Genomic DNA, 115,030 nt, shown 5'->3' on the forward strand with positions numbered 1-115,030 from the left:
TTCAGCGGCTCGCCCGCGCTGCTGACGATGCGCAGCCGGCCCTTGATCGAGCGCGCGAACTGCTCGCCGCCGGCAATCAGCAGGCGGTAGGCCGTGGGTGAGCCGGTGAGGTTGGTGATCCCGTATTTGTTGATGACCCGGCAGGTGCTTTCCAGGGTAAAAGGACCATCGTAAAAGGTGATCGGATGGCCCATGGACAACGGCCCGGCCACGCCGAAATAGATGCCGTAGGCCCAGCCCGGATCGGCGACGTTCCAGAATGCATCTTCAGGGCGCAAGTCCACGGCGTCGCGGGTGTAGCTCTGGAACGCGACCAGGGCCTTGAGCGGCACGGCCAGGGCTTTCGACGGGCCGGTGGTGCCGGAGGTGAACATCAGCAGGAAGGGATCATCGGCGCCCAGCAGGACCGGCTCGCAAACATTGGAATAGTTGGGCAACTCGGCCCAGAAGCTGAAATCGCCACGCACAATACCTTCGCCCTTGGCACCGGCCACGGTAACGATGGTCGGGCAATCGGCGACTTCGGCCAGCTTGCTGCGGTTGCCCGCGTCGGTCACCACCAGCGCCGCACCGGAACTGTTCAGGCGATGCTCGATGGCCTTGGGACCGAACGCGGTGAACAACGGTTGATAGACCGCGCCGATGCGCCAGGTGGCAAGCACCGTCACCAGCAGTTCGGCGGTGCGCGGCAACAGGCCGGCAACCTTGTCGCCGCGCTTGACGCCCTGGGCCAGCAGGAAGTTGGCCAAGCGTGCCGCCTGGTCTTGCAGGTCGCTGAAGGTGGACGTGGCGCTACGGCCATCCTTGCCCTCCCAGAACAAGGCAATCCGCCCCGGCAGCGCGTGCCGGTCGCAGCACTCGACGCAGGCGTTGAGCCCTTGCAGGTGGCCGGCCAGTGCGGCCTCGACGGTTTGCTGGTAGTTGAACTGGGTGGTAGCAGCCAAATAATCGCGCATCGTGGCAAATCCCTGTGTCTTTTGTTGTTTTTGGGGGCGTGCTTTTGCGGGGTGAACCTGCGCAAATAGTGGCGCCAGAGCGGCACAGGGACAATGGTCAAAGCTTTCAATGTGGCTGACTGGTTTGGCCAATGACGCCTGGCAAAAACGGCTCCGTCATAGAGGCCGACAATCATCCAGTCAACGCAAGCGATTGGACGCCCTGCCCGCCTGCTTCTAATCTGAGGGCCTGCGCCACCGAAGAAGCCCCTCGATGATTGTTCGCCCCAAACCCAATCTGTTCGGCATCCTGTTCTCCCTCAAGGGCTCGATTGCCAAGCGTATTGCCCTGCGCAGCCTGTTGGTCACGCTGCTGGCCTCGGTGATCGTGCTGGTGGAGACCCTGCACCCAGCCTATTTTTCCAAGGTCAACGCCACGCCGTTCACGCTGCTGGGGTTGTCGCTGTCGATCTTCATGAGCTTTCGCAATAACGCCTGCTACGACCGCTGGTGGGAGGGCCGCAAGCAACTGGGGCAGATGATCGTTGAGATCCGCTCGCTGATCCGTGAAACCCAGGTGTTCACACAGCCTGGCGAGCGTGAAGGTCTGTTGCGTGGTTTGTGTGGTTTTGCCCACGGCCTGGTTGCCCGCCTGCGCCACGAAGACGAGGCCCGCGCCATCAAGCCGTGGTCCCGCGTTGAACCCAGCCACCCGAACCTGCCCGACAGCATCCTGCAATCTCTCGGCGCGCACTGCTCAAACGCTGCGCAACAGGGCCGGATCAGTGACTGGCGCTACACCCAGCTGGAAACCCGCCTGGTGGGCCTGAGCCAGGTGCAAGCCGCGTGCGAACGAATCAAGAGCACGCCACTGCCCTTTCCCTACACCCTGTTGCTGCACCGCACCATCTACCTGTTCTGCATCCTGCTGCCGTTTGCCATGGCCGAGCCACTGGGTTGGCTGACGCCGATTTTTACCGCCATCGTCAGCTACACCTTCTTTGGCCTGGATGAGATCGGCGATGACCTGGAAGACCCGTTCGGCTTCGACGAAAACGACCTGCCCTGCAATGCCATCGTGCGTACCCTGGAGCGCGACATCCTTGCGGCGCTGGGCGAAACCGAGCTGCCCGCGCCCCTGGAGCCCGTGGACTACGTACTGACGTGACACAGGTTTGACACTCGTCGGTGTCTGACCGAAGCTGAGCACTTTGCACTAGCTGCCCAGCTTTCGGACGCCTGCATGTCAAAGTCACGCCGTTACTCGATCATCGGCCTGAGCGCCCTGTTGTTTGTCGTACTGATCATTTGGTATTTCTCCCGCACTCCCAGCGTGTCTGTCCCCCCGGCTATTGCCCACGGTTACTCCAAAGCAATGAAACAGGCGCATAACGGCGAACCTGGCGCGGCGCGGGTGCTGTATCAGCAATTGGCCCGGCCGGACCTGTCCGATGTGCGCCGCGCGGCCCTGCACAGTGAACTGCACAACTACCCAAGCCCCCAGGCATTGAAACTGGCGGACAAGGACCTGAGCCACCCGGCACCACTGGTGCGCCAGGCAGCCATTACCAGCATCGTCGGCCTGGTGCCCAGCGGCCAGCGCACCTTGTTGCTTGGCCCTTTGCTCGACGATGACGAGCAAAGCGTGCGGTTTGCCGCCGCCAATGCCCTGTTGGGGCTGTCTCCCGACACCCTGGGCCTGTACTTCGGCCCCTTGCAGCAGGTGCTGGATGAATATGTGAAATACCTCAAGTCCCAACCCGAAAGCCCCGAAGGCTGGATCCAGCTGGCACGCCTGTACATCCACAGCGCCCTGTTGCCCGAAGCACAGCATGCCCTGGAGCAGGCCTTGCGCCTGGACCCGGAGAACCTGCCGGCCGTGGTGGCGCGCATCGAGTTGCTGGATAAGCAAGGCAAGGTCGATGATTCGCGCCAAGTGCTGGCGGCCCAACTACAAGCCCATCCCGAGTCGGCCTACCTGCAACATGCCCTGGGCATGTGGCTGCTGCACCATGGCGAGCGCGAGTATGCCCTGCTGGGCCTGTCCAAGGCCGTGGAACTGGAACCCGACAATCAGGATTACCGCTACGACCTGGCCACCACCCTGCATGATCAGGAGGAGTTGGAAGCCGCCCAGCGCCAGTTGGAAGAAATCGTCCAGCGCCATCCCGCCAACCGCAAGGCCCGGGTACTGTTGATCAACTACTGGAAGGAAAGCGGCCAGTTGCAGAACGTGCAGGTGCTGTTGGCACAGCTGGAACAGCAAAACCCCGACGATCCGGCGCTGCAACAAGGGCTTTGAAGCGCTCAAGTGGTTAAGCGCTGCGCGCTGGATTACACATTTGATAGAAAACGTTGAACCGCCCCATAGCCCAACGGTCAAGTGAATATGGCGTGCCTTAGCCCGCACGCCCCTCCATTTGATACGTGACCCGAGGGCACTTCTTGTCTACATCCAAAGAGCTGTTCACAGCAAAAGCGGCCACCGGCATCGAAGGTCTTGACGACATTCTTTGCGGGGGCCTATCGCGTAGCCACCTGTTCCTGCTCGAAGGTGAACCCGGCACCGGCAAGACCACCGTGGCCCTGCACTTTCTCCAGGCCGGGGCCAAGGCCGGCGAACGATCGCTGTACATCACCCTGTCGGAAACCGAGCGCGAGCTGCGCCAGGGTGCCAAGTCCCATGGCTGGGACCTGGACGAACACATCCATATTTTTGAACTGACCCCACCGGAAAGCCTGCTCAATGCCGAGCATCAGCAAAGCCTGCTGTACTCCTCCGACCTGGAGCTGGGCGAGGCCACCCGGCAGATCTTCGAAGTGGTGGAACGGGTCAAGCCCACCCGTGTGGTGATCGACAGCCTCTCGGAGATCCGCCTGCTGGCACAAAGCTCATTGCGTTATCGCAGGCAGATCCTCGCGATCAAGCACTACTTCGTGCGCTACGAAGCCACTGTACTGCTGCTGGACGACTTGACCACCGAGTCCCTGGACAAAACCGTACACAGCGTGGCCCACGGGGTGATCCGCCTGGAAGAGCTGACCCCCAACTACGGCGCGGAACGGCGCCGTGTGCGGGTGGTGAAGTACCGCGGGCAGAAATACCGTGGCGGCTTTCACGACTTCACCATCATGCAGGACGGCGTGCATGTGTTCCCGCGCCTGGTGGCGGCCGAGCACCGGGGCGGCTACAACCGCCAGACCCTGACCAGCGGCATTCGTGAGATGGACGCACTGCTGGGTGGCGGTATCGAGACCGGCTCCAGCACCCTGATCCTGGGCCCGGCCGGTACTGGCAAATCGTTGATTTCGATGATCTTCGCCGCCGCCGCAGTGGCCCGTGGTGAAAAAGCTGCACTGTTTATCTTCGATGAAGAGCTGGGCCTGTTGTTCGACCGCATGAAAAACATGGGCATCGACCTGGCCGCCCTGCAAGCCACTGGCAACCTGTTGATCGAACAGGTGGATGCCGCCGAGCTGTCGCCGGGCGAGTTTTCCCACCGGGTGCGGCGCTGCGTGGACGAACGCCAGATCAAGACCGTGGTCATCGACAGCATCAACGGCTATCAGGCGGCCATGCCCGAGGAAAACGCCCTGGTGCTGCACATGCACGAGCTGTTGCTGTACCTCAACCGCCGGGGCGCGGCGACCTTCATGACCGTGGCCCAACACGGCCTGGTCGGCGATATGCAGGCCCCGGTGGATATCACCTACCTGGCAGACACGGTGATCCTGCTGCGCTACTTCGAAGCGTTGGGCAAGGTGCGACGGGCCATTTCGATCATCAAGAAACGCACCGGCAGCCATGAGTCGACCATTCGCGAGTACCGCATCGCCAGCCAGGGTATGACCATCGGCGAACCCCTCGAAGCCTTCCAGGGCGTGCTACGTGGCGTCCCTACCTACATGGGTGCTGGCAACCCGCTGCTCAAGGATGAGAGCTTGTGAGTAGCCTGCCGGCCGTTTCCGAGCGCGCGATCATTCTCGCGCCCTTGGGACGGGACAGCTCGCTGGCGCTGATGATGCTCAACGAGGCAGGTTTCAGTGGTATCGCTGCCACCAACCTGCCGATGCTTTGCGAGGAGGCGGAACAAGGTGCGGGCCTGCTCATTATTGCCGCCGAAGCCTTGCTTGGGGTCGGCCTGGAACCACTGCTGGACTACCTGCACCAGCAGCCGGCCTGGTCGGACCTGCCGATCGTGCTGCTGACTCACCACGGCGGCTGCGAACAGAACGCGTCCTCGCACCTGAGCGCCAGGCTGGGCAATATCACTTTGCTGGAGCGGCCGTTTCATCCGGTGACCTTGATCAGCCTGGTGAGCACCGCCCTGCGTGGCCGCCGAAGGCAGTACGAGGCCCGGGACCGCCTGATCGACTTGAGCCAGAGCGAACTGCGCCTGCAACGCACCCTGGAAACCCTTGAGCAGCAAGTCGAAGAACGCACCGCCCAGTTGCGCACTAACGAAGAAGCCTTGCGCCAGTCGCAAAAAATGGAAGCCGTCGGCCAATTGACCGGCGGCATCGCCCACGACTTCAACAATATGCTCACCGGCATTATCGGCAGCCTGGAACTGCTGCGCCGGCGCCTGGCGCGGGGGCGCCTGGATGACCTCGACAGCCTGATCGACCTTGGTGTCACCTCGGCCAACCGCGCCGCCGGCCTGACCCACCGCCTGCTGGCGTTCTCTCGCCGCCAGTCACTGGACTCCAAACCGGTGGAGATCAACCAACTGGTGACGGCCATGGGCGAACTGCTGCAACGCAGCCTCAACGAAAGCATCGTTCTCCAGATGCAACTGGACGGGCAATTGTGGACCGCTGAAGCCGACCCCAACCAACTGGAAAGCGCCCTGCTCAACCTGGCCCTGAATGCCCGGGACGCCATGCCGGATGGCGGCCGGCTGGTGGTGCAAACCCGTAATCGTCACCTGGACAACATGTTCACTGCGGCATACGGCACGCTGACGCCGGGCGACTACGTGGAGCTGAGCGTCAGTGATACCGGCTGCGGGATGCCCGACACCGTGATCAGCCGGGCCTTCGACCCCTTCTTCACCACCAAGCCCATCGGCCAGGGCACCGGCCTGGGTTTGTCGATGATCTACGGCTTCGCTCGCCAATCCCATGGCCATGTGACCATTCACAGCGTGGTTGGCCAGGGCACCACCGTCAGCCTGTTCCTACCGCGTTTTGTCGGCGAAATCCCCGCCGACATGCCTCACGACCCGGCCCTGCTGCCCTTTGCCAATTGCGGTGAGACCGTGCTGATCGTCGAGGACGACCCGGCAGTGCGGGTGCTGGTCAGCCAGGTGCTGAGTGAATTGGGCTATGCCTTTGTCGAAGCTTCGGATGCCGACAGCGCGCTGCCGATTATCGAATCCAGCCAGCGCATTGATCTGCTGATCAGTGACGTGGGGTTACCGGGGATGAACGGACGGCAACTGGCGGAGATAGGCAGGCAGATTCGCCCAGACCTGAAGGTGTTGTTTATTACCGGGTATGCCGAGCATGCGGCGGTGCGCGGGGGGTTCCTGGACCCTGGCATGCAACTGATCACCAAGCCATTTACGTTTGATCTGTTGACCGCGAAGGTGCGGGAGATGATCAGGGCGTCAGGCTCAGGGTGAGCCTGAACCGCCCACAGCGACGGTCGCAGGCGAGAGCTCAAGCCAACAACCGCTGGATATGCTCATGTAGCGTATCCAGATCAAACGGCTTGGCCAGGATCGGTGCATTACGCGTGATCGGGCTGTTGCAGTCGAGGATCTCCTGTGGGTACCCGCTGATAAAGATCACCTTCAACTCAGGCCGCAACTTGATCGCCGGCTCGGCAATCTGCACCCCGGAAATCCCGCCAGGCAGACGATAGTCGGTGACCATCAAGTCCAGGTGCGGCTTGGAGGCGAGGATTTCAAAAGCCTGCTCGCCGTCGACCGCCTTGAGTACCCGATACCCCAGGCCTGCGAGGTACTCGCCCAGCACGAACATGATCGACTCGTCATCCTCGACGATCAGTACAACATCTTGTGCATCTTCACTCATGGGAAGCCTTTGTCCGGTCAATTGCTGCTGTTACGACCATCGGGTCACGCAGAGGTTGCGTCAGGGCGGCGATTGATTTCACGCCCCAGGCCCCAGGGGCAGGCACACTCGAAACAATGCGCCTTCTCCTATCCGGCTCTCGACTTCAATAGTGCCACCGTGGGCCGCCACAATCTGCTCGGAAATAAACAGACCCAGGCCAAGCCCTGCCACCGCATGGTTGGCAGACACCCGCTCGAACTGCTGGAAAATTCGTCTCTGATTGTCTTCGCTGATGCCAATCCCGCGGTCCTGCACTTCAACCCGCGCCTCCTCATGTTCAACATACACTCGGACATCCACCGGGCTCTTGGCACCGTAGCGAAGGGCGTTGGTCAACAGGTTGGACACCACTTGCTCAATGCGAAACTCATCCCAATTACCCTCTACCGGCTGGGGCGCATCCAGTTGCACCGACGATTCGGCTGCCGCCACTTGCGGGGCAAAGTTCTCCAGCAGGTTGCGCACCAGGTTCGCCAGGTCAAAATGCCCGGGGCGGATCGACAGCTTGCCGGTGCGGATCCGCGACACGTCGAGCATGTCCTCGATCAGGCGGATCAGGCTCTGGATCTGCCGCTCATCGCGGTCGACCATGGCGTGCATCTTGTCCAGGGTAAAGGCGGTGGCGTTGTTCCGGGCCAGGTGCATCTTGCGCAACTGGGTTTCCAGGATCAGACCGTTCAGGGGCGTACGCACCTCGTGGGCGACGATAGACATAAAGTCATCGCGCATGCGCACCGCCTGCTCCAGTTGCGCCTGGGTCGCCTGCAGGCGGTTGAGCAACAGTTCCTGCTCGCGCCGGCTCTGCTCCAGGGCTTCGACCTGCAACTTCATGGCCTTGCTCTGGCGAAACAGGTCGACAAATACATTGACCTTGCTCTTGACCGCATGGATATCCAGCGGCTTGTGCAGGAAGTCCACCGCGCCGCTCTCGTAGCCCTTGAAGGCATAGTTGAGCTCACGGCCTGCCGCGCTGACAAACACGATCGGGATGTTCTTGGTCTTTTCGGTACCGCGCATCATTTCGGCCAGTTCGAAGCCATTCATGCCGGGCATCTGCACGTCGAGAATCGCCATGGCGAACTCGTGCTCCAGCAGCAGCGACAAGGCCTCGTCGGCACTCAAGGCCTTGTAGACCTGACGGTCCTCGCGCTTGATCAGCGCTTCAAGGGCCAACAGGTTTTCCGGCAGATCGTCGACGATCAGCAGTTTGGCCTGGATAGTACTTAACATGGGGAAGATTCCAGGGAAGCCAGCAAATCGCCAATGCGGCTCAAGGTAAGGATATGGTCAGGTGTATGCAGCGCCAGGGCCGCCTTGGGCATTACGTCCACCCGCGCATCCGAAGGGTCCTGCACCACGGTGATGCCGCCACGCTGTTTGACGTGGGCCAGGCCTCGCGCACCGTCCTGGTTGGCACCGGTCAGCAGGATTGCCAGCAGGTTCGGGCCATAGGCGTCGGCGGCAGACTCAAACAGATAATCAATGGCCGGGCGCGAGTGATGAACGCGCTCTTCCTGGCTCAGCGACAGGCTGCGGTCGTGTTCCACTGATAAGTGATAGCCAGGGCCCGCAAAGTAGAGGGTACCGGGCTGGATCTGCTCCTTGTCCCGCGCTTCCACCACCGTCATCGCCACACGCCGGTCAAACACCTCGGCCAACTGGCTGCGGCGCTCATCCGGCAGGTGCAGCACGGCGATGATCGGCAGGCTGAACCCTGGCGCCAAGGCACCAAAAATGCTCAACAACGCCTCGACCCCTCCGGCTGATGCGCCAACGACAATGGCTTGGACACCCGGCACACGCGCCAGGCTGACAGCAGTTTCATTCATGATTTGCGGTAGATCCGTTCTTGCTTGACCAAGGGTTCGAACTGTTTGCTGTAGGCGGAAAAATCCAGGGTTTCCTTACTGCCCAACACCAGGAAGCCGCGATGGCACAGTGACTCATGAAACAGTCCAAACGCCCGATCCTGCAACTTTTTATTGAAATAAATCAGAACGTTACGACATGAAATCAATTGTGTTTCCGAGAACACACTGTCGGTTGCCAGGCTATGGTCGGCAAACGTCACGTTTTCCCGCAGGGTCTTGTCAAAGATCGCGTAATCGTAGGCCGCCGTGTAGTAGTCGGCAAACGACTGTTTCCCACCCGCCTGCTGATAATTGTGGGTATAGGCACGGACGTTTTCCAGGGAAAAAATCCCCTGCTTGGCCTTGTCCAGGGAGTTGGGGTTGATATCCGTGGCATAAATGATAGTGCGCTCGAGCAAACCCTCCTCACGCAACAAAATGGCCATGGAATACACTTCTTCCCCGGTACTGCAACCGGCGATCCAGATCTTGATCGACGGGTAAGTCTTGAGCAAAGGCACCACTTCCTGGCGAATCGCCAGGAAGTGCGACGGGTCGCGAAACATCTCGCTGACCGGGATAGTCAGAAACTGCAGCAACTGCATGAACGCCGTGGGATCGTGCAGCACCCGCTCCTGCAACGCCGAAATCGTCTTGCAGTCGAACTGGCGCAAGGCATGGGCCACGCGACGCTTGACCGAAGCCCCGGAGTAGTCACGAAAGTCATAGCTGTACTTGAGGTAAATCGCCTCGATCAGCAAGCGCAGTTCAATATCTGTACTTCGATCCACTTAGTGTATTTCCACTTAAATGCGTTCCATCTTGGGCAACCACACTCGAATCAGCGAGAACAGCCGGTCCAGGTCGATGGGCTTGGCCAGGTAATCGTTGGAGCCCGCTGCGAGGCAGCGCTCCTGATCGTCCTTCATCGCCTTGGCCGTCACCGCAATGATCGGCAACTTGCGCCAGCGCGGGTCCTGGCGGATCAAGGCGGTCGCCTCGTAGCCATCCATCTCCGGCATCATCACGTCCATCAACACCAGGTCGATATCCTCGACTTCATTGAGTCTTTCGATGGCTTCACGGCCATTACGGCCAATCACCACAATCGCCCCCTTGTGTTCCAGGGCGCTGGTAAGGGCGAAAATGTTGCGTACATCGTCGTCCACCAGCAACACCTTGCGGCCCTCGAAGACCTTGTCGCGGCTGCGGGCGGTCTTGAGCATCTTCTGCCGCTCCTGGGACAGCTGGGATTCGACTTTGTGCAAAAACAGTGTCACTTCGTCCAGCAACCGTTCAGGTGAGCGGGCCCCCTTGATGATGATGGAACGCGAATACTTGCGCAGTTCCGCCTCTTCATCCCGGGTCAGGTTGCGCCCGGTATAGACAATCACCGGCGGGAACGAACAGATGTCCTCGGTGGCCATGCGCTTGAGCAACTCGTTGCCGAGCATGTCCGGCAACTTGAGATCGATGATCATGCAGTCGTATACCGTGCTGCGCAGCAGATCCAGGGCCTCCTGGGCGAAACCAACGGCGGTGATTTCAATGTCTTCGTCGCCGATCAGGCGGGCAATGCTGTCGCGCTGCAAATCGTCGTCCTCCACCAGCAGGATGCGTTTGACCTTCTGCGTCAACTTGGCCTCCAGGCGCGCAAACACGTCCTTGAGTTCTTCGCGGGTGGTGGGCTTGACGGCATAACCGATGGCGCCCATGTGCATGGCGGCTTCGACACGGTCCTCGACGGAAATCACATGCACCGGGATATGCCGGGTCTGGGCGTGCTCCTTGAGGCGTTGCAACACGGTGAGACCGGAGTGGTCCGGCAGACGCATGTCCAGCAGGATCGCATCGGGCAGGTACTGTTCGGCCAGGGTGTAGCCCTCGTCCGCACCGTGGGCCACCAGGCAGTGATACCCCAGTTCGTGGGCCAGGTCGAAGAGGATCCGCGCAAAGTTCGGCTCGTCTTCCACCACCAGGATGCAGCGGGTGGTGAACGGGGCCAGTTCGCGGTCATCGGCAAATCGCGGGATCAACGCTTCGTCGGCCACCGGCAACGGCGACACCTTGATCGGTGCTACGGGTGCCGGAGCAATCACGGCTGCCCGCGGGCGCTCGATGGCGGGCGCGTCTTCATCGCGTTCAACGTACTGCTCCGGCAGCACCAGGGTAAAGATGCTGCCCTGGCCCGGCTCACTGGTGACGTTGATATAGCCGCCCAGCAAGGTGGCCAGGTCGCGGGAAATGGACAGCCCGAGACCGGTACCGCCATAACGGCGGTTGGTGGTGCCATCGGCCTGGCGGAAGGCTTCGAAGATGCTTTCCTGCTGGTCCGGGGCGATACCGATCCCCGAGTCGCGCACGGTAAAGGCAATACCCTCCCCCGGCTGGCGGGAAATGGTCAGGCTGACCTGGCCTTTCTCGGTGAACTTGACTGCATTGGACAGCAGGTTCTTGAGGATCTGCTCCAGGCGCTGGCGGTCGGTGAACAACATCAGCGGCGCACCGGCCTGAACCTCCACCTGGAATCCAAGCTTGCGATCCGCCGCCAATGGCTCGAACATCCCGCGCAAACCATCGGCCAGGCGTGCGACGCTGGTGTTTTCCGGGCGCATATCGAGCTTGCCAGCCTCGACCTTGGCAATATCCAGAATGTCATTGATCAGGTTGAGCAGATCGTTGCCGGCCGAGTAGATCGACTCGGCAAACTTGACCTGTTCGGCGCTGAGGTTTTCCTCGGAGTTCTCCGCCAGCAGCTTGGCCAGGATCAGCGAACTGTTGAGCGGCGTGCGCAACTCATGGGACATGTTGGCGAGGAACTCGGACTTGTACTTGCTGGAGCGCTGCAACTCATCGGCGCGGTCCTCCAGCTCGACCTGGGCGCGATTGAGCTCAACGTTCTTGCGGTCCATGGCATCGCGCTGGTCGGCGAGGACCTGGGTCTGCTCGGCCAATTGCTCGTTGGTCTGTTCCAGCTCCGCCTGCTGGGTTTCCAGGTGAGCCTGGGATTCCTTGAGGATGCGTGACTGCTCTTCCAGTTCCTCGTTGGCGGTCTTGAGCTCTTCCTGCTGCACTTGCAGCTCTTCATTGAGTTGCTGGGTCTCGGCCAGCACTTCCTGCAACCGCTGGCGATAGCGCGCGGCTTCAATGGAGGTGCCGATATTGCCGGCGATCAGCTCCAGCAGTTCCACATCACGCTCGTCCAGCGGGCGCAAGAAGCCCAGTTCAATCACCCCATTGACCCGATCGTCATCGCTGGTCGGCACCACCAACACGCTGCGCGGCGTACCGTCACCCAGACCGGAGCTGACCTTGAAGTAGTCCACCGGCACATCGTCCAGGCGAATCAGGCGGTGCTGCTGGGCGGCCTGGCCGACAATTCCCTCGTCGCGGTAGATCGCCTGTTCCTGCTGCTCCTGCTCCCGGGAGAAGCCATACGTAGCCACGCGCTTGAGACCGCCGTGTTCTTCACGCACATACAGGGCGGCCACCACCGAGCCCATGTATTGGGCACAAAATTGCAGGATATTGCGCCCCAGCAGGTTCAGCGTCAGTTGGCCCAGCACCTGTTCAGCCAGTTCGGTCTGGCCGTTACGCAGCCAGGCCTGCTGTTCCAGGCGCTTGGCGATCTTCATTTGCGACGCCAGGTTGGCGCTGTAGCTGTCGGACAGGACGACTAGGTTTTTTCTGCCTGCATACGCCAGAAAACCACTCAGGCCCAACACAAACAGCAAGTAAAGCGTCACGCTGAGCACAGTGGTGCGAGTGACGTCCTCATTGCGTTCGAGCCGGAACTGCTGCTCCATCGCAATCGCTGCATCGTATTCCTTGCGGATCTCGTCGGTCAGGCGCTTGCCCCGCCCGGCTTTCACTGCGCCACGGTAATCGCCGTTCTGGCGTTGCAGGTCAATCATCGTCTGGGCGTAGTTGTTCCACTCCAGTTGTAACGATTCCAGGCGCTTGAGGCGATCCACTTGCTGGGGGTTATCCGCGACCAGCGCCTGCAAATTGCGCAGATCGGCAATGATCCGTGGCTTGGCCACTTCATAAGGGTCAAGGAAATGCTCGTCGCCGGTAATCAGGAAACCACGCATGCCGGTTTCCTGGTCAACCGTCAGTTTCGCGGTTTCATTGAGGTTGTTGATCACCCGGTCCGTGTGCTCCACCCACTGGATCACCGACAACAGGTAGGTGATCAGGCACACGAAAAACACCGCACTGATCACCCCCACACCGAGCGGCAGCGCTACGTTGCGGCTCAGGAGTTTGCGGAAACTGTTTTCATCGACTGACGAAGCGGGAGTCATGGGCGTGCCTTGGCCAAGTACGGAAAAACCGGAAGTTTGCCCCAAAATCGACGACGACGGCTATGTTTCTACCGTATTTCAACGACACACCGAGGACATTGCGCCTGATTATCGGCACAATGCCCGCACTGTTTCGGGAACTTGCCGGGATCGACGCGACTCATTAGAGGATGGTCTTTCAGCTGATCAAGACCTGTACCTCCACTTATTGGGAACCCTCATTATGTCCGGCGAATCCACCATCCTTGTAGTCGAAGACGATGCCATCGTGCGCATGCTGATCGTCGATGTGCTCGAAGAACTGGAGTTCAAGGTGCTGGTGGCTGAACACGCCGAAGCTGCGCAGGCATTCATAGAAGACAGCGCAAAAGTGATCGACCTGATGATGACCGACTGGGGCCTGCCGGGTATGAATGGCAAGGAACTGGCGGAAAAAACCCGAGAACTGCGTCCAACCCTGCCCATCCTGCTTGCCAGTGGCTATGCCGAAAACATCGACTTGCCCGCGGGCGTGCAGATGATTGCCAAGCCGTTCTCCATCGACCAGTTGCGCGATAAAGTCAAAGGCATGCTGGGTACCCCCTTGTAGGCGCTGGCTTGCCAGCGATGGTCGCTAACGATGACCTGGGCCACTTGACACTACTCAGCGCCCTTTCCGGCGCCATCGCTGGCAAGCCAGCTCCTACAAGGTAAGCTGGTCCGCGCACTGGCTCTGCTAGACATATATCCCCGCAAAAACCGTGATTGCCCCCCACACGAAGTCATTAATTCATTCGAATGACTAGCGAGTCTGAATTTAGCTGCTAGCTTCAAACGACATGTCCTACAAGATTTTCGAATAAGGACCACCGGCAGCCCATACGAATCGCTATCGGGTCAGTGACCAAGGAACTGGGGAATCATGATGTTCACGCCACCGCGACTTCCGGCATTTATGTTGGCCTCTTTGCTGTTGCCCACGTTTGCTGCCCAGGCCGATAACGCCGACACAGCGAACAAGAGCAATAACCCGCTCAACCTGGCGCCGGGGGCCAACCTGCAGGACTACTACACCCCCAAGTTGTACGACAGCGATGCCCATACCAATGACCTGTTGTTGCGCGGCACGCTGCCCATTGCCCCGTCGGATTTTATCGGCGTGCCGCAACTGCTGCGCGCCACCCTGCCCCTGAGCACCCGACCTGATCCACACAGTGGCTACAGCACCGGTATCGGCGACCTGAACCTGTTCGATATTTTCCTGCTCAAGACCGATGGCGTGCAGTTGGGCATCGGCCCGCAGATAACTGCGCCGACCGCCGAGCACGATGAACTGGGCACTGGCAAATGGCAGGCGGGCCTGGCCGCCATTGCCATCGACGCGTCGCCCCGTGGCCTGCTGGGCGCACTGGTGCAGTACCAAAGCTCGTTCGCCGGCGACCGGGACCGGGCGCACGTGGAAAGTGCCACTTTTCAACCGTTCATCATCCATAACCTGCCCAAGGGCTGGTACCTGCGCTCCACCGGCACCTGGACCTTTGACCTGAAGAACGACACCCACTACATCCCCATCGGGCTCGGTGCAGGCAAGGCATGGAAAGCCGGCAGCAATATTCTCAACGCTTTTATCGAGCCGCAGTGGACGGTGGCGCGCAAAGGCGATGGGTTGCCGCAGTTCACCCTGTTCGCCGGGATCAACGTCACTTTCGGTAAATAACCACGATTTAGGCGGGCCCTGATTCACAATGCTGGCTTGGGCCTACTGGCCCTATCTGCCAGTGGCGTAACGTATTGAAGGAAGGACGTACCAACATGATTGGAAAACCAACGCGCCTACTCTTGGCGAGCCTCTCGATAGTGCTGAGCACCGGCGCCTGGGCGGACTTTACCGCCACCCCCAGCGAAGCCCGGGCCATTGCCAAGGAAGCCTATCTGTATGGCTTCCCGGTGGTGGAAATGTACAAGACCCTCTACACCCAGGCGGTGGACAAGGGCGGCGTCAACTTCAAGGCACCATTCAATAAAGTCGGCAACACCGCCAAGGTTTTCACGCCCAAGGACACGGCATTCGTCACCCCCAATTCGGACACGCCCTACTCCTTTGTCTGGCTGGACCTGCGCCGTGAACCGGTGGTGCTGACCCTGCCGAAAATCGAGGACAGCCGTTACTACTCCGTGCAGTTGATCGACCTCTATACCCAGAACTTCGCCTACCTGGGCACCCGCAGCACCGGCAACAATGGCGGGCACTACATGGTCGCCGGGCCCAACTGGAAGGGCCAGCAGCCGGTGGATGTGGACCGTGTGGTCTACAGCGAAAGCAATATCGCCTACGCGCTGTATCGCACCCAGTTGTTCGATGACAAGGACCTGGCCAAGGTCAAGCAGATCCAGGGCGGCTACAAAGTCCAGCCCCTGAGCAGCTACGTCAAACAGGCAGCGCCTGCCAAGGTGCCGAAGATCGAATGGCCCAAGCCGGTCGCCGACATGAGCGACAGCCCGCAACTGTTCCGCTACCTGAACTTCATGCTGGCCTTCGCTGCGCCCCAGGACAGTGAAAAAGACCTGCTGGCGCGCTTTGCCAAGATCGGTATCGCCCCTGGTGCGCCGTTCAAGGTCGCGCAACTCAGCGCCGAACAGCGCAAGGCCCTGGAAGACGGCATCGCCGACGGCAAGGCCGAGTTTGCGACTTTTAAAAAGGACAAGGTCGATACCCACCAAATCACCAGCGGCGATCTGTTCGGCAGCCGCGATCACCTGAAAAACAACTACCTGTACCGCTACGCCGGTGCCGACATGGGGATTTTTGGCAACTCCACCGATGAAGCGGCCTACATGAGCTACTTCGTCGACAGTGAAGGCAAGCCGGCCAACGGCGCGAAGCACAGCTACACGCTGCATTTCGCCAAGGACCAGTTGCCGCCCGCCGACGCGTTCTGGTCGCTGACCCTGTACAACGGCAAAAACAAGCTGCTGGTGGCCAACCACAAGAAACGCTACCTGATCAACTCGCGGATGTTGCCCGAGCTCAAGCTTGATGCCGATGGGGGCTTGACCCTCAAGGTCCAGCACCACGAGCCCCCAAAAGCCGAACAAAGCAACTGGCTGCCGGCGCCCCCCGGCCCGTTCTACGCAATCCTGCGCATTTACCTGCCCAAGCCTGAGGTGGGTAACGGCCAGTGGAAGCTACCGCCGCTGACCCCGATAAAATAACCGCCCAACGATCCCTGACGTCAGGCCGAAACAAGGAGTAGAGCCATGGTTTCACGCAGTCAACTGAGTGCATTCGCTACCGCCACACTGGCGCTGATGCCGGGGATGGGGTTTGCCGACAACGCCAGGGATTGGCAGAACACCCCCACGGACCTGAATATGCTGTTCGGTTACTACAACCGGGTCGACACCAACACGCCCATCGACACCACGTTGCCGATCGATGGTTTGTCGCTCAACGCCGATGTGTATCTGTTGCGCTACGCCCGCTCGTTCGGCATCGACGGGCGCAACAGTGCCATTCAGCTTATCCAGCCCTATGCCGACGTTTCGGCATCCTTCGACAACGCGCGCTTCTTCGATGGCACCAAGCACAACGGCGGCATGGGCGATGCCCAGGTGGTGTTCGCGCACAATATCTTCGGCGGCCCGGCGCTGACCGCTGCGGAATTTGCCAACTGGAAACCCGAAACCTTCCTCACCGGCGCCGTGTGGCTCACTGTACCGACTGGCGACTATGACAAGGACCGCGTGATCAACATCGGCGCCAACCGCTGGGTGGTCAAGCCGGAGCTGGGTTTTGGCACGCCGTTCGGCCCCACCTGGCTGGAAATCAATACCTGGGTCTCGCTGTTTGGCGACAACGACGAGTACCACGGCAACAGCAAGCTGGAGCAAAAGCCGCTGTACGCCATCGAGGGCCACTACAGCTACACCATCAACCGCGCGCTTTGGGCGTCGCTGGATGCCACCTACAGCCGTGGCGGCGAAAGCAAGATCGACGGCATCTGGCAGGACAACAAGCAGGAAAACGGCCTGTTGGGAGCCAGCCTCGGTTTTATGCTAACACCGCAGTTCGGTGGGCTGCTGGCCTATTCCGACACGATTGCCGAGCGACGCGGTTCGCCAGACGTGAACACCTGGACCTTGCGCATGCAATACGTGTGGTAATCGCCCCAGTGAGGTAAGCCATGTTGCGTTTTCATCGCATACACCGGTTATTGCTTGGCTTGCTGCTTGTCAGCGGCGGGGCCGTGGCCGCTGAACTGGAGCCCAAGGCCCTGGCTGCCCTGGAGCAGATGGGCAGCTACCTGCGTGGTTTGCAGCAGTTGCGTATCGACGCCGACAGCCGCACCGACCAGGTCCTGGAAAACGGCCAGGTCATCGAGTTCAACCACCGGACCCACCTGCAGGCCAGGCGGCCCGATAAACTGCGGGTGCAGGTCGAACGCGATGGCAACCGCCGCAGCCTGTTCTACAACGGCCAGCGCTTTACCCTTTACGACAGCCGCAGCGGTTACTTCACCGAACAGGCCGCCCCCACGGACATCGCCAGCTTGCTCGCGCAATTGAGCGAGCGCTACGGCATCGAACTGCCCCTGGCCGACCTGTTCCGCTGGGACGCCAATACCGCCAAGGTCGCAGGCCTGAGTGATGCCCTGTGGATCGATCAGCAAACCCTCGACGGCCAAGTGTGCGATCACTATGCGTACCGACAACCGGATATCGACTGGCAACTGTGGATTCGCCAGGGCCCGCAGCCACTGCCGTGCCGCCTGGTGATCAGCCGCCGCGACAGCGCCGAACAGCCACGCCACAGCGTTGACTACCGCTGGCAACTTGACGCCCCGAGCAACGATCGGGACTTTGAGTTCACCCCACCGGCCGGCGCCCGGGCAATCCCCCTGGCCCCCGCAGGAGCCCAGCCATGAAGCCCACGGCAGCGGTGCTCACCGCCAGTTTGCTGCTGACGCTGTTCGACCCGCTGGCCGCCCAGGCCTGGCAGATGCGTGGCGGCGGTGGCGCACGGACATTCGTGGTGCCCCATGGTGGTGGCGGCTTCCATCCCCCGCCGCCCCACCCCATGCCGGCTCCCCGGCCACTGCCGCCCCATCCCGAACCGCACCCACAACCGGGACCACATCCTTATCCGGGGCCGCAGCCACATCCTCCGCCACCGCCGGGGCCACACCCGCAGCCTTATCCGGGGCCTGGGCCGCATCCCTATCCGATGCCGCCCCCGCCACCGCCACCACCACCGCCGCCAGATGACTGGTATCACCCCTGGGCTACGGCCGCCGTGATTGGCGCCACCACCGCCACGGTCCTGGCCATCGGTACACGGGTCAACAGCGTGCCGGTGGACTGCGTGTCGGTTGTCGCCAATGGCGTGGCCTACCAGCATTGCGGGCCGACCTGGTACCAGCCGCATTACGTCGGCAGCTCCGTGCAGTACATCGTGGTCGCCGCACCCTGGTGATCCCTTGCCTCAAGGACGATTGTGATGACAGCGCTCAACGATCTAAACGCCCTGCAAGCCAACATCGCCGAAAGCGTGCTGGGCCAGGACCAGGTTATCCGGCAGATCCTCCTGGGCCTGCTGGCCAACGGTCACCTGCTGCTGGAAAGCCTTCCGGGGCTGGCCAAGACCCGCACGGTCAAGGCCCTGGCCAGGCACCTGGACGCAAAAATGAGCCGGATCCAGTTCACCCCCGATCTGCTGCCCTCGGACATCACCGGGGCCGAGGTCCTGCACCAGGTGGATGGGCAGAACCAGATCCGCTTCCAGCCCGGCCCGCTGTTCGGCAACCTGATCCTTGCCGATGAAATCAACCGCGCCCCGGCCAAGGTCCAGGCCGCCCTGCTCGAAGCCATGGAAGAGCGGCAAATCACCGTGGCGGGCGCCAGTCATGCACTGCCCGAGTTGTTTATCGTGGTCGCGACCCAGAACCCCATCGAGCAGGAAGGCACCTACCCGTTGCCGGAAGCGCAGATGGACCGGTTCGTGATGAAAATCCTCCTCGACTACCCCAGTGCCGATGATGAAAGCCAGGTGTTGCGCCTGCTGCGTGCGGAAGAACAGGCCGTCGACAGCTCCGTCACCCAGGGTTTCACTCTGGCGCAGGAGGTGATCTTCGCCGCCCGCAAGGAAGTCAGCGCGGTACAGGTCTCACCTGCCATCGACCGCTACCTGATCGACCTGATCAATGCCACCCGCCACCCCGGCGACTACGACGCGGACCTGGCGCGCTGGATCAGCCTCGGCGCCAGCCCCCGGGGAGGCATCGGCCTGGACCGCTGCGCGCGGGCCGACGCCTGGCTACAGGGGCAGGCATTCGTGACGCCAGCCAACGTGCAAGCCGTGGTCCACCCGGTGCTGCGTCACCGCCTGCAATTGAGCTACGACGCCGTGGCCGATGGCGTCAACGCCGATCAGGTGCTGGACCGGCTCCTGGCCAAAGTGGCGCTCCCGGCATGAACGCCGACGGCCAGGTCTACGTGTCCCTCGGGCAGTTGATGGCCCTGCAGTTCCAGGCACGGGGCTTGAGTTTCATTGCGCGCCAACCCCGGGGCAGCCTCCTGGCGGGCAACCATGCCTCCAGGCTGCGCGGGCGCGGCCTGAACTTCGACGAGCTGCGGCGCTATCAACCCGGCGACGATTTGCGTCACCTCGACTGGCGGGCGTCCCTGCGCACCGGCAAGCCGGTGGTGCGGTCCTTTACCGAGGAACGCGACCGCCCGGCCTTGATCGTGGTCGACCAACGCATGTCGATGTTCTTTGGCTCGGTGCGCAGTTTCAAATCGGCAGTCGCCGCCGAGTTGGGGGCGCTGGCGGCGTGGATGGTATTCGGCGCGGGCGACCGGGTTGGCGGCGTGGTGTTCAACGATGAGCGCATCGACGCCGTGGCCCCGCTGCGCAGCCGCAAGCGGGTCGAAGCCCTGTGCAGCCGCATCGTGCAGCATAACCAGGCGCTCAACGCCAGCAATCCCGACCATGAAGGCGACGGGCAACTGGACAAGGTCTTGCAGCAGTGCCTGGCCCTGGCCGGGCATGACCATTTGATCTGCATCGTCAGCGACTTTGCCGGCGCCGGGCCGCGCACCCTGCAGCTGTTGCGGCAACTGTCGGCCCACAATGATGTGATCGCCCTGCAAGTCTACGATCCACTGGCCCTCAACGTGCCCAGGACCGGCCAACTGCGCGTGACCCAGGGCCAGCTGCAAGTGGAGCTGGCGGTGCAGAAACAGCAGGTGCGCCAACCCTTGGGGGATTTTCTGGGCGGGCGCTTGAAGGCTGTCGCCAGCCTGTTACGCCGCAGCCAGGTGCCGTTGCTGATGTTCAGCACCGCGCTGCCCGCCGCCGATCAGTTGCGTGACGAACTGGGCAGGCGTCGTTGAACAGCCAGGTGCCGAGCATCGAACAGCTGCAAGAGCTGGGCTTGCCCGCGCCCGTCAGCTATTGGCCGCAGACCTGGGGCTGGTGGGTCCTGCTGGGGCTGCTGGTCCTGGGCCTGTTGGCGTGGGCAGCACGGGCCTGGTTGAAATGGCGACGCAATGCCTATCGCCGTGAAGCCCTGGCGCGACTGGATGCCCTGGACGATCTACGTGAGCTGCCAACGCTGCTCAAGCGCGTAGCCCTGTCGATGCCCTTGGCACCCGAGGAGCAGCAACGCGTGCCGACCCTCAATGGCGCCCAGTGGCAAGCCTTCCTGCAACGTCATGGCGGCGCGGATGTGCCGGCAGACCTCAGCCGGCAACTGGCCGAGTTGGCTTATGCCCCGGCAGACGCACTGTCGCCGGAACAACGCACACGCCTGCTGGCCCAATGCCGAACCTGGGTGGAGGCTCATCATGTGGCAGCTTGATTACCCCTGGCTGTTGCTTCTGCTGCCATTGCCCTGGCTGGCCTGGCGCTACCTGCCCGACTACCGCGAGGCCCGCAGCGCCGTACGTGTACCGTTTTTTACGGGCATGAGCCGTGCAGTGGGGCAAAAACCTGCGACCAGTGGCAGCCAAGGCAATCGCGCGCAACTGATGCTCAACCTGTTGGTGTGGGGCCTGCTGGTGCTGGCCATCGCCCGCCCGGTCTGGGTCGAAAAACCCATCGAACGCCAACAGCCGGTGCGCGACCTGATGCTCGCCATCGACATATCCCAGTCCATGCAGACCGAGGATTTCACCGACGCCAGTGGCCAGAAAATCGACCGTCTGACGGCGGTCAAGCAAGTGGTGCAGGGCTTTATCCAGCGCCGCAAGGATGATCGCCTGGGCCTGATCCTGTTCGGCAGCGGCGCCTATCCCCAGGCGCCATTGACCCTGGACCATGCCAGCCTGGCGCTGTTGCTCGATGACAGCGGCATCGGCATGGCCGGGCCCAACACCGCAATTGGCGATGCCATCGGCTTGAGCCTGAAACTGCTGGACGCGGCCCACGAACAGGAAAAAGTGCTGATCCTGCTCACCGACGGCAACGACACCAGCAGCGCCATCACCCCGGAACACGCGGCCAGCATGGCGGCAGCCAAAGGCGTGGTGATCCATACCATCGGCATTGGCGACCCGAGTGCGTCGGGCGAAGCCAAGGTCAACCTGAGTGCCTTGCAGCAGATTGCCGAAACCACGGGCGGGCGTTATTTACGTGCCGAAAACCGCGACACCCTGGACCAGGTCTACGCCACCCTGGACCAACTCACCCCCCATCAAGTGAAAACCCTCAGCCACCAGCCCAAGCGCGATCTGTTCTGGCTGCCGCTGACCGCGGCCCTGAGCCTGTTTGCGCTGTATCACCTGATTGCCGTGGCATGGCCGCACCGCCCAAGACGGGAGGCCGCTGATGGCGTTCAACCTCAATGACTTGCACTTGCTGCGCCCAGCCTGGCTGTTGCTGGCGCTGATCGGCGTGCTGTTGCCGATGCTGTGGCGGCGCAGCCGCGATCTGCAACACCGCCTGCGCGGCAATATTGCGCCCCATCTGTTACCACATCTGCTGTTGATGCCCAGCGACCCCCACCGCCTGCGGCCCGTACATCTGGCCAGTGCGCTGTTGGTGCTCGGCGCCCTCGCCGCTGCCGGGCCGACCTGGGAACAGGACCGCCCGGACTTCCTGGAAAACCGTGCGCCGTTGATCATTGCCCTCGACCTGTCGCCGTCCATGGACACCATCGATGTGCCACCCACCCGCCTGGAAGCGGCCAAGCACACATTGCACGACCTGATTGCGCGCCGCAGCGGCGCGCGCACCGCGCTGATCGTCTACGCTGGCAGTGCGCACCTGGTGTTACCGCCCACCGATGACCCTGCGTTGCTGGACAGCTTTATCCAGGCCTTGAGCAGCGACTTGCTCACCCGGCCGGGCAAGGACGTGGCCGGGGTTATCGCGCAGGCCAAGCGCCTGCTAGCGGCAGAACAAGCCCCCGGTACCTTGCTGCTGATAAGTGACGGTGCCGACGCCACGCAACTGCCGCGCCTCAAGGCGTTATTGGCCGACAGCCCGCTGCAAGTATTGATCCTGGCCGTAGGCAGCAATCCCGCCAGCTTTGACGCCCCCGCCCTGAAACAACTGGCCGCTGCCACCGACGCACCACTGGGCAGCCTGACCCTCAATGACGACGATCTCGACTGGGTGGAGCTGCACGCCCAGCAGCATTTCCAGGATGCCGATGAGCAACAGCGCGCCCTGCAATGGAAAGACGCCGGTTACTGGCTCTGCTGGCCGCTGTTGCTGGTGGCGCTGCTGTGCATTCGTCGCGGCTGGAGCCTGAACTGGGCTGCCGTGTTGCTGCTGGGGCTGCTCCTGCCACCCCAGCCTGCCCAGGCCAATGCCCTGGCCGATGCGTTCCTCACCGCCGATCAACAGGGCCGCTGGGCCTTTGAGCACCATCACTACCCCGCCGCCGCCCAACTGTTTGTCGACCCCTACTGGAAAGGCATCGCCGCCTACAACGCCGCCGACTATGACCTGGCCCTGGCCACCTTCGCCCAACTCGACACCGCGCAGGCAGCGTTCTACCAGGGCAATATCTACGTGCGCCGCTTCAAGTTCGACCAGGCCATCAGCGCCTATCAGCAAGCCTTACAACACCAGCCGGACTTTCCCCAGGCCAGCGCCAACCTGGCATTGGCCATAGCCTTGAAAAAAGACACCGAAAGCGCAGCCGACAACACCCCCGAGGTCAAGCCCGACGCCCTCAAGTTCGACAAGACGCCCGGCAAGGGCCAGACCAAGACGGTGCAGACCGAACAGGCCAGCAGTGATGCCTTGTGGCTGCAGAACCTGAGCACTTCGCCGGCCAATTTCCTGCGACGTAAATTCAGCCTGCAAGATCAAGGTGCGGGCCATGAATAGGTATGCCCTGCTCGGCCTGCTGTTCTGCGCCCCGCTCTGGGCGGGCGAGCCGCAACTCAAGGTGCAGGTGCAACTGCTGCCCGGCCCGCAGGTGGTGGTGGGCGAGCAAGTGCAGTTGCAGGTCGATGTGCTCACCGACACCTGGTTCACTGCCGCCGCCAGCCTGCCAGCCTTGCAATTACCGGGGGCGCGGGTGGATGCACCGGGCGGCGAGTCCGAGCACCTGACCCAGGTGATCGACGGCCAGACCTTCTTTGGCATGCGCTACCGCTACCGGATCACCCCCAATGTGGCCCAAGACTTCAACGTGCCCTCCCTGACCATCAGTGCCCAGCCGGGCCAGGCCAGCGCCCCGTTGATCGCCCACAGCACACCACTGGCCTTCAAGGCCTCGCGACCGCCCGGTTTCGCCCCCGGCGAACACCTGCTGGTGGCCGCCGACGTGCGCCTGGCACAACAGCTCAGCACCTCGGCGAGCCCTTTGCACGTCGGCGACAGCCTGACCCGCACCGTCACCCTGCAAGCCGACAACACCCCGGCACTGTCCTTGGCCGCGCCACCCCAGGCCACGGTTCAAGGCCTGCGTGCCTACCCACAGGCGCCCATGATCAGCAACCTGGATAACGGGCGCGGCACACTCACTGGCGGGCAGCGCGTGGATCGCTGGGTGTACCGGATCGAACAGGCGGGTCATTACCAACTACCCGCGATCCGCGTGAAATGGTGGGACAGCCGCAACCATCGCCTGCAAGTGGCGCAATTGCCGGCCATCAACGTCGAAGCCCTGGCCGGTAGCACCTACGCCCCGACCTTTTCCATCGCCCAAGACCTCAAGGACCTCGGCCAGCACAGCCGCTGGCAACTGTCGCGCCATGCCCTGGCCTGGAGCGCGGCGCTGGTGCTGCTGGCGCTCGCCGGCTACCTGCTCCGCGTGCTGTGGCCACGGGTTCCCCCTCTGTGGCGACGGGCCTGGACAACATTGCGCTGGACCTGCCGTCAACTACGCTTGCAACCACTGAACCCTCGTCGCGAAAAGGATTTCCCATGACGTCTCTGCGCCGCACCCTACCCTTGCTGCTGCTCCTGAGCTTCCCGGTGCTGGGCGCCGACCCACTGCCTTCCTGGAATGAGGGCCCGAGCAAACAGCACATCATCGAGTTCGTCCAGGCGGTGACCGCCGAGGGTTCGACGGACTATGTCAAACCGGCCGAGCGCATCGCCGTGTTCGATAACGACGGCACTCTGTGGACCGAGCAACCGGCGTATTTCCAGGTGCTGTTCGCATTCGATGAAATCAAACGCCTGGCGCCCCAGCATCCGGACTGGCGCACCACCCAGCCCTTCAAGGCAGTGCTGGAAAACGACCATCAGGCCCTGGCCCAGAGCGGCATGGACGGCCTGCTGAAAATCATCGGCGCGACCCATACCGGGATCAGCACCGAGACCTTTATCGCCAATGCCAAGGCCTGGTTGACCCAGGCCCGCCACCCGAAAACCGGCAAACCCTACACCGAGATGATCTACCAGCCGATGCTGGAAATGCTCGACTACCTGCGCAGCCAGCAATTCAAGACCTACATCGTCTCCGGCGGCGACACCGCATTCATGCGCGCCTTTGCCGAAGTGGTCTACGGCGTGCCGCCGGAACAGGTGATCGGCAGCACCTTCGTGACCCAGTTCCAGATCACCGACGGCACCCCGCACATCCTGCGCACTGCCAAGTTGGCCCACAACGACGATGGCCCGGGCAAGCCGGAAAGCATCGACGCGATCATCGGCCGGCGCCCGATCCTGGCCTTCGGCAACTCCGACGGCGACCTGCAGATGCTGCAGTGGACGGCCGCTGGCAAAGGCAAACGCTTGATGGGGCTGGTGCACCACACCGACGCCACGCGCGAGTGGGCCTATGACCGCAAATCTTCCGTCGGGCGCCTGGACAAGGCGCTGGATGAGGCAAACACCCAAGGTTGGACTGTGGTGGATATGGCCGCCGAATGGCGCCGTATCTACCCCTTCGAGCCGGTGGTGCAACAGCAGGTGCAATAAGAAAAGACGTCGCGATGGACTGTAATAAACGTTGGTCGCAGGTACTGCGGCTCAAGCCAATATAGGAGCAGGTCTTATGACTCGCATACGCAAGTGGCTACCGAAGCTGGCCCTGGTGGCGGCTTCAGTGATGGGGGCCGGGGCAACCGCCTTGGCCGCCGAAAAGCCGAATATCCTGGTGATATTCGGCGATGACATCGGGCAAACCAATATCAGCGCCTATTCCATGGGCGTGGTGGGCTACAAGACCCCGAACATCGACCGCATCGCCAAAGAAGGCATGATGTTCACCGATTACTACGCCGAGAACAGCTGTACCGCCGGGCGTTCATCCTTTATCACGGGCCAGACGCCGTTGCGCACGGGCTTGTCGAAGGTCGGCGCACCGGGCGCATCGGTGGGCCTGCAAAAGCGCGATATCACCATCGCCCAGGCCCTCAAGTCACTGGGCTATGCCACCGGCCAGTTCGGCAAGAACCACTTGGGTGACAAAGACGAATACCTGCCGACCAACCACGGTTTCGACGAGTTTTTCGGCAACCTCTACCACCTCAATGCTGAAGAGGAACCCGAGCGGCCCTATTGGCCCAAGGACGACCCTGACTTCGTCAAGGCCAACTCGCCGCGTGGGGTAATCCACAGTTTTGCCGACGGCAAGATCGAGGACACCGGTGCCTTGACCACCAAGCGCATGGAGACCATCGACGACGAAACCACCGCTGCCGCCCAGGCGTTCATCAAGAAGCAGGCCGAGGCCGACAAGCCGTTCTTTGTGTGGATGAACACCACCCGCATGCACTTGTTCACCCATGTGCGTGAGTCGATGAAGGGCCAGAGCGGCATGCCCGGCAACGAGTATGCCGATGGCATGCTGGAGCATGACGGCGACGTCGGTAAACTCCTGCAAACCCTCGACGACCTGAAAATCGCCGACAACACCATCGTGGTCTACACCACTGATAACGGGCCGAATCAGTTCTCCTGGCCGGATGCGGCGACCACGCCGTTTCGCAACGAGAAGAACTCCAACTGGGAAGGTGCCTATCGCGTGCCGGCGATGATTCGCTGGCCGGGCAAGATCAAGCCGGCCGAGGTCTCCAACGAGATGTTCTCGGGCATGGACTGGTTCCCGACCCTGCTCGCGGCCGCGGGTGATACCGAGGTCAAGGACAAGCTGCTCAAAGGCTGGGCGCCCACCGCAGGCGGTGGCAATTTCAAGGTGCACCTGGATGGTTTCAACCAACTGCCGTACCTGACAGGCCAGCAACCCAAGGGCGCACGCGACGAGTTCTATTACTTCAACGATGACGGGGTGCTGGTTTCGGCGCGCTTTGGCAACTGGAAAGCCGTGTACTGCGAACAGCGCGCGCCCGGTGGGTTCAAGGTGTGGAGCGAGCCGTTCGTGTGCCTGCGGGTACCGAAGATCTTCAACTTGCGCATGGACCCGTTTGAGCGGGCAGACATCGTCTCTGATCAGTATTACGACTGGAGCACGAAAAACGTCTACCTGGTTGCGGTAGCGGTGACCAAATCGGCGAAGTTCCTCCAAACCTTTGTCGAATACCCACCGAGCCAGAAACCGGCGAGCTTCAGCATCGACCAGATTCGTGCAGCGGTGGATGCGAAGATTGCCGAGAAGGCTAAAGCACAGCCTGCACAATAAAGGGCTGAACGCCGCTCACCCAGGGTGAGCGGCATTTTTATGTAGGCGCGAGCTTGCTCGCGAAAAATGCAAGCGCGCCGCGTTTATCCAGAATGTGCGCGTAATCGTTGGCGTTTTTCGCGAGCAAGCTCGCTCCTACAGGGGGCTCCACTCAATGTCTTCACGCTCCGCTGCCATGGTTCAAACTCAAATCACCTCCACCCTGCTGATCCCCGCCCTGCTGCTGTTCACCTCCGGCGCCGCCGCCCTGGTGTATCAGGTGCTATGGATCAAGCAGTTGTCGCTGGTGGTCGGGGTCGAGGTCTATGCCATTACCACTGGGATCAGTGCGTTCTTTGCCGGGCTGGCCCTGGGCAGCCTGCTGTTTGGCCGCTGGGCCGACCGTTTCGCCCGGCCGCTGGTGCTGTACGCGGCACTGGAAATTTTTGTCGCCGTGCTGGGGGTCAGCGCCACGCTGGCCCTGGGCATGGCCGCCAGCCCGTTTGCCTGGCTGGAGCAACGCATCGGCCTGTTGGCCTGGAGCCTGCCCTTCATCCTGGTCGGTCTGCCTGCCTTGTTGATGGGCGGCACCCTGCCAGTGCTGGTGCGCGCCCTCAACGTCGATGCCAAGGACCTGGGCCAGGCCGGTGGCCGACTGTATGCCGCGAACACCGCCGGGGCGATCGTCGGCACCTTGCTCACCGCCTTTGTGCTGATCGCCACCTTTGGCGTGCGCGGCAGTGCCCTGGTGGCCGCCCTGCTCAACCTGCTGGCCGCCGTCGGCGCCTTGTTGTATGTGCGTCATCGCGCGACGGCGGCCAGCGTCCCGTCCAAGACGCAGCCGGCGCGCCTGGCACTGGTGCTGTATGCCATCGCCGGTGGCGTGGCCCTGGGTTACGAAGTGGTCTGGTCGCAATCGATCGTGCAGTTCATGAGCACCCGCACCTACGCCTTTGCGGTGGTGTTGGCCACCTACCTGGCCGGGTTGTTTATCGGCAGCCAACTCATGGCGCGCCGGGTCGAACGCCTGCGCGATCCCTGGGGCGTGTTCGGCCTGTTGATCGCCGGGGCCGGGCTGGTGGCCCTGCTGGAAATCGCCCTGCTGGGCCGTTGGCTGGTGCTGTTGCAAACCCAGGCCGAGGCGCTGGTGCTGAGCCTGGGCGGCTCTGAGTTGGCGGGCATGAGCGCGCGTTTTGCGATGGCCGCCCTGTGCATTGTGTTTGTGCCCACCCTGTTGCTGGGCGCGGCGTTTCCCCTGGCGTTGCGCCTGAGTGTGGGCAGCGCGCATGTGGGCGGGGATGTGGGCGCGGTAGTGGCGTTCAACACCCTGGGCGGGATTGTCGGCGTCATGCTCTGCGGCTTTGTGCTGATTCCCTGGCTGGGTCTGGTGCGCACCCTGGGCCTGCTGGCAGTGATTGCCGGCGCGGTAGGTTACATCGCGGCACGGCGTGGCCATGGGGTGAAAAGGGGTCGGCGCCAGGCGGTAGCGGCTCTGGGCCTGTTGTCGCTGGCCGTGGCCCTGCTGACCCCCGTGGATCGCCTGGCCAACTTGTTGCCCGGTGCACGCAATGCCAGCCTCAAGTTTTACCAGGAAGGACGCGGTGCCACGGTCGCCGTGGTCACCCAGGGCAAAGGTGCACGGGCCTTTCAACGCCTGTATATCCAGGGCGTTTCCAATACCGGCGACGCCATGCCATCCCTGCGTTATATGCGCATCCAGGCCCTGCTGCCGCTGCTGATCCATAACGGCGAACCCCGCTCGGCCCTGGTGATCGGCTTTGGCACCGGTATCACCGCGGGAGCACTGTTGCGTTATCCGGGGCTGGAACAACGGGTGGTCGCCGAGTTGCTGCCTGCGGTGGTGCAAGCGGCGCCCCTGTTCAAGGGCAACTACAACGCCGCCAGCGATCCCGGCGTGCAAGTGCGCTTGCGCGACGGTCGCCAGGAACTGCTGCGCAGCCCCCAGGCCTACGACTTGATCACCCTGGAGCCGCCACCGCCCTCCGCCGCCGGCGTGGTCAACCTGTATTCGCGCGACTTCTATCAATTGGCCGCGCGCCGCCTGGAGAAACACGGCCTGCTGGCCCAATGGCTGCCACTGCCAACACAGAACATCGAAGATTCGCAGTCATTGGTGCGCAGCTTTCTCGATGTGTTTCCCTACGCCAGCCTGTGGACCAGCGAATTCCACGAAATGCTGCTGGTGGGTTCCATGGAGCCCATCGAGCTGGACGCCGCGCGCATCCGCCAGCGCTTCGAACAAGCCCCGGTACGCAGTGCCCTGGCCGAGGTCGGCATTGATTCGGCAGCGACCTTGCTGGCCACCTGGGTCACCGATCGCAATGGGCTGGAGCGTTTTGCCGGGCAGGCCCTGGCGGTCACCGATGATCAACCACGCATCGAATACGCACCATGGGTGCGCAGCCAGGAGATCAAGCGGGTATTGCCGGCATTACTGGACTTGCGGGTAAGCGCACCGCTGCGCAATGCCGACCCGGCATTCTCGCGGACCCTGGACGCAGAGCAGCAACGCCTGATGCAGTTCTACCGCGCCAGCCTGCATGCCTACGAAGGTGATCGCGCGGCGTGGGGGCGGGATATCCGGCAAGTGTTGCAGGAAGATGGCGCCAACCCGTATTACCGCTGGTTTGTCGGCGATTGACGTGTAGGAGCTGGCTTGCCAGCTCCTACCGTGAGGGCGGGTTATTGGGTTTTGAGCTTGACGTACGACTGATGCAGGTCCGCCGCCCAGCCATCCATCACAGCCTTCACGTCGGCTGCTTTCATGACCTGGGTATCGTTGTCCAAAGGCTTGCCCGTGCCTTTACGCACGACTTGGGCAATCACGCGGCCGCTGTCACCATCGAGAAACTGCGCCTCGGTACCCAGGGTGGTTTCCTGGTCGCGAATCCCGGTGCCAGTGCTGACCGCTGCTGCCACCAGGGCGACCGGAATGAATTCGTAGGGCTTGAGGCCTTCAGTCTTGCGACTGACAGCAGTAATGGCCGCCCGCACCACAATCACCCCAGGGCCCGGTGCATTGGCCAGTGGCAGTGACTTGACCAGCTCACGCTTGAGCGCCTGGTTGTAGTACTCGTTGATGCTGCGCAAAGTGTCTTCGGGAATCTGCGCGGTGGCCTGGGGCTTGGGGAAGAACTGGGTCGGCTCGATGTACACCGAGGTGTAGCGGTTCAGATTCAGCTTGGGATCGACCCAGCGCATCACCTCTGCGCCCGACGGCGACTTGGCTTCGCGTAAATGACTGTAGTCCGAGAGAAAGCCCGAGTATTCGTCCGGCTGGGGGACTTTACTCGCGCACCCGGCAACCCCGAGTGAGGCAATACACAGTGTGCTGATCATTAGCCCTAGCTTCATGGTGCGACTCCTTGGTGTTTATCGTCGAAATGTGAAGTTACAGGTATAGCCAACTCTTGGGAAATAACCTGCCGGTTGCGCGCATGTGCGGCTTATTTCACCGCATCGATTTGACAGGCATCCAACCTGCGTCAAAGCTGCACACAGCTAAAGCACGCCGTAGAGCGTCAACGCATCGGACATCGGAAGTCGTATGCCCAAGGTTACCCACCGTGATTCACCCCGTCGCTATCTCTACCCACTGTTGATTGCCGTTGTGCTGCTGGCGATGGCCGGGATCTGGCTGTTCCTCCAGGCCAGTACGCCCAGGCTGCCGTTACCGGTGCCTGCACCTGTGGCAGTGGTGGCCAAACCGGCGGCGCTGCCACCTGCGCAAATGGTCGACGAGCAACAGTGCCAGGGTTGCCATCAACCCCAGGCCAAGGACTGGCAAGGGTCGCACCATCAACTGGCGATGCAGCTGGCAACGCCTGCAACAGTGCCGGCTGACTTCAATAATGCAGCGTTCCAGGGCGAAGGCGAGACCACCCGGTTCTTTCGCCGGGGCGATGAGTTCTGGGTCAACACCCCTGGCGGCGACGGCAAGGCCTTGGACTTCAAGGTCGCCTACACCTTCGGCATCGCGCCCTTGCAGCAATACCTGATCGACGTCGGCGATGGACGCTTGCAGGCCCTGGGCGTGGCCTGGGATACCGAAAAAAACCGCTGGTTCCACCTCTATCCCGGCCAAGGCGTGAACTTCAAGAACCCGCTGCACTGGAGCAAATCGAGCCAGAACGCCAATTTCATGTGCGTGGAATGCCACACCACCGGCTATAAACGCAACTTCGATGCGGCCGGCAACACCTTCGACAGCCAATGGAACAGCCTCGGCGTCGGCTGCCAGGCCTGCCATGGCCCAGCGTCCAACCATGTGCAATGGGCGGCAAAAAAAGGCGACCTGCTGCATGCCGGTTTTGCCGTGGACTTGAAGGACAAGGACGCCACTGTCGAACTCGAAACCTGCGCCCGCTGCCACGCCCGTCGTGCACCATTGGGTGACGGCTATACCGTAGGCAAACGCCTGATGGACGACTACCTGCCCAGCGCCCTCACCCGCGAACTGTATGCCCTGGACGGCAAGATCAAGGACGAGGTGTTTGAGCACGGCTCCTTCGCCCAAAGCAAGATGGCCGACAAAGGCGTACGTTGCACCGACTGCCACAACCCCCATAGCAACCAACTGAAAGCCCCCGGCAATGGCGTGTGCCTGCAATGCCACAACACCGCGGGCAAGGCCGCTGTTGCCTCGGTAGATGGCCGGGGTTTGCAGGCCAAGAACTACGAAGCACCGGAGCACACGCGCCATGTCGCCGGGCAGCCCGGGTCGTTTTGCGTCGATTGCCATATGCCCGGCAAGGTCTACATGGGCAATGACTTTCGTCATGACCACAGTTTCAGCATTCCCAACCCCGAGCGCGCCGCCAGGCTCGGTACCCCGGACGCCTGCCTGGCCTGCCACCAGGGCAAGGCCGGCGACAAGATCACCGCGCAATTCAAACTGTGGGACCACAGCCAGGCACTCCAGGCCCCGCGCTACGACGAAAGCCTGGCGTTGATTCGCGGCGGCCAGCCGGGCGCTGCACAAGCGCTGTATCAGCAGTTGGCGCGCAATAATCTGCCGGCAATCCAACGCGCCACGCTGCTGGCCGAATTGGTCAACTACCCGAGCGAACAGGCGCTGAAACTGGCGACCAAGGACCTGGGCCACCCTGCCCCACAGGTGCGCGAGAGTGCGCTACGGGCGGTCAGCGCCTTTGTGCCACCCGCCGAGCGCATCACGCTGTATGCCCCCCTGCTGAAGGACCCGGTGCGGGCGGTGCGCATCCTCGCCGCGCGGGATCTGCTCAGTGTCGCGGCGCAAGGCCTGGGCCCGGCCTGGGAGCAGGCCATCGGAGAGTATGAAAACGTGCAACTGAGCCTGCAGGAACGCGCCGAAGCCAACCTCAACCTGGCCATGCTGTACCAGGCCAGCGGCCGCGCTGGTCAGGTCGAAGCCCAACTGCGCACCGCACTGCTGCGCGACCCGGACTTCTACCCGGCACTGGTGACCCTCGTGCAGTGGCTGGAGGCCAACGGCCGTGGCGAAGAAGCCCGGCGCCTGGTGGCCGATAACCTCAAGCAGCATCCCGAAGCCGCGTTGCTGCAACACACCCAGGGGCTGATGCTGATTCGCCAGGGCAATACGGCACCAGCGCTGGCGCATTTGCGTGAGGCGGCCCGCCTGGAACCGGGCAACGGGCAGTACAGCTTTGTGCTGGCGGTGGCGTTGCACGACGGTGGCCAGGTCGACAAGGCCTGCCAGCAGTTGGAAGACCTGCTCAAGCGCCAACCGTATAACCGTAATGCGCGGTTGTCGTTGATCCAGTACTACCTGGAGAACGGCCAGGAACCCAAGGCGCAGGTGGTGATGCAATCGTGGAAGCAGTTGAATCCACAAGACCCGGCCTTGAAATAACTAGGCCTGATCTTCAAGGGGGGGGCAGTGAGATACAACCGAACGCCGGTTGATCTAAGCGCCATAGCCGATGATGAGCGATTCCGCTTTTGGCAGTTTGTCGTTTTAAAACGCTACAGACCAAGATAAAAACCATAAAACCATATCAGCCGAGGAATAACTGATGTTTTATGGCCTAAATTCTGATCCGTATTAATGTAGTTTTTCTGAGTCTGTTTTGTTTTCCATGGATTTCCTACAGTGCCCGGGACTTGAAACCGTGGAAGACTGACCATGAGCACAGCATCAACCGGGCAGGCCTATAACTATAAGGTTGTCCGTCAATTCGTCATTGCCACCGTGGTGTGGGGCGTCATCGGCATGGCCATGGGGGTGTGGATCGCCTCGCAACTGGTGTGGCCGGACATGAACCTGGACTTGCCCTGGACCACCTTTGGCCGGTTGCGGCCGCTGCACACCAGCCTGGTGATTTTCGGCTTTGCCGGCAGCGCGCAATTTGCCGCCAGCTACTACGCGGTACAACGTACCTGCCAGGTGCGCCTGTACTCCGATTGGCTCGCCGCTTTCACCTTCTGGGGTTGGCAGTCGGTGATTGTGATCATGCTGGTCACCCTGCCCCTGGGCTACACCACCACCAAGGAATACGCCGAGATCGAATTCTCCGGCGCGGTGTGGATGACCGTGGTGTGGGTGGCCTACGCCATCGTGTTCTTCACCACCGTGGTGCAGCGCAAGACCCAGCACATCTACGTCGGCAATTGGTTCTTCGGCGCGTTTATCGTGGTGATCGCCATGCTGCACGTGGTCAACCACCTGTCGATCCCGGTGGACTGGTTCAAGTCCTATCCGGTGTATTCCGGGGCCACCGACGCCATGGTGCAGTGGTGGTACGGGCATAACGCGGTAGGGTTTTTCCTGACCACCGGGTTCCTGGGAATGATGTATTACTTTGTGCCCAAGCAGGTCGGGCGGCCGGTGTATTCCTATCGCCTGTCCATCGTGCATTTCTGGGCGTTGATCACCCTGTATATCTGGGCCGGCCCCCACCACCTGCACTACACCGCGCTGCCGGACTGGGCCCAATCGTTGGGCATGGCCATGTCGCTGATCCTGCTGGCGCCCAGTTGGGGCGGGATGATCAACGGCATGATGACCCTCTCGGGCGCCTGGCATAAATTGCGCACCGACCCGATCCTGCGGTTTTTGGTGTTGTCGCTGGCGTTCTATGGCATGTCGACCTTTGAAGGTCCGATGATGGCGATCAAGACGGTCAACGCCCTGTCCCACTACACCGACTGGACCATCGGCCACGTCCACGCAGGCGCCCTGGGCTGGGTAGCGATGATCACCTTTGGCTCGCTGTACCACATGATCCCCAAAGTCTTCGGCCGTGAGCAGATGTACAGCGTGCCGCTGATCAACCTGCACTTCTGGCTGGCAACCATCGGCACGGTGCTGTACATCGCCTCGATGTGGGTCAACGGCATCACCCAGGGCCTGATGTGGCGGGCAGTCAACGACGACGGCACCCTCACCTACTCCTTCGTCGAAGCCTTGCAGGCCAGCCACCCGGGGTTTGTAGTGCGGTTTGCCGGCGGCGTGTTCTTCCTCGGCGGCATGTTGCTGATGGCCTACAACACCTGGCGTACGGTACGGGTCGCGGACTTGAAGGTGGCGCACAGTGATGCGCAGATCGCCTGATGTGGGAGGTTATCTTTAACCTGGCGACGGTGATCTGCCTGTATGGCGCTGTGGAATATTGCCTGCGGGACCCGTCCGGGGAAGCCTTGGACGAGGCCAGTTTGATTCCGTTTGCCGACGACCCGCAAGTGGCACGGCGGGTCGAGTTGGCGACGGGCAAGCAGGTCAAGGCAGTGGCGCCTGAGGAGGCCAGGCCCGGTTGGGGCAACGTAGAGGTCTGAAGGCCTGCTGGGTTTTGTATGGGAGCGGGCTTGTGTGGGAGCGAGCAAGCCCGCTCCCACATTTGATTTGCGGTGATACCCGGAATCAGCCGCGCTCGCGAGGGATCAGGCTCTGCAACTGCAAGGCCAGGAAGTTGGCATCAAAGGCAAAGGTGTCCGGGTCTTTCAGGCCATTGGTTTTCTTCCACAGCCAATCATTGGACCCCGGCAGCAATACCAGAGAAATACTGCCGTAGCGCGCAGCGGTCAGCCCCATCACCGACAACGAAATCAAGCCACCCGCCCCCATCACATCCGGCACGAACTCCACCGGTTTTCCGGCAATATGAATGGTCAACTTCTCGGTCTTGAAGGTCGAAGTCTCCACCGGCACGCTCGGCCCGGACGCCACATAGGCCTCACGCTGCACCTCCAGCAAGCCGTCACTCTTGACCGGCGCCAGCCATTGCTCGATCTGGCCGTACAGCTCGGTGATTTTCTGGGTCCAGTGGGCTGACTGCACCTCGAACTGCTGGCGCTTGTGCGCTTCGCTGTCGGCGTAATGACGAAGCATCTCGCCCAGTTGCTGTACATCGTCCATTGCGGTGTTCCTCGGGGACTGCAAACAACGATCATGGCAGATGCCGCACCGCCGCGTATGACTAACGCACCCGTGTTGGGTAAGGTGTGCCTTTCGCCCAACAGTTTGAGGAGCTTGGCATGCGTACCATCGGCCTAATCGGCGGCATGAGCTGGGAGTCCAGCGCCGAGTATTACCGGATCATCAACCAGCAGGTCCGCGACCGGTTGGGGCCGCTGCGCTCGGCACAAATCCTGCTGTACAGCGTCGACTTCGGCCCGGTGGAACAGGCCCAGCACGCCGGGCGCTGGGATGACGCGGCGCAGATCCTGCAAGACGCCGCACGCCGTCTGCAAGCCGGTGGCGCCGATTGCATTGTGCTGTGTACCAACACCATGCATTTGGTGGCACCGCAGATCGAAGCCGCCGTGTCGGTACCGTTCCTGCACATTGCCGATGCGGCGGGCGCGGCGGCAGTCAAGGCCAATACCCTGACCGTCGGCCTGCTGGGCACAGCGTTCACCATGGAACAGGATTTTCTCAAGGCGCGCCTGGCGGCCCAGGGCTTGAACGTACTGGTGCCTGACGCCGACGAGCGCCGCGCCGTGCACCGGATCATCTATGAAGAGTTGTGCGTCGGGGTGATCAGCGAGGCGTCACGCCAGGTTTACCAACAGGCCATCGCGAACCTCGCGTCCCGTGGCGCCCAGGCGATTATCCTGGGGTGTACCGAGATTGGCCTGTTGATCAAGCCCGAGCACAGCGGTCTGCCCTTGCTCGACACCACCGAGCTGCATGCGCAGGCTGCGGTGGCGTTTGCCCTGGGGGATCAGGCGGTCTGACGCAGGCGAGCCATGCTCAGGGCATCGACAAATACGCCGTCACGCACGGCGTAATCGCGCAACCGGCCTTCGGTCTCGAAACCGAACTTGCGGTACAGCGCCTGGGCCGGCTCGTTGTCGACATACACCGTCAGTTCCACCCGGCGCAGGTTCATCCAGTTGTCGGCCACCTCCAGCGCCGCACCCAGCAACTGGGTGCCCACGCCCTGGCCCTGCCAGGCCACCGCCACCCCCATGCCGATACCGCCGACATGGCTTTGGCGACTGCGCGAATACTGCTCCAGGGTGCAATTGCCAATCACCTCACCGGCCTGCACCGCCACCAGCCTGAGCAGTCGCTCATTGGTATCCGCCAGGCGTTTGCGCCAGACCTCCAGTGATTGGAACGGCATCTGCAGCACCTGACGGCACACGGCCGGCTCGTTGTAGAGCGCATGCATGCCTTCGAGATGGGTTTCGGCAAAGCGCTGGATCACGATCTTGGAGTCAGGTGCAGGCATTGTGTTTCATCCTTTGAAAGACAAGTGGCCGATCAGTGTAGGCAGCGATATCACGCGCTGTCATCCCCGACTGCGTTGCGCGCCCAGCCGCCACACCCGTGCAATATCCGCCGCCCGCTCACGCAACAACCTCGGCGCTTCGCTGCAGGCCTGCTCCAGGCTCATCGGCCCGCCAGGCAAGGCGAACGCGGCGTCGACGCCATGGGCGTACATCTGCTCATAGCCCTCGCCCAAGGTGCCGGCGATCACGATGACGGGAACACCGTGCTGCTTGGCTACCCGTGCCACGCCAAACGGGGTTTTGCCGCGCAGGGTCTGGGCATCGAAACGGCCTTCGCCGGTGATTACCAGGTCGGCGCCGCGTACCGCATCTTCCAGGCCCACCAGTTCGGCGACCACGTCCACACCCGCGCGAAACTGCGCGCCGAGGAAGGCTTTGGCGGCAAAACCCAGGCCGCCTGCCGCGCCGCTGCCCGGCTCGTCGCGCACGTCCCGGGGCAAGACCTCGGCGCAGTGGTCGGCGAAGTGACCCAGGGCCTGGTCCAGTTGCGCGACTTGTTGTGGATTGGCGCCTTTTTGCGGGCCGAAAATCGCCGAGGCGCCATGGGGGCCGCACAGGGGGTTGTTGACGTCGGCGGCGATCTCGAAGCGCACCTGGGCCAGACGCGGGTCCATTGGTTCAAGATTGATGCGGGCCAACTGCGCCAGGGCCAGGCCGCCGCGCGCCAGCGTTGCACCTTGGGCGTCGAGCAGTTGCACGCCAAGGGCCTGCATGGCGCCGGCGCCGCCGTCATTGGTGGCGCTGCCGCCAATCGCCAGGATGATCCGCTGGGCACCCGCGTCCAGGGCGGCGCGGATCAGTTCACCAGTACCGAAGGTGCTACTGGCACAGGCATCGCGTTGCCCCGGCTGGACCAGTTGCAAGCCACTGGCTTCGGCCATTTCGATAATCGCCGTGGCACTCTCGGCCAACCAGCCCCAGCGAGCCTCAACGGTGCCGCCCAACGGGCCTTGCACGGTGCAACTGCGCAATTGGCCATGACAGGCCGCGAGTACCGAGTCCACCGTGCCTTCACCACCGTCCGCCATCGGGCACTTGATCAGTTCGGCATCGGGCCAGACCTGAGCCAACCCTTGGGCAATGGCCTGGGCCACGCCTTCGGCACTCAGGCTGTCCTTGAACGAGTCGGGGGCGATGATGACTTTCATGGGCTTTCTCCGGTTTTTATGACGCCCATGCTGCCAGTTGGCACCGGCAATGACGCCTGTCCGATGCACAAGCGTGGCTGGGGTTTGTTGTTCATTTCCACAAAAGCACCGGCGCCTACGGGGTTGGGGGCAGCAGTTGCACCCCCAGGTACAGCGCGAGCATGCCATCGAGGGTCAACGGGTCGACACCGCTCAATTCGGCGATGCGCTCCATGCGGTAGCGCAGGCTGTTGCGGTGGATGCCCAAGGCATCGGCGCAGGCCTGGCTTTGCCCGTCGTGCTCGCACCAACTGCGCAGCGTGGCCTGCAACTGGCCATTGCTGTCCTTGGCCAGGACCTTGCGCAACGGGTTGAGCAGTTCGTCGAGGGCATCGTCGTTGCGATGGCGCCAGAGCATTACCGGCAACCGGTAGCGATTGAGGGTCAGCAGGCGTGACTGGGGCAGCACGTCGCGGCCATAGGCGAGTAAGTCCGCCACGCGACGATAACAGCGGCGCAAGCCCGTCAAGCCATCGGCCTGCCCCCCCACAGCCACCCGCAGGACGTTCCAGCCGCAGGCATCGAGTTTTTCCAGCAGGCGCGGGTTGTCCATCGGCACCGACGCCGGGCGGCACCACAGCAACGAAAACTGCGCGGAGCTGACGCACCAGCTGTCCGGGTAACGCGATGCCAGCCAGGCTGCCAGCGCTTCGGCGGTCTGCCCCGGGCCCAATTCAAACAGGTAAGGAGTGCGCGGCAACTGCGGCTTGAGCCCCAGTTGCTGAGCCTCATCCACCAGGCGCGGCGATTCGCCGCTGTCGGCCAGCAGCAACGCCAGCAGATCATCACAGCGCTGGCGCCGCCATTGCTGCTCCGCCTGCTGGTGGCGCTGGCTGACCAGCATCTCCGCGGTCATGCGCACCAGCTCGGCATAGGTGCGCAGCAGCTGCGGTTCGCCACTGATGCCCAGCACGCCGATCAGGCGCTGGTCATGCAGCAACGGCAGGTTGATCCCCGGCGCCACGCCCTTGAGGTGCTTGGCGGTCTGGCTGTCGATTTCCACCACGCGACCGTTGGCCAGCACCAATTGCGCACCTTCATGGCGGGTATTGATCCGCTCCGGTTCGCCGCTGCCAAGGATCAGGCCCTGGCTGTCCATGACGTTGACGTTATAGGGCAAAATGGCCATCGTGCGATTGACGATATCCTGCGCCAGGTCATGATCGAGTTCGAACATGGGGCTAAATTCCTTGAAAGCGCTGCGTTACGCAATTGTTCAAAGGCACAGCGCAATGGATCGATCGCTGTGCGGGGGCACAAAGACACGGCACCGTCCCGTGACCGAGACTCTTGGGGCGATCAACGTTACCCTCGCATCGCGAAAAATCATAATAAAGAGAGAACGCCATGTCACAGAGCGCCGCCGCTACCCTGGCCAACGATGACGACAAAAACGCCGTCTACAAGCGCATCACCCTGCGCCTGATCCCCTTCATTTTCATCTGCTACCTGTTTAACTACCTGGACCGCGTCAACGTCGGCTTTGCCAAGTTGCAGATGCTCGACGCCTTGAAGTTCAGCGAGACCGTGTACGGCCTCGGTGCCGGGATCTTCTTTATCGGCTACGTGCTGTGTGGTGTGCCGAGCAACCTGGCACTGACCAAGTTCGGGCCACGGCGCTGGATTGCGCTGATGATGATCACCTGGGGCACCCTGTCTACCTGCCTGCTGTTCGTGACCACGCCGACGCACTTCTACACCTTGCGCCTGTTTACCGGTGCCGCTGAAGCGGGTTTCTTCCCGGGCGTGGTGCTGTACCTCTCGCAGTGGTTCCCGACGTTCCGTCGTGGGCGGATCATGGCGCTGTTCATGTCGGCGATCCCGGTGTCCGGCTTGCTCGGCAGCCCGTTCTCTGGCTGGATCCTCAACCACTTCGCCGCAGGCCAGGGTGGCCTGGCGGGCTGGCAGTGGATGTTCCTGCTGCAAGGCGTGCCGACCGTAATCCTCGGTGCCCTCGCCTACTTCCTGCTCAGCGACAGTTTTGCCAACGCCAAATGGCTGACCGCCCATGAACGCGCAGTGCTTGAAGCCGACCAGGCCACCGACCTGGCCAACAAGCCCAAGACCACCACTGATTCGCTGCTGGAAGTGTTCAAGAACCCGGCGATCTGGGCGTTCGGCCTGATCTACTTCTGCATCCAGAGCGGCGTGTACGCCATCAACTTCTGGCTGCCGTCGATCATCAAGAACATGGGCTTTTCCGACAACCTGGTAATTGGCTGGCTCAGTGCAATTCCGTATCTGCTGGCGGCGGTGTTCATGTTGCTGGTAGGCCGCTCTGCCGACCTGCGCAAGGAACGGCGCTGGCATTTGGTGGTGCCGATGCTGATGGGCGCTGTCGGCCTGATCATCGCAGTGAACTTCGCCACCACCCCAGCCATCGCCATCCTCGGCCTGACCATCGCCACCATGGGCGCCCTCACCGGCCTGCCGATGTTCTGGCCAGTACCCACCGCCATGCTCAGCGCCGGCGCGGCAGCGGGCGGCCTGGCGTTGATCAACTCCATGGGGCAGATGGCGGGTTTCTTGAGCCCGTATGTGGTGGGTTTTGTGAAAGATGCCACTGGGTCAACCGACCTGGCGTTGTATCTGCTGGCAGCGGTGATTGTCGCGGGTAGCGTGTTGGCATTGCGCATGACCCGTACCCTGAAGGCCTGACGCGCTCAAAAAAATGTAGGAGCCGCTTTTTGTGGGAGCGGGCTTGCTCGCTCCCACATTTGGTTGGGTGTTTACAACAGGCCGCCGCCGTCGAGGCCGATGATATCTGTGCCGAATGATCTAACCTCATAACCAAAACCGCTCTAGCACGGGCTCTTCAGCACTGTTCAAAATCGAACAGCAGTTCAACACAGGTGTAGTTTTTTGGCATAAGCGACACGCTGATTAAAACCAAATACCCCACAACAACGCCCTTCTGGTCTTGGCATGCTTTCTGCTCTATCCCTGCCAGAGATTGACTATACGAATAGAAACTCGCCTCCACTCGTAGCCAATCACAGGGAATGCACAATTGAAGTTGATCTCAAGGCCTCTGCCTCAACTCTCCTCCAGCTCGTTTAAAACCGTCAGTGCCCTGACCTTGATCCTCGCCTCCCAATGGGCCCACGCCGAGGAATCGCGCCTGCAGACCGTGACGGTGCAGGCGAGCAAGGTCACCGCCAGCGAAGATGCCCAGCTCAAGCTCGACGAGGTGGCCGGCGGCGTCAGCCTGGTCAAGGCCGCCGATGTCGAACGCGGCCGCTCAGCGACCCTGGAGGACACCCTCGCCTATCAGCCCGGCGTGTACGCGCAGTCGGCGGGCGGCAACGATGCCATCAAGATTTCCATTCGCGGCTCCGGGGCCAATACCTCGCCTGGGTATTTTCGCGAAGGCACCAAGTTCCTGTTCGATGGCCTGGCCCTGACCGGTTCCGGTGGCACGCCCTATGAGCTGCTGGAAACCCAGGGCCTGGACTACACCGAAGTGCTGCGCGGGGCCAATGCCTTCCAGTACGGCGCGCTGTCGTTGGGTGGCGCGATCAATATGGTGACCCACTCTGGCCTGACTGCACCGGGCAATCACGCGCGCTTCGAGGCCGGTAGCTTTGGCTGGCGCAAGCAGCAACTGAGCACCGGCGGCGTGGTGGACAACGGTGACTACTACGTCAGCCTGAGCAACTCCGAACGCGACGGTTACCAGGACTGGACCTTCACCAAAGCCAAGGGCGTGGTGACCAACTTCGGCTACCGTTTCAACCCCAAGCTGGAAACCCGGCTGTTCGTGCGCTACCGCGAGGAATACCACGAAAGCTCCGGCACCCTGACCAAGGCCCAGCTCAAGCACAACTCGTCGCAAACCAACCCGGTGGCCCTGGCCAGCCGCGATGATTCGACCAAGCGCGGATCGACCTGGGTCGGCAGCAAGACCACCTACACCTTCGACGATGACGCCACCCTGGATTTTGGCCTGGTCTACCACAACTACCCTCAGGTGCTGTACCGCAAGAGCACGGTCAACCCCAACTACTGGGACTGGCGCGACCTGAACCTGTCGCTGACCTACAACCGCAGCGACCAGATCCAGGGCCATACCAGCAACACATCCCTGAGCCTGACCAGCACCCAGCACCTACAGGCCGGGGTCAAGACCTACAACGGCAACCCCGCCTCCAGCACCTACGGCGCCCTGCAGAAACAGGCGCGCTACACCGGCTCGTTCGACCGCGTGTTTGCCGCCGGCAATGACCTGCAACTGACCGATCGCCTGTGGCTGTCCACCGGCCTGTCGCTGAGCCAGATCAAGCGCGATATCGAAGTGCGCTACTCGGACCGCGCCAATACTTCGCCCTACCCTGACCACTACAACTACGACAGCTGGAATGTCGCGCCGCGCCTGGGCCTGCGCTATGAAATCACACCGGACTTCCAGGTATTCGGCAACGTCAGCCGCTCCATCGACCCGCCCAGCAGTTGGTCGTCGTCGGGCTCTGGGGTGGCCAGCAACTACGCCAAGACCCTCACCGAGCAGAAGGCCAATACCGTTGAGTTTGGCGTGCGCGGCAAAGCCGGGATTTTCGACGGCAGCCTCGCGGTGTACCGCTCGTGGATCAAGGATGAACTGCTCACCGTCGAAGTGATTCCAGCCACCCGTACCACAGCGGCGGTCAACTCGACGTCCAACGCCAGCCCGACCATCCACCAGGGCATCGAAGCCGGCCTGGACACCGAGCTGTGGCAAAGCGCGCGTGGCGAAAAAATCAGCCTGCGCCAGGCCTACACCCTCAACGACTTCTACTACCGCAACGACGAGCGCTTTGGCTCCAACGAGCTGCCGGGGCTGCCCAAGCACGTGTACCAGGCCGAGCTGCAATACCGCCATCCCGACGGGTTCTATGCCGGGGTCAATGTGCGCTCGGTATCAAGTACCGCCGTGGACTACGCCAACACCCTGTATGCGCCCTCCTACACGATCTTCGGCGCCAAGCTGGGGTATGAAGCCCCGAGCAAGAAATGGCAGGTGTACCTGGACGTGAAAAACCTCACCGACCAGAACTACGTTACTGCCATCCAGCCGATCTACGACGCCCAGGGCAAAGACGTTGCCGCGCTGTATCCAGGGGACGGTTTTGGCGCCTTCACCGGTGTGGCGTTCAACTTCTAAGGTGGGAGCCTTCACGATGCCGATCAATCACTGGAGCCGGTTCGGCCTGCTCCTGGGGTTGCTGCTGGTGAGCGCCTGCTCGCCGGACGCCCCACCGCCCAGCTCGGTGCAGCGGGTCGACGGGCACCTGGATGCCCAGGGCCTGCTCAGCTATGACCCCGGCGACTACCACGAAACCCGCCAGGGCACGCCGGGCGGCACCTTGCGCATGTCGGCGGCGCTGGATACCGGCACCTTCGATGTGCATTCCAGCTACCACGGCAACGTGCAATGGCTGGCGCGGATCGTCTACGACTGCCTGCTGTATCAGGACGAAAACGGCAAGATTTCGCCCTGGCTGGCCAAGTCCTGGGACGTGTCCGAAGACGGCAAGACCTACACCTTCCACCTGCGCGATGACGTGACCTTCAGCGACGGCGCAAAATTCAATGCCGAGGCGTTGCGGATCAACCTGGAGCATATGCGTGACCCGGCGACCAAATCACCGCTGGCCGCCGCGTATATAGCGCCTTATATCGATGGCCGGATCATCGACGAGTACACCTTCGAGGCGCACTTGCGCGAGCCCTACTCGCCGTTCCTGTATGTGTTGGCGCAGTCCTGGCTGAGCATGGTCTCGCCCAAACAAATCCGCGAAGCGCCCAAGAGCATCGCCGAGCACCCTATCGGTTCCGGGCCGTTCGTGTTGCAAAGCTATACCCGCGAACAAGGTGCGACCTTTATCAAGCGCGCCGACTATCACTGGGCACCACCGGTTACCCGGCACATCGGTCCGGCCTACCTGGACCGTATCGAGCTGAGCATCGTCCCCGAGGCCATGACCCGCTACAGCACCCTGCAATCCAAGCGTTCGGACTTCACCCTGGATGCCCCGGCGCAAAATACCGCAGCAATGCGCACCTCGCAGAACCTGGTGGTACGCAACCGGATTCGCATGGCCAGCCCGTATCGCAGTGTCACCTTCAACACCCTGCGTTTTCCATTCGACGATGTGCGCGTGCGCAAGGCCATCGCCCAGGCCATCGACCGTGACGGCCTGGCCTGGATTGCCGGGTTCGGCGAGCTTTTAGCAAAAAGTGATTACCTGGCGGTGAACACACCGTTCTACGACCCGGCCTACCGCGATGTACTGAAATACGACGTCGACGCCGCCAACCGCCAACTGGACGAAGCCGGCTGGACCCTGCGCGATGCCCAGGGCTATCGGGTCAAGGACGGCCGACGCCTGTCGGCGCAACTGCTGGGCTTCGAAAGCCCGTCATTCCCCAGCAACGTCGCGGTTGCCGTGCAGGCGGACGTGAAGAAAGTCGGCATGCAACTGACCATTCAAATGATGCCCCTGGCCCAGCTCACCGACCGTCGTACCGCTGGCAATTATGACGCCATCGGCGGCGGCTATTGGCACACCAACACCCCCGACGGCCTGTACATCCTGTACCACAGCGACTCGCGCGCCTCGCCCACCAAAAGCGGCAACAACCTGAGCAACCTCAGCGACCCGCGCCTGGACCAACTGCTCAGCGCAGCTCGCCGCTCCCATGACCCGGTAGAACTGCAGGCCCTGTACAGCGCCGCGCAACAACGCCTGACCGAAGTGGTGCCCGCGGTACCGGACTTCGAAAGCCAGGTGCTGATCGCCTATCGCACGGCGGTCAAGGGGCTGATCTTCGACGCCGTGCACAACACCCCATTCTTTACCAGCGTGTGGCTGGATCAGGAGGCTCCATGAAACAGCTTGCCGCTCGACTACTGGCCGGGGTAGGCGTGCTGTGGGGCGCGGCAACCCTGACCTTCGTCGCCATCCATTTCAGTGCTGGCGACCCGGTGCTGGCGATTCTCGGCGGGCCGGACGCCATCCCCACCCCGCAGCAACTGGCTCAGGTTCGCGAGGAATACGGCTTTGACCAGCCGCTGTGGGTGCAATACGGGCGCTACGTGGGTCGGATTGCCCACGGCGATTTTGGCGAGTCGTACCGCCTGCGCATTCCCGTCACCGAGGCGATCGGCAAGCAGATCGGCGCCACCTTGCAACTGGCCCTGAGCGCTGCACTGTTGGCCATCGGCCTGGCGCTGGCCAGCGCGGTGCTCACCGCCAAGCGCAACCCCTGGGTACGCCGCGTGGCTTCGGCCAGCGAGCTGGTGCTGTCGTCATCGCCGTCGTTCGTGCTGGGGATTTTGCTGTTGCTGGTGTTTTCCTTCCAGTGGCCGGTGTTGCCGCCGGCCGGCTCCAACGGCTGGCAAACCCTGATCCTGCCGACCATCGCCCTGGCGTTGCCGATTGCCGGGATGCTCAGCCAGGTGCTGCGCCAGGAGCTGGAAGACATCCTCGAACAACCCTTTATCGCCATGGCCCGCGCGCGCGGCCTGTCGCAGACCGCCGTGCGCCTGCGCCATGCCTTGCGCCATGCCTTGGTGCCGCTGGTGACCCTGTCCGGGTTCATCTTCGCCAGCCTGCTGGGAGGTGCGGTGGTCACGGAAATGTTGTTCGCCCGCCAGGGGATCGGGCGAATGATGCTCGATGCGGCCGTGGCCAAGGATGCGCCGGTGGTGCTGGGGATCACCTTGTTGGCGGCGCTGGTTTATGTGGGGGTGAACCTGTTGGTGGATGTGCTGAACGGGTTGATTGATCCACGGGTTAAACCGCGATGACGGCTGGTTCACACCATCTGCTTTATGTGGGAGCGGGCCCGCTCCCACAGTGGATCATCGTCAGCTTTGAATGACTCAATTTCAGATTAGGAACCGAACATGAGCGACACCCAACTGCACGAACGTTTCGCCCCGGTTTTCCAGCGCATTGCCCAAGGCGCGGTGCAACGTGAGCAGGAGCGTACCCTGGCATTCGACGCCGTCGCCTGGTTGAAAGACGCCGGCTTCGGTGCCTTGCGCGTACCGCGCAGCCAGGGCGGCCTGGGCGCGACCCTGCCTGAGCTGTTCGCCTTGCTGATCGAGCTGGGCAGTGCCGATTCGAACCTGCCACAGATCGTGCGCGCGCATTTCGGCTTTGTCGAAGGCCGGCTGGTGAGTCAGGACAGTGACTCCCAGGCGGACTGGTTTCCCAAGGTCGTCGCCGGGCAATTGTGGGGCGCAGCCATGGCCGAGCGCAGTGACACCACCACCAACTCGGTGACGCTCAAGCCCACCGCCGATGGTTGGCAACTGGACGGCCAGAAGTATTACTGCACCGGCACCTTGTATGCCGACTGGATCGCCGTGGCTGCCGCCGACGGTGCCGACTTTATCAGCGTGGTGGTGCCCACCGATGCGCCCGGCGTGACTCGCGTGGATGACTGGGATGGTTTTGGCCAGCGCCTGAGCGGCAGCGGCACCACGCGCTTCGACCGGGTAGCCGTGCCCGAACATCAGGTACTGCGGCGCTTCAAGCCCGGCGAATTGCGGGCCGAGTCATATATCTCGGCGTTCTACCAGTTGTTCCACCTCGCGACCCTGGCCGGGATCGCCCGGGCCGCGCTGCGCGATGCCGTGGAGTTTGTCCAGGGCCGCACCCGCGCGTTCGGTATTCCCGGGCAATCCAGCCCGCGCCTGGACCCGCTGGTGCAACGGGTGATCGGCAAGCTGTCGAGCCTGTCCTATGCCGCCGACAGCCTGGTACAGGCCACCGCGCAGGTGCTGCAAACCACCCATGAGGCTGTGCTCGACGGCTCCATCAGCGAAGCGCAATACGTCGACGCGGATGTGCGCACTTATCAGGCACAGCAAGTGATCCTGCCGCTGGTGTTGGAAGCCACCAGCCTGCTGTTCGAAGTCGGCGGTGCCTCGGCCACCAGCCAGGTACGGCGCCTTGACCGGCATTGGCGCAATGCCCGCACCCTGGCCTCGCACAACCCGGCGATCTACCGCGAACGGGCCCTTGGCGATTTCTACCTCAACGATGTCAGCCCCGCTGCCGCCTGGCGTGCCGCCCAGGAACAGGCGGTGGCTGACCACCCCGAGCATGCCAGCGCCCGCGATGAAGCCAGCGCCGTCTAACCCAAGGAACTTGCATGAAAGCGCAAATGAGCATTGGCATGAACATCCTCGGTTTCGGCGCGCACGCGGCGGCCTGGCGGGTCGGCGAAGTGCCGGCGGATGCCTATCTGGATGTGGAGTACTACCGCAATATCGCGCGCATTTCCGAGCGCGGCACCCTCGACGCGATCTTCCTCGCCGACGGCCCAGCCCTGGCGGGTGATGTGGCCACGCAGCCGGTGGGCCGCCTGGAGCCAACCATCCTGTTGACTGCCGTGGCCCTCGCCACGCAACACATCGGCGTGATCGCCACCGCCTCCAGCACCTATAACGACCCCTACAACCTGGCCCGGCGCTTTGCCTCCCTGGACCACATCAGTGCGGGCCGCGCGGCCTGGAATGTGGTGACCAACGCCACCGACGCCGCCGCGCAGAATTTCGGCCTGGCCAACCAGTTGCAACACGGGGAGCGCTATGCCCGCGCCGAAGAGTTTATCGATATCGCATTCAAGCTCTGGGATAGCTGGGAGGACGACGCGATCATCGGCGATGCCAGCAACGGGCACTACGCACACCCCGGCAAGATCCATACCCAGGACTTTGTCGGCCAGCACTTTTCCATCAAGGGCCCGCTAAACCTGCCCCGCTCGCCCCAGGGTCGCCCGGTGCTGGTGCAGGCCGGCTCGTCGGAGGGCGGCAAGGCCCTGGGCTCGCGGTATGCCGATGCGATTTTCACCACCCAGACCAGCCTGGAAGATGGCCAGCACTTCTACCGCGACATGAAGCAACGCGCTCGGCAATGGGGGCGCAACCCCGAGCACCTGAAAATCATGCCGGGCCTGTCCACGGTGATCGGCAGCAGCGAGGCCGAAGCCCATGCGCGCTTTGATCAACTCAATGCCTACCACGGCGAACATGGCCTGATCCAGCAAGTGGCCGCGCGGATCGGCATCCCGGCCGAGGAGCTGGCGCTGGATGCGCCGCTGCCGTGGGCGCGGATCGGTGAAGTGGGCACTTATGAGAAAGGCTCCCAAGGGTTTCTCGAAGCCCAGCTCAACCTGGCCCGCCGCGAAGGCTTGACGGTGCGCGAACTGTCACGGCGCATCCTGGTCGGCCATCGGTTGCTGGTGGGCACCCCGGAACAAGTGGCTGACAGCCTGGAGCACTGGTTCCTTGCGGGCGCGGCCGATGGCTTCAACATCATGCCGGACATGTTTCCTTCAGGGGTCGAGGTGTTTGTCGATGAGGTGGTGCCGCTGCTGCGCAAGCGCGGGGTGTTCCGCCATGAGTACAGCGGTAGCACGTTGCGTGAGCACCTGGGGTTGCCGTATCCGCAGAGTCAATATGCGAGGAGCCTGGCATGAGCACCTATGCAGCTCCCTGGCGCTTTACCCTGGCCTTGCCGAACACCTTTCGCCCCGGCCTGTCACTGGCCTGGCTGTTTGTGATCGGCTTGTCGATCGCGGCGCTCGTGCCGCACTGGCTGACCGGTATCGACCCACTGGCCGCCGCCGCCCGCAACGCCTACCTGCCGCCCAGCAGCAGCCACTGGCTGGGCACCGATGAAAACGGTCGCGATGTACTCGCCCGCCTGATCCACGGGGTGCGCCCTTCACTGTTGATGGGCCTGGTGTCCACGGCCATCGGCCTGGGCGCCGGGATCATCCTCGGCTTGGCGGCAGGCCTTGGCCCGCGCCTGGTGGATGGCGCGATCATGCGCTTGATCGATGTATTGCTGGCGTTTCCCGACTTGCTGCTGGCCCTGGTGATCATCACGTTCTGGGGCCAGGGCCTGTGGATCACGCTGATCGCGGTGGGCGTGGCGAGCATCCCGCGCTTTGCGCGAATGGTGCGTGCGCAGACCCTGGTGGTGCGTGACGCCCCCTACGTCGAAGCCGCCACCACCCTCGGCCGGCATCGTGCAGCCGTGGTGTTTAGGCATGTGCTGCCCAATGCGGTCAAGCCGATCCTGATCCTCGCCACCATCGGTATCGGTCACAACATCATCACCGGCGCGGCCCTGAGCTTCCTCGGCTTTGGCGCTTCGCCGCCCGCGCCGGAATGGGGCTCGATGCTCGCCATGGGCCGCAACTACCTGGCCAACGCCTGGTGGCTGGTGGCCTGGCCGAGCGTGGCAATCATCCTGACGGTGGTGTCGATCACCGCCATTGGCCGTGACTGGCTGGCACGCAGCGAGGGTAAATCCCGATGAGTACGTTAGTGGATGTGCAAGACCTGCGGGTGCAGTTTGGCCACACACCGATTATCAAGGGCATATCGTTCAGCCTGGCCGCCGGTGAATGCCTGGCGTTGGTGGGTGAGTCTGGCTCGGGCAAGACGGTGACCTCACGCACCCTCAGCGGCCTGAGCGGCGCCGGATCAAAGGTACAGGCCGAGCGCCTGGCGTTTGCCGGCACTGACCTGCGCCAGTTGGATGACCGTGCCTGGCAAGCCCTGCGCGGTGCGCAGATCGGCTTTGTGATGCAGGACGCCCTCGGCTCCCTCGACCCCCTGCGCCCGGTGGGCAAGGAAATTGCCGAACCGTTGCGCTTGCACACGCAACTGGATCGCGATGCGCGCCAGGCACGGGTCATCGAGTTGCTACGTTCGGTGGGTGTCCCACAACCGGAACTACGCGCGTTGCAGTACCCCCATCAACTCTCGGGCGGGCTGCGCCAGCGGGCCTTGATTGCCTCGGCGATTGCCGCAGGCCCGCGCCTGTTGATTGCCGATGAGCCGACCACGGCGCTGGACGCCACGGTACAGGCCCAAGTCCTGGCGCTACTGGAGTCCTTGCGTTCGCAAGCCATGGCGATGCTGGTGGTCAGCCATGACCTGGCGGTCGTGTCGCGCCTGGCGGACCGGGTAGCGGTGATGCATCACGGGGTGATTGTCGAGCAAGGCCCGGTGGAGGCGATCCTGCATGATCCACAGCACCCTTACACCCAATCGCTGCTGCGGGCTGGGCGCGCCGTGCATTTCCAGCGTCCGGCCCGGGCAGCGCCGAAGCTGGCGCGTGTCGAGCGCTTCGACCTGCCATTGATCGAGGCGCGTCACCTGCAAAAAACCTTTATTGGCCCCGACGGCCAGCCCCATGTCGCGGTGCACAACGCCAGCTTCAGCCTGCGGGCCGGGGAAACCCTGGGGATTGTCGGCGAGTCTGGCAGCGGCAAGACCACCCTCACCCGCATGCTGCTGGGGCTGGAGCGCCCGGACGCCGGCGATGTGTGGCTTAACGGGCGGCCCTGGAGCGCGCTCAACGATCAACAACGACGCCAGTTGCGCCAGCGCATCCAGGTGGTGTTCCAGGACCCGCAAAGCTCGTTCGACCCGCGCTACACCGTGGCACGGGTGCTCAACGAGGCGCTGCAAGTGGCGGGTTTGCCACGCCAGGACTGGCCGGCACGCACCCTGGAACTGCTGGAGCTGGTGCGCCTGGATGCCAGCGTACTCAGTCGCCGTCCCCTGGAGCTTTCCGGCGGCCAGCGCCAACGTATCGCCATTGCCCGGGCGCTGGCGCCCAACCCCCAGGTGCTGGTGTGCGACGAGCCGGTGTCGGCCCTGGATGTGTCGGTGCAGGCGCAGATCCTCGCGCTGCTGGCCGACCTCAAGACCCGCCTGAAACTGGCCTGCCTGTTCATCTCCCACGACCTGGGCGTGATCAACCAGGTCAGCGAACGGGTGCTGGTGATGAAGGACGGCGAGGTGGTGGAAAGCGGCACTGTGCGTGACGTATTTGACCATCCCCAGCATGCCTACACCCGCGCCCTGCTCGACGCTATCCCGCAGATCGACCGGCCGGCCCCGGTGCCCGAACACCACTTCATTACCTACGCCATTGCCATATAAGGATTGTCATGAGCTTTTTGTCCGTGCCAGCGCTGTTGCAGCGTGCCGCCGTGTTATTGCCGCAGATCGCCGAGGGGGCCGCCGAACGCGAGCGCACCCGGCAACTGCCCCATGAGCAGATCCGCCAACTGGCCGCAGCGCGCCTGCTGACCCTGCGCATTCCCCAGCGCTACGGCGGCAGCGAGTCCAGTGTGCGCGAGGTGGTGCAGTTCGTGATCGACCTGGCGGCAGTAGATTCCAATATCGCCCAGTCGCTGCGCCCCAGCTTTGCCTTTGTCGAAAGCCTGCTGGTGCAAAAGTCCGAAGCCGAACGCCAGTTGTGGTTTGCCCACTACCTGCGGGGCGAAGTGTTCGGCAACGCAGGCTGGGAAATCGGCGGCGCCAACGGCCAGGTCAGTGCGCGGCTTGTGCCTGAGGGCGAGCACTTTCGCGCCAATGGCAGCAAGTACTACAGCACTGGCGCGCTATATGCCGACTGGGTCAGCGCGGTGGCGCTGGATGAAAACGAGGAACCGGTATCGTTCGTGGTGCCCCGCGACCGCGAAGGCCTGGAACTGGTGGATGACTTCGACGCCATGGGCCAGCGCCTGACCGCCAGCGGCACCACACGCCTGAACAACGTGCTGGTGCGCCGCGAGGAAATCCGCACGCGGGTGGTGGAGGAAGGCCAGCGTTCGATCATCACGCCGTTCCTGCAACTGTTCCTCGGCGCGGTGCAGGCCGGCATCGCGCGCAATGCCTTGAACGATGCGGTGGCCTTTGCAAAAGACCATGCGCGGCCAATCAAGCACAGCAGCGCCAGCCGCTCGGTGGATGATCCCTATGTGGCGTTTTCCGTGGGTGAGATCTCGGCCCGTGCGTTTGCTGCCGAAGCGGTGGTGTTGCGTGCCGCTGACAGCATCGACGTGGCCTGGGCCCACGACCTGGATCACGATGCGGTGACTCGCGCAGCCGTCGACGTGGCCCAGGCGCAATACATCGCCGCCGAGTCCGCACTCAAGGCCGCCGAACTGCTGTTTGACGTGGGCGGCGCTTCCACTACCGGACGCAGCCATAACCTCGATCGACACTGGCGCAATGCGCGCACTGTGGCCAACCACAATCCACGGCACTGGAAGGCCGCAGTGGTCGGCGCCTATCGGCTCAAGGGCAGCGAACCACCGACGTCGGGCTTGTTCTAGAGCCTTGCTCTCTGGTATTGCATAGCAACTGTCTGCGCTTTTAAGGAGTTCTCCATGATTTACCGCACACTGGGCCAGTCCGGGCTCAAGGTCAGCGCACTGACCCTGGGTACGATGATGTTTGGCGAACAGACCAACACCGAAGATTCGCTGCGTATCATCGACAAAGCCTGGGACCAGGGCATCAACTTCATCGACACCGCCGACGTCTACACCGGCGGGCGTTCGGAAGAAATTGTCGGCGAAGCCATCGGCCGTCATCGCGCCGACTGGGTCGTGGCCTCCAAAGTCGGCTTCGGCCCACCGGACGGCCTGCCCAACCGCAGCGGCCTGAACCGCAAGCGTATTTTCAACGCGCTGGAAGCCAGCCTCACCCGCCTCGACACCGACTATCTGGACATCTACTACCTGCACCGTGAAGACCACGATACGCCGCTGGATGTCACGATTTCGGCGATTGGCGACCTGATCCGCCAGGGCAAGATCCGTTACTGGGGGCTGTCCAACTACCGGGGCTGGCGCATTGCCGAAGTGGTGCGCGTGGCCGAACGCCTGGGGGTCGACCGGCCGATCATCAGCCAGCCGTTGTACAACATCGTCAACCGCCAGGCCGAGGTGGAGCAGATCACCGCGGCCGCAGCCTATGGCCTGGGCGTGGTGCCTTACAGCCCGCTGGCCCGTGGTGTGCTCAGTGGCAAGTACGCGCCGGATATCACCCCCCAAGCGGGTAGCCGTGCCGCACGCCAGGACAAGCGCATCCTGGAAACCGAATGGCGCGTGGAGTCGCTGCGCATTGCCCAGCAGATCCAGCAGTACACCCAGGGCCGTGGCGTGGGGATTGTCGAGTTTGCGATTGCCTGGGTGTTGAACAACCAGGCGGTCAGCTCGGCAATTGTCGGCCCGCGTACGGAGGCGCAGTGGGATGCCTATACCGGGGCGCTTGAGGTGAAGATCAGTGCTGAGGATGAAGCGTTTATTGATTCGCTGGTGACGCCGGGGCATGCGTCGACGCCAGGGTTCAATGATGTGGGGCACTTTGTCTCAGGGCGTATCCACCGTCCCTGAGAACACCCCCTGTAGGAGCTCGATAGCGTCGACGCGGTGTATCTGCTAGACCGAGTTGAGGCTATCGCAGGCAAGCCAGCTCCTACAGTTTTTGAATGGCGAGATCATTCAACCCAGCGGCACATCCAGGCTGACCTTGACCCGGTCCATCACCACAATGCTGCGAAACCATTTGATATTGCGGTTCTCGTAGAACAGCGTGCGGGCCAGGGTTTCGTAAGCCTTCATGGTTTCCACCACGACCACCAGCATGAAGTCCGCATCGCCGGTAACGTAATAGCACTGCTGCACTTGTGGGATCGACATCTGCACCTTGAGCACGTCGAGGTCTTCGATATGGGTGCGCTCGGCGTGCACCTCCACCAGGATCGTGATCGGCTTGCCTACCGCGTCCTGATTGACCACCGCCGTATTGGCGCTGATCGCCCCGCCCTGCTCCATGCGCTTGATACGCCGCTGCACGGCTGCGGTCGACAGGTTGACCTGTTCGCCAATCACCCGTAGCGCGGTGGTGTTGTCGCGTTGCAGGTGCTTGAGAATCGCGCGGTCGAAATCATCCAGGGGCGGTTGGGGGCTGACGGGCATGCTGGCGAACCTTGGGCGTGAGAAAATTTCCCATAAGATGCCGTAAAACAGAGCAAACGTCTCACCTCAAAAGCAATATATTCCCACCTGAAATTCCCCCCTCTTTCGTTTGAATCGGTTTCGCGAGGATCGCGTGTCTAAAGGTGTTGTTTTATCGGTATTGGCCTCGGTGTTGTTTGCCGTGATGTATTACTTCACATCGCTGCTCACGCCGTTGAGTGGACTGGAAATTTTCGGCTGGCGCATGCTGCTGACCGTGCCGTGCATGACCGTTTTCATGGTGCTCAGCAGTGAGTGGCGCCAGGTCTGGGCGCTGCTGCAGCGACTGGCGGGCGAGCCACGGCTGATCGGCGCAATTGTGCTGTCATCGGTGTTGCTGGGCGTGCAGCTGTGGCTGTTCATGTGGGCGCCGCTCAACGGCCGCAGCCTGGATGTGTCCCTGGGCTACTTCCTGTTGCCGCTGACCATGGTCCTGACCGGGCGCCTGGTGTATGGCGAACAGCTGTCGCGGCTGCAATGGATCGCCGTGGTGTTTGCGGCGATTGGCGTGCTTAACGAGCTGTACCAGGTGGGCGGGTTCTCCTGGGCGACGCTGCTGGTGATCATCGGCTACCCCATCTACTTCGTGCTGCGCAAACGCCTGGCCACTGACCACCTGGGCGGATTATGGCTGGACATGGCGCTGATGCTGCCGGTGGCGTTCTGGTTTGTACAAAGTGGCGAACAGGGCTTCGCCGTGCTGGATGCCCATAAAGGCTTGTACGCCTTGATCCCGATGCTCGGGTTGATCAGTGCTTCGGCGCTGGTGTGCTACATCATCGCCAGCCGGCTGCTGGCGTTCAGCCTGTTCGGCCTGCTCAGCTATGTGGAGCCGGTGCTGTTGCTGGGGGTGGCGCTGCTGCTGGGGGAAAGTATCGGGCCGGGGGAATGGCTGACCTATATCCCGATCTGGTTGGCGGTGATGGTGTTGGTGTTTGAAGGGTTCAAGCACCTGATGCGTCAGCGCAGAGCCTGACCCAATAACTGTAGGAGCGAGCAAGCTCGCTCCTACAAAAAGCCATGTCAGTCGGTGGTCAGCACGCCACGACGGACCTGGTCACGCTCGATCGACTCGAACAGGGCCTTGAAGTTGCCTTCGCCGAAGCCGTCATCGCCCTTGCGCTGGATGAACTCGAAGAATACCGGCCCCATCAGGGTTTCCGAGAAGATCTGCAACAGCAGGCGTTTGTCGCCGGCGACGGACGAACCGTCCAGCAAAATACCCCGGGCCTGCAATTGGTCCACCGGTTCGCCGTGGTTTGGCAGGCGGCCTTCGAGCATTTCATAGTAAGTGTCTGGCGGCGCCGTCATGAAGCGCATGCCAATCTTCTTCAACGCGTCCCAGGTCTTGACCAGGTCTTCGGTGAGGAAGGCTACGTGCTGGATGCCTTCACCGTTGAACTGCATCAGGAACTCTTCGATCTGGCCTGCGCCCTTGGACGACTCTTCGTTCAACGGGATGCGGATCATGCCATCCGGGGCGCTCATGGCCTTGGAGGTCAGGCCGGTGTATTCGCCCTTGATGTCGAAGTAGCGCGCTTCACGGAAGTTGAACAGCTTCTCGTAGAAGTTCGCCCAGTAGGCCATGCGCCCGCGATAGACGTTATGGGTCAAATGGTCGATGACCTTCAGGCCCGCGCCCACCGGGTTGCGGTCCACACCGTCGATAAACACGAAGTCGATATCGTAGATCGAGCTGCCTTCACCGAAACGGTCGATCAGGTACAGCGGCGCGCCGCCGATGCCCTTGATGGCCGGCAGGTTCAGCTCCATCGGGCCGGTTTCGATATGGATCGGCTGGGCACCGAGTTCCAGGGCGCGGGTGTAGGCCTGCTGCGAATCCTTGACGCGGAACGCCATGCCACACACCGATGGACCGTGCTCGGCGGCAAAGTACGAAGCGATGCTGTTGGGTTCGTTGTTGAGGATCAGGTTGATCCCGCCCTGGCGGTACAGGTGCACGTTTTTCGAGCGGTGGCTCGCCACCTGGGTGAACCCCATGATCTCGAAGATCGGCTCAAGGGTGCCCGGGGTCGGCGATGCAAATTCAATGAATTCAAAGCCCATCAGGCCCATTGGGTTTTCGTATAGATCTGCCATGATTTGGCGCCTCATCATCTTTTTAGAATTAAATTAATTAATTGCCAGCAAGGATGAGGTGGGCAGGTGGCGCACAGGAAATGCCCCGCACGCTGCGGGCGAGGAAGTCACCGTAGATGAGTTGGAACCCGAGTAGCTTCATGGTTGGATCATTCTCTTACGGGCGTCTCTGACGGACGAGGCCTGCGGGATGTCAGGCGCTTATTCTTGTATGCGTAAACCGATTCTACACAGCGTAAACAGCTTTGTCCGTATTCCTTATCAAATCCTTATGCCCTGGCGGGCGCAAGGGGTTTATTGCACAGGTAGATGCCCAGCAGGATCAACGCCCCACCGAAGAACATCGCAGTGCTGAGCTGTTCGTCCAGCAGCAACGCACCACACACCACCGCCGTCAGCGGGTTGAGGGCGATAAACACACCCGCACGGGTCGCACCGATACGCCGGATACCGTCGTAATACCCGATGTAGGCCAGGGCCGAGCCCAATACGCCGAGGTAAAGCAGGCCCAACAAATGCGGCCAATGGATGGCATCCAGCGCTTGCACTGTCAACCGGCCACTCACCAGGGTGGTGAGGCACAGCATCAAGGTGCCCAGCAGCACCGACCAGGTCACCGTCTGCAAGGGGCCAAGGCTATGGTTCAGCGTGCGTGAGCCCAGGGAATACACGCCCCAACTCAGCACACAGCCAAAAATCAACAGGTCGCCAATCCACGCATCAGCCCTGCCCTGCAACAGCAATGGGTTGCGGCTGACAATCACCCACGCGGCGCCGCCCAGGCACAGCACGATACCCAGCACTTGGCTGCGCCCCAAGCGCTCCTTGAACCACCAGCATGACGCCAGGCCAATCACCGCCGGGTTGAGGGCCACAATCAAGGAGGCGCGCGAGGCGTTGATAAAATGCAGGCCATAGAAAAAGCACAGGTTGTAGAAAAAAATCCCGAAAAAGCCCAGCAGTACTAACCGCGCCATTTGCGCAGGCGTCGGACACGCCAGGGGGATCCGGGCAAAGGCCATGAACAGCAGCAACGCCAGGCTCGCCAGGATAAACCGCAGGCTTGCCGTCAGCAGCGGGTCCAGATCTGCGGCGAGGAATCGCCCGGCAACAAAAGTGCCACCCCAGATCATGGTTACGGCCGCGAGCTTGGCGTAGGTCAGGCGGTCACCCGCAAGTACAAAGGTTGAACCGGGCATAAGGATCCTGAGTATTTGGGAGGCTGTTTGGCGTATTATTTTCCTAATGCCAAGTCATCGTAAAATGAGTAAAACCTCATGACCCTCACGCAATTGGAAATTTTCTCGCTGGTGGCACAACTCCAGGGGTTCACCAGCGCTGCCCATCGCCTGGGCATCAGCCAATCGGCGGTGTCCCATGCCATCAAGTCTTTGGAGCTGGAGCTGGGGGTGGAACTGTTCCGCCGCCAACAGTCGCGGGTCGAACTCAGTGATATCGGCCAGCAACTGCTGCTGCGGGCACGGGCGATGCTGGGGCTGGCCACTACGCTGCAACAGGAAGCGGCCGATGCCCGAGGGATGAAAAGCGGCACCTTGCGCATCGGCTCCTTCGGGCCAACTGCATCCATTCGCCTGCTGCCCAGGATCCTCGAACACTTTCGCCAGGCCCATCCGGGGATCGAGGTGCATGTGGACGAAGGCCCCGACCGCCAAGTGCTGCAGTGGCTCGAAGAGCGGCGCATTGACGTGGGCTTTGTGGTGCTGGAACAGGAACGCCTGGACACTGTTGCACTGTTCGAAGACCAGATGGTCGCCCTGCTGCCCGAGGGCCATGCCCTCGCCCATCAAGCCAGCGTCAAGCTCAAGGACTTGTGTCACGACCCGTTTGTCCTGACTGAGGCGGGCTCCTCGGAGTTGGTGGAGCGACTGTTCCACAGTGCCCGGCTCAAGCCCAATGTGCGCTATCGCTGCTCGCAACTGCTCAGCACCCTGGATACCGTCAGCCGGGGTGCGGGCGTGAGTGTGGTGGCCCAGGCCTCATTGCCGCAGGACGGCCAGCCACGCTACGTACAGCGGCCGTTATCGCCCAAGGTCGCGCGGCAGATCGGTTTGGCGGTGCTGGACCGACGCCAGTCCTCGCCGGCGACCCTGGCTTTTATCCAAATGGCGCAGCAACTCTTCCCTTTATCGCAAAAGGCTGTGTAGGCGCCGGCTTGCCGGCGAAGATCCAGAGAACAATGCAGGGCTTTCGCTGACAAGCCAACGCCTACAGGGGGCTGAACGGCGCTTCATGAGTGCGGGTGTTGCCATGATCGTCCAGGGTGGTGAATTGCACCAGCGCCCCGCCCGCCCCACTGCCCGACGGCCCATGCAGGGTGACGGTAGCGGTGGAACGGGGGGCAAGCATCGGTGGGTCATCATTGCGGTACTGACGGCCATCGGCACCCAGCACAACGCTGGCCAGGCTCACGTGATAAGCACTGGGGTTGTGCACTTGCAGGGCGTTGCCCTTGAGCAAGCGCCATCTCAAGTTTTGAGCCGCCTCCTGCGCTTGCCCTGGCAACCGCGGCGCACGCAAAAACAGTTTGATCCGGCTGCGAAACGCGAGCTGCAGCGCATGTCTTGCGTCCGTCGCCGGCCGGATGCCCAGCACATTCAGCCAATAGACTTGCTCCACATCCGCCGATGCTGGCTCCCCGTGATAAACCACTCTTAGCGCCTGGCCTTGACCTGCATCCATGCGCAGGATCGGCGGAGTCACGGTAAAGGGGACATCACTGTACTCAGGGCGCACCTGGGGATCACCCGCGTCAATCCAGACCTGCACCAGCCTCGGGCTATCCGCCTGATTCGTCAGGTTGAGCGTGACTTGGCCCGAGGCGGCCGGGTAAATCAGACGGGTCCGGTCAATCACGATTTCAGCGCGGGCACTCCACACCACCAGCCCGCCCAATACCCCCAGCGCCAGACGTACCCAGGCCCAGCTCATCGGTAGCTCAAGGTAAAGGTGGCCAGGCCATTGGCCGTGCCGGGATGAACCGTCGGCTCGGTCTGCAGGTAACGCGCCGTCAGCGTTATCTGGAAGGTGCCATTGCCGGTGCTGCCGGCCTGCCATTGATTGGGGTTATCCGGCGCATTGGAGTCCGCGCCATAACTCAATACGGCGTTGCCATGGAGCAGTTGCAGGGCGACGCCGGTGGCGGTCGAATCGCCCGTCAACGTCAGGCGATCGCTGCGGTTGGCCGGTTGAATCTGGTCGGTCAACGTCAGCAGCACATCCTGGCTGCCGCCCGTCCCACCCGCGCACTGCAGCTGGATATCGCGGCTGCCGCTGCCGGCGACACTGCCCACACCCCTGAACTGCGTAGCGGCCACAGCGCCCAGATTGATCGGGACCGAGGGCGTGGACACCGAGCAGGTGGGTTTGAGGGGCGGCCCGACAACGATAGACCCGAAGGTGAATAAATGGGGGAAGTTGAACTCCGGATGGACCCTGAACTCTGCAAACGGCTGCGGATACAGCACCCCGCCGCTGATCGTGCCGGTCACGAAGAACACCACTCGAACGCGCACGCCCCAGGTTGCGAGGCCGGGCCGAAGGGGGCCACGCAAGATCGTGATGCCCTGGCTGATGCTCTTCCACTCGCCGCTCTCACGATCCTGTGCCATCAAGCCAAAACCCACGCCGACCATACCCGTCGTATAGATCGGCAGCGACAACCCGGAGTGGCCAAAATACTTGCCGGTAAACCGCATGTTCCTGGCCACGCCCAGGTACGACCAGTGATCGGAGACGATGCCCGCGGCATAGGAACAACTCACGGCGTTGAGGGCATCGAGCGCATAACCCTGGGGATTGCCCAAGACCTGCCCCATCCGTGGATTGGCCGGCACACTGATGGACGCGATGGAAAGCGCCACGGGAGGCTCGGGATAGCAACTGACATTGGCCTGCACATCGCAGGTGGCCAGTGCCGCAACGAGCATCAGTGTGGCTAGAAACAACTGGCGCATATTACAGCTCATCGCACGGTCACCTCTCGACCCGCCCTGCCCCTCACGCATTGTCCCTGCACCAGCTCGGCACGGGCCTGGCGCCCGGCTGCCTGGGGTGGCAAGCGGTAGTGGATATAGCAACGGTCGGCGGCGGTCTCGCTCCACTTGACGATGAGCGTGCCCTGATCGGCAATGCCCCTGACAAATGCCTTGCTGGCCTGGCCAATCACCCCGACTTCGCTGCCTTGCTCATCAAATACCTGGGCTGCAAATGGCAACGGCTTGCCGCTTTCCCGCAGGGCCTTGACCACCACCGCCCGGCCCGCCACGGTGGCGAAGCGCAGGCGCGAGACAGCCCCCGAGGTGGGCACGACTTGTTGTGTGGTCTCCTGGAGCTCCACGTCATACGCACTGCCGTCCGGGTCGACGCCCACGGTATTGGCCTGGAACGCCCGCAGCGACGGCACCACGGCATAGCCGTTGCGATCAACCCGCAGGTGGTGACCGTTGCTCAACCGTGCCCCCTGGGCATCAGGCACGTGAACCAGGGCCGCCGCCTCGCCGAGGTAGTGCGTGAACGTCACACCCTCGTCGTGCACCACCAGGCCGCCGTCGGCACTCAACGAAAGCTGGCTGCTGTCATGGCTCTGGCCATAACCCACCCGCCATGCCGCCGTGCTCGCGTTGTAGCCGGCATGCGCATTGAAACTACTGCTCTGGGCTGACGCGCGGCTGCCAGAGAGGCCATAGTTGAGCGTCGCGTCATCATCCAGCATGCCGTTGATAGCGATCTGCTGCTGGCTGCTGCGGCTGTCACCGGTACTGCGGCTCAAGGTGCTGCTCAGACTGGGCGCGCGGAGACTGCTGCCCAATGGCAGCGACAACGTCATCATCAGGCGGTTGTCGACATGGCCGGCGTTGTCCGAGCGAGCAAAGAACACCTGCTCGCTTTCTTCCAGATGGTTGGCCGGATGATGGGCTTCAACTCGCGAGCGCTGGGCGCTGAGGTTCCAGTTGAGCCGGCGCCAGGTGGTGCCATAGCTCAGGTTGTAAGAGGTCTCCCGCCCCTGGTGTGAGCCCCAGTACTGGGTAGAACTGGCATAGAAGCCCAGCGTGCCGGCCCCCAGTTGCTGGCTGACGGTCAAGTCGATACGACTTTTCTGTCGGGCATAGGTGCCAATGTCCAGGCCTTGGCGCCCCAACTCCCGCACGTTGACCGCATCCGTCAGGTTCAGATAGCCCGGCGTGGAAAAACGATAGGCCCCCAACACCAGGTGGGTGCCTGTCTGGGCCAGTTGCCTGTTGTACCCCACACCATAATTGCGCCCCGACAGCACAGCGTGCCCCGGGATCCGCGTGCGGGAGCCGGTGGTGTCCAGCGAGAACGCACCCAGGGCGGTATTGAGTGCCAACCCGGCCTTACCCTGGGCATAACCTTGGGCAAAACTGCTCCCGCCATACAGCGTCAGGTCATCCAGCACGCCATGCTGCAGCGCCCCTTGAAACGCCAGGGGAGCCTGGCCCTCAACACCCTTTTGGCGGACTTGGCCGAACGTCATGTCGTAGCGACTGGCATGGCGGCGCAGCAGTTGCGGCGCCACGGAGAAAGGCACGCTATAGCTGTATTGGCGACCATCGACTTCCCTGACACTGACGCTCAGATCCCCACCACCTGTGGGATACAAATCACTGATCACAAATGGGCCGGGCGCCACCGTGGTCTCGTACAGCGTATAGCCGTTCTGGCTGACGGTAACGGTTGCATTACTGTCCGCAATCCCCCGCACCACAGGCGCATAGCCTTGCTGCGAAGGCGCCAGCATTTGCTCGTCGGTGCCCAGGCTGATGCCCCGCATGCGGGTACTTTCCAGGATCTGGCCGCTGCTGAAGCTGTCACCTACGGTCAGGCGTGATTGCCAGGCCGCCAGGCTGCGTTGCGCGTAGATGGCCGTATTCTGATAAGGCTGGGCACCATCACGCGAATCCCATGCCTGCGCGCCCTGGTGCCGCAAGCGCCAACTGCCCAGGTTGATACCACTGTTCAGGCCCAGGTAGGCACGGTCTTCGCCACTGCCCGCAGTCATGGTCGCGGCACTGAAGTTGTAGCTGAGCAACCCGGCATCGATGCCCTCGTCCCACTGGCTCAGGTCGACGGTATCGCGCGCAGTCGGCGCCAGGTAGAGCTGGGGTACGCTGAGGGCCAGTTGCAGGGCACCGGGATCGACGTTACTGGAGGCCATGGGAATCCACTGCGAGAGATCCCCACACAGCGGGCCGGGGGCTGCGGGCCGGTCAGTTTCAACCTTGTTTTTCACGACACCCAGCCGAGCCAGCAGCGGCCAGTCCAGGCACGGGCTCACATCGGCCTGGCCGGGAAGCTCGATAAACGCCAACTCATGACGCCCGACTGGCAGGCCATTGAGCTGCACATCAACGCGATATGTGCCAGGCGCCAGGCTGTCGTGGCGGTTGAAGCGGGAAATATCGACTCCCGGTACCAGACCACTGGAAAACGCTTCCAGGTCAAAGGTGACCGAAGACGCCAGGGCCTCAGGGCCGATAAAAACCGTCAGGAGCTGGCTGAACACCACGATGACGGGAAGGCACAGGGCAGCACGCCTGCCCTTCCACAGTTGCATGTAAAAAAACATAAGTCAGACTTCAAGTCGCTAAAGGGGTGCCCAGCGGGGTGCCGAGAACCCACCGAAATCGTCGATGTACTGGAACTGCACCCGCGCATCGGCGGGCACCACCTGCATCAAGGGAGGCAGGGCAAGGTCCAGGCTGGCAAAGGGCGCGACCATGCCTTGCTGGTCGCTCGCAATCACCTGCTCGCCCATCACTACCGCCACCTCATGAAACGTCACATGGAACGGCGATGGGTTGAACACCCTAAGTGCTGCCTGTTTGCCGGTACGCAAGGTCCAGGTCAGTTGCTCGGGTGCATCCTGGGAATTGCCTGACAAGCCCTGGGGCCGGAAAAACACCTTGGTGCGAATGCGAAAGGCAAAACGCAACTGGTTCTGGCGCTCTTCATCCGCGCTGGCTGGCGGCGACCGCGTCTGGGGCGGCACCTCCAGCACGTTGAGCCAGAACAGCGACTCCTTGTCGTCGGGCAACGGCTCCTGGGTGTAGGCCAGGCGTATGGCCTGGCTCTTGCCCGGGTCCAGGCGAAACACTGGCGGGCTGATGCTAAATGGCACATCACTGTGTTCAGCCGTCAGTTGTGCATTGCCCGCATCCATCCACACCTGGACCAGACGTGCAGCCTGCTGGTCATCGTTGCTCACCCGTACGGTGATTTCCCGACGCGGCTCGGCATAGATCTGGCGCGTGCCACTGATGATCACCCCGGCCTGCGCCTGCGCGAAGGCCAGGCACAGGCAAATCGCAAGGGGCAGGCGTACGCAAGGCATGGTTCGCGCCCTCGCTTGTCAGGGAAAGATCACCGAATACTGCACCGCCGTACTCACCAGCCCTACTCCCGCCGCACCGCCAGTGGCAATGTAACGTGCAGCAAAGGGCAAGGTCGCCAGCCCGCCTGTGACAGTGGCGGTGGTCGAGACATGGCCGGTACGCAAATCCATCGGCTGCAGGGTTGCGCCGTCGAGAATCTGCACTTCTACTTTGGCGGCGGCGGTTTTTGGGGCGGTATTGCGCAAGTTGCCCGTGGCCGGGTTGATGGCCGGGCTGGTGCTTTCATACAACACGGCAACCTTGGTCGCATCTGCGCAACTGGCGCCACCCCCCACGTAGATAAAAAACGGCTTGGAACTGGCAGTCGCGCCCGCCGTCGACAGGGCACTGGCTTGTACCTTGTCCAGGACTACCGGAAAGTTTGCCCCGGAGCCAGCAACACCGCCAGTTCCGCCACTGATCGTGCAGGTGGTGCCGGTAATTTCGCCCGTCAGGGTAATGGTGCCATCGGCGGCAGAGGCCACAGGTACGAGGAAGCCACTGGCAAGCAACATGACTATCGCCAGGAGGTTGTTTTTCATTACGCAAGTTTTCCTAAGTGTTAAGTAGATGCCTCGGCACACGACGCGCAGGCACAAGCCCGCTCGCCGGATTCGGGCTTAATGACGCAAAAGGGGCTGGATCTTGAATGGCAGGCTTTTTATCAGGGCAAGCACTGTTCCAAGCAATAACGCAATGGACCAAACAACCTTTCCTCGTCAAAATGTGTTGCAAAGTTTGGCAAGGTTAAAAAACACCCACAACTGGCCAAGTGGCTAGGTCCGCACGTGAAACATGCTTATTTCCATAGGCCAACTATCCTCCTGACATTCGACGTATTGCCTGTAGCCGTTGCCAGGCGTCTCCCCCCCACTTCGCTACAGGCTGCATAAATGCCACTCACCATCAAAGGCCCGCGCAAACGCACCGCCCGTTACTTGATCACAGCCCTGTGTGGCCTGCTGCCGATACTGCTGGGGGTGGTCATCCTGTACATGCAGGCCCAACGAACTCTGGAGCAAAGTACCGAGCAGACGGCCGTCGAGGCCGTGCGCCAGTTCGACCTGATGCTCGACAACACCGCCCTCGCCGCCCAGGACCTGCTGCCACTGGCGGGCAAGGACTGTGACAACACGGTGAAACTGGCGCTTCGCGAGCAAGTCACCCGTCGCCCATTCGTACGCGCCACCACGCTGTCCTGGCAAAAAACCATTTATTGCAGCTCGTTGTTTGGCGACGCCTATGTGTCACCGGTCAACCCTGACGACTACGTCAATGGCCGCTTGTGGCTGATGAATGGCAACCCGGTCACGCCTGATACCGCACTGCTGGTGTACCGGCTGGTGGACGGTGACAAGGCCGCGTTTGCCTCGATTGACGGCTATCACCTGACAAATGCCCTGCGCCTGATCAGCCGCTATGCCGACCTGGTACTACAGGTCGGGCCCAATTGGCTGAGCAGCAACGGCAAAGTCCACACCACCTCGCCACCGGTATTTGCCGTGGCCCACCACCAGCTCGGCTCCCAGCGTTACGCCTACAGCGTGGAGGCCGGGATGCCCGAAGGTGAAGTGTGGCGTTACATGGAAGCGCGCTACCCGGCCTTGTTCAGCCTCCTGGTGTTCTTTGGCGTGCTGGCAGGCGTGCTCGCGCACTGGCTGCAAAAACGCTCCTCAGCACCCACCCATGAACTGCAGCGGGCGTTGGGCGCCAATGAATTCGTAGCGTATTACCAACCGGTGGTTCGCGGCGACACCCGGCAATGGGCCGGCTGTGAAGTATTGATGCGCTGGCAGCATCCAAAGGAAGGCCTGGTGCGCCCGGACCTGTTTATCCCCCTGGCCGAGCACTCCGGGCTGATCGTGCCTATGACCCGCGCCTTGATGCGCCAGGTCGCCACACAACTGGCGCCCCACGCCGCTCGCCTGGGCGACAATTTCCATGTGGGGATCAATATCACCGCCAGGCATTGCCAGGACCTGGAGTTGGTGCAGGACTGCCGGGAATTCCTTGCGGCCTTTAAGCCGGGCCAAGTCCTGTTGACGCTGGAGTTGACCGAGCGCGAACTGATCGAACCCACCGACGTGACTCGCCAACTGTTCCAGGCCCTGCACGAACTGGGCGTGCTGATCGCCATTGATGACTTCGGCACTGGCCACTCCAGCCTGGGTTATTTGCGCAACTTCAATGTTGACTACTTGAAAATCGATCAAAGCTTTGTCGCAATGATCGGCGTCGACGCACTATCGCGGCATATACTCGACAGCATCATTGAATTATCCGGCAAGCTTGACTTGGGCATCGTGGCAGAAGGTGTGGAAACCCAAGAGCAATGCGACTATCTGGCGGCGCAAGGCGTGGACTTCTTGCAAGGCTACCTGTTTGGCCGCCCGGTGCCTTTTGACGCCTTCATTAAGTCTTTGCAGTGAAATTGAATATCCATCTAGCAGGATGATGAAATATTGTTATTTATACAAAAGACATGATTTACTCGTGACTCATTAACTACTACAATTTTTCCTGCCTGCGCTGAATCGGCAGGAGAGCCACTTTTTACCGAGTCACGCTGAGGCTCTTGGCTTATAGCTTTGTTTGCAGTTGGTATCAGCCAAATACACTATTGGAGTAAAGATTTTGTCCAGACTCGCCGAATTTCGCGCAGCAGAAAAAGCCCTTCAAGAGCAGCTCGCCCAGCTGGAATCCCTGAAGAACGACGCTGGTTTGAAGAAAGAAATCGAATTTGAAGAAAAACTTCAAGGGCTGATGAAAACCTACGGCAAGAGCCTGCGCGACATCATTTCCATCCTTGATCCAAACCCAGGCAAATCGGGCATCCAGGTAGCTGCCGCACCAAAAACCCGCCGTGCACGCGTGGTCAAGGTGTATCACAACCCGCACACGGGTGAACTGATTGAAACCAAGGGCGGCAACCACCGCGGCCTGAAAGCCTGGAAAGAACAGTATGGCGCAGCCACTGTAGACTCCTGGCTTCGCGGCTAATACTGGCGCACTAATAAAAAGCCCTGCAGACGCAGGGCTTTTTTGTTTTTGCGCTTCGCTTTCAAACCCTGTGGTTTTCGAAAGTGAATTTTGAAATACATTCCAGTGGGTACAAACCCGCCCAGCGGGCGCTGAGCGCCAATGCCGGATAGTTGTGCGCTAATCGTCACTGAACCAGGCCAGGCATCTAGCCTTCACCCATCAAAGTTTCAAGCTTGCACGCACCGAACTGACTTCTTCCTTACTCGCCGCATAAGCATCAGCGTGTCCGGCGTATGAAAAAACATAGGCCTTATTCGTATCAACAGCGCCCACCAGTGTTTGCGAGAGCACATGCCGACCGTTCTCGGTAACGACGCAGGTAGTTTCCAGCGCCTCAAGGCGACTTAAAGTGGTCGAGTGCATCTTGTTACAAACACTTTGATAACCACTGCGGGCAAAGTCCTTCTGGATAGACTTGCGCATCTGAAGCAGCACACCTTGCAGATTGACCACATGTCCAGGCTCGATCGGTGTACCCGTCAGCTCCATGACCATCTGTGTCTCGCCGTTTTCATTGTTCTTTATTGCACGCTGGCGAGATACCGGTGACGGCGTGGCCGGCGCGTCGGCATCCGGCACCACTTCTTCTACCTGCCAGCCGCTAGGCCAATGAATCTCGGGATCTGCCGCCAGTACAGCAGTGCTGGCCAAGATCAGGCACAAGGTGCTCAACAGCGGTTTGTTCGATCGGCTCATTGCAAAAAACACTCGAAGTTCAAGCCGTAAAGTTTGAGCCTGCTCGTGGGATGGTCGCAAGGCCCGCGTAAGCTTTTTCATTTGGCGCGGCCGGCGCGGCTTGCGTATCATGGCCCGGCTGCACGGATGCCTGTCAGCCGCAAGCCAAAGGACCGCTCAAGTCACGAGCTGCGTCTGCCCCATTTTTTCTGGAGGGCCCATGAGCCTGCACGAATTGAATACCTTCCCGGGCGTCACTGCCCAACCCGACACCGCCACGTCGAACTTCGTGTTCAACCACACCATGTTGCGGGTCAAGGACATCACCAAGTCGCTGGATTTCTACACTCGCGTCCTGGGGTTCTCCCTGGTTGAGAAGCGCGACTTCCCGCAAGCTGAGTTCAGCCTGTACTTCCTTGCCCTGGTCGACAAGGCGCAGATCCCCGCCGATGCCGCCGAACGCACCCAGTGGATGAAGTCGATCCCGGGCATCCTGGAACTGACTCACAACCACGGCACCGAAAACGATGCCAACTTCGCCTACCACAATGGCAACACCGACCCGCGCGGCTTTGGCCATATCTGCATTTCGGTGCCGGATATCGTTGCGGCCTGTGAGCGCTTTGAAGCGCTGGGCTGTGACTTCCAGAAGCGCCTGACTGATGGCCGCATGAAAAGCCTGGCGTTTATCAAGGATCCGGATGCGTACTGGGTCGAAATCATCCAGCCAGCGCCGCTGTAAACACCCACAAAAGCTGCACCCACAAAAAAGCCCATGATCGCTCATGGGCTTTTTAGTTGCAGGCCTTACGCTCGGATCAGGTGATCAAAAGCACTCAGGGAAGCCTTGGCACCCTCACCCACCGCAATCACGATCTGCTTGTACGGCACCGTCGTGACGTCACCGGCGGCAAATACGCCTGGCAGTGAAGTCTCGCCACGGGCATCGACAATGATTTCGCCACGGGGTGACAGCTCCACCGTGCCTTTGAGCCAATCGGTGTTGGGCAGCAAACCGATCTGCACAAAGATGCCTTCCAGGTCGATGGTCTTGAACTCGCCGCTATCGCGGTCCTTGTAGGCCAGGCCGGTGACTTTCTGGCCATCCCCCTTGACCTCGCTGGTCAGCGCACTGGTGATCACGTCAACGTTTGGCAGGCTGTAGAGCTTGCGCTGCAACACAGCGTCGGCGCGCAACTTGCTGTCGAACTCCAGCAAGGTCACGTGGCTGACAATACCAGCCAGGTCGATGGCCGCTTCAACGCCGGAGTTACCGCCGCCGATCACCGCCACACGCTTGCCCTTGAACAGCGGACCATCGCAATGCGGGCAGAAGCATACGCCCTTGGCCTTGTATTCCTGCTCGCCCGGCACCCCCATTTCACGCCAGCGCGCACCAGTCGCCAGGATCACGGTCTTGGACTTGAGGGTCGCACCGCTCTCGAAGCGAATCTCATGCAACTCGCCGGGATTTTTCGCCGGGACCAGGCTGCTGGCACGCTGCAGGTTCATGATGTCCACGTCGTACTGACGCACGTGGGCTTCCAGGGCGCTCGCCAGTTTCGGGCCTTCGGTTTCCTGCACCGAGATGAAGTTTTCGATGGACATGGTGTCCAGCACTTGCCCACCAAAACGCTCGGCGGCCACACCGGTGCGGATACCTTTGCGTGCAGCGTAGATTGCAGCCGCAGAACCGGCCGGGCCACCACCGACGACAAGTACATCAAAGGCGTCCTTGGCGCTGATTTTTTCGGCAGCCTTTTCGATGCCGCTGGTATCCAGCTTGGCGAGGATTTCTTCCAGGCCCATGCGACCCTGGCCGAAGTTCACCCCGTTGAGGTAGACGCTGGGCACCGCCATGACCTGGCGCTCGTCGACTTCAGCCTGGAACAGCGCGCCATCAATCGCGACATGGCGGATGTTCGGGTTGAGCACCGCCATCAGGTTCAGCGCCTGGACCACGTCCGGGCAGTTCTGGCAGGACAGCGAGAAGTAAGTCTCGAAGTTGAACTCACCTTTAAGGCTGCGAATCTGTTCAATCACTTCGACACTGGCCTTCGAGGGGTGGCCACCGACTTGCAGCAGGGCCAGCACCAACGAAGTGAATTCATGACCCATGGGGATACCGGCAAAACGCAGGCTGATATCGGCACCCGGGCGGTTGATGGAGAACGACGGCTTGCGCCCGTCATTGCCATCGGTTTTCAGGGTAATCAGCGTGGTGAGGCTGGTTACGTCCTGCAAAAGAGCAAGCATTTCCTGGGATTTCGCACCGTCGTCGAGGGAGGCGACGATCTCGATCGGCTGGGTGACCCGTTCCAGGTATGACTTCAACTGAGCTTTAAGATTGGCGTCCAACATACGGGCGATTTCCTATTAATTCGGTTTATTGCAGACAAAAAAACGCCCGAGCGAATCTCGCCCGGGCGTTTTGAGGGCGAATGCAGCTTACTTAGGTGCGGTAATCCGCCCTTGATACTTCACAGACTTAGATCTTGCCGACCAGGTCCAGGGACGGAGCCAGGGTAGCCTCGCCTTCTTTCCACTTGGCTGGGCACACTTCGCCTGGGTGGGCAGCGACGTACTGGGCAGCCTTGATTTTGCGCAGCAGCTCGGAAGCGTCACGGCCAACGCCGCCGTCGTTCAGCTCAACGATTTTGATCTGGCCTTCTGGGTTGATCACGAAGGTGCCACGGTCTGCCAGGCCAGCTTCTTCGATCAGCACGTCGAAGTTGCGGGAGATGGTCAGGGTCGGGTCGCCGATCATGGTGTACTGGATCTTGCCGATGGCTGGCGAGGTGTTGTGCCAGGCAGCGTGGGCAAAATGGGTGTCGGTGGACACACTGTAGATCTCGACGCCCAGTTTCTGGAATTCGGCGTAGTTGTCAGCCAGGTCTTCCAGTTCGGTTGGGCAAACGAAAGTGAAGTCGGCTGGGTAGAAGAATACGACAGACCACTTGCCTTTCAGGTCAGCGTCCGACACGTCTACGAAGTTGCCGTTTTTGTAAGCGGTCGCTTTGAACGGTTTTACTTGGCTGTTGATGATAGGCATCGTTGACTCTCCGTCAGGGGTTAGTAAGTTGATGAGTGAATCCTACCCAGTCTCATCGCCGATGGCTCATTGGCAAACCTGATGCTGCCGATTGGTTTTGGCTATCAACACACTGTATTAATAGAAGAAATCTTAAAGCAGCGGATCGCGGATCTGAGTCATGCCAAGAAAGGGCGTCGCTTCAACATAGCGCATGGCTGACTTCATGTCCTTCCAGCCGACATACGTCATCAACGACTTCAAATCCCAACCGCTGCGATGGGCCCAGGTGGCAAAGCCACGGCGCAGGGAGTGACTGGTGTACTGCTCGGCGGCAATGCCTGCACGCTCAAGGGCCTGGCGCAGCAGCGGGATCACGCTATTGGCATGCAACCCCTCCTCCCCCAGATTGCCCCAGCGATCAATCCCGCGAAACAGCGGGCCGCGCACCAGGGCCGAGGCACTCAGCCATTCAATGTAGGCCTGCACGGGGCACAGGCGCAGCAGCGCGGGGGTTTGATAAGTGCGCCCGAGGTTTTCACGATCACTCTTGCTGCGCGGCAAGTACAAGGTGATGCCCGCGCCCTGCACCGCCTGCACGTGTTCGATCTGCAGCCGGCACAACTCATCGCTGCGAAAGCCGCGCCAAAAGCCCAGCAGGATCAATGCCGCGTCGCGCTTGGCGCGCAACCAGCCCGGGCGATCGCCGGCAGCTCGGGCTTGCTCGCCTTCGCGTTCAAGCCAGCCAACCACCTGTTCCAGGTGCTGGAGCTGCAAGGGTTCGGCCTGTTTTTCCTGGGCGGGATGCAAGGCGCGAACCCCCTTGAGCACCTTGCGCACTACCGGCGCCTTGGTGGGGTCGGGAAAGCCCTGGCTGGAATGCCATTGCGCCAGCGCCGACAAGCGCAGTTTCAGAGTATTGACCGATAACACTCCAGCATAGGCCACCAGGTAACGCGCCACGCTGTCGCTGGTGGCGGGCAGGAAACCACCCCAAGTCACTTCAAAGTGCTCGATAGCCGCGCGGTAGCTGCGGCGGGTGTTGTCACGGGTGGCGGCGTTCAGGTAGCGATCAAGTTCACTCATACCGCTATCGGGCAAGCCGGCTCCTACAGGGATTGGTGTACGGACATTGGGCTGCAATTGAGTCCAATGGGCACTGACACGGGATAATACGCCAATATCCCATCTTATAACTCATCAATTTATACGTTTTGTTATTCATGATATAGTACGTATATACATACTACATACCACAGTACTAAATCGACGGAGACCCCATGGCTCGCGGCGGCATCAATAAAGCAGTAGTTCAAACGGCACGCCTGGCAATCCTCGCCCGCGGCGAGAACCCCAGCATCGACGCCGTACGCATCGAGATGGGCAATACCGGCTCGAAAACCACCATTCACCGCTATTTGAAGGAACTGGACGAGAGCGAAACCCGCCTCACCATCACCGAGGCGCCCCTCGATGATGAGCTTGGCGAACTGGTCTCACGCCTGGCCCAGCGCCTGAAAGAAAAGGCCCAGGAGCCCATCGACCTGGCCCTGGCGCAGTTCGAGCAGCAGAAAACCGCCCTGCTCACCCAGGTAGAAACACTTGAAGCAGCACACAGCCAGCTCCAACAGCAATTGGATATCCAGGCCGCCGCCCTGGCGCAAGAAAGCGCCGCCCTGCAAACCGCCAGCACCAGCCTGCAGACCGAACAAACCCGCAACGCCGGGCTCAGCCAGGCGTGCAGTGACTACGAGCTACGGATTACGGATAAGGACGAACAGATTCGCTCACTGGAAGAAAAACACCTGCACGCCCGCGATGCCCTTGAGCACTACCGCAACGCCATCAAGGACCAGCGCGAGCAGGAGCAACGTCGCCATGAAGGCCAACTGCAACAACTCCAGACTGAATTGCGCCAGGCGCAGCAGAGCGCCATGGTGCGTCAGGATGAAATCACCCAGCTGCATCGTGACAATGAGCGGCTATTGATTGAACACCGGATAACGGCAAAGGAATTGGCCGCCCTACAAGAGCAAAGCCGCAAGGATCAAGCCCAGCAACTCAAGCTGAGCGAACAGGTAAGCCTGATCGAGAGCGAACGCACCTTGCTCCAGGAGCGTCTGCGGGTTGCCGTGCTGGACAGCCAGTCACGCCAGGACGCGCTGACCAAGCAGCAGCACACCCACAAGACTGTAGAACTGGACCTGATCAAGGCCCAGGCCACCATCGAGGCGCTGCGCCTGGCTGCCGTCGTTGCAACGGCGCCAGAGGCAACAACCGAGGACTGATCAGCCAGCCACTGGCGTGCGCATGGTGACGAATTCTTCCGCCGCCGTAGGATGCACGCCAATGGTCTCGTCGAAATGCTGCTTGGTCGCCCCCGCCTTGAGGGCGATCGCCAGCCCCTGGACGATCTCGCCCGCATCCGGCCCGACCATATGGCAACCCAGCACCTTGTCGGTGTCTGCATCGACCACCAGCTTCATCAACGTGCGCTCCTGACACTCGGTCAGGGTCAGCTTCATCGGCCGGAAACGGCTTTCGAAGATTTGCACGTTATGCCCATCAGCCCGGGCCCGCTCTTCGCTCAGGCCCACGGTACCGATATTCGGCAAGCTGAACACCGCCGTAGGAATCATCGCGTAGTCCACTGGGCGATATTGCTCAGGCTTGAACAGACGACGCGCCACGGCCATGCCTTCGGCCAAGGCCACTGGCGTCAACTGCACGCGACCAATCACATCACCAATGGCCAGAATCGACGATTCGGCGGTCTGGTACAGATCATCGACCGCGACAAAACCACGCTCGTCCAGCTTGACCCCGGTATGTTCCAGGCCCAGGTTATCCAGCATCGGGCGCCGGCCGGTGGCATAGAACACGCAATCGGCCTCCAGCACACGACCGTCCTTCAAGATGGCCTTGAGGCTGCCATCGGCCTGCTTGTCGATACGCGCGATATCGGCGTTGAATTGCAGGTCCAGGCCACGCTTGGTCAGCTCTTCCTGCAAGTGCTTGCGCACCGCACCATCGAACCCTCGCAGGAACAGATCACCGCGATACAGCAGCGACGTCTGCGCGCCCAGCCCGTGGAAAATCCCGGCGAACTCCACCGCGATATAACCGCCGCCAACCACCAGCACGCGCTTGGGCAGTGCTTTAAGGAAGAACGCCTCATTGGAACCAATGGCGTGCTCATGCCCTGGGATCTCTGGGATCTGCGGCCAGCCGCCCGTGGCGATCAGGATGTTCTTGGCCGTGAAGCGCTCGCCATTGATCTCGACTTCATGGGGCCCAGTCAGGCGCGCATGGCCTTCATGCAGGGTCACGCCGCTGTTGACCAACAGGTTGCGGTAGATCCCGTTGAGGCGATTGATCTCGCGATCCTTGTTGGCGATTAGCGTCGCCCAATCAAAATCAGCCTCGCCCAAGGACCAGCCAAAGCCACTGGCCTGCTCGAAATCTTCGGCAAAGTGCGCACCGTAGACCAGCAGCTTTTTCGGCACACAGCCAACGTTGACGCAAGTCCCGCCCAGGTAGCGGCTTTCCGCCACGGCCACTTTTGCGCCAAACCCGGCGGCAAACCGCGCCGCTCGTACACCGCCAGAACCGGCGCCAATTACATAAAGATCAAAATCGTAGGCCATTTCACTCTCCTCGGCAGGGCATCAGGATACCCGCTTGCGCCCAAAAAACCAGAAAGCCACCCGAAGGTGGCTTTCTTGAGACTCAACAGGCACTGCTTGAATCAGTAAGCCTTGCCAGTCTTGTAGAAGTGCTCGTAGCAGAAGTTGGTCGCCTCGATGTAGCCTTCTGCGCCACCGCAGTCAAAACGACGGCCCTTGAACTTGTAGGCAATGACGCAACCGTCCTTGGCCTGCTTCAACAGGGCGTCGGTGATCTGGATTTCGCCGCCCTTGCCTGGCTCGGTCTCTTCGATCAGCTTGAAGATATCCGGGGTCAGGATGTAGCGACCAATGATCGCCAGGTTCGACGGGGCGTCTTCCGGCGCCGGTTTCTCGACCATGTCACGTACACGAATCAGGCCATCGCCGATATCGTCACCAGCGATCACGCCGTACTTGTTGGTTTCCGAAGGATCGACTTCCTGCACCGCAACGATGGTGCAGCGGTATTTCTGGTAGAGCTTGACCATCTGGGTCAAGACACCGTCGCCTTCCAGGTTCACGCACAGGTCATCCGCCAATACCACGGCAAACGGCTCGTCGCCGATCAGTGGGCGACCGGTGAGGATGGCATGGCCGAGGCCTTTCATCTGGGTTTGACGGGTGTAGGAAAACGAGCACTCGTCGAGCAGCTTGCGGATACCGACCAGGTACTTTTCCTTGTCGGTGCCTTTGATCTGGTTTTCCAGCTCATAGCTGATGTCGAAGTGGTCTTCCAGCGCGCGCTTGCCACGGCCGGTCACGATGGAGATTTCGTTCAGCCCGGCATCCAGTGCCTCTTCGACGCCGTACTGGATCAGTGGCTTGTTTACCACCGGCAGCATTTCTTTAGGCATGGCCTTGGTCGCTGGCAGGAAGCGAGTACCGTAACCGGCTGCTGGGAACAAGCATTTCTTGATCATAAAAGTCCTTAATAAGGGCTGTGCGTACGAAATTCGGCGCAGTCTAATCAGGCCGCAGCCACCTTACAATGGGCGCTGCTGGCGTTGCGATGTCAACATAGAGAAAAAATGTCGGCGTTAGTTCCGCCCGTGTTCAAACAAGCGACCCCAGCGGCACTGGAAAAAACCAGCCTGCCCCTGATTTCAAAGGGCCATATCCTTTTTAGCACGCTTTATGGGGTTCGGCACTGACCTGCAACAACTTACGCTCCCCCACGGCATTTGGCGCTATCATTGCCCACTTGAACCAGACCACGAGATTGTTAATCGATGTCAGAACCCAAAGGCGTAAACGGCTACCTGATCACTAAGCGAGCAGACGGCTGGCACCTGATCAATTTTCACGGAGACAGCGTCGCCGGGACCTTCGCGACTGAAAGCCAGGCTATTGCGGTAGCTGAAGTGTTTGTGGACGAGGCCGGTCACGCGTCGAGCAAAAGACCCAAGACCAAGTAAGCCACCGCAACTGCGCAAAAAGCCCCGGCAAACGGGGCTTTTTAGTGTTTGTCTGTACCTTGATGGCCGTTCGCTATAATCTCGCTGAAAACGCCCCACACCAGTGTCAGCACGCCCCTCAACACTTCTGAACGACGACCCTTAGATGAACAAGATCCTGGCACTGACAACGGTCCTGGCGCTCGCCGGCTGCACCACCACTTCCGACATTTATCTGAAAAACGGCGAACAGGGCCTGACCATTGATTGTTCGGGCGAGGCCAATTCCTGGGCCAGTTGCTACGAAAAAGCCGACGCGTCCTGTGCAGGCACCGGTTACCGCATCGTCGGCACCGAAGGCACGCCAGCCTTGAACGACAGCGAAAAGACCCTGGGCGCGGATGTCGGCAATTTCAAAGGCCGCAGCGTGGTGGTGGTCTGCAAGTAACCCGGGCGGTTACATGTGAATCTCGGCGAACTTGATCCCAAGCCCACGAATGGTGTCGATCAGGTCATCCAGGCGCTCAAAGGATTCGACCTCATCCTGGTCATCCACCAGGAAAAAGCTGCGCCCGCCGCTTTTCTTGAAAAACACAATCCATTCCCCCGAGTTGGCCGGATTTTGAATCACATGGGTCGCAGAGATGTGACCCTCTGCATGCCGCTCTCTAACGCGTTCACGTTTCATAATTGGTTTTCCAGAATGACAATGCCGCTCAAACCCCGGGGTTTGAGCGGCATTTTTTGTGGTCTGCCAATAGTTTAACGGATGCCTTGGCCAATCAGCACGCCATCGACCGTTTGCCCATACAGATTCACGCCGTCATTGGCGTGGAACTTGATGCGCGTTTTCTCCACCGAACCGTCCACCAGGCGTGGGTCCTGCGGGCGCTCGTGGCGGTTGACGTAGGCTGCCACGTCCCAGGCCTGCTGGTCGGTCAAGCTGCCGCCTTTACCCAGCGGCATGTTGTGCTTGATAAAGGAGGCCGCCGTGTTGATCCGATGCATGCCTGCCCCCCAGTTGTAGGAATCCTTACCCCACAACGGTGGCATCACATAGCTGTCGCCCACCTTCTGCCCCTGCCCTTCGGCGCCATGGCACACCGCACACTGAGCCTTGTACACCTCGGCACCCTGCGCCAGGTTGTAGCCCTTGGCCGGTTGCGGCACCTCGGGGTAACCGCGCCCTGGCAACTCCACACCCAGTGGCGCCTTGCTCGCCAACCAATAGGCATAGGTCGACAGCGCGGTAATCTCATGGCTGTCCGCGGCCGGTGGCTTGCCGCCGTTCATGCTGAACTGGAAACAGCCCTGCAGGCGCTCGGCGAAGGTGTTGACCTTGTCATTCTTCTTGCGATAGGCCGGGTACATCGGGTACGCGCCCCAGAGCGGCGCCGAATTGGCCAGGCGCCCCTGATCCAGGTGGCAGTTGCTGCAGTTGAGGCCGTTGCCGACAAACTGCGGGGCCAGGCGCTTGGTATCGACAAACAACGCATAGCCCTGCATCACCAGCTTTCCGTAGGCGTTGTCGGGCAACTCGCTTTCCTGGGGTGGCTGAAACGCCGTGGCCACTGGAGCCGCAGCTGGCACCTGCAATTGCGACTGATCCTCCATGGCGATCGGTGCCGCCGACACCTGCACACTGATCAACGCAGCCAACACGGGTACAAATGACAGGTTCTTCATGGCTTGACCTCCTGGCCAGGCAAGGAGGCGAAGTAGTTGGCAATCCCCTGCACTTCATCCTCCGTGAGGGATTTGGCCACATGCCCCATCAGGTCATTGGGATCATTGTGCCGGGTGCCACTGCGCCAGGCATTGAGCTGGGCGACCAGATAGGCGGCAGATTGCCCGGAAAGCGGCGGAAACGCCTCGCCAACACCGATACCCGACGGGCCATGACAGCTCACACACGCAGGAATCTGCCGCTCCCAGGCGCCTTGTAGCGCCAGTTTTTCGGCTGGATTGGTCGGAGTGGCACTGCGATGGCCGGCAGGCGCGACCGGCGCCGGCATCGCCGCCAATGTCTGGCTCACCGCCGCGATTTCTTCCTCGGTAAGCGCCTTGGCCAGCGACGTCATCACCGGGTTGCTGCGCGCGCCACTCTTGAAGTCATGCAGTTGCTTGCTCAAATACGCCGCCGGCAACCCCGCCAGCCTGGGGAAACCCGCCGCGGCCAACCCCAGGCCATCCGCACCATGACAGGCCATGCAAGCGGCCGCGCCAGGTTGCGCGCCACCTTCATTGAAAACCTTTTTGCCCTCCAGCGCCTGCGCGCTGCCCAGCATGAGCAGCAGGGCGCCACCCATCAACACTCTCTCCACAGACATCATCACGACTCCATTTTTATAGTTATATGCTTAGACCTACAATGCATAAGCCTACAAATGGTAGGGTAATGAGCGGACAGTCACAACCGTCGCGTAAGAAATCTCAGACAATAAAAAGCCCGGCACTACAACCGCAGTGCCAGGCTTATTGATCGGAGCTGATCGCGTATGAGCGGCGCCGTGGGCTCAGCCGGAAATGCAGTCTTCCGCAGCTTTCTTCACGTCACCCGGGCGAATCGGCACATTGGACATGCTCTCGTAGAGCTTGATGCTGCTACCACTGGAGCGGTCTTCAATTTCAAAAATGGCGGATGGGTCAGCAGAAAACTTCTGCGGCACAATCACGCGCACACCTTCCTTGTGAGGCTCGATCTGCGACGGACGACGGGTCGAAGACAGCTTCTGCACCACACATGCCGCGTATTCCTGCGGTTTTTTCCCGGAGATAACCGCCAGGGTTGGCGGTGTCTGCTTGATGTCTGAAACCGAAGCACATCCACCTATTGCCAGGGCCAGAACCAATACACTCCACTTCATACAAAACCTCCGATAAAGACCCTACGACAGCGGAGATGGTATTTTTCTCCCGCCCACGTAGGATTTATCCCTGATATATCGGTAAATAACTGTTTTAAATTGTCGAAGACGTCGACGACGACCCGATAATAAACGTGCTGGGGCTGATAAACTCCATCTTAACCTACGTATCGTTCTGATTTTTCAGAAAAAGCCCTTCTGGAGACACCCCCATGAAATTCATCCACCAGCGCGAACACTTGAACGAAGGGGACATTGTCGTCATTGAATGCTCGCAGACCTGCAATATCCGCCTGATGAGCGATGCGAATTTTCGCAGCTTCAAAAATGGTGGTCGCCACACTTATCACGGTGGCGCATTCGACAAGTTTCCGGCCAAGATCACCGCGCCCAGCACCGGGTTCTGGAACATCACCCTGGATGTCGTGACGCGCCGTGCCATCAGCGTCACCCGCAAGCCGGCCTTGTCCCATAAAATCCGCATTGTCCGCCGCACCAGCACCAAACTGAGCTGATTGCGCGGCCCCAAGCCACAGGAATGACCGTGACTCAAACCACCAAATACGTCATCAAGTACAAACTCAACGGTGAACGCCGTTTCGAATTTGCCCAGTTGCACGCGGCCAGCGTCGAAGAGGCCCAAGAGGCCCTGGCGAAAATTCACGATGCCAGTGATGAAATCACTGAAATCACCGTGAGCAAGGCCCTGTAAAACCATTACCGGCGACGGAGTGATTCTGCAAGATGGACACTCATTCCACCGCCGATCTGTTCAACGACGATGCCCTGCAACAACCGGCCGGTCGTGAACAAATCGGCGAACAATCCTACGTTTTCAGAGGCTATGCCCTGCCCTGGCTTGAGCGTTTGTTGCCGGAGTTGCGCGCAGTCCTGACCCAGTCACCGTTCCGGCACATGGTCACCCCCGGCGGGTTTACCATGTCGGCAGCCCTGAGCAGTTGCGGCGAGCTGGGTTGGACCACCAGCCGCCAGGGCTATCGCTACAGCCCCATCGACCCCGAGCGCCAACTGCCCTGGCCCAAGTTGCCGGATGGGCTGCGTGAGTTGGCGATAACGGCTGCCGCCGCCGCAGGGTTTGATGGCTTTGCGCCTGACGCCTGCCTGATCAACCGCTATGTACCAGGCGCCAGGATGTCGCTGCACCAGGACAAGAACGAGCGTGACTTCAGTGCGCCCGTGGTCTCGGTGTCGCTGGGGTTGCCAGCGGTGTTTCTGTTCGGCGGCCATCAGCGCAGTGACAAGCCGCGCAAGATCTCACTGTTCCATGGCGACGTGGCGGTATGGGGCGGCGTCGATCGCCTGCGCTTTCATGGTGTGCTGCCAATCAAGGAAGGCGTGCACCCGCGCATGGGGCCACAACGGATCAACCTGACGTTTCGCGCGGCTGGCTGACCCGGTGAATTCAACCGCAAGCAACGGAGTGTCCGGCCCCACCGTAGCGATTATCCTGGCCATTGATCCCTTGCCGAGCTACTGCCATGAGCACTGAAGATGATCTGCGCTGGGCGGCCATTGTCGCCCGCGACCCCGCGGCCGACCAGGCCTTCGTCTATGGGGTCAAGACTACCGGTGTGTACTGCCGGCCCAGCAGCAGCGCACGCCAGCCGCTGCGCAAAAACGTCGAATTCTTCGACACGCCACAGCAAGCCGAAGCGGCCGGGTACCGCCCCAACAAACGTACCTCGGCCGATCAAACCCAGGTTGCACAACGCCATGCACACTTGGTCGCTGCCGCCTGCCGCCACATCGAGCAGGCCCAGACCCTGCCCTCCCTGGAAGACCTGGCCAACGGCGCCGGCTTGAGCCCGTTCCACTTTCACCGGGTGTTCAAGACCCTGACCGGGCTGACGCCAAGGGGCTACGCCCACGCCCATCGTTCACGCAAGGTGCGGGCCCACCTTCAAGACAATCAGTCGGTGACCAATGCGCTGTACGACGCAGGCTTCAACTCAAACAGCCGCTTCTATGAATCAGCCGACCAGTTACTCGGCATGAAACCCAGCGACTACAAGGCCGGTGGCACCCATAACGATATCCACTTTGCCGTCGGCGAGTGTTCCCTGGGCGCGATACTGGTGGCGCAGAGCAATCGCGGAGTCTGCGCGATCCTCCTGGGCGACGACCCGGACCAACTGGCGCGCGACCTGCAAGACCAATTCCCGCAGGCCAATGTGATCGGTGCCGACCCTGGATTTGAACAACTGATCGCCCAGGTGGTGGGGTTTATCGAAGCACCAGCCCTGGGCCTGCACCTGCCTCTGGATCTGCGCGGCACCGCTTTCCAGGAGCGGGTCTGGCAAGCACTGCGGGAAATTCCGGTGGGCAGCACCGCCAGCTATGCCGACATCGCCAAGCGTATCGGCGCACCCAGCGCCTTTCGCGCCGTGGCCCAGGCCTGTGGTGCCAATAGCCTGGCCGTGGCGATTCCCTGTCACCGCGTGGTGCGCAGCGACGGCCATCTTTCGGGCTACCGTTGGGGCGTGGAACGCAAGCAGCAGTTGCTCCAGCGCGAACGCCGCACCCCGCATGAACAGCCACCTGCGTCCAGTGAATAATACAAACTGGCCTTGCCCTGGCCGCCCCTGTTAAAAATGCCGGGCAGTCCTTCCTGAGCGTTCCACCCCTGGAGAAACGATCCATGAGCACCTGGCCAGACACCCGGATTCTTGACCTGCTGGGCATTGAACTGCCGATCATCCAGGCCCCCATGGCCGGCAGCACCAGCCCACAGATGGTGATCGCCGCCAGTGCGGCCGGCGCCTTGGGCTCGATGCCAGCGGCCACGTTGAATATCGAGCAACTGCGCCAGGCCCTGATCACCATTCGCCAGGCCAGCGACCGCCCGTTGAACGTCAACTTCTTCTGCCATCAGCCACCGACCCCCAACCCCGAGCGCGACTGCCAGTGGAAGGACCTGCTGGAGCCTTACTACCGTGAGTTGGGTGCCGACTTTGAAGCGCCCACCCCGGTCTCCAACCGCGCACCGTTCGACAATGCCAGCTGCGAGGTGGTGGAAGAGTTCCGCCCCGAAGTGGTCAGTTTTCACTTCGGCCTGCCGGAAAAAGCCCTGCTGGACCGGGTCAAGGCCACCGGGGCGAAAGTAGTGTCGTCCGCCACCACCGTCGAAGAGGCCATCTGGCTGGAACAGCATGGCTGTGACGCGATTATCGCCATGGGTTACGAGGCCGGGGGGCATCGCGGGATGTTTCTCAGCGACCGCCTTACCAGCCAGATCGGAACAATGGCCCTGGTGCCGCAAATCGTCGATGCCGTCAGCGTGCCGGTGATCGCCGCCGGTGGGATTGGCGATGCGCGGGGGATCGTCGCTGCATTCGCCCTCGGGGCTTCGGCCGTGCAGATCGGCACGGCGTATCTGTTCACGCCCGAAGCCACCATCACGCCCGCACACCGCCAGGCGCTGCACAGCGCCCAGGCCAGCGATACGGCACTGACCAATCTGTTTACCGGGCGCCCGGCGCGAGGCATTGTCAATCGGGTGATGCGCGAACTGGGACCGATCAATCCCACCGCCCCAGCGTTTCCACTGGCTGGCGGTGCTTTGATGCCATTGCGCGCCCTGGACGAGGCCGGTTTCAGCAGCCTGTGGGCCGGCCAGGCACTGCGCCTGGGGCAAGACCTGACAACCCGCGAACTGACCCTGGACCTGGCCCGGCAAGCCCTGATGCAACTCAACAAGGGTTAAGCCCCTGAGACAACTTTGCACTGTACCGACGATGGCGAACCGCTATATATTCCCGTACATAGCGATTAACGATAACAAGCCGCCACGTCGGCCCCCCCAAGGAGCTGCTTCATGATGATTCGTGCCTCACGCCTGGCCACCCTGATCGCCCTGTTCACCCTCGGCTCGGCCCATGCCGACGAAGTGCAAGTGGCGGTTGCCGCCAACTTCACCGCACCGATCCAGGCCATCGCCGCCGACTTTGAAAAAGACACCGGGCACAAACTAGTCGCCGCCTACGGGGCCACCGGGCAGTTCTATGCCCAGATCAAGAACGGCGCGCCATTTGAAGTGTTCCTCAGCGCCGACGACACCACCCCGCAAAAGCTCGAAAGCGAAGGCGACACCGTCAAGGGCTCGCGCTTCACTTACGCCGTGGGCACCCTGGCACTGTGGTCGGCCAAGGAAGGCTATGTGGATGCCAAGGGCGCTGTCCTGAAGGAAAATGACTACCAGCACCTGTCGATCGCCAACCCTAAGGCTGCACCCTACGGACTCGCCGCCACCCAGGTGCTGGCCAAGCTGGGCCTGACCGAACAGGTCAAGAGCAAACTCGTCGAAGGCCAGAACATCACCCAGGCCTATCAATTTGTGTCCACCGGCAATGCCGAGTTGGGTTTTGTCGCCTTGTCGCAGATCTATAAAGACGGCAAAGTCAGCAGCGGCTCGGCGTGGATCGTTCCCGGCCAGATGCATGACCCGATCAAACAGGACGCGGTGATTCTCAACAAAGGCAAGGACAACCCGGCCGCCAAGGCACTGGTTGACTACCTCAAGGGGCCAAAAGCTGCCGCGGTTATCAAATCCTACGGTTATCAATTGTAAATGCCGCTATCGAGTGCCGACTTCTCTGCCATTTGGCTGACCCTGAAACTGGCGTCGCTGACCACTGTGATCCTGCTGGTCATCGGCACTCCGATTGCCCTGTGGCTGTCGCACACCCGCTCATGGTGGCGCGGCCCCATCGGCGCGATCGTCGCCCTGCCGCTGGTGCTGCCTCCCACTGTGATTGGCTTCTACCTGCTGCTGACCATGGGCCCCCATGGCTACCTCGGGCAGTTCACCCAATGGCTGGGCCTGGGCACCTTGACCTTCAGCTTCGCCGGCCTGGTGATTGGCTCGGTGATCTATTCCATGCCGTTTGTGGTGCAACCGTTGCAGAACGCGTTCTCGGCCATCGGCAGCCGCCCCCTGGAAGTCGCTGCCACGTTACGGGCCAATCCCTGGGACACGTTTTTCACGGTGATCCTGCCCCTGGCCCGTCCCGGGTTTATCACCGCGTCGATCCTCGGTTTTGCCCATACCGTGGGCGAGTTCGGCGTGGTGCTGATGATCGGCGGCAATATCCCCGACAAGACCCGCGTGGTCTCGGTGCAGATCTACGATCACGTCGAAGCCATGGAATATGCACAGGCCCACTGGCTCGCCGCAGCCATGGTGGTGTTTTCTTTCCTGGTGTTGCTGGCGCTCTACTCCAGCCGTAAAACCAAGGCAGGCTGGAGCTGATGTCGATGATTGAGGTACGCCTGCAACTGAATTATTCCGGGTTTGCCCTGGACGTCGACCTACAATTGCCGGGGCGTGGCGTGACCGCGCTCTACGGGCATTCCGGCTCGGGCAAGACCACCTGCCTGCGCTGCATTGCCGGGCTGGAGCGAGCCAGCGACGGCTTTGTGCAAATCAACGATCAAGTCTGGCAAGACAGCCACAACGGCGTGTTTGTGCCACCGCACAAACGCGCCCTCGGCTATGTGTTTCAAGAGGCCAGCCTGTTTCCCCACCTGTCGGTGCTGGCCAACCTGGCGTTCGGCCTCAAGCGCATCCCCAAGGCCCAGCGCCGCGTAGACCTGGCCCAGGCCACGCAATTGCTGGGCATCGGCCACTTGCTGGATCGCCATCCACAGCATTTGTCCGGCGGCGAGCGCCAACGCGTCGGCATCGCCCGCGCCCTGCTCACCAGCCCGCAGCTATTGCTGATGGACGAGCCCCTGGCCGCACTCGACAGCCAACGCAAAGGCGAAATCCTGCCGTACCTGGAACGCCTGCACGAGCAACTGGAAATCCCGGTGCTGTATGTCAGCCATGCCCAGGATGAAGTGGCACGCCTGGCCGACCACCTTGTCCTGCTCAGTGAGGGCAAGGCCCTGGCCAGTGGCCCGATTGGCGAAACCCTGGCGCGGCTCGACCTGCCGCTGGCCCTGGGCGACGATGCTGGCGTGGTGATCAATGGCACGGTCAGTGGCCATGACGCCCACTATCAATTGCTGACCCTGCAACTGCCCGACAGCCCGCTGCAAATGCGCGTAGCCCATGCCCCGCTCGATTTGGGCAAACACCTGCGGTTCAAGGTCCGGGCACGGGATGTGAGCCTCAGCCTGCAACCCGGGGAGCACAGCAGTATCCTCAACTGCCTGCCCGTGACCGTGACCCAGGAAATCCCTGCCGATAACAGTGCGCATGTACTGGTGCGGCTCGACGCAGCGGGGACGCCGTTGCTGGCGCGGATCACCCGTTACTCGCGGGACCAATTGCAGGTGCATCCCGGCCAGGTGCTGTGGGCACAGATCAAGGCGGTCGCGGTATTGGCTTGAACGGGAAGAGGTGGGGCTGGCGATGTTTCTTGAACAACTGTAGGAGCGAGCTTGCTCGCGAAAAACTTGAGAGCGCCGCGTTTACCCTGCATACACGCGTTATCGTTCACGCCCTTCGCGAGCAAGCTCGCTCCTACAGGTGGTATTGGCCTTGCCACAGGCGTAGGAAATATGACGCAACTGCGCTAGGCTACCGGTCCTTTCCTATATCAGGACGACCGCCGACGTGAACCACTAAGCCTTCCAACATGTAAACGCAACGAGCCGCCTGGCGCGCTTGTTGGCTTGTGCCACATTGTTCTGGAGGTGCTGATGACTGACGTCAACCGGCTGCCTGTACTTGTTTCCTTGCATCACGTGGGTTTCCAGTTCGCCAATGGCGAGACGCTGCTGGAAGACCTCAACCTGTCTATCGATCACACCCCGACCGGAATTGTCGGCCGTAATGGCATGGGCAAGAGTGTGTTGGCGCGCCTGCTGGCCGGCGTGCTTCTTCCTTCCAGCGGCGTTATCAAATCCTCGGCCCGTATCGCCTATATCCCACAAACCATAGCGTTGTTGCCTGGGCAGACCGTGGCCCAGGTCAGCGGTTGCGCGCCAATCCTGGCGGCTCTTGAGCGCCTGGCCAAAGGGCAAGCGCTGCCTGAAGACCTGGAACTGATCGATGATCGCTGGGACCTGGCCGAACGCCTACGCCAGGCGCTGGACGGTGCCGGCTTGCCCGAGATCGACTTCCATCAGCCCGCCGAGCAACTCAGTGGCGGCCAACTGGCCAGGGTCGCCCTGATTGGCGCCCTGCTGTGTGCGTCGCAGTTGCTGATTCTCGACGAACCCACCAACCACCTCGACAGCGCCGGCCGCGACTGGCTGCTGGCGACCCTCGGCGCCTGGCGTGGCGCCTTGGTCGTGGTCAGCCATGACCGACACCTGCTCAACACCCTGGGGCGGATCATCGAATTGTCACCCCTCGGTGCCCGGCTGTATGGCGGCAACTACGACGACTATCGTGCGCAGCGTGATGCCGAACAGCACGCCGCCCAGGCGGCCCTGGAGCACGCCCGGTTGGATCGACGTCGCGAGCACCAGCGCCTGAAAAAGGACCTCGACAGCTTCCAGCGCCACGCTGCCAGCTCCCGTAAACATGCCGAGACCGCCAATGTCGATGCCTTCACCAAATCCAGGTGGAAAGGCGCCGCCAACGAAATCGTCAGCCACGTGCGCAGCGCCCATGTGCAGCACAAACAGGCCTTGAACGAGCGTGTGCGCTCGGCCCATGAACGAGTGATCGACGAAACGCCGACTTTCCTGGCCTTGCCCGGCATGCCACTGCCGGCGGGCCGCCAGGTCGCAACCCTGGTCGACACCCAGTTGCCCTGGCTCGATCCCCACGCGCCGAGTACCTTGATCAACGCTAGCTTGTGCGGGCCGGTTCGGGTCGCCGTCAACGGGCCGAACGGCTGCGGTAAATCCACCTTGCTCAAGCTGTTGGCCGGCCAATGGCAACCCATCAGCGGCGAATGCACGGTTCACGTGCCCTGTGCCTATCTCGACCAGCAGTTGAGCCTACTCGACGACCGCCAATCAATCGTCGAACAACTGAGACTGATGGACACACCACTGGCCGAAGCCGAACTGCGCACCCGCCTGGCCCTGTTGCACCTGGACGCCTTGCGTGTGACTCAACCCATCGGCCAACTCAGCGGCGGTGAACGCTTGAAGGCCGCCATGGCGGTTGCCTTATGGCGCAAGATCCCAGCACAACTGTTACTGTTGGACGAACCCACCAACCACCTGGACCTGGAGTCGGTCCTGGCTTTCGAACAGGCTTTGCAAGGATTTGCCGGCGCGCTGATTGCGGTCTCCCATGATGCGGCGTTTCTCAAGGCGCTCAAGCCAACTCACGTCCTGACCTGGGCAGCCTCTGGATGGCAGCTGGAGGTGAATTGAAGGATGTGCCAGGTCATTGCAGTCCGCAGGAAAGCGTCCTACGGTAGTGGCCGGATAATCTCATTGAGGAACCTCTCGCCGTGCTGCCCTCCTCCCCTAAACCCATGGTCAATGCCGCCCTGCAACACCAGCACAAATGGCGCGGCCGCATCGGGCTGGCGCTGGTGGCCAGCCTTTCGGTGCTGGCCGGCATGACCGACGCCATCGGCTTTATGGCCAGTGGCGACTTTGTCTCGTTCATGAGCGGCAACACCACCCGGCTGGCAGTGGCAATCAGTGAAGGCGACCTGGGGCTGACCGGTCGCCTGACGCTGCTGGTGGCGACGTTTATTCTGGGGAACGCACTGGGCGTGATCATCAGCCGTCTCAGCAAGCGCCACGCGTTGCCGCTGTTGCTGTGTATTGCCACGCTGTTGTGCGGGGCAGCGGCGTGGCCGATGACCGAGCAGTTGCCGGCCGTGCTCGCCGCAATCATTGCTATGGGCATGCTCAATGCGGCGGTGGAACAGGTCAATGGCCTGCCCGTGGGGCTGACTTATGTGACCGGCGCGTTGTCGCGTTTCGGTCGCGGGCTGGGGCGCTGGATGCTGGGGGAGCGGCGCAATGGCTGGCGTGTCCAGTTGATTCCCTGGGCCGGGATGTTTGTCGGCGCGGTGATCGGCGCCTTGCTGGAGCATCAGATGGGGATCAAGGCACTGCTGGTCAGCGGCCTGCTGTCGGCGCTGCTGGGCCTGGCGTCGCTGAAGATTCCCAGGCGCTGGCACTTGGGGTATATGCCACGCTGAAAAGGTGCTTGCCCGACATTAAGGCCTCGACGTCCATGTACTGGTAAAGAGCCATCATGTCGGGCAAGCGCAGGCATTTTAAGGCAAAGCCGGCGGTGTGTCCGCCGGGTATTTCTGAAGAAATCTAAGGAAACAACTTACAGGCAGGTCGCCAAGGCTGCCAGGCGACGCTTGGTGGCCCAATTGTCCTCGGCGGCGTAGTAACGGACCGTGGTGCTGGTACCAGCACTCTGTACATCGACAAAGTAGTTACCGCCCGTGGTGTAGACCGTATGGCCACCGCCTTGCGCTGGCTCCATGAAGCCGCCGGCATCGACGCCGAACACCGCCTCGTCCTGCCAGCCGAACTGAATGCACTGGGCGACAACCAGCGCGGCCTTGTCGGAAGCCAGGGTTTTATAGGGCGCGCCAGAGCGTGCGTCTTTCATCTTCGAACCTGCGCAACCGGCCAGCGCCGCCAGGACCAACGCACCTATCACCACCTTCCGCATGCCATCGCTTCCTTGAAAAAAACGCGACTGTACCACTGCCTACAACAACCAGCGAAACAGATAGAACAGCGCCATGCTCAACAACACCGTGATCAATACGCTGCGGGTCCAGAACATCAGGGCCACCGCACAGATACCGGCCAGCAGATAGGGGTTGGTGGGGTTCAGGTTGAGCTTGTGCTCGGCCAGGAAGATGATCGGCCCACAAATCGCCGTCAACATACCCGGCACCGCGAACCCGAGAAACTCCCGCGCGCCGCGATTCAGGCGCACTGGCAAACGCGGTTCCAAAAACAGGTAACGATTGAAAAACACCGCCAGGCCCATGCCGATAATCATCACAAAAATCATCGCTGCCCCACTCCCAAGCGTTTGCAGGCATACCCTGCGCTCATCCCCAGCAACCCCGACACCACCACCGCCGACTCCCAGTGCCAGTAGCTGAGCAGCACTGAGAACAGCAAGGCCACCGCCACGCACACCACCGTCGGCACATCGCGCACTACCGGGGTGATCAAGGCGATAAAGGTCGCGGCGATGGAGAACTCCAGGCCCAGTTGATCCAAATTGGGGATGCTCTTGCCGAGGACGATACCGGCCAGGGTAAACAGGTTCCAGGCCACGTAGAACGTCAGGCCCACCCCCAGGGCATACCAGCGGTTGAAGGTCTGGCGGTCGTACTGGCTGACCAGGGCGAAGAACTCGTCGGTCAGCAAAAAGCCCAGGCTCATGCGCCACCGCGCCGGCAAGGGCGACAGCGTTGCGCGCATATGCATGCCATACAGCAAGTGCTGGGAGGTCAGCAGCAAGGTGGTGAGCAAAATGGCGATCAGGCTGGCACCACTCTTGACCATGCCAATCGCCACCAACTGCGCGGCACCGGCAAACACAATGGCCGACAGGCCCTGGCTTTCCAACGGGGTGAACTGGGCGTCAATCGCCAGGGAACCGGCCAGCAGGCCCCACGGGGCACAGGCCAACGACAGAGGAATGATCGCAATCGCACCACGGGCGAAAGCGTAATGCGGCAAGGCAGTAGGCATGGACAACAGGCTCATCGACAGACAGTCGACAAGCATGGCAGCGCCCGCCAGGATTGTCTTGAACGATCTTGCAGTGGGCAACACTCCTGCACAGGGAAGGAATGTTGCCCGCCGGATTTACTGCTGCAGGGCCGTCGCCGCCTTGTCAATAAATGCCGCCACTTCACCTGGCCTGGAGGCCAGCGAGGCGTGACTGGCGTCCAGGGTGAGAGTCTCCCGGGGCTTGATGCGCGCGGCCATGCGCACCTGGTTATCGGGGTGAATCATGTGGTCCTGGGTGGACACCTGATACCACGACGGTTTGTTCTTCCACGCTGGGTTGCTGACTTCATCGCCGAAGGTACTGGCCAGCGGTGCCTTCTGCGTGATGCCCAGCACATCGCCCTCCGATTGCGATAAGTCCTGGCAGAAACTTTCATGGAACAGCTCGGGCTTGACCCACAGGTAGCCATCGCTGTCCGGGACCAGGTTGGCGGCAGCCTTGGGCAAATGCGCCTGGGTGATTGCGCCCGGGCTTTCCCCCGCATCCGGAGCAAAGGCGGCAATGAACACCAGGCCCTGGACGTTGGGTTCGTTGCCCGCCTGGGAAATGACCGCCCCGCCATAGGAATGCCCGACCAACAACACCGGCCCCTTGATCTGGGCCACCATCTTGCGCGTGCGTTCGGCGTCGTCGGCCAGTGAGGTCAGGGGGATTTCCACCGCGTGCACGTCGCGATAGCCCTTTTTCTGCAGCTCGACGATCACTCGACTCCAATGCGCTGCGCCGCCCCAAAAGCCGTGTACCAGGACAATTGCCGGTTTTTCACTCATTCGATGACTTCCTGTGGTTTGAGCATGAAGGTCTCACGGACAACCGTGACCCTGCCCAGTGTCGACGCAGCCGACGCAATCGTCACCCCCCAGTCGCTGGACGGTCACGCGCCGCTATATCAGGCGAGTTTGACCGACACTCGCTCTACCGCATCCCGGGCTTCACGCAGTTCGTGGGCATCCTGGTTAAGGCGGTGGATGGTGTTGAGCAGGCGCTGGCGCAGCACTTCATCACTGAGTTTTTCGACGGCACGCATCAAGTCGAAGGCCGCGGTTTCGTTGTTGTCCGCGACAGAATCGAGGGTCTTGCGCAGATTGCGAGTGGCACGGGTCACACCGTTACTTCCTTTATCACCAATGGCGGGCACTTTAGGACAGTTGTGTTTCAGTTTAATTTCAACCACTTGGCAGCAATGCCCAAGGCGTTGATCCAGATCAACAGGATCTGGGCTTGCCCAATACATATGAATATCCGTATATTCGAATAAGCATATATAGAGCTACGACAATCATGACTGATCTTTTCTCTCCTCCCGATGTATTCAAATGCCTGGCCGATGCGACCCGCACCAGGCTGGCCTTGTTGATCCTGCGCGAAGGCGAACTGTGCGTCTGCGAACTGATCCATGCCCTGGATGACAGCCAGCCGAAAATTTCACGGCATTTGGCACAACTGCGCAGTTGCGGGCTGCTGGTAGACCGTCGCCAGGGCCAGTGGATCTACTACCGCCTCAACCCGCAATTGCCGCACTGGGTGAGTACGGTGCTGGAGACCACCTTGCACGCCAATCAGCCCTGGCTGCAAAACGACGCGCAGCGCCTCGATGCAATGGGCGACCGACCACAACGAGCCAGCACCTGCTGCTGACCCCTGGAGAAGAGCCTCATGCTGATCGCAGCCGCGATTTTTCTAGTCACCATTGTGCTGGTCATCTGGCAACCCAAAGGCCTGGGCGTGGGCTGGAGCGCCTCCATCGGTGCGATCCTCGCCCTGGCCTGCGGGGTTATCAGCCTGGCAGACATCCCGGTGGTGTGGCAGATCATCTGGAATGCCACCGGCACCTTTGTCGCATTGATCATCATCAGCCTGATCCTCGACGAGGCTGGTTTTTTCGCCTGGACCGCGTTGCACGTTGCACGCTGGGGGCGTGGCCATGGCCGTCGCCTGTTTGCCTATATGGTGCTGCTGGGAGCGCTGGTCTCGGCACTGTTCGCCAATGACGGGGCGGCCCTGATCCTGACGCCGATTGTCATGTCGATGCTCCTGGCGTTGCGCTTCTCCCCAGCGACGACCCTGGCGTTCGTGATGGGCGCAGGCTTTATCGCTGACACCGCCAGCCTGCCGCTGGTGGTGTCCAACCTGGTGAACATCGTCTCGGCGGACTACTTCAAGATCGGCTTCAACGAGTACGCGGCGATCATGGTGCCGGTCAACCTGGTCAGCGTCGCCGCGACCCTGGCGGTGCTGCTGTGGTTCTTCCGACGTGATATCCCACAAAGCTATGACCCTGCCGACCTGCCCGAACCGGCCAGCGCCATCCATGATCCAGCGACCTTCCACGCCGCGTGGTGGGTGCTGGGCATCTTGCTGATCGGCTGCTTTGCCCTGGAGCCGCTGGGCATTCCCATCAGTGCCATCTCGGCCGCTTGCGCCCTGCTACTGCTGGTCATCGCCGCCAAAGGCCACAGGATTTCCACGCGCAAGGTGCTCAAGGAAGCCCCCTGGCAGATCGTGGTTTTCTCCTTGGGGATGTACCTGGTGGTGTATGGCCTGCGCAACGCCGGCCTGACCACTTACCTGGCCACCTGGCTCAACACCTTCGCCGATTACGGCGTGTGGGGCGCGGCGCTGGGCACCGGGTTGCTGACGGCGCTGCTGTCTTCGGTGATGAACAACCTGCCGACCGTGCTGATCGGTGCACTGTCCATCGAAGCCAGCCATGCCGTGGGCGTGGTCAAGGACGCGATGATCTACGCCAATGTGATCGGCAGCGACCTGGGCCCGAAAATCACCCCTATCGGCAGCCTGGCGACACTGCTCTGGCTGCACATTCTGGCGCGCAAAGGCATTCGTATCACCTGGGGCTATTACTTCAAGGTCGGCATCGTCCTGACCCTGCCGGTGCTATTGATCACCCTGGCCGCGCTGGCCCTGCGCCTGAGCCTTTAACGGAGAGTTGTCATGAAAGTCCTGTTCATCTGCACCGCCAACAGCTGCCGCAGCATCCTCAGCGAAGCCCTGTTCAACCACCTGGCCCTACAAGGGTTCCACGCCGTCAGTTCCGGCAGCGTTCCCAAGGGCCAGGTGCTACCCCGCACCTTGAGCACATTACAAACTGCCGGCATCCGCACCGAAGGTTTGTACAGCAAAGGCAATGACGCGTTTGAAGGCAGCCCGCCAGACATTGTGATCAGCGTGTGCGACAAAGCCGCCGCCGAAGCCTGCCCGGTGTACTTCGGCCCGGCGATCAAGGCGCACTGGGGGCTTGAAGACCCATCGGACAAAAGCGGCGATGAGGCGCATATGGATGCCGCTTTCCAGGCCACTCTAAAGATCATCGAAGCCCGCTGTCGGGCGCTGTTCGCCCTCCCGTTCAGCCGCCTCGACGCGGCACAGGTCAAGGCTGAACTTGATCGAATCGGCCTGTTGTAAACGGAGAATGTCATGACCACCCTGCCCAACCTCGACCTCACACTGCTCACGCCACTGCACACGGATGCCGAACAACGACCACGGATTCTCCTGCTGTATGGTTCCAATCGCGCGCGCTCTTTCAGCCGATTACTGGTGGAAGAAGCCGCACGCGTGCTTCAGCATCTGGGCGCCGACGCGCGGATCTTCAACCCGTCGGGCCTGCCAATGCCCGACGACGCCCCGGATGACCATCCAAAAGTCCAGGAGCTATTGGCCCTTATGCAGTGGTCCGAAGGCCAGGTGTGGTGCTCGCCAGAACGTCACGGCTCCATGTCGGCAGTGTTCAAGGCGCAAATCGACTGGGTGCCCCTGGCACTGGGCGCCATCCGCCCAACCCAGGGCAAGACACTGGCGGTGATGCAAGTCTGCGGCGGGTCGCAGTCATTCAACACCGTCAACCAGCTGCGCGTACTGGGGCGTTGGATGCGGATGCTGACCATCCCCAACCAGTCATCCGTGCCCAAGGCTTTCATGGAGTTCGATGAACAGGACCGGATGAAGCCTTCCGCTCTATATGATCGGGTCGTGGATGTCATGGAGGAACTGATCAAGTTCACCCTGCTGGTGCGTGAGCGTCCGGACCTGGTGCAGCGCTATTCCGAGCGCAAGGAGGATGCGCAGGCGCTCTCTGAACGGGTCAATCAGCGGTCGATTTGAACGCCGCTGAACGCGTATGCTTTGCAGCAACCGCCGCCACTGAGCCCGTCCCATGAGTTCCTCGCACCACACCTGGCTGGGCGATTACGAAATCAGCAGCACCACCTGCAGCGGCCTGACGTTTGCCCGCCACAGCCACGACGAGTGCGTGATTGGCGTCAACCTGATCGGTGAGGAAAAGGTCTGGCTGGACCGCCGCACCTTCGAGGCCGGGCCCGGCAGTATCACCCTGTATAACCCCGGGCAGATCCAGGGCGGCGGCGCGGCCCAGGGTGCGCCCTGGCACTTTGTCAGTCTGTACGCCGGGGCTGACCGCCTGGCCTCCGACCTGGGGCTGGCGCACCTGGAGTTTGATCGCGCATTGTGTTTTGCCCCGGCTTTGGCGGCGCAACTGGCGCAGGCCGCCAAGGGCGCATTGAATGTCGACCCACTGGTGCGCGAACTGAACGAAGAGGCGCTGGTGCTGCTGCTGGGCGATGTGGTCAGGCTCAGCGGTGTGCGCTTGCCGGGTGGCGCCAGTGCGGGGACAAGCATGGTCGCCCGAGCCCAGGAACTGCTCGCCGCGCAGTTGCATCAGAGCGTGGCACTGGACGCACTGGGTAACGCCTTGGGCCTGTCGAAATTCCACGTCTTGCGCACGTTCCAGAAAGAAACCGGCCTGAGCCCCCGCCAGTGGGCCATGCAACTGCGCACCCGCCGTGCAAAAGGTTTGCTGCGCAGCGGCTTGAACGCCGCCGACGTCGCCCATGACCTGGGCTTTGCCGACCAGAGCCATCTCAACCGGCACTTTCGCGCGGCCTATGGCATGACTCCTGGCCGCTATCAGAGCGCAATCGGGTCCAAGACAACTCCACTTCCCCGGCATCAGACTGGCCCCATTACCGGTTAATCATGGGTGACACTGATGTTGACGATCTTTTTTTCCGCGCTGGTGTTCGGCTTTGTGTTTTGCCTGTCTCCCGGTGCCGTGCTGGCAGAGACGCTACGCCGTGGCCTGCTGCATGGGTTCACCCCTGCGTTGCTGGTGCAGGTAGGCTCGCTGGTGGGCGACGCGACCTGGGCGGTGATCGGCCTGACCGGCATGGCCCTGCTGATCCAGCACGAAGCGGTGCGCGTGCCCCTGACGGCCCTTTGCGCGTTGTACCTGGCCTGGCTCGGCCTGCGCAGCCTGCTGGATGCCTGGCGCCTGCCACAACCCGACAGCGCCCCGGCCAGCAGCGGGCGCAATGCGCTGGTGGTGGGGGCTGCCATTTCATTGGCCAACCCGAAGAACATCGTCTATTGGGGCGCCCTGGGCAGTGCCCTGTCAGGCATCGTTGGCGCCACCCCGAGTCACGGCCAGACATTGATGTTCTTCGCCGGTTTCATGCTGGCTTCAATCCTGTCGTGCTTTTTGACTGCGGCGTTGGTGAATATCTTGCGAAAGAACGCCTCGGCAACTTGGCAACGCATCAGTCATGGTGCCTGTGGCTTAGTGTTGATTTATCTCGCGTTACTGGCGGCATACAGTCTATGAGCTTATATATCCAACACTGCCAACCTGAATAAACTCTGAACATACAACAAACAGGCTCATTATATATTGACATCCAGTGCCTGCCTGAGTAGATTGCCCGTGCCTGCAACTCGGGCCTTTTTTCAACCTCACAAAAGAAGCCAATGGACACAGTATCTAGTCGCTGTCCTTCACCCGCGAATGCGGGGGCCGGGCGCCAAACCCAGAGTAATGACGGGACTCGCCTTCAAGGCCGGGTAAGCTGCGCTAGAGCTTGATGCTCCAACGTAACTGCCTTGAGCCGGCGCCAGTCCGGTCCCGAGGTGTGTTATGAATTTCCAGACCCTTATTCTACCTGATGTACGCACGCTGGCCTCGGTCTTGCGTGCCAAGCTGTGCCGTGGCTCCCTGGGTGTTACCCCCGCACGCACGGCCTTTGCTTCCCCCTCCCCGCGTATCAACCCGGTGCACCTCCAGGCTCACTGGCGCCTGTGCCCCACCACCGGCCATCTGGTCCAGCACTGGGACCACGCCGACCCTCAAGATCCGCAGAGACGGAGCGTTTTCAGCCTGCTTGCCCAAGCGCGCCTGATGCTCAACGCTCGCGCGGCATAAGCTGACTGAAAACAGCAACTTCCTGATTATTGGTTAATTAATTAACTGGCGTTCCTTGCGAACTAAGCCAGCCGTAGTTTTCTGCGCGCCCGTTAATTAACTCGCCTATTTAAAGTTATTTAAATCGATCGCATAAATTGCGACTCGGCCTACTTGCGTGTGCCTGCCTGTCAGGTCAGCCACAAGTATGTCGACAGGAGTACTCACAATGAGCGCCGTAAAAACCACACAACTGCCAAACAAAAACAGCACCGCTGCCGACACCAAACTGTCGATGCGTGCTGCCCGCGAAGCGCAAAACGGCCTGGCGGCGACCCTGGCCAACGTCCGGGCGACCAAGGACGGCCTGACTGAACTGGATGCCAGCGCCCGCCTGCAACGCGAAGGCTTTAACGAGGTGGCCCACGACAAGCCGCCCCATGCCTTCGTGCAGTTCCTCCAGGCCCTGAACAATCCCTTCATCTACGTCTTGCTGACCCTGGCGGCGATCAGTTTTGTCACTGACTACTGGTTGCCGCTGCGCGCCGGTGAGGAAGTGGACCTGACCAAAGTCATCATCATCATGACCATGGTCGCCCTGAGCAGCCTGCTGCGCTTCTGGCAGGAACACCGCTCGGCCAAATCCGCCGAAGCACTCAAGGCCATGGTGCGCACCACCGCAACGGTGCTGCGCCGCGAGCAGGTCGGCGCCAAGCCGACCCTGCGCGAAGTGCCGATGCGCGAACTGGTGGCCGGCGATATCGTGCAGTTGTCAGCCGGCGACATGATCCCGGCCGATATCCGCCTGATCGAGTCCCGCGACCTGTTTATCAGCCAGGCGGTGCTGACCGGTGAAGCCTTGCCGGTAGAAAAATACGACACCCTGGGCGATGTCACGCAAAAATCCGCCACGGTTCAGGCGGCAGACCAGAGCAACCTGCTGGACCTGCCCAACATCTGCTTCATGGGCACCAACGTGGTCAGCGGCCGCGCCCTGGCGGTGGTGGTGGCGACCGGGCCGCGCACTTATTTCGGCTCTCTGGCCAAGGCCATCGTCGGCTCCCGGGTGCAAACCGCCTTCGACCGCGGGGTGAACAGCGTCAGTTGGTTGTTGATTCGCTTCATGCTGGTGATGGTGCCCATCGTGTTCTTCCTCAATGGCTTCTCCAAGGGCGATTGGGGCGATGCCTTCCTGTTTGCCCTGGCGGTGGCCGTGGGCCTGACCCCGGAAATGCTGCCGATGATCGTCAGCGCCAACCTGGCAAAGGGCGCGAACGCCATGGCCAAGCGCAAAGTGGTGGTCAAGCGCCTCAATGCGATCCAGAACTTCGGCTCGATGGACGTGCTGTGCACCGACAAGACCGGCACCCTGACCCAGGACAAAATCATCCTGGAGCACCACGTCAACGCCTTCGGCCAGCGGGATGACCAGGTGCTGTCCCTGGCCTGGCTCAACAGCCATCACCAAAGCGGCATGAAGAACCTGATGGATCAGGCGGTGCTGGCGTTCTCCCAGCACAACCCCAAGTTCCAGGTACCGTTTGCCTTCAGCAAGGTCGATGAATTGCCCTTCGACTTTGTACGCCGACGCCTGTCGATTGTGGTCAAGGACAACCACGGCGATCACCTGTTGGTGTGCAAGGGCGCCGTGGAAGAAATGCTCGAAATCGCCACCCATGTGATGGAGGGCGATAGCGCCGTGGCCCTGGATGAGCAGCGCCGCCAGGCGTTGCTCAACACTGCCAACGAGTTCAATGAAGACGGTTTCCGCGTGCTGGTGGTGGCCACCCGCAACATTCCCAAGGCCTTGGCGCGTCAGCAATACACTCCCACCGATGAACGCAACCTGGTGATCCACGGTTTCCTGACCTTCCTCGATCCACCGAAGGAAACCGCCGGCCCGGCGATTGCCGCCCTGCAAGAGATCGGTGTCGCGATCAAAGTGCTGACCGGCGATAACGCCGTGGTCACCCGCACCATCTGCCGCCAGGTCGGCCTGGAGCCCGGTGAGCCACTGCTGGGCGTGGATATCGAAGCGATGGACGATGCCACCCTCAAGCACCAGGTCGAACAACGCACAGTGTTCGCCAAACTGACCCCGCTGCAGAAGTCCCGGGTGCTCAAGGCCTTGCAGTCCAATGGTCACACCGTGGGTTTCCTCGGCGACGGCATCAATGATGCACCCGCCCTGCGCGATGCCGACGTCGGTATTTCGGTAGACAGCGCCACCGACATCGCCAAGGAATCGGCAGACATCATCCTCCTGGAAAAGAGTCTGATGGTCCTCGAAGAAGGTGTGCTCAAAGGCCGCGAGACCTTCGGCAATATCATGAAGTACCTGAACATGACGGCCAGCTCCAACTTCGGCAACGTGTTCTCGGTGCTGGTGGCCAGTGCGTTCATTCCCTTCATGCCGATGCTGGCGATCCACCTGCTGCTGCAAAACCTGATGTATGACATCTCCCAACTGGCCCTGCCATGGGACAAGATGGACAAGGAGTACCTGGCCAAGCCGCGCAAGTGGGACGCGCAGAACATCGGGCGTTTCATGATCTGGATCGGGCCGACCTCGTCGATCTTCGACATCACCACCTTTGCCCTGATGTGGTACGTGTTTTCGGCCAACAGCGTAGAGATGCAGACCCTGTTCCAGTCCGGCTGGTTTGTCGAAGGGCTGCTCTCGCAGACCCTGGTGGTGCACATGCTGCGTACCCGCAAGATCCCGTTCTTCCAGAGCACCGCCGCCTGGCCGGTGCTGATGATGACCGGCATCGTCATCGCGCTGGGGATCTATGTGCCCTTCTCGCCCCTGGGCACGCTGGTGGGCCTGCAACCGTTGCCTTGGGCCTACTTCCCTTGGCTGGTCGGCACCCTGCTTGCCTACTGCTGCGTCGCGCAACTGATGAAAACCCTCTACATCCGCCGCTTCAAGCAGTGGTACTGACCGACCAGGCGCGGGCTCTCACTCGATGGCCCGCGCCTGGGCAACACAAGGAAATTCCAGCATGCGCGTGTTGATCTGTGCGGGTCGTCATTACGCCGATAGCAAAAGGTCCCGCCAGGTCCTGGATGCCTGGCATCGCCTGCACCCGGTGCAGGTATTGATCCACGGTGGCAGCCAGTTCCTGGGCAGCGATATAGAGGATTGGGCACGGGAAACGGGCATAGACGTTGTGCGTTACCCACCCAACTGGCAGCGCCATGGCAAACAGGCTGAACGCCATCGCAACCAATTCATGCTGAGCGACAGCCGCCCCGACGTGGTCATCGCGCTACCCGGTGGCGATGACACCTCTGAACTGGTCAACCAGGCCAAGGCCTGCGGCATCCAAGTGCTGACCGTCGACAACTGACATCTATTCTTTGGAGCATGTAGCCATGCACAAACACACCTCGCGGCGCCCGGACGGCTTTGCCAAATACCGTCGCCGCCAGCAACACCAATCCCTGACAGCCTTTGCATTGCTGCCTGCATCGCGGCGGCGGGCATTGCGCCGCAACTTGATCTTTGTCGGCGCGACCCTGGGCGGCATCCTGGTCCTGGGCCTGCTGTCCAAGGCCTTTGCCGCAGGAGGTTCGTATGTGGTCGATGATGCAGCGATCAATGCGCCGGGCGAATGCAACCTTGACGCCTGGTACACCCGCAACCGTCATGACGCGTCCACCCACCACAGCAGTTTATCCGCAGCCTGTACCGCCCGTGGCTTGCCGACAGTGCAATGGGGGGCAGCCATTGAGGATGACCCGGACCAGACGCAGGTCAGCCCGCAGATCAAGACATCGCTGTGGTCCTGGGATGACGCGGGCGTGGAAATTGCCGTGGCCGGCGCGGCGCATATTGCGCTCAATCGCCGCCATGCTTTCGACGGTGCCGACCTGACGGTGCCACTGACCTGGCAACCGTTGCCAGCCCTGCGCCTGAACCTCAACGCCGGCTGGGCCCACGCTTATGATGACGGCGAGCAGAATCACCGCCTGACCTGGGGTACGGGGCTGGAGTACAGCGTGGCGGATTCACTGACGCTGGTGGCTGAACGTTACGGCCAGCAACGCGGCGACCAGGCCTGGCAGGCCGGGCCGCGCGTGCACTTGGGCAGGCAGGTGGATGTGGACCTGGTGATCGGCCGCAGCCTGATCGGCGACCGCGATCAGTGGCTGACCACGGGGGCTACTTTACGGTTTTGACGATCCGTTTTAGCAAAGGTGGGATGTGATCCATGTCGCACCCCGCTCCCACAGGGGGGCTCGGCGAAGCAGAGTTTTGGGTACGCCACAAATCAAATGTGGGAGCTGGCTTGCCTGCGATAGCGGCGTGCCAGCCAACAGATATATGACTGAAAAACCGCTATCGCGGGCAAGCCCGCTCCCACAGGGGATATGCGCCGGGCGTCAGGCCGCTTTGGCTTGTTGCTCCAGATGCACTTGCAACTCGGGATCAATTTTCAGGACCCCCGCCAGTTCATCCAGATAGTTGCGCTCGGCATCCTGCTGGTCATCCACCAGCAGGACACTGGCCAGGTAGACCTCGGCAGCCATTGCCGGGTCTGCGGCGCAATCGGCAAAGTCTGCCGCATTCAAGGGTTTGGCGACCTCAGCGTCCAGCCATTGCTGCAAGTCGGGGTCATCGGTATGACGACCAATCTCAGCCGAGATCCTCTCCTCTTCCTGCGCGTCAATCCGCCCGTCCGCCTTGGCCGCCGCGATCAACGCCCGCAGCAGCGCATGGCTATGCTCCTCGACCGCCGGGCCGGACAGTTGATCCACCGTCTGCAACGCCTGTTGCGGTGCCGAAGCCTGTTGCTGTTGCCAGGCTTGATACGCCTGGAACGCCATCATTCCCAGTGAAGCCAGCGCCGCATAATTGGTGCCGCCTGAACGCGTCGGGCGCGCGCCGCCGGATGCGGTACCGCCCAGCATCCCGCCGAGGCCGCCGAGCAAATCACCCAGGCCGCCGCCGCCCGAAGTTGCACCGCCCGCGCCGGCGCCACCGCCCCGCAGCAGACCACCGAGCAAACCGCCCAACCCACCGAGCCCTCCGGCTCCGCCTTGAGGTGCCGCCGAACCGCCTTGCGGCTTGATCGCCGCCTGTAGCAGTTGTCCCAGTAGATCGCTGGTGTTCATGGTATTGCCCTCCTGTGGGCTGTGCTCCAGACCAGCAACAATAGTCGCTGCTGCCTATAACGCCAACACCCGTAGACCAGAGTATTTTTGTCGACGGGCCTGCGCCTCAACAAACCCGGTGCCGCGCGGTAACGACCGTGAGAATTCTTCAGATCAAGGGTGGTCAGGATCACGTCTGAACGCCAGCCAGCTCCCTACATTGACCTCTTTGTAGAGGCTGGCCGGCGGATACGGGATCAGGGTCTTGGGCGGACCTTGTAGCCCGGTAACGTCGCGGCATAGGCCAGTGCCTGCTCACGGGAGCCAAAGGAAGCCAATCGATCATCCTTGGTGCACACGCGCCACGGGCCGCTGTTGACCCGGACAATGTCATAGCCATTGAAATGCATCTTGTTCAACAGGGGAACGCTCATAGTCACCTCTCCTATTCCAGAGATAATCCACGGGTTGCCCGATCCACCATACTCCCGATCCAGGCAGCGTGGCCTACCGAACGTCGCTGATGCTGGCCAATTGCGTCATGTAGTACTGCACTTCCCCATACAACCACTCGGAAAACACCCGCTGTTTGTTTTCCGAGCTTTCCCGAGGTGGCCAAACCAACCAATACGGGTAGGCATACGGCGCGCGGATGTCGCACAACTGCACCAGTTCCCCGCGCACAATGGCGTCATGCACCAGGCTACGCCGCTCCAGGGCGATGCCCTGCCCCAGCCGGACCGCTTCCAGCACCAGGTTGGAGTCATTGGTGCACAGGCCTTTGCGTTCGGAGCTCATCTCAATGCCTGCGGCCTGGCACCAGGGCTGCCAGGACTCATTGCTGTAGATGATCGGGCTGTGCACGATTTGCTGCGGGGTTCGCGGCAATTGCCCGCCATTGAAATGCGGGGCGGCTACGACCACCATTTCGTCGTGGAACAACAGTTTGCGCTCCACCCCTTCCCAATCGCCCTTGCCCATACGGATGCCCACGTCCACCGACTCCTGGTGCAAGTTGGTGATCGCCAGGGTGGCTTGCAGGCGAATGCTGATATGCGGGTAGCGACGCTGGAAATCCGGCAGCCGTGGCAGCAACCACGAACGCGCGAATGAAGGCAGCACCGCCACCACCAGCTCATCGCGCTTGGGCTGGGCCTGGATCAGGCGCGTGGCATCAGCAATATCCCCCAGGGCCTGGCGGATCTGCAACGCATACAGCCGACCATCTTCGCTGATGCGCAAGCCACGCCCTTCACGCACGAACAGCGTGAGGCCGACGATCGCTTCCAGCACCTTGATCTGCTGGCTGATGGCCGAGTGTGTGACATGCAGCTCTTTGGACGCGAGAGTGACACTACCCAGCCTGGCGGTGGCCTCGAAACTGCGCAGGGAGGTCAAGGGAGGAAAGGCACTCATGTAAGGCCGGCTAACCTTTTAAGGTAAAAAATATGGATATTTAAAGGAGTATCGCCGCTATAAAGTAATCCGTAATTAACAATCACACCATCGAGAATGGAGGCTTCATGAAACTGGTTGGCATGCTGGACTCACCTTATGTGCGCCGCGTAGCGATTGCCCTGGAACTGTACGGCGTCGATTTCGAGCAGCAATCGCTGTCGGTCTTCAGCACATTCAAGGAGTTTTCCCGGATCAACCCGGTGGTCAAGGCTCCGACACTGGTGCTCGACGACGGGACGGTGTTGATGGACTCCAGCCTGATCCTGGATTACTTCGAAGCCTTGGCGCCGGCCGATAAAAAGCTCTTGCCCCAAACCGCTGCGGCCCGTGCACGGGACCTGCAAGTAATCGGCCTGGCATTGGCCGCCTGCGACAAGAGCGTGCAGATTTACTACGAGCACAACCTGCGACCAGCAGAGAAACTGCATGAGCCCTGGCTCGACCGGGTAACCGGGCAGTTGCTGGCGGCCTACTCAGGCCTGGAACAACTGCTGGCCAACCCTCAAGGCGAGTCATTGAGCCAAGCATCACTCAGCGTCGCGGTGGCCTGGTCCTTCTCCAGGTACGCCGTGCCCTCGGTGGTCAAGGCCGAAGACTTTCCCAACCTACAGCGCCACGCCCGGCTGGCCGAGCAACACCCGGCGTTCGGCAAATACCCTATCGAATAGGCAGCAACGCAACGTCGATCATCGTCGCCCCCTGGCAAAGCCGTTGACCACGATATACAGCAGCGGCCCGACCGAGACGAACACCATTGTCAGCAACCAGTAAGGCATGACACTGGCCAGGGACTTGCCCTTGGCGCGTGCGTCGCGGTACATCCACACACACGCCAGGGCCGCCATCAGGTACAGGTCAATCACCACCTGGGCGGTGTCTGGCCTGGATAACAGTTCAATGCCGAACGCCAGCAGCGACTGCTCGGCCCAGAGCAAGGTGCCCAGGGTGTACAGCGAAAACGCCAACAGGCTGGCAAGGGCGATATAGGGTCTGTGCATGGGGTCCACCGTGCAGGATTGGGCAAGCCGCAGATTAGTGATAACGTCGCCGCCATCTCAATGACCTGCGAGGTCATGGACGCCCCTCGACCCGCCCTGCCAGAGTCACCCCATGAGCCGCCCACCTTTCCCCCGAGCCACTCCCGATACCGACGCCGGCACACAGCTGCGGCTATTGCGCCGCCAGGCCAAGCTGAGCCAACTGCAACTGGCGCTGATCAGTGGTATTTCCCAGCGCCACTTGAGCTGTATCGAAACCGGCCGCGCCAAGGCCAGCCCTGGCACGCTGCATAACCTGCTCAGCGCTCTCGATGTGCCGCTGGAGCACTGCAACAGCCTGTTCCTCGCCGCCGGCTATGCCCCACGCTACGAAGCCACGCCACTCGCCGCGCCGTCGATGGATGCCATTCGGGACGCGATCAGCCATGTACTGAAGGCCAACAACCCGGCACCGGCCATCGTGCTGGGTAGTCACTGGGAAGTGCTTGCCGCCAACGCCAGCACCCAGGTCCTGTTTGATCTGGTGGGGTTGGCGCCAGACGCCGCGCAGGGTCTGAACCTGCTGACGACACTGCTGCAACCGGGGGGCTTGGGCGACTATTTGCTCAATGCCGAGGAAATCCGCAACCTGGCCTGGCAACGCGCCGCGCGTGAAGCGCTGGGCAATCCGACCCTGGCCACACTGTTGGAAAGCCTGCCGGTGCCCCAGGGCTCGACAGCACCGGCCAATGACCTGCCGCCGCTGGTGCTGACGCGCATCAACTCGCGCCAGGGCGAGCTGGACTTCATGTCCACCTTCACCACCTTCGGCATGCCCCAGGACATCACCGTCACTTCATTGCGGATCGAACATCTGATCCCGGCCAATCCCCATACCTGGCAAGTCATGACTGCGGCCTACGAACAGTCCCTGTAAGAGCCCGCTTGCCAGCGATGGTGATTATTCAGCCAATAAACTCGGTGACTGACACACCGTCATCGCGAGCAAGCCCGCTCCCACAGGGGGTCTCGGCGAGGCAGAATTTTGGGTACGCCACACATCAAATGTGGGAGCTGGCCTGCCAGCCGCTAGAACTTGGTCACCAGCCCCATACGCAACGTGCGTCCCGGCGCCGGCATGAAGCTCTGGGCCAGCGGGTCCAGGTAATAGCGGTCCGTCAGGTTCTGCAGCGACAGGTTAACGTTGGTGTGATCCTGCCATTTGTAGTTGAGGAAAAGATCAAACAGCGCCACCTCGCGGTAGACCAACTGCGGCGTGGTGGCGCCGGTTTGCCAGTTCTTGTCAGCCGTCACGGTCGGGCCGGAGGTATAGGTCAAGCGCCCACCCACGGTCAATGTCTGGTCAAAGAAGCGCAACCCCGTGGTCAGGTTGCCAGAGGCCCGTGGCGGGTTCTGGGTATTGGTGTATGAGCCCATGAAACTGCCCGGTGTGCAATTGGGCGTGGCGCTCAGGTCATTCCAGCGGGTACTGCTGGCCCGCAGGCGTGCGGCGAAAGCCGAGTCACAGGTTTCGGTCTTCAGATAGTAGGTCGCGGACAGGTCGGCAAACACCCGCCCGGCATCGTAGTTCGATTGCAGTTCCAGGCCGCTGGTCTTGAAGCTATCGGTATTGCTGAAGTTCATCAGGCCATTCTGGCCAGGGGTTGGGTCGTAATAGCGAGTGATGTAGTGCTTGATGCTGTTATTGAAGTACGCCAGCTTGATCGCCGCCGAGTCGTTGTCGGCCAACAAACCTTTTTGCATTGTGCTCGCGCCGATTTCCCAGTTACTGGAGCGCTCGGGTTTGAGCCCCTTGCCTGGCAGGGTCTGCAAAGTGCCTAGGCTGCTTTCGAACAACGAGGGCATGCGCAGGCCCTGGGTGTAAGAGGCATAGAGGAAGGTATCTGGCGCCACTTCGAAATTGACGCCAAAGGCCGGAGAAAATGCACCGGCACTGTCACTTTGCTTCTTCGCGTACGTATAACCGGTGACCACTTCACCGACACTCGCGGGGAAGACTCGCGTACCCGTCCCGCCATAGTCGTTGTACGGTGTGCCTTCGAACGGATGGTTGGTGTTACTGAAGACAATCCCGTTGTTCAAGCGCGGGTCCGTGGCATCGGTGTATTGCCCGTTCTCGTCGGGGAACCACATCATGAAGTCGTAGCGTCCAGGCTTGATGACGTTCACATAGCGCGCCTCACGCTCCTCGCGTTGCGCGGTGGAATGCATCATATGGTCTTGGGTGCGGTAGTAGAGGTAGCGTCCGCCGCCCCACAGCGTCAGCTCATCGACCGGCTTGTACTCCAGCTTGCCATTGAGGCTGAACTCTTGCCGGGAACCATCACGCAGGCCACGGTTGGCGTTGATATCGTGCTGGGTCGTGACCACGCCTTTTTGCGGACGCAGTTCCTCGACCTGGAACCCGCCACCCAGGTCCAACTTGAAATCGCCGTGATTGGTCACAAAGCGCGAGGTATTGGCCAGCTCACCGCCAATGCGCCGGTTGGCCTGGCGGGTCCAGTTACGGTCCGAACGATAGGCCTGGGATGCCGGGGCCATCACCGAGGTCAACTGGCTGGTTTTGGCATCGGTCATCCACAGGCTGGTCGTCAGGTCCACCAGCATGTTGCCTGTCGGCAAGTAGTGGTAACGGGCAGTATAGGTGTCGATCTCGGTACGGCCCCGAGGGTACTGATAAATGCCGCCCGTGCCGAAACGGAAGATGTCCGATGGCATGATCTCACCCATGCGCCCGTCGTAGCGGATGTAGCCGAAGTCGAACGTATGGTCGTCCGCAGGTCGCAGTGTGGTCTTGAGCAGGATCGATTCAGTCTCTGCCGAGCTGTTCAACACCTCCTCACCGGCGTTGTAGGTGGTGGCCACCGTGCTGTTTTCGCGACCATAGCGGTCATAGGTGCGATAGCGATCCTGACCGTGCTTGCCGGAGAAATAGTTACCTTGGTTACGATGGGCATAAGCCGCCACCACATCAAACAGCTCATGGGTATAGGCAAACGCCGCACTGCCTGACTCGGCGTCGGAGCCAAACAGGCCACCACGGCTCTGATGCGGCTCGGCGTACAACTCCTGGGTCGCCGAATGACTGCTGCGCGAGGCCGGCGACACGCCGTTGTTCCACACATCGCCCTTCAAGCGCAGGCCCACGGTCTTGCCGTCACGCAGGATGTCATCCACACCCAGGGTGCGGATCGCCACCTTGCCGCCGATGGCGCTGGAGTCCAGGCTCGGCCCCTTGTCGATGGACACATCGCTGATCAGGTCGGGGTCGATGTAGCTACGCTGCTGCGTGCCCGCATAGCCACGATAGACATCCAGCGCCTGTTGCGAGCCGTCGACCGTGACCGCGACCCGGCTTTGCCCCTGGATCCCGCGAATGTTCACATCCAGGCCACCGCCATTGCGGCTGTCACCGACCTGCACCCCTGGCAGGCCCTTGAGCAGGTCACCGGCGGAGATCACGCCAAAGCGCTGGACTTCTTCCGGGGCGATATACACGGACGAACGTGGTGCCGAATAGACGGCTTTCTTATCGACGTCATCGCCGATGACCTTCTGCGACGGCAACACCACTGCACTGGTTGCCGGATGCAACTCGAAGCTGCCGTCGGCCTGGCGCTGAAAACTCAGGCCGGTGCCCGCCAGCAACCGCGCAAGACCGGCTTCGGTGCTGAAATCCCCGCGCAGGCCATTGCTGCGCTTGCCCGCCGTCAGCGTCGAGTTGCCCGCCATACTGATCCCCGCCTGCACGCCGAAACGCGAGAGCGCCTGGTCCAGGGGACCGGCGTCAATACTGTAGGGCTGGCGCTCGGCCTGGGCGAAAACCGCCGTGCTGTACAACGGTTGCAGGCTGAGTAACAACAGACCCAATGTGCGGGTGCGCAAGACACTTGCGGGAGAAATCATGCAGGGCTCCTAGAGGTGAAGGCCCACCTGTTTCGGTGGGTTATTCCTAGAGGCCAAGCGAGGTTTGAAAAACTGCGGCGAGTACACAAAAAAAGTTTCAGGCGGGCACCACTGTCACCCAATAGCGGGTGCGCCGTTCGATGCGCACCGGCAAGGCATGGGCCACCAACGCCAGTGCGGCATCGGTATCGTCCAGTTGAAAACTACCGGTCACGCGCAACGCCGCGACCTGCTCGCTGCATCGCAAGACGCCCGGACGATAACGGGAAAGCTCGGCCAGCAGCACATCCAGGCGCATGCGCTCGGCGGGCAGAATGCCGCGCAACCAGGCCTGTGCCAGAAACCCATCGGTTTGCCGTGGCGTGCCCACGCCGTGGCGGTCCACCTGGGTCTGCCACCCTGCCGCTACCGACATGGGTGACAGGCTGCGCGGCGAACTCACGTCGACCAGGCCACGCAATACAGTAATCCACGTGCCCTGCTGATCGTGACGCACCAGCAGATTGGCGTCCTGACTGCGCACCATCGCATCCGGCGTGAGCAGTTGCAGTGGGCGCGACTCGGCTCGCGCATCCAGCGCCACCTCGCCCTCGATCAACTGCACGCTGCGCAGGTGTGCGCTGAGTTCCAGGCTGACGGCACTGGCGGTGTTGAGCCACAGCGAACTGCCATCGGCCAGCGTCCACCGGCGGCGCTCGCCGGTCGCCGTGCGGTAAGTGGCAAAGGCTGCGCGCACCCACGTCGCATCGGCGCCCTGCCAGGACAAACCGCCAAGCAGGCCCAACCCCAACAAACACTTGAGGACTTGCCGGCGCCGCGCCGGATCAACCCCGGCAGATTCCAACGCCCGCCGCGCGGTGACATCGGCCAGCAGGTTGGCCCCGGGCTGGAGCATCAGCGGCAAGCTGGCGACGCGTTGCCAGGCGTATTCGTGCTCGGCACGCGCCAGGCGCCACTGCTGCAACGCCTGGTGATCGGCCGGGCTCATCGTTCCGGACTGAACCCTGACGATCCAATCAATGGCCCTCTCGCGGACTTTCGGCGCAACCACCGTGCCATTCATTCAAAACGGCTCGCGTAGCATACGCTGAAGGCCTTGCCCATCGCCCGCTGCACCTGGGCCACACTCAAGCTCAACTGCGTGGCGATCTGCGGGTATGTCAGGCCATCGAGCTGGGACAAGAAGAAAATCTTGCGCACCTGCATCGACAACCCCACCAGCAGCACATCGAGCTGCAGCAGGGTTTCGATCATCAAGTAGCGCGTTTCGGGCGAGGGTTCCTCACCTTCTGGACGCGCGGCGAGCGCCTCAAGGTAGGCCCGCTCAATGGCCTGACGACGCCAGCGATTGATCAGCAAGCCATTGGCGATCGTGGCCAGAAACGCCATGGGCTGGCGTAACTCACGCACGTCCTGCTGGGTGCGCAACACGCGGATAAACGTATCGTGCGCCAGGTCTTCGGCGTCGGCGCTATGCCCCAGCCGCCGATGCAACCAGCCGCGCAGCCAGTGGTGATGACGGGTGTAAAGTTGTTCGACGGGCGAGACGAGACTGTCGTCGTACATGTCAGGTCCAATGAGCGGTAATGATAATACTTCTCATTTTAGTGTCTGAACCTGAGACTTGTACAGCGCCTGCTGCTGCCCCTGCTGCATATGAGGTTTCGACCCACCCCTACCGCGAACGGATGGCGGCTCTTTAATGGCAGTGTCTTAGGTCTGACAGAGCGATCAGACTTTATTAAAAGACCTGTATGACATACGCCGACTAGCACGTCGGGCAAAGTCATCACCATGATTCCTACTCTTTTATCTCAATCAACTCAAACGCCAACAGTCCTCAGCAGGTCAGCTTACTGCCTGCAGGCAGGATGGGCTTCTGAGTTACACGACAAAATGCTGGCAGCAGGATTACCGATTTAACAGAAGTTTTGGTTACCCAAATTCAAGTAATAACTTGAGGACTGTAATATGACTTTGATTAGCGACGTACAACTTGCATGTTCCCGTTTGGCACAACACGGATGGCACTCACTCTTACTACAACATGGCTTAGACATTACGGCGCTCGACCTACAACAAGAACTGTCAAAACCCTTACACATTGATAGAACAATCAAGGGTTTCGAAGACTACTCACACTCTGGTGTACGAGGCATCGAAGCAGGTAAACCTGCTGAAAGTTTGCTCTATCATGCCTTTGCTTCACCTAATGTCATCACCACCGCCCAGGGCACCCAACTGACTGCATTCCCATCAGCCCTTGAAATTGAGCAGTTGCTGAACTTCGTTTACGGTGTTAACCCACCCAGTTTAGAGACGTTGAGGGTGTACGCGGGAACGGCACCCTTGGCGATAGTAGTCTTTGCGTATGAATACCGGCCGCGCCCGGAAACTGTGCATCAGTGTCAGGCAGACCTGTGTTTCTCTCGCACAGGTGTCGCACGAGTAGGCACTGCGCCGGTCTTGTATGATGCCGCACGGCGAGGGTTCCTGCCCTTTGTTGACACGGCTACACAACAGATGCGTGTTACGCCTGCCCGTTATGGCGCGTACCTTGCCATGCAAAATAAAGGAGCGCGCGAATGCTTCGGCCCCATGAACTTTCAAATACCCAGTGACGCCGACTTGGACTTCTGGGTGCCGATACATAAGTTATTCAACGGTAAAGAATGCTTGCTCGACTTGGACTTGACGGTGCATCTGGACAACTACCAGATCAATGAGAAGATCAGGCAAGTGCATACGAGGTTCAACAATACGGGATGGCAAGAACCTGACATCCTGAATTATCCATTTGTAATTACCGAAGGCCTTTGTCATTGGGCCGAGCCAACTGACTTTGGCATGGGGCTTCTGGTCCCGGATGACAAGGAACGACTGGTCGAGCTGGCCTACTATCAAGAGCGACCATTATCATTCACGATGCCGTCGGGTACGGGGGGGTTGGTGCATGGTCGCCATCGAGTACATGACGACGGATCAATCGAAGACTTGAACAATGTCGAAGGTGTTGATGCAATCGTCAAGCAGGGAGGGTATCGCGCCTTGCACTATCAGGACGCAATGGCAGACGGTTGGGTGCACGCGCGCTGTCCGCAACTGGAGTCCTGCGGACTGGACAAAGATAGCGTTGCGGCCTACTCGATTATCGGTGCCCCCGACTTCTTCCCTCTATGTGGACAGCGCGAACTGAAGGTTTGGTCAAGTGATCCGGATATTTTCCCCTGTCCGACACCTCCGTGCCCCGAGGTTTGGCATACACGCGTCAATCCCCTGTCGGATGTCCGTTTCCCGATCAACCCGACGCTTGCGGGCGGCCACTTTGCCGATGGAGACCGCACCGCCACTGCAATTGTCTCCTTACCCCTCGATGCATCAATGGCTGTTACGGCTCAGGCGGTGCCTGAGGTCGGTTTGGCTCAACGTCAGTCCTATTTACCCGACTTCGCCAGTGGCGTGTTCGGACCTGGCTGGGAGGTTGGCAGGGGCTTGATCGATAAGCCTTTTACCAACGTACTAAACGGTTACATGCTCGCCAGCCCCTTTACAGAAGATGCCCGGATTTGCGCAGCGCTGGGTTCCTACTGGCCAGGCGTAGCACCCGATTCAACCCGTACATTTGAGCCCCGTTCCATCGCTTCGACAGTCATCCCCTTAACAGACACAGAGATCGGCCTAACGGGCGAGACCTCCTGGGACGGCCTGACAGGTCCCGTTCTGGTTGATTACGATGGGCGTCAGGTTGTCCAGTATCAGTCCTACGAATACAGCGACTACACCGGGGCTGCATTGGCCGGGCAACTGTCATCGGCAATCACTGGGCAAGTCGGGACTCAGCAATACCACCAACGGGTCCTGGCAATGCGTCGGGCATATCACGCTGTGGGAGCGGGGACCGATAAAGCGCTACGAACGCTATGGCCCGTACTTTCTTTCTCTTTGGTGCAATCAGCAGACGAGGGTCTGCAAGCAGCACAGCAGCAGGCAGGCCACCTTCTGGAAGGTGAGGTGATGTATTTTTTCCTCTACAAACACGGCGCAATCATCACGCCATCGGATAACTTCAAGCGGCGTTATGTGGAGATTGAAGCGCGAGTGCAATTGTATGTCAGTCAGACCGCCCTATTAATCAAGCAAGACGAGACGTTGTGGCGTTTACTTGATGAATCGTTTTGACGTGATTGTTGTAGGGGCCGGGCCGGCCGGCTGTGCCACTGCGATCGCGTGCGCACAACGCGGGATGCGCGTGGCACTGCTCGAACGGGCTACATTCCCGCGACACCGGCCCGGTGAAACCCTTCACCCGGCCATCGAGCCGCTGCTTGCCCAGTTGGGGATGATGCCCGATCTGAGCGAGCAGCCTTGTCTACGACATGAAGGGCACTGGGTACAGTGGGACGCAGCGCCGCGTTTCATCAAGTTCGGTGGTGATGCTGCTGGCCCTTGGCGAGGTTTCCAAGTCCAGCGAGCATCCTTCGATGCTCAACTCGTGAAACAGGCCTGTGTGTTGGGTGTAAAGATAATTCAGCCTTGTTTAAATCCAACGGTGATTCGTGAAGGCAACAGGGTCACCGGTGTGAACGTCATGTCAGACCGGCTTATGGCAACCTATGTTGTCGATGCCTCGGGGCATCACGGATGGCTCAGGCGCCAACTGCCGATTCAGTGGCTGGAATTTTCGCCGATCCTCATTGCGCGCTATGGCTATTACCAAGGCGACCTTGAGCTTGTTAATGACGCACCGCGACTTATCGCGAACAAGGACGGTTGGCAATGGATCGCACGCGTCGACAACCACCTCCTCCACTGGACAACGTTGAGCTTTCACTTAAACAGCAAACTGGCAGCCGGATCGCCCGAGACACTCAAGCATTTAACACCTGCGGGTCCGGTACGCGGCGCCGAAGTGTCTTGGCGCCTGTCCAATGTTCCCATGGCAGCCGGTTATGTACTCGTAGGTGATGCTGCTGCAATATTGGATCCGGCATCATCGCACGGTGTGCTCAAAGCGCTAATGTCCGGCATGCAAGCGGCCCAAGCCATTGCCGACAGCCTCGCGTGGCCAAGTGGCGAACACGTCGTACACAACCATTATAAAACCTGGCTGCACAATCAGTTCAACACCGACGTCGATGCCCTGCGCCAGTTCTATCGCGTGCATCCTTACCCTCCGGCATGGGTTTGATGAACGGTAGAAGTCGCCGTTAGACTCACCCAATACGTCGCCTGACCCACCGCTATCGCAGCCTCGCTGGAGCTCGACAGCTCCCACAAGGTTAGATATTCATCACTTACTTTTCCCACTCGGCCTTGGGAATCAGCAAGCCATGGTTACCGTTGTACGCCGCACGCGCAGGCGACCTCCAACCCTCCAGCAACGCCTCATCCAATCGGTAGATTTCCACCCCCAGCGGGCGGCATACCGTCAGCGGGTCCTGGGCATCCGGGCCCCACATCGGCAGCGACAGATCGCCGCCCGGGCAGGTGGACAACGCACACAGCAAGTCGATCTCGGCAAAGAACTCCAGGTAGTCACCTTGCTTGGCCGGGCACGCCTTCATGAAGTACATATCGTCGTGATTCAGGCCCGTGCACTGGAAGATGTTCAATACATCGTGCACATCAAACTCGGTCAGGCCATGGGGCAATACGGCGCGGGTCAGGTTGGAATGGCAATGGTGATGGAAGTCCTCGCCGGTCAGCATCTTGTTCACATAAGGATCACAGCGCGTACCCAGCAGGTCATGCAGGCGCCCGCCATGTTCATCGATGCCGTAGCCGGCCAGGCTGTCATCGGTGATGGTGACCATCGGCCGCAGAAACGGCAGGTTCGACCACAGGCGGTCATAGGTGCTGACATGCGCGCCTTGCAGTTGGCGGGTGCGGGCCGCCCACATACGCTCGCGCGGATCATTGGCATTCCACACGTTGAAATCACCGACCTGGGGGCCGATCGGTGTGGTCACGCGGAACACATGGCCAGCCGGCACTTTCCAGGCGCGACCGGTACGGATCGGCACTTCGAACTGCTCGATCAGGGTGCGCCCTGCCCCGGACTCGCGCACACGATCATAAAACGCCTTGTCGACCTGCAAGGCAGCGCCTTTGCTGACTTGGTAGGCGGCGGGATAGTCCTTGTACATGGGGGATCCTCCATTGCAGGGTTTTGCAAAACCATACAAGCGGGCTTGCCCTAATGCCAGTCAGTTAAGCGGATTCTGCTTTCTGTAGGAGCGAGGGGGACGCCTAGTTCTTGCTCGCGAAGGACATCAACGATAACGCGTGTTTGCTAGGTAAACGCGGCGCTCTCAAGTTCTTCGCGAGCAAGCTCGCTCCTACAAGGGGGGGCGTCGTCAGTTGAACTCGCCAGAAACTTCGGACCACAGGCTGACCTTCTGCCCGCGATTCTTGAAGAACTCGATTTCACGCTTGATCCCCGAGCTCAGGTCCCAACCCGGCAGGTCGAGGATGATCAGTTCCTCCATCATCTCCATGAACAGCGCGTCCACCGGCGCCCACAGCTTGCCGATGGTTGCACTGTCCTTGCCTTCAAACGCCAGGTTGATCGGGTGCGACATCGACACCTGACTGAACACCCCATGGCCTGACTCGATGATCGAGGCCGCCACCTTGTTGCACTGGATAAAGCGCTCATGGGTGACCGACGCATCGGCATGGCTGTAGGGGCAGGCCAGAAAGATCTTTCTCATTGTTACCTCAGGGCAATGCAAGGGCTCGCGCCCTTGCGGGGGTTAAAGAGTTAGCGTCAGACCGCCTGGGCTGCGGGCACGCCGGATGCTTGGGCCTCGTCGCGCTCACGCTCCTGTGCTTCGTAGCGCTGAGCGGCAGGCACGGAGATCTTGATCGCGATTGCCACGGCGAGCAGGCCGCCAAACAGCTTGGCGAGCAGGATCGGCATGATCAGCGTCGGCTGGAAGTTCGCGGTAAAGGCCAGGTGATCACCGATGGTGGCCTGCGCGCAGACGCCCAGGGCCACACACAAGACCTTGTCCCGGGCATTCATTTTCTTGAACAGATGGTAGACCGCGATGATATTGGCAAACACCATCACAAACGCCGCCGCGCCATTGGCCGACAACCCGATGTGCCTGCCGAGTACTTCCATGGGCTTCTTGCAGTAGCGGTTGAACAGGTAGCAGATCGGGAACGTACCGGCGAGCATGATGCCGATGTAGCCAGCAATCTCGATGGCGCGGAACAGTTCCTTCTCGTCGGCGAACATCGGATCGAAGCCCCACACGCCGAAGTTTTTCATGAAGAAGCCAGTGAAGTGCTCGACGATGGCCAGCGCCAGGACGATCTTGATAAAGGCGTCCATCAATTTGCCGAACACCAGGAACCCGGCCACCATCCACGAGGCCCGGTAGCGCAAGCCGGCAGCCAGCAGGAAGCAGAACACAAACAGTGGCGCGAGCAAGCGCACGCAGTCGACAAAACCCAGGCTCAGGTAATGCAGGGCCGGCGAGGTGGTGGACACGATGTCACGCACCGGCAGGTTGAAGGCGGTGATCATCATCAGCGACGCAAGCACGGCAAACGGGATGCTGATCAACCCGGCCATGGCCCCCAGCGCCAGGTACTTGTGGTCCTTGCGTTCGAGCATCATCAGCCCGACCGGGATCAGGTAGACGATGGTCGCGCCGGAGGTGTAGCCGACGATCATCGCGGTGATCCACATGTCGCGGTTCGCCGCCAGGGCGTCGGCGAGCTGGTAGCCGCCCATGTCCACGGCGATGATCGACAGTGCCGCAATGGAGACGTCAGAACCCATCGCACCAAAGTACGGCCCCAGTGCGACCTCGATGAATTTAGACAGGTATGGAATCGCCACCATGATGCCCGCCTGCGCCAGGAACACCGGGCCGATGGAGTGGATGCCGTTGACAAACTCCTTGCCCAGGCCACTGTCCGGCTTGATCACGGAGGCAAACGCGCCGACCACCGCGCCGATCATGATCAGATAAATAACGTAGTTCCCGAATTCCGCCATTACTTTCGCTCCATCTGTACTGAATCAATTGTTGTTGTAGGAGTACGCCCCAGTCCGGTCGCTCCATTGGCCAAACGTTGGCACCCATGAGTGTTTTACCGCCTCATTTACGGCGCTTTCACACCCTATTACTAACCACTTCCCATGCCAATCGTGTGTTTATTGTGGTTTTGCGGGTTAAACACACTGGAATCGGTCAATTCTATTGCGTAATCTCTAGTCATACCTTTCAAGGCAGCGGACTCTACGGCCGTGAACGGCAAACGCCAATACCAAGTTCACACCACCGGCGCTGGCGCCCAAGCACCCCAACACGCGCTGCCCCGGCATCATTTGAGTGCCTCGGTAACAGCACTGCGCACCTGTGGCGCATTCACGTAGCATCAAGAGGATGACTCCCATGCGCCCCAATGAAAGACGCCAACATATCCTTGAGCTGCTACGCCAGCGTGAACGCATTTCGGTCGACGAGTTGGCGCGCACGCTCAGCACTTCGCAGGAAACCATTCGCCGCGACCTCACGGCCTTGGCCGAAGAA

The 115,030-nt window shown here is 61.2% G+C and carries 110 protein-coding genes (2 of these 110 running past the window's edge); 66 read left to right on the plus strand and 44 right to left on the minus strand.

Features of this window, described 5'->3' with window-relative positions:
• Nucleotides 1-956, minus strand: the 5' portion of a protein-coding gene (locus H097_RS14415) for an AMP-binding protein (RefSeq protein ID WP_032860533.1). It extends 697 nt beyond the left edge of the window; only the first 956 of its 1,653 coding nucleotides appear in the window; the start codon lies at nt 954-956; its stop codon lies beyond the left edge, outside the window.
• Nucleotides 957-1,209: 253 nt separating this feature from the next.
• On the opposite strand from H097_RS14415, the gene H097_RS14420 reads away from it, so the two are divergent.
• The 4 genes from H097_RS14420 (at nt 1,210) to H097_RS14435 (ending at nt 6,562) form a co-directional block, all read left to right on the plus strand.
• Entirely contained in the window at nt 1,210-2,103 is an 894-nt protein-coding gene (locus tag H097_RS14420) for a bestrophin family protein (protein WP_032860535.1), read from the plus strand.
• A gap of 75 nt (nt 2,104-2,178) precedes the next feature.
• The gene (locus H097_RS14425) at nt 2,179-3,237 is read left to right on the plus strand and encodes a tetratricopeptide repeat protein (RefSeq protein ID WP_032860536.1); all 1,059 of its coding nucleotides are present in this window, start codon (nt 2,179-2,181) and stop codon (nt 3,235-3,237) included.
• A 143-nt stretch (nt 3,238-3,380) separates the two neighbouring features.
• Nucleotides 3,381-4,883, plus strand: a complete 1,503-nt coding sequence (locus H097_RS14430) for an ATPase domain-containing protein (protein WP_032860537.1) — start codon at nt 3,381-3,383, stop codon at nt 4,881-4,883.
• Complete coding sequence (locus H097_RS14435) at nt 4,880-6,562, plus strand: response regulator (protein WP_032860538.1); 1,683 nt, start codon at nt 4,880-4,882, stop codon at nt 6,560-6,562. The genes H097_RS14430 and H097_RS14435 overlap by 4 nt, the downstream gene beginning before the upstream one ends.
• 37 nt (nt 6,563-6,599) lie before the next feature.
• Here the strand turns inward: H097_RS14435 and H097_RS14440 are convergent, their stop codons facing one another.
• The 5 genes from H097_RS14440 to H097_RS14460 form a co-directional block, all read right to left on the minus strand.
• A complete protein-coding gene (locus H097_RS14440) occupies nt 6,600-6,977 on the minus strand; it encodes a response regulator (protein ID WP_032860539.1) in 378 nt (125 codons plus the stop codon).
• Nucleotides 6,978-7,055: 78 nt separating this feature from the next.
• Nucleotides 7,056-8,249: a hybrid sensor histidine kinase/response regulator gene (locus H097_RS14445; protein WP_032860540.1), complete on the minus strand. Its 1,194-nt coding sequence runs from the start codon at nt 8,247-8,249 to the stop codon at nt 7,056-7,058.
• Nucleotides 8,243-8,848, minus strand: coding sequence for a chemotaxis protein CheB (locus tag H097_RS14450; protein ID WP_032860541.1), 606 nt, complete (start codon nt 8,846-8,848; stop codon nt 8,243-8,245). The genes H097_RS14445 and H097_RS14450 overlap by 7 nt, the downstream gene beginning before the upstream one ends.
• Nucleotides 8,845-9,660, minus strand: a complete 816-nt coding sequence (locus tag H097_RS14455) for a protein-glutamate O-methyltransferase CheR (protein WP_032860542.1) — start codon at nt 9,658-9,660, stop codon at nt 8,845-8,847. The genes H097_RS14450 and H097_RS14455 overlap by 4 nt, the downstream gene beginning before the upstream one ends.
• 15 nt (nt 9,661-9,675) lie before the next feature.
• Nucleotides 9,676-13,176 (minus strand): response regulator, encoded by a 3,501-nt coding sequence (locus H097_RS14460; protein WP_032860543.1) that lies wholly within the window; start codon nt 13,174-13,176, stop codon nt 9,676-9,678.
• 220 nt (nt 13,177-13,396) lie between these two features.
• On the opposite strand from H097_RS14460, the gene H097_RS14465 reads away from it, so the two are divergent.
• From H097_RS14465 to H097_RS14535, 15 genes are all read left to right on the plus strand, one after another.
• On the plus strand, nt 13,397-13,765 hold the full coding sequence (locus H097_RS14465) for a response regulator (RefSeq protein WP_090293135.1): 369 nt from the start codon (nt 13,397-13,399) through the stop codon (nt 13,763-13,765).
• 345 nt (nt 13,766-14,110) lie between these two features.
• On the plus strand, nt 14,111-14,872 hold the full coding sequence (locus tag H097_RS14470) for a hypothetical protein (RefSeq protein ID WP_050593369.1): 762 nt from the start codon (nt 14,111-14,113) through the stop codon (nt 14,870-14,872).
• A gap of 95 nt (nt 14,873-14,967) precedes the next feature.
• Nucleotides 14,968-16,368 carry a DUF1254 domain-containing protein gene (locus H097_RS14475; RefSeq protein ID WP_032860545.1) on the plus strand — a complete coding sequence of 467 codons (1,401 nt, stop codon included), beginning with the start codon at nt 14,968-14,970 and terminating at the stop codon, nt 16,366-16,368.
• A gap of 45 nt (nt 16,369-16,413) precedes the next feature.
• A complete protein-coding gene (locus tag H097_RS14480) occupies nt 16,414-17,319 on the plus strand; it encodes a transporter (protein WP_032860547.1) in 906 nt (301 codons plus the stop codon).
• Between the two features lie 20 nt (nt 17,320-17,339).
• Nucleotides 17,340-18,080: a DUF2092 domain-containing protein gene (locus tag H097_RS14485; RefSeq protein WP_032860548.1), complete on the plus strand. Its 741-nt coding sequence runs from the start codon at nt 17,340-17,342 to the stop codon at nt 18,078-18,080.
• Nucleotides 18,077-18,628 carry a hypothetical protein gene (locus tag H097_RS14490; protein ID WP_032860549.1) on the plus strand — a complete coding sequence of 184 codons (552 nt, stop codon included), beginning with the start codon at nt 18,077-18,079 and terminating at the stop codon, nt 18,626-18,628. Before H097_RS14485 ends, H097_RS14490 begins: the two co-directional genes overlap by 4 nt.
• A 24-nt stretch (nt 18,629-18,652) precedes the next feature.
• On the plus strand, nt 18,653-19,627 hold the full coding sequence (locus H097_RS14495; RefSeq protein WP_032860550.1) for a MoxR family ATPase: 975 nt from the start codon (nt 18,653-18,655) through the stop codon (nt 19,625-19,627).
• Complete coding sequence (locus H097_RS14500; RefSeq protein ID WP_032860551.1) at nt 19,624-20,547, plus strand: DUF58 domain-containing protein; 924 nt, start codon at nt 19,624-19,626, stop codon at nt 20,545-20,547. Before H097_RS14495 ends, H097_RS14500 begins: the two co-directional genes overlap by 4 nt.
• Nucleotides 20,544-21,014, plus strand: a complete 471-nt coding sequence (locus H097_RS14505; protein ID WP_032860552.1) for a DUF4381 domain-containing protein — start codon at nt 20,544-20,546, stop codon at nt 21,012-21,014. Before H097_RS14500 ends, H097_RS14505 begins: the two co-directional genes overlap by 4 nt.
• Nucleotides 21,001-22,002: a VWA domain-containing protein gene (locus H097_RS14510; RefSeq protein WP_032860553.1), complete on the plus strand. Its 1,002-nt coding sequence runs from the start codon at nt 21,001-21,003 to the stop codon at nt 22,000-22,002. Before H097_RS14505 ends, H097_RS14510 begins: the two co-directional genes overlap by 14 nt.
• Complete coding sequence (locus tag H097_RS14515; RefSeq protein WP_032860556.1) at nt 21,983-23,494, plus strand: VWA domain-containing protein; 1,512 nt, start codon at nt 21,983-21,985, stop codon at nt 23,492-23,494. Before H097_RS14510 ends, H097_RS14515 begins: the two co-directional genes overlap by 20 nt.
• Complete coding sequence (locus tag H097_RS14520; RefSeq protein WP_032860557.1) at nt 23,487-24,542, plus strand: BatD family protein; 1,056 nt, start codon at nt 23,487-23,489, stop codon at nt 24,540-24,542. Before H097_RS14515 ends, H097_RS14520 begins: the two co-directional genes overlap by 8 nt.
• Entirely contained in the window at nt 24,539-25,540 is a 1,002-nt protein-coding gene (locus tag H097_RS14525; RefSeq protein WP_032860558.1) for an HAD family hydrolase, read from the plus strand. Before H097_RS14520 ends, H097_RS14525 begins: the two co-directional genes overlap by 4 nt.
• A 76-nt stretch (nt 25,541-25,616) precedes the next feature.
• Entirely contained in the window at nt 25,617-27,203 is a 1,587-nt protein-coding gene (locus H097_RS14530) for an arylsulfatase (RefSeq protein ID WP_032860559.1), read from the plus strand.
• A gap of 154 nt (nt 27,204-27,357) precedes the next feature.
• The gene (locus tag H097_RS14535; protein WP_032860561.1) at nt 27,358-29,844 is read left to right on the plus strand and encodes a fused MFS/spermidine synthase; all 2,487 of its coding nucleotides are present in this window, start codon (nt 27,358-27,360) and stop codon (nt 29,842-29,844) included.
• 41 nt (nt 29,845-29,885) lie between these two features.
• Here the strand turns inward: H097_RS14535 and H097_RS14540 are convergent, their stop codons facing one another.
• The gene (locus H097_RS14540) at nt 29,886-30,557 is read right to left on the minus strand and encodes a DUF3313 domain-containing protein (RefSeq protein WP_032860562.1); all 672 of its coding nucleotides are present in this window, start codon (nt 30,555-30,557) and stop codon (nt 29,886-29,888) included.
• A gap of 193 nt (nt 30,558-30,750) precedes the next feature.
• Here H097_RS14540 and H097_RS14545 point away from each other — a divergent pair, with 193 nt between their 5' ends.
• The 3 genes from H097_RS14545 (at nt 30,751) to H097_RS14555 (ending at nt 34,976) form a co-directional block, all read left to right on the plus strand.
• A complete protein-coding gene (locus H097_RS14545; RefSeq protein ID WP_032860563.1) occupies nt 30,751-33,054 on the plus strand; it encodes a multiheme c-type cytochrome in 2,304 nt (767 codons plus the stop codon).
• Nucleotides 33,055-33,327: 273 nt separating this feature from the next.
• The gene (gene ccoN, locus H097_RS14550; RefSeq protein WP_032860564.1) at nt 33,328-34,755 is read left to right on the plus strand and encodes a cytochrome-c oxidase, cbb3-type subunit I; all 1,428 of its coding nucleotides are present in this window, start codon (nt 33,328-33,330) and stop codon (nt 34,753-34,755) included.
• Nucleotides 34,755-34,976 carry a hypothetical protein gene (locus tag H097_RS14555; RefSeq protein WP_032860566.1) on the plus strand — a complete coding sequence of 74 codons (222 nt, stop codon included), beginning with the start codon at nt 34,755-34,757 and terminating at the stop codon, nt 34,974-34,976. Before ccoN ends, H097_RS14555 begins: the two co-directional genes overlap by 1 nt.
• 85 nt (nt 34,977-35,061) lie before the next feature.
• On the opposite strand, the gene H097_RS14560 is transcribed toward H097_RS14555, so the two are convergent.
• Nucleotides 35,062-35,556 (minus strand): hypothetical protein, encoded by a 495-nt coding sequence (locus H097_RS14560; RefSeq protein WP_032860567.1) that lies wholly within the window; start codon nt 35,554-35,556, stop codon nt 35,062-35,064.
• Nucleotides 35,557-35,675: 119 nt separating this feature from the next.
• On the opposite strand from H097_RS14560, the gene H097_RS14565 reads away from it, so the two are divergent.
• Nucleotides 35,676-36,377, plus strand: coding sequence for an aspartate/glutamate racemase family protein (locus H097_RS14565; protein WP_032860568.1), 702 nt, complete (start codon nt 35,676-35,678; stop codon nt 36,375-36,377).
• Here the strand turns inward: H097_RS14565 and H097_RS14570 are convergent.
• From H097_RS14570 to H097_RS14580, 3 genes are all read right to left on the minus strand, one after another.
• Nucleotides 36,365-36,877 (minus strand): GNAT family N-acetyltransferase, encoded by a 513-nt coding sequence (locus tag H097_RS14570; RefSeq protein ID WP_032860570.1) that lies wholly within the window; start codon nt 36,875-36,877, stop codon nt 36,365-36,367. The two genes, H097_RS14565 and H097_RS14570, sit on opposite strands and share 13 nt — an antisense overlap.
• A gap of 60 nt (nt 36,878-36,937) precedes the next feature.
• Nucleotides 36,938-38,086 carry a glycerate kinase gene (locus tag H097_RS14575; RefSeq protein WP_032860572.1) on the minus strand — a complete coding sequence of 383 codons (1,149 nt, stop codon included), beginning with the start codon at nt 38,084-38,086 and terminating at the stop codon, nt 36,938-36,940.
• A 115-nt stretch (nt 38,087-38,201) separates the two neighbouring features.
• The gene (locus tag H097_RS14580; RefSeq protein ID WP_032860574.1) at nt 38,202-39,302 is read right to left on the minus strand and encodes a sugar diacid recognition domain-containing protein; all 1,101 of its coding nucleotides are present in this window, start codon (nt 39,300-39,302) and stop codon (nt 38,202-38,204) included.
• 170 nt (nt 39,303-39,472) lie between these two features.
• Between H097_RS14580 and H097_RS14585 the strand changes: the two genes are divergently transcribed.
• The 10 genes from H097_RS14585 to H097_RS14630 all read left to right on the plus strand — a co-directional run bounded on the left by H097_RS14585 (nt 39,473) and on the right by H097_RS14630 (nt 53,329).
• The gene (locus H097_RS14585; protein WP_032860575.1) at nt 39,473-40,783 is read left to right on the plus strand and encodes an MFS transporter; all 1,311 of its coding nucleotides are present in this window, start codon (nt 39,473-39,475) and stop codon (nt 40,781-40,783) included.
• A gap of 352 nt (nt 40,784-41,135) precedes the next feature.
• Nucleotides 41,136-43,265 carry a TonB-dependent receptor gene (locus tag H097_RS14590; RefSeq protein ID WP_223232749.1) on the plus strand — a complete coding sequence of 710 codons (2,130 nt, stop codon included), beginning with the start codon at nt 41,136-41,138 and terminating at the stop codon, nt 43,263-43,265.
• 16 nt (nt 43,266-43,281) lie between these two features.
• Entirely contained in the window at nt 43,282-44,994 is a 1,713-nt protein-coding gene (locus H097_RS14595; protein ID WP_032860577.1) for an ABC transporter substrate-binding protein, read from the plus strand.
• Nucleotides 44,991-45,914 carry an ABC transporter permease gene (locus H097_RS14600; protein ID WP_032860578.1) on the plus strand — a complete coding sequence of 308 codons (924 nt, stop codon included), beginning with the start codon at nt 44,991-44,993 and terminating at the stop codon, nt 45,912-45,914. Before H097_RS14595 ends, H097_RS14600 begins: the two co-directional genes overlap by 4 nt.
• A gap of 99 nt (nt 45,915-46,013) precedes the next feature.
• Nucleotides 46,014-47,255 carry an acyl-CoA dehydrogenase family protein gene (locus H097_RS14605; RefSeq protein WP_032860579.1) on the plus strand — a complete coding sequence of 414 codons (1,242 nt, stop codon included), beginning with the start codon at nt 46,014-46,016 and terminating at the stop codon, nt 47,253-47,255.
• A 14-nt stretch (nt 47,256-47,269) separates the two neighbouring features.
• Nucleotides 47,270-48,598 (plus strand): LLM class flavin-dependent oxidoreductase, encoded by a 1,329-nt coding sequence (locus H097_RS14610; RefSeq protein WP_032860580.1) that lies wholly within the window; start codon nt 47,270-47,272, stop codon nt 48,596-48,598.
• Nucleotides 48,595-49,446 carry an ABC transporter permease gene (locus H097_RS14615; protein WP_050593361.1) on the plus strand — a complete coding sequence of 284 codons (852 nt, stop codon included), beginning with the start codon at nt 48,595-48,597 and terminating at the stop codon, nt 49,444-49,446. The genes H097_RS14610 and H097_RS14615 overlap by 4 nt, the downstream gene beginning before the upstream one ends.
• Complete coding sequence (locus H097_RS14620; RefSeq protein ID WP_032860581.1) at nt 49,443-51,083, plus strand: ABC transporter ATP-binding protein; 1,641 nt, start codon at nt 49,443-49,445, stop codon at nt 51,081-51,083. Before H097_RS14615 ends, H097_RS14620 begins: the two co-directional genes overlap by 4 nt.
• An 8-nt stretch (nt 51,084-51,091) precedes the next feature.
• Nucleotides 51,092-52,264 (plus strand): acyl-CoA dehydrogenase family protein, encoded by a 1,173-nt coding sequence (locus tag H097_RS14625; RefSeq protein WP_032860583.1) that lies wholly within the window; start codon nt 51,092-51,094, stop codon nt 52,262-52,264.
• Between the two features lie 54 nt (nt 52,265-52,318).
• Nucleotides 52,319-53,329 (plus strand): aldo/keto reductase, encoded by a 1,011-nt coding sequence (locus H097_RS14630; RefSeq protein WP_032860584.1) that lies wholly within the window; start codon nt 52,319-52,321, stop codon nt 53,327-53,329.
• Nucleotides 53,330-53,437: 108 nt separating this feature from the next.
• Here the strand turns inward: H097_RS14630 and H097_RS14635 are convergent, their stop codons facing one another.
• Nucleotides 53,438-53,914, minus strand: a complete 477-nt coding sequence (locus H097_RS14635; protein ID WP_032860586.1) for an Lrp/AsnC family transcriptional regulator — start codon at nt 53,912-53,914, stop codon at nt 53,438-53,440.
• Between the two features lie 133 nt (nt 53,915-54,047).
• On the opposite strand from H097_RS14635, the gene rarD reads away from it, so the two are divergent.
• Nucleotides 54,048-54,929: an EamA family transporter RarD gene (gene rarD / locus H097_RS14640; RefSeq protein ID WP_032860587.1), complete on the plus strand. Its 882-nt coding sequence runs from the start codon at nt 54,048-54,050 to the stop codon at nt 54,927-54,929.
• A 47-nt stretch (nt 54,930-54,976) separates the two neighbouring features.
• Here rarD and hppD read toward each other — a convergent pair whose 3' ends face one another.
• The gene (gene hppD / locus H097_RS14645) at nt 54,977-56,053 is read right to left on the minus strand and encodes a 4-hydroxyphenylpyruvate dioxygenase (protein WP_032860588.1); all 1,077 of its coding nucleotides are present in this window, start codon (nt 56,051-56,053) and stop codon (nt 54,977-54,979) included.
• 269 nt (nt 56,054-56,322) lie between these two features.
• On the minus strand, nt 56,323-57,252 hold the full coding sequence (locus H097_RS14650; RefSeq protein ID WP_032860589.1) for a DMT family transporter: 930 nt from the start codon (nt 57,250-57,252) through the stop codon (nt 56,323-56,325).
• Between the two features lie 78 nt (nt 57,253-57,330).
• Here H097_RS14650 and H097_RS14655 point away from each other — a divergent pair, with 78 nt between their 5' ends.
• The gene (locus H097_RS14655; protein WP_032860590.1) at nt 57,331-58,218 is read left to right on the plus strand and encodes a LysR family transcriptional regulator; all 888 of its coding nucleotides are present in this window, start codon (nt 57,331-57,333) and stop codon (nt 58,216-58,218) included.
• A 61-nt stretch (nt 58,219-58,279) separates the two neighbouring features.
• Here the strand turns inward: H097_RS14655 and H097_RS14660 are convergent, their stop codons facing one another.
• The 5 genes from H097_RS14660 to H097_RS14680 are packed head-to-tail and all read right to left on the minus strand — an operon-like array spanning nt 58,280 to nt 64,007.
• Nucleotides 58,280-59,002: a molecular chaperone gene (locus H097_RS14660; protein ID WP_032860591.1), complete on the minus strand. Its 723-nt coding sequence runs from the start codon at nt 59,000-59,002 to the stop codon at nt 58,280-58,282.
• A complete protein-coding gene (locus H097_RS14665; protein ID WP_162237645.1) occupies nt 58,999-60,039 on the minus strand; it encodes a fimbrial protein in 1,041 nt (346 codons plus the stop codon). The genes H097_RS14660 and H097_RS14665 overlap by 4 nt, the downstream gene beginning before the upstream one ends.
• Complete coding sequence (locus H097_RS14670; protein ID WP_229752093.1) at nt 60,036-62,648, minus strand: fimbria/pilus outer membrane usher protein; 2,613 nt, start codon at nt 62,646-62,648, stop codon at nt 60,036-60,038. The genes H097_RS14665 and H097_RS14670 overlap by 4 nt, the downstream gene beginning before the upstream one ends.
• Nucleotides 62,649-62,678: 30 nt before the next feature.
• Nucleotides 62,679-63,425: a fimbria/pilus periplasmic chaperone gene (locus H097_RS14675; RefSeq protein WP_032860592.1), complete on the minus strand. Its 747-nt coding sequence runs from the start codon at nt 63,423-63,425 to the stop codon at nt 62,679-62,681.
• A gap of 18 nt (nt 63,426-63,443) precedes the next feature.
• Nucleotides 63,444-64,007 carry a fimbrial protein gene (locus tag H097_RS14680; protein WP_032860593.1) on the minus strand — a complete coding sequence of 188 codons (564 nt, stop codon included), beginning with the start codon at nt 64,005-64,007 and terminating at the stop codon, nt 63,444-63,446.
• Between the two features lie 351 nt (nt 64,008-64,358).
• Here H097_RS14680 and H097_RS14685 point away from each other — a divergent pair, with 351 nt between their 5' ends.
• Both H097_RS14685 and H097_RS14690 read left to right on the plus strand, forming a co-directional pair.
• Nucleotides 64,359-65,894, plus strand: a complete 1,536-nt coding sequence (locus H097_RS14685) for an EAL domain-containing protein (protein ID WP_032860595.1) — start codon at nt 64,359-64,361, stop codon at nt 65,892-65,894.
• Between the two features lie 205 nt (nt 65,895-66,099).
• Nucleotides 66,100-66,465 (plus strand): histone-like nucleoid-structuring protein, MvaT/MvaU family, encoded by a 366-nt coding sequence (locus tag H097_RS14690; protein ID WP_029294664.1) that lies wholly within the window; start codon nt 66,100-66,102, stop codon nt 66,463-66,465.
• A gap of 201 nt (nt 66,466-66,666) precedes the next feature.
• Here the strand turns inward: H097_RS14690 and H097_RS14695 are convergent, their stop codons facing one another.
• A complete protein-coding gene (locus tag H097_RS14695; RefSeq protein ID WP_032860726.1) occupies nt 66,667-67,203 on the minus strand; it encodes a DUF4946 domain-containing protein in 537 nt (178 codons plus the stop codon).
• A 199-nt stretch (nt 67,204-67,402) separates the two neighbouring features.
• Here H097_RS14695 and gloA point away from each other — a divergent pair, with 199 nt between their 5' ends.
• The gene (gene gloA / locus H097_RS14700) at nt 67,403-67,924 is read left to right on the plus strand and encodes a lactoylglutathione lyase (RefSeq protein ID WP_032860597.1); all 522 of its coding nucleotides are present in this window, start codon (nt 67,403-67,405) and stop codon (nt 67,922-67,924) included.
• 65 nt (nt 67,925-67,989) lie between these two features.
• Here the strand turns inward: gloA and ahpF are convergent, their stop codons facing one another.
• From ahpF to H097_RS14715, 3 genes are all read right to left on the minus strand, one after another.
• A complete protein-coding gene (ahpF, locus tag H097_RS14705; RefSeq protein ID WP_032860598.1) occupies nt 67,990-69,543 on the minus strand; it encodes an alkyl hydroperoxide reductase subunit F in 1,554 nt (517 codons plus the stop codon).
• Nucleotides 69,544-69,670: 127 nt separating this feature from the next.
• Entirely contained in the window at nt 69,671-70,234 is a 564-nt protein-coding gene (ahpC, locus tag H097_RS14710; protein WP_010210361.1) for an alkyl hydroperoxide reductase subunit C, read from the minus strand.
• A gap of 132 nt (nt 70,235-70,366) precedes the next feature.
• The gene (locus H097_RS14715) at nt 70,367-71,299 is read right to left on the minus strand and encodes a site-specific integrase (protein WP_032860599.1); all 933 of its coding nucleotides are present in this window, start codon (nt 71,297-71,299) and stop codon (nt 70,367-70,369) included.
• A 194-nt stretch (nt 71,300-71,493) separates the two neighbouring features.
• On the opposite strand from H097_RS14715, the gene H097_RS14720 reads away from it, so the two are divergent.
• Nucleotides 71,494-72,501 carry a DNA-binding protein gene (locus tag H097_RS14720; protein ID WP_032860600.1) on the plus strand — a complete coding sequence of 336 codons (1,008 nt, stop codon included), beginning with the start codon at nt 71,494-71,496 and terminating at the stop codon, nt 72,499-72,501.
• Here the strand turns inward: H097_RS14720 and gorA are convergent, their stop codons facing one another.
• Nucleotides 72,502-73,860, minus strand: a complete 1,359-nt coding sequence (gene gorA / locus H097_RS14725; RefSeq protein WP_032860601.1) for a glutathione-disulfide reductase — start codon at nt 73,858-73,860, stop codon at nt 72,502-72,504.
• A 101-nt stretch (nt 73,861-73,961) separates the two neighbouring features.
• Nucleotides 73,962-74,801, minus strand: coding sequence for a UTP--glucose-1-phosphate uridylyltransferase GalU (gene galU, locus H097_RS14730; RefSeq protein ID WP_029294645.1), 840 nt, complete (start codon nt 74,799-74,801; stop codon nt 73,962-73,964).
• A gap of 309 nt (nt 74,802-75,110) precedes the next feature.
• Here galU and H097_RS14735 point away from each other — a divergent pair, with 309 nt between their 5' ends.
• Nucleotides 75,111-75,296 (plus strand): hypothetical protein, encoded by a 186-nt coding sequence (locus H097_RS14735; protein ID WP_032860603.1) that lies wholly within the window; start codon nt 75,111-75,113, stop codon nt 75,294-75,296.
• Nucleotides 75,297-75,441: 145 nt separating this feature from the next.
• Complete coding sequence (locus H097_RS14740; protein ID WP_032860605.1) at nt 75,442-75,723, plus strand: hypothetical protein; 282 nt, start codon at nt 75,442-75,444, stop codon at nt 75,721-75,723.
• A 9-nt stretch (nt 75,724-75,732) separates the two neighbouring features.
• Here H097_RS14740 and H097_RS14745 read toward each other — a convergent pair whose 3' ends face one another.
• The 4 genes from H097_RS14745 to H097_RS14760 form a co-directional block, all read right to left on the minus strand.
• Nucleotides 75,733-75,963: a hypothetical protein gene (locus H097_RS14745; RefSeq protein ID WP_032860607.1), complete on the minus strand. Its 231-nt coding sequence runs from the start codon at nt 75,961-75,963 to the stop codon at nt 75,733-75,735.
• A gap of 74 nt (nt 75,964-76,037) precedes the next feature.
• Nucleotides 76,038-76,961, minus strand: a complete 924-nt coding sequence (locus H097_RS14750) for a c-type cytochrome (RefSeq protein ID WP_032860609.1) — start codon at nt 76,959-76,961, stop codon at nt 76,038-76,040.
• Nucleotides 76,958-77,608, minus strand: a complete 651-nt coding sequence (locus H097_RS14755; protein ID WP_032860610.1) for a c-type cytochrome — start codon at nt 77,606-77,608, stop codon at nt 76,958-76,960. The genes H097_RS14750 and H097_RS14755 overlap by 4 nt, the downstream gene beginning before the upstream one ends.
• A 183-nt stretch (nt 77,609-77,791) precedes the next feature.
• Nucleotides 77,792-78,142, minus strand: coding sequence for a hypothetical protein (locus tag H097_RS14760; protein ID WP_029294633.1), 351 nt, complete (start codon nt 78,140-78,142; stop codon nt 77,792-77,794).
• 212 nt (nt 78,143-78,354) lie between these two features.
• On the opposite strand from H097_RS14760, the gene H097_RS14765 reads away from it, so the two are divergent.
• The 10 genes from H097_RS14765 (at nt 78,355) to H097_RS14805 (ending at nt 87,228) form a co-directional block, all read left to right on the plus strand.
• Entirely contained in the window at nt 78,355-78,657 is a 303-nt protein-coding gene (locus H097_RS14765) for a DUF1883 domain-containing protein (protein WP_003173824.1), read from the plus strand.
• Between the two features lie 29 nt (nt 78,658-78,686).
• Entirely contained in the window at nt 78,687-78,854 is a 168-nt protein-coding gene (locus tag H097_RS28430; RefSeq protein WP_090293131.1) for a hypothetical protein, read from the plus strand.
• A 32-nt stretch (nt 78,855-78,886) separates the two neighbouring features.
• Entirely contained in the window at nt 78,887-79,555 is a 669-nt protein-coding gene (gene alkB / locus H097_RS14770) for a DNA oxidative demethylase AlkB (protein ID WP_032860612.1), read from the plus strand.
• An 86-nt stretch (nt 79,556-79,641) separates the two neighbouring features.
• The gene (gene ada / locus H097_RS14775) at nt 79,642-80,718 is read left to right on the plus strand and encodes a bifunctional DNA-binding transcriptional regulator/O6-methylguanine-DNA methyltransferase Ada (RefSeq protein WP_032860613.1); all 1,077 of its coding nucleotides are present in this window, start codon (nt 79,642-79,644) and stop codon (nt 80,716-80,718) included.
• 83 nt (nt 80,719-80,801) lie between these two features.
• Nucleotides 80,802-81,866, plus strand: coding sequence for a nitronate monooxygenase (locus H097_RS14780; protein WP_032860614.1), 1,065 nt, complete (start codon nt 80,802-80,804; stop codon nt 81,864-81,866).
• A 111-nt stretch (nt 81,867-81,977) separates the two neighbouring features.
• Entirely contained in the window at nt 81,978-82,730 is a 753-nt protein-coding gene (modA, locus tag H097_RS14785; protein ID WP_032860615.1) for a molybdate ABC transporter substrate-binding protein, read from the plus strand.
• Nucleotides 82,731-83,411: a molybdate ABC transporter permease subunit gene (gene modB / locus H097_RS14790; RefSeq protein WP_032860616.1), complete on the plus strand. Its 681-nt coding sequence runs from the start codon at nt 82,731-82,733 to the stop codon at nt 83,409-83,411.
• 5 nt (nt 83,412-83,416) lie between these two features.
• Nucleotides 83,417-84,496 carry a molybdenum ABC transporter ATP-binding protein gene (gene modC / locus H097_RS14795; RefSeq protein ID WP_032860727.1) on the plus strand — a complete coding sequence of 360 codons (1,080 nt, stop codon included), beginning with the start codon at nt 83,417-83,419 and terminating at the stop codon, nt 84,494-84,496.
• A 312-nt stretch (nt 84,497-84,808) separates the two neighbouring features.
• Nucleotides 84,809-86,443 (plus strand): ABC-F family ATP-binding cassette domain-containing protein, encoded by a 1,635-nt coding sequence (locus H097_RS14800; protein WP_032860617.1) that lies wholly within the window; start codon nt 84,809-84,811, stop codon nt 86,441-86,443.
• Nucleotides 86,444-86,523: 80 nt separating this feature from the next.
• On the plus strand, nt 86,524-87,228 hold the full coding sequence (locus tag H097_RS14805; RefSeq protein ID WP_032860618.1) for a YoaK family protein: 705 nt from the start codon (nt 86,524-86,526) through the stop codon (nt 87,226-87,228).
• Between the two features lie 137 nt (nt 87,229-87,365).
• Here H097_RS14805 and H097_RS14810 read toward each other — a convergent pair whose 3' ends face one another.
• The 5 genes from H097_RS14810 to H097_RS14830 all read right to left on the minus strand — a co-directional run bounded on the left by H097_RS14810 (nt 87,366) and on the right by H097_RS14830 (nt 89,910).
• Nucleotides 87,366-87,719: a hypothetical protein gene (locus H097_RS14810; protein WP_032860619.1), complete on the minus strand. Its 354-nt coding sequence runs from the start codon at nt 87,717-87,719 to the stop codon at nt 87,366-87,368.
• 39 nt (nt 87,720-87,758) lie between these two features.
• Nucleotides 87,759-88,070, minus strand: coding sequence for an AzlD domain-containing protein (locus H097_RS14815; protein ID WP_032860621.1), 312 nt, complete (start codon nt 88,068-88,070; stop codon nt 87,759-87,761).
• Nucleotides 88,067-88,762: an AzlC family ABC transporter permease gene (locus H097_RS14820; protein WP_032860728.1), complete on the minus strand. Its 696-nt coding sequence runs from the start codon at nt 88,760-88,762 to the stop codon at nt 88,067-88,069. The genes H097_RS14815 and H097_RS14820 overlap by 4 nt, the downstream gene beginning before the upstream one ends.
• A gap of 117 nt (nt 88,763-88,879) precedes the next feature.
• A complete protein-coding gene (locus H097_RS14825) occupies nt 88,880-89,575 on the minus strand; it encodes an alpha/beta hydrolase (RefSeq protein WP_032860622.1) in 696 nt (231 codons plus the stop codon).
• Between the two features lie 119 nt (nt 89,576-89,694).
• Nucleotides 89,695-89,910, minus strand: a complete 216-nt coding sequence (locus H097_RS14830; RefSeq protein WP_003212603.1) for a hypothetical protein — start codon at nt 89,908-89,910, stop codon at nt 89,695-89,697.
• A 176-nt stretch (nt 89,911-90,086) separates the two neighbouring features.
• Here H097_RS14830 and H097_RS14835 point away from each other — a divergent pair, with 176 nt between their 5' ends.
• From H097_RS14835 to H097_RS14880, 10 genes are all read left to right on the plus strand, one after another.
• Nucleotides 90,087-90,443, plus strand: coding sequence for a metalloregulator ArsR/SmtB family transcription factor (locus H097_RS14835; RefSeq protein ID WP_032860624.1), 357 nt, complete (start codon nt 90,087-90,089; stop codon nt 90,441-90,443).
• An 18-nt stretch (nt 90,444-90,461) separates the two neighbouring features.
• A complete protein-coding gene (locus tag H097_RS14840; protein WP_032860626.1) occupies nt 90,462-91,745 on the plus strand; it encodes an arsenic transporter in 1,284 nt (427 codons plus the stop codon).
• A 12-nt stretch (nt 91,746-91,757) separates the two neighbouring features.
• A complete protein-coding gene (locus H097_RS14845) occupies nt 91,758-92,228 on the plus strand; it encodes an arsenate reductase ArsC (protein WP_032860628.1) in 471 nt (156 codons plus the stop codon).
• A 12-nt stretch (nt 92,229-92,240) separates the two neighbouring features.
• The gene (gene arsH, locus H097_RS14850) at nt 92,241-92,927 is read left to right on the plus strand and encodes an arsenical resistance protein ArsH (RefSeq protein WP_032860629.1); all 687 of its coding nucleotides are present in this window, start codon (nt 92,241-92,243) and stop codon (nt 92,925-92,927) included.
• A 52-nt stretch (nt 92,928-92,979) separates the two neighbouring features.
• Nucleotides 92,980-93,816 carry an AraC family transcriptional regulator gene (locus tag H097_RS14855; RefSeq protein ID WP_050593364.1) on the plus strand — a complete coding sequence of 279 codons (837 nt, stop codon included), beginning with the start codon at nt 92,980-92,982 and terminating at the stop codon, nt 93,814-93,816.
• 15 nt (nt 93,817-93,831) lie between these two features.
• A complete protein-coding gene (locus H097_RS14860; protein WP_032860631.1) occupies nt 93,832-94,443 on the plus strand; it encodes a LysE family transporter in 612 nt (203 codons plus the stop codon).
• Between the two features lie 309 nt (nt 94,444-94,752).
• The gene (locus H097_RS14865) at nt 94,753-95,037 is read left to right on the plus strand and encodes a hypothetical protein (RefSeq protein ID WP_032860632.1); all 285 of its coding nucleotides are present in this window, start codon (nt 94,753-94,755) and stop codon (nt 95,035-95,037) included.
• A 208-nt stretch (nt 95,038-95,245) separates the two neighbouring features.
• Nucleotides 95,246-97,960 carry a magnesium-translocating P-type ATPase gene (gene mgtA, locus H097_RS14870; protein WP_032860633.1) on the plus strand — a complete coding sequence of 905 codons (2,715 nt, stop codon included), beginning with the start codon at nt 95,246-95,248 and terminating at the stop codon, nt 97,958-97,960.
• A gap of 61 nt (nt 97,961-98,021) precedes the next feature.
• Entirely contained in the window at nt 98,022-98,369 is a 348-nt protein-coding gene (locus tag H097_RS14875; RefSeq protein ID WP_032860634.1) for a DUF2493 domain-containing protein, read from the plus strand.
• Nucleotides 98,370-98,394: 25 nt separating this feature from the next.
• Nucleotides 98,395-99,201, plus strand: a complete 807-nt coding sequence (locus H097_RS14880) for a hypothetical protein (RefSeq protein WP_032860635.1) — start codon at nt 98,395-98,397, stop codon at nt 99,199-99,201.
• 204 nt (nt 99,202-99,405) lie between these two features.
• On the opposite strand, the gene H097_RS14885 is transcribed toward H097_RS14880, so the two are convergent.
• The 3 genes from H097_RS14885 to H097_RS14890 all read right to left on the minus strand — a co-directional run bounded on the left by H097_RS14885 (nt 99,406) and on the right by H097_RS14890 (nt 101,532).
• The gene (locus H097_RS14885) at nt 99,406-100,137 is read right to left on the minus strand and encodes a DUF533 domain-containing protein (RefSeq protein ID WP_032860636.1); all 732 of its coding nucleotides are present in this window, start codon (nt 100,135-100,137) and stop codon (nt 99,406-99,408) included.
• Nucleotides 100,138-100,373: 236 nt separating this feature from the next.
• Nucleotides 100,374-100,550, minus strand: a complete 177-nt coding sequence (locus H097_RS27750; RefSeq protein WP_082445595.1) for a DUF2188 domain-containing protein — start codon at nt 100,548-100,550, stop codon at nt 100,374-100,376.
• Between the two features lie 73 nt (nt 100,551-100,623).
• Nucleotides 100,624-101,532, minus strand: a complete 909-nt coding sequence (locus H097_RS14890; protein ID WP_032860637.1) for a LysR substrate-binding domain-containing protein — start codon at nt 101,530-101,532, stop codon at nt 100,624-100,626.
• Between the two features lie 107 nt (nt 101,533-101,639).
• On the opposite strand from H097_RS14890, the gene H097_RS14895 reads away from it, so the two are divergent.
• Nucleotides 101,640-102,242 (plus strand): glutathione S-transferase family protein, encoded by a 603-nt coding sequence (locus H097_RS14895; RefSeq protein WP_032860639.1) that lies wholly within the window; start codon nt 101,640-101,642, stop codon nt 102,240-102,242.
• An 18-nt stretch (nt 102,243-102,260) separates the two neighbouring features.
• Here H097_RS14895 and H097_RS14900 read toward each other — a convergent pair whose 3' ends face one another.
• Complete coding sequence (locus H097_RS14900) at nt 102,261-102,572, minus strand: hypothetical protein (protein ID WP_032860640.1); 312 nt, start codon at nt 102,570-102,572, stop codon at nt 102,261-102,263.
• Nucleotides 102,573-102,684: 112 nt separating this feature from the next.
• On the opposite strand from H097_RS14900, the gene H097_RS14905 reads away from it, so the two are divergent.
• Complete coding sequence (locus tag H097_RS14905; protein ID WP_032860641.1) at nt 102,685-103,488, plus strand: helix-turn-helix domain-containing protein; 804 nt, start codon at nt 102,685-102,687, stop codon at nt 103,486-103,488.
• Between the two features lie 152 nt (nt 103,489-103,640).
• On the opposite strand, the gene H097_RS14910 is transcribed toward H097_RS14905, so the two are convergent.
• From H097_RS14910 to H097_RS14920, 3 genes are all read right to left on the minus strand, one after another.
• Nucleotides 103,641-106,478 carry a TonB-dependent receptor gene (locus H097_RS14910; protein WP_032860643.1) on the minus strand — a complete coding sequence of 946 codons (2,838 nt, stop codon included), beginning with the start codon at nt 106,476-106,478 and terminating at the stop codon, nt 103,641-103,643.
• Nucleotides 106,479-106,575: 97 nt separating this feature from the next.
• Nucleotides 106,576-107,541: a FecR domain-containing protein gene (locus H097_RS14915; RefSeq protein ID WP_032860644.1), complete on the minus strand. Its 966-nt coding sequence runs from the start codon at nt 107,539-107,541 to the stop codon at nt 106,576-106,578.
• Entirely contained in the window at nt 107,538-108,044 is a 507-nt protein-coding gene (locus tag H097_RS14920; RefSeq protein ID WP_032860645.1) for a sigma-70 family RNA polymerase sigma factor, read from the minus strand. The genes H097_RS14915 and H097_RS14920 overlap by 4 nt, the downstream gene beginning before the upstream one ends.
• Before the next feature lie 405 nt (nt 108,045-108,449).
• Between H097_RS14920 and H097_RS14925 the strand changes: the two genes are divergently transcribed.
• Nucleotides 108,450-110,657: a hypothetical protein gene (locus tag H097_RS14925; RefSeq protein WP_032860647.1), complete on the plus strand. Its 2,208-nt coding sequence runs from the start codon at nt 108,450-108,452 to the stop codon at nt 110,655-110,657.
• Nucleotides 110,644-111,666, plus strand: a complete 1,023-nt coding sequence (locus tag H097_RS14930) for an NAD(P)/FAD-dependent oxidoreductase (protein WP_032860648.1) — start codon at nt 110,644-110,646, stop codon at nt 111,664-111,666. The genes H097_RS14925 and H097_RS14930 overlap by 14 nt, the downstream gene beginning before the upstream one ends.
• A 106-nt stretch (nt 111,667-111,772) precedes the next feature.
• On the opposite strand, the gene H097_RS14935 is transcribed toward H097_RS14930, so the two are convergent.
• The 3 genes from H097_RS14935 to eutH form a co-directional block, all read right to left on the minus strand.
• Nucleotides 111,773-112,624: a DUF1989 domain-containing protein gene (locus H097_RS14935; RefSeq protein ID WP_032860649.1), complete on the minus strand. Its 852-nt coding sequence runs from the start codon at nt 112,622-112,624 to the stop codon at nt 111,773-111,775.
• A 210-nt stretch (nt 112,625-112,834) separates the two neighbouring features.
• Nucleotides 112,835-113,191, minus strand: a complete 357-nt coding sequence (locus tag H097_RS14940; RefSeq protein WP_032860650.1) for a DUF1937 family protein — start codon at nt 113,189-113,191, stop codon at nt 112,835-112,837.
• 56 nt (nt 113,192-113,247) lie between these two features.
• A complete protein-coding gene (gene eutH / locus H097_RS14945) occupies nt 113,248-114,492 on the minus strand; it encodes an ethanolamine utilization protein EutH (protein ID WP_032860651.1) in 1,245 nt (414 codons plus the stop codon).
• A gap of 400 nt (nt 114,493-114,892) precedes the next feature.
• Between eutH and H097_RS14950 the strand changes: the two genes are divergently transcribed.
• Nucleotides 114,893-115,030 carry the 5' portion of a DeoR/GlpR family DNA-binding transcription regulator gene (locus H097_RS14950; RefSeq protein ID WP_032860652.1) on the plus strand. The gene runs 642 nt beyond the window's last position, so only the first 138 of its 780 coding nucleotides appear in the window; it begins with the start codon at nt 114,893-114,895; its stop codon lies beyond the right edge, outside the window.

Source organism: Pseudomonas sp. FH4, from assembly GCF_000510915.2.
In the GTDB taxonomy this organism is placed as follows: Bacteria; Pseudomonadota; Gammaproteobacteria; order Pseudomonadales; family Pseudomonadaceae; genus Aquipseudomonas; species Aquipseudomonas brenneri.

Bases quoted from the DNA above. Each gene is read 5' to 3' on its own strand.
- ahpC (WP_010210361.1), bottom strand. From the start codon at position 70,234: ATGCCTATCATCAACAGCCAAGTAAAACCGTTCAAAGCGACCGCTTAC.
- H097_RS14500 (WP_032860551.1), top strand. From the start codon at position 19,624: ATGAACGCCGACGGCCAGGTCTACGTGTCCCTCGGGCAGTTGATGGCC.
- modB (WP_032860616.1), top strand. From the start codon at position 82,731: ATGCCGCTATCGAGTGCCGACTTCTCTGCCATTTGGCTGACCCTGAAA.
- H097_RS14930 (WP_032860648.1), top strand. From the start codon at position 110,644: ATGAATCGTTTTGACGTGATTGTTGTAGGGGCCGGGCCGGCCGGCTGT.
- modA (WP_032860615.1), top strand. From the start codon at position 81,978: ATGATGATTCGTGCCTCACGCCTGGCCACCCTGATCGCCCTGTTCACC.
- H097_RS14610 (WP_032860580.1), top strand. From the start codon at position 47,270: ATGAAAGCGCAAATGAGCATTGGCATGAACATCCTCGGTTTCGGCGCG.
- H097_RS14760 (WP_029294633.1), bottom strand. From the start codon at position 78,142: ATGAAGTGGAGTGTATTGGTTCTGGCCCTGGCAATAGGTGGATGTGCT.
- H097_RS14855 (WP_050593364.1), top strand. From the start codon at position 92,980: ATGAGTTCCTCGCACCACACCTGGCTGGGCGATTACGAAATCAGCAGC.
- ccoN (WP_032860564.1), top strand. From the start codon at position 33,328: ATGAGCACAGCATCAACCGGGCAGGCCTATAACTATAAGGTTGTCCGT.
- H097_RS14630 (WP_032860584.1), top strand. From the start codon at position 52,319: ATGATTTACCGCACACTGGGCCAGTCCGGGCTCAAGGTCAGCGCACTG.
- H097_RS14545 (WP_032860563.1), top strand. From the start codon at position 30,751: ATGCCCAAGGTTACCCACCGTGATTCACCCCGTCGCTATCTCTACCCA.
- H097_RS14525 (WP_032860558.1), top strand. From the start codon at position 24,539: ATGACGTCTCTGCGCCGCACCCTACCCTTGCTGCTGCTCCTGAGCTTC.
- alkB (WP_032860612.1), top strand. From the start codon at position 78,887: ATGGACACTCATTCCACCGCCGATCTGTTCAACGACGATGCCCTGCAA.
- H097_RS14740 (WP_032860605.1), top strand. From the start codon at position 75,442: ATGAACAAGATCCTGGCACTGACAACGGTCCTGGCGCTCGCCGGCTGC.
- hppD (WP_032860588.1), bottom strand. From the start codon at position 56,053: ATGGCAGATCTATACGAAAACCCAATGGGCCTGATGGGCTTTGAATTC.
- H097_RS14490 (WP_032860549.1), top strand. From the start codon at position 18,077: ATGAAGCCCACGGCAGCGGTGCTCACCGCCAGTTTGCTGCTGACGCTG.
- H097_RS14655 (WP_032860590.1), top strand. From the start codon at position 57,331: ATGACCCTCACGCAATTGGAAATTTTCTCGCTGGTGGCACAACTCCAG.
- H097_RS14680 (WP_032860593.1), bottom strand. From the start codon at position 64,007: ATGAAAAACAACCTCCTGGCGATAGTCATGTTGCTTGCCAGTGGCTTC.
- H097_RS14865 (WP_032860632.1), top strand. From the start codon at position 94,753: ATGAATTTCCAGACCCTTATTCTACCTGATGTACGCACGCTGGCCTCG.
- H097_RS14460 (WP_032860543.1), bottom strand. From the start codon at position 13,176: ATGACTCCCGCTTCGTCAGTCGATGAAAACAGTTTCCGCAAACTCCTG.
- H097_RS14900 (WP_032860640.1), bottom strand. From the start codon at position 102,572: ATGCACAGACCCTATATCGCCCTTGCCAGCCTGTTGGCGTTTTCGCTG.
- H097_RS14915 (WP_032860644.1), bottom strand. From the start codon at position 107,541: ATGAATGGCACGGTGGTTGCGCCGAAAGTCCGCGAGAGGGCCATTGAT.
- gloA (WP_032860597.1), top strand. From the start codon at position 67,403: ATGAGCCTGCACGAATTGAATACCTTCCCGGGCGTCACTGCCCAACCC.
- H097_RS14635 (WP_032860586.1), bottom strand. From the start codon at position 53,914: ATGCCCGTCAGCCCCCAACCGCCCCTGGATGATTTCGACCGCGCGATT.
- H097_RS14600 (WP_032860578.1), top strand. From the start codon at position 44,991: ATGAAACAGCTTGCCGCTCGACTACTGGCCGGGGTAGGCGTGCTGTGG.
- H097_RS14735 (WP_032860603.1), top strand. From the start codon at position 75,111: ATGTCAGAACCCAAAGGCGTAAACGGCTACCTGATCACTAAGCGAGCA.
- H097_RS14800 (WP_032860617.1), top strand. From the start codon at position 84,809: ATGACTGACGTCAACCGGCTGCCTGTACTTGTTTCCTTGCATCACGTG.
- H097_RS14495 (WP_032860550.1), top strand. From the start codon at position 18,653: ATGACAGCGCTCAACGATCTAAACGCCCTGCAAGCCAACATCGCCGAA.
- H097_RS14510 (WP_032860553.1), top strand. From the start codon at position 21,001: ATGTGGCAGCTTGATTACCCCTGGCTGTTGCTTCTGCTGCCATTGCCC.
- ada (WP_032860613.1), top strand. From the start codon at position 79,642: ATGAGCACTGAAGATGATCTGCGCTGGGCGGCCATTGTCGCCCGCGAC.
- H097_RS14585 (WP_032860575.1), top strand. From the start codon at position 39,473: ATGTCACAGAGCGCCGCCGCTACCCTGGCCAACGATGACGACAAAAAC.
- ahpF (WP_032860598.1), bottom strand. From the start codon at position 69,543: ATGTTGGACGCCAATCTTAAAGCTCAGTTGAAGTCATACCTGGAACGG.
- H097_RS14820 (WP_032860728.1), bottom strand. From the start codon at position 88,762: ATGCCTACTGCCTTGCCGCATTACGCTTTCGCCCGTGGTGCGATTGCG.
- H097_RS14515 (WP_032860556.1), top strand. From the start codon at position 21,983: ATGGCGTTCAACCTCAATGACTTGCACTTGCTGCGCCCAGCCTGGCTG.
- H097_RS14920 (WP_032860645.1), bottom strand. From the start codon at position 108,044: ATGTACGACGACAGTCTCGTCTCGCCCGTCGAACAACTTTACACCCGT.
- H097_RS14520 (WP_032860557.1), top strand. From the start codon at position 23,487: ATGAATAGGTATGCCCTGCTCGGCCTGCTGTTCTGCGCCCCGCTCTGG.
- H097_RS14765 (WP_003173824.1), top strand. From the start codon at position 78,355: ATGAAATTCATCCACCAGCGCGAACACTTGAACGAAGGGGACATTGTC.
- H097_RS27750 (WP_082445595.1), bottom strand. From the start codon at position 100,550: ATGAGCGTTCCCCTGTTGAACAAGATGCATTTCAATGGCTATGACATT.
- H097_RS14905 (WP_032860641.1), top strand. From the start codon at position 102,685: ATGAGCCGCCCACCTTTCCCCCGAGCCACTCCCGATACCGACGCCGGC.
- H097_RS14895 (WP_032860639.1), top strand. From the start codon at position 101,640: ATGAAACTGGTTGGCATGCTGGACTCACCTTATGTGCGCCGCGTAGCG.
- H097_RS14780 (WP_032860614.1), top strand. From the start codon at position 80,802: ATGAGCACCTGGCCAGACACCCGGATTCTTGACCTGCTGGGCATTGAA.
- H097_RS14925 (WP_032860647.1), top strand. From the start codon at position 108,450: ATGACTTTGATTAGCGACGTACAACTTGCATGTTCCCGTTTGGCACAA.
- H097_RS14940 (WP_032860650.1), bottom strand. From the start codon at position 113,191: ATGAGAAAGATCTTTCTGGCCTGCCCCTACAGCCATGCCGATGCGTCG.
- H097_RS14530 (WP_032860559.1), top strand. From the start codon at position 25,617: ATGACTCGCATACGCAAGTGGCTACCGAAGCTGGCCCTGGTGGCGGCT.
- H097_RS14660 (WP_032860591.1), bottom strand. From the start codon at position 59,002: ATGAGCTGGGCCTGGGTACGTCTGGCGCTGGGGGTATTGGGCGGGCTG.
- H097_RS14675 (WP_032860592.1), bottom strand. From the start codon at position 63,425: ATGCCTTGCGTACGCCTGCCCCTTGCGATTTGCCTGTGCCTGGCCTTC.
- galU (WP_029294645.1), bottom strand. From the start codon at position 74,801: ATGATCAAGAAATGCTTGTTCCCAGCAGCCGGTTACGGTACTCGCTTC.
- H097_RS14670 (WP_229752093.1), bottom strand. From the start codon at position 62,648: ATGCAACTGTGGAAGGGCAGGCGTGCTGCCCTGTGCCTTCCCGTCATC.
- H097_RS14595 (WP_032860577.1), top strand. From the start codon at position 43,282: ATGCCGATCAATCACTGGAGCCGGTTCGGCCTGCTCCTGGGGTTGCTG.
- H097_RS14625 (WP_032860583.1), top strand. From the start codon at position 51,092: ATGAGCTTTTTGTCCGTGCCAGCGCTGTTGCAGCGTGCCGCCGTGTTA.
- H097_RS14535 (WP_032860561.1), top strand. From the start codon at position 27,358: ATGTCTTCACGCTCCGCTGCCATGGTTCAAACTCAAATCACCTCCACC.
- H097_RS14425 (WP_032860536.1), top strand. From the start codon at position 2,179: ATGTCAAAGTCACGCCGTTACTCGATCATCGGCCTGAGCGCCCTGTTG.
- H097_RS14650 (WP_032860589.1), bottom strand. From the start codon at position 57,252: ATGCCCGGTTCAACCTTTGTACTTGCGGGTGACCGCCTGACCTACGCC.
- H097_RS14910 (WP_032860643.1), bottom strand. From the start codon at position 106,478: ATGATTTCTCCCGCAAGTGTCTTGCGCACCCGCACATTGGGTCTGTTG.
- H097_RS14890 (WP_032860637.1), bottom strand. From the start codon at position 101,532: ATGAGTGCCTTTCCTCCCTTGACCTCCCTGCGCAGTTTCGAGGCCACC.
- H097_RS14540 (WP_032860562.1), bottom strand. From the start codon at position 30,557: ATGAAGCTAGGGCTAATGATCAGCACACTGTGTATTGCCTCACTCGGG.
- H097_RS14420 (WP_032860535.1), top strand. From the start codon at position 1,210: ATGATTGTTCGCCCCAAACCCAATCTGTTCGGCATCCTGTTCTCCCTC.
- H097_RS14620 (WP_032860581.1), top strand. From the start codon at position 49,443: ATGAGTACGTTAGTGGATGTGCAAGACCTGCGGGTGCAGTTTGGCCAC.
- H097_RS14880 (WP_032860635.1), top strand. From the start codon at position 98,395: ATGCACAAACACACCTCGCGGCGCCCGGACGGCTTTGCCAAATACCGT.
- H097_RS14885 (WP_032860636.1), bottom strand. From the start codon at position 100,137: ATGAACACCAGCGATCTACTGGGACAACTGCTACAGGCGGCGATCAAG.
- H097_RS14470 (WP_050593369.1), top strand. From the start codon at position 14,111: ATGTTGGCCTCTTTGCTGTTGCCCACGTTTGCTGCCCAGGCCGATAAC.
- H097_RS14565 (WP_032860568.1), top strand. From the start codon at position 35,676: ATGCGTACCATCGGCCTAATCGGCGGCATGAGCTGGGAGTCCAGCGCC.
- H097_RS14575 (WP_032860572.1), bottom strand. From the start codon at position 38,086: ATGAAAGTCATCATCGCCCCCGACTCGTTCAAGGACAGCCTGAGTGCC.
- H097_RS14450 (WP_032860541.1), bottom strand. From the start codon at position 8,848: ATGAATGAAACTGCTGTCAGCCTGGCGCGTGTGCCGGGTGTCCAAGCC.
- H097_RS14665 (WP_162237645.1), bottom strand. From the start codon at position 60,039: ATGAGCTGTAATATGCGCCAGTTGTTTCTAGCCACACTGATGCTCGTT.
- H097_RS14445 (WP_032860540.1), bottom strand. From the start codon at position 8,249: ATGTTAAGTACTATCCAGGCCAAACTGCTGATCGTCGACGATCTGCCG.
- H097_RS14685 (WP_032860595.1), top strand. From the start codon at position 64,359: ATGCCACTCACCATCAAAGGCCCGCGCAAACGCACCGCCCGTTACTTG.
- H097_RS14935 (WP_032860649.1), bottom strand. From the start codon at position 112,624: ATGTACAAGGACTATCCCGCCGCCTACCAAGTCAGCAAAGGCGCTGCC.
- H097_RS14715 (WP_032860599.1), bottom strand. From the start codon at position 71,299: ATGAGTGAACTTGATCGCTACCTGAACGCCGCCACCCGTGACAACACC.
- H097_RS14695 (WP_032860726.1), bottom strand. From the start codon at position 67,203: ATGAGCCGATCGAACAAACCGCTGTTGAGCACCTTGTGCCTGATCTTG.
- H097_RS14440 (WP_032860539.1), bottom strand. From the start codon at position 6,977: ATGAGTGAAGATGCACAAGATGTTGTACTGATCGTCGAGGATGACGAG.
- H097_RS14475 (WP_032860545.1), top strand. From the start codon at position 14,968: ATGATTGGAAAACCAACGCGCCTACTCTTGGCGAGCCTCTCGATAGTG.
- H097_RS14750 (WP_032860609.1), bottom strand. From the start codon at position 76,961: ATGAAGAACCTGTCATTTGTACCCGTGTTGGCTGCGTTGATCAGTGTG.
- H097_RS14825 (WP_032860622.1), bottom strand. From the start codon at position 89,575: ATGAGTGAAAAACCGGCAATTGTCCTGGTACACGGCTTTTGGGGCGGC.
- H097_RS14720 (WP_032860600.1), top strand. From the start codon at position 71,494: ATGGCTCGCGGCGGCATCAATAAAGCAGTAGTTCAAACGGCACGCCTG.
- H097_RS14840 (WP_032860626.1), top strand. From the start codon at position 90,462: ATGCTGATCGCAGCCGCGATTTTTCTAGTCACCATTGTGCTGGTCATC.
- H097_RS14605 (WP_032860579.1), top strand. From the start codon at position 46,014: ATGAGCGACACCCAACTGCACGAACGTTTCGCCCCGGTTTTCCAGCGC.
- H097_RS14485 (WP_032860548.1), top strand. From the start codon at position 17,340: ATGTTGCGTTTTCATCGCATACACCGGTTATTGCTTGGCTTGCTGCTT.
- H097_RS14560 (WP_032860567.1), bottom strand. From the start codon at position 35,556: ATGGACGATGTACAGCAACTGGGCGAGATGCTTCGTCATTACGCCGAC.
- eutH (WP_032860651.1), bottom strand. From the start codon at position 114,492: ATGGCGGAATTCGGGAACTACGTTATTTATCTGATCATGATCGGCGCG.
- H097_RS14860 (WP_032860631.1), top strand. From the start codon at position 93,832: ATGTTGACGATCTTTTTTTCCGCGCTGGTGTTCGGCTTTGTGTTTTGC.
- H097_RS14555 (WP_032860566.1), top strand. From the start codon at position 34,755: ATGTGGGAGGTTATCTTTAACCTGGCGACGGTGATCTGCCTGTATGGC.
- H097_RS14615 (WP_050593361.1), top strand. From the start codon at position 48,595: ATGAGCACCTATGCAGCTCCCTGGCGCTTTACCCTGGCCTTGCCGAAC.
- mgtA (WP_032860633.1), top strand. From the start codon at position 95,246: ATGAGCGCCGTAAAAACCACACAACTGCCAAACAAAAACAGCACCGCT.
- H097_RS14745 (WP_032860607.1), bottom strand. From the start codon at position 75,963: ATGAAACGTGAACGCGTTAGAGAGCGGCATGCAGAGGGTCACATCTCT.
- H097_RS14810 (WP_032860619.1), bottom strand. From the start codon at position 87,719: ATGCGGAAGGTGGTGATAGGTGCGTTGGTCCTGGCGGCGCTGGCCGGT.
- H097_RS14835 (WP_032860624.1), top strand. From the start codon at position 90,087: ATGACTGATCTTTTCTCTCCTCCCGATGTATTCAAATGCCTGGCCGAT.
- H097_RS14845 (WP_032860628.1), top strand. From the start codon at position 91,758: ATGAAAGTCCTGTTCATCTGCACCGCCAACAGCTGCCGCAGCATCCTC.
- arsH (WP_032860629.1), top strand. From the start codon at position 92,241: ATGACCACCCTGCCCAACCTCGACCTCACACTGCTCACGCCACTGCAC.
- H097_RS14570 (WP_032860570.1), bottom strand. From the start codon at position 36,877: ATGCCTGCACCTGACTCCAAGATCGTGATCCAGCGCTTTGCCGAAACC.
- H097_RS14875 (WP_032860634.1), top strand. From the start codon at position 98,022: ATGCGCGTGTTGATCTGTGCGGGTCGTCATTACGCCGATAGCAAAAGG.
- H097_RS14480 (WP_032860547.1), top strand. From the start codon at position 16,414: ATGGTTTCACGCAGTCAACTGAGTGCATTCGCTACCGCCACACTGGCG.
- H097_RS14755 (WP_032860610.1), bottom strand. From the start codon at position 77,608: ATGATGTCTGTGGAGAGAGTGTTGATGGGTGGCGCCCTGCTGCTCATG.
- H097_RS14815 (WP_032860621.1), bottom strand. From the start codon at position 88,070: ATGATTTTTGTGATGATTATCGGCATGGGCCTGGCGGTGTTTTTCAAT.
- H097_RS14580 (WP_032860574.1), bottom strand. From the start codon at position 39,302: ATGTTCGAACTCGATCATGACCTGGCGCAGGATATCGTCAATCGCACG.
- gorA (WP_032860601.1), bottom strand. From the start codon at position 73,860: ATGGCCTACGATTTTGATCTTTATGTAATTGGCGCCGGTTCTGGCGGT.
- modC (WP_032860727.1), top strand. From the start codon at position 83,417: ATGATTGAGGTACGCCTGCAACTGAATTATTCCGGGTTTGCCCTGGAC.